The sequence below is a fragment of the Pseudomonas sp. S10E 269 genome (assembly GCF_002798465.1).
GTDB classification, from domain to species: domain Bacteria; phylum Pseudomonadota; class Gammaproteobacteria; order Pseudomonadales; family Pseudomonadaceae; genus Aquipseudomonas; species Aquipseudomonas pergaminensis.
Genome location: NZ_PHIJ01000001.1, coordinates 258,659 through 371,159, shown reverse-complemented (window position 1 = coordinate 371,159; position 112,501 = coordinate 258,659). Strand labels below are relative to the sequence as shown.

Genomic DNA, 112,501 nt, shown 5'->3' with positions numbered 1-112,501 from the left:
GCGTATTGCCTGCCCGAGCCGAAAGTGCCACGCAACGTGCCGGCCAGCGCATTGCTGTCGCCGTTTGATTCGCTGGTCTGGGAGCGTGCGCGTACCGAGCGCCTGTTCGATTTCCGTTACCGCCTGGAGATCTATACGCCACAAGACAAAAGGGTTTACGGCTACTACGTGCTGCCGTTTCTGCACAACGAACGTATCGCGGCGCGCATCGACCTGCGTGCCGAACGCGCCAATGGACGCCTGGCGGTGCATGCGGTGCACGAAGAAGAGCCGGGGCTGGATGAGCACGGGATGCAGGCGCTGGCGCAGAACCTGTTGCAAATGGCCGACTGGCTGGGGCTGGAACAGGTACAGCTCAATTGCCAGCGGCCGAGTGGCGACCGGTTGCGGGTGGCGATGATCACTCGGGGCAGTGCTCTCTAGGACGCCATCGCGGGCAAGCCCGGCTCCCACAGGGGGACGCGGGCACCAGTGGGAGCCGGGCTTGCCCGCGATGGCGTCAGAACAGGCGACTTAACGTCTTAGCGTTTGACTTGTTTCAACGTCTCGGCAATCAGGAACGCCAATTCCAGCGACTGATCGGCATTCATCCGTGGGTCGCAGTGGGTGTGGTAGCGGTCCGACAAGCCATCCTCGGTGATCGGCCGCGCGCCGCCGATGCATTCGGTGACGTTCTGCCCGGTCATCTCGATGTGAATCCCGCCGGCATAGCTGCCCTCGGCCTGGTGCACCTGGAAGAACTCCTTTACCTCGCCCAGGATCTGCGCAAAGTCGCGGGTCTTGTAGCCGCTGCTGGCCTTGATGGTGTTGCCGTGCATCGGGTCGGAGCTCCACAGCACCTGCTTGCCCTCGCGCTGCACCGCGCGGATCAGGTTGGGCAGGTGGTCGCCGACCTTGCCGGCGCCCATGCGCGCGATCAGATTGAGGCGGCCCGGGTCGTTGTCCGGGTTGAGGATGTCGATCAGGCGGATCAGGTCATCCGGGTTCATGCTCGGGCCGACCTTGACCCCGATCGGGTTGTTCACCCCGCGCAGGAACTCGACGTGGGCACCGTCCAACTGACGGGTACGGTCGCCGATCCACAGCATGTGCGCCGAGCAGTCGTAGTAGTCGTTGGTCAGGCTGTCACGGCGCACGAAGGCTTGTTCGTAGTTGAGCAGCAGCGCTTCGTGGGCGGTGAAGAAGCTGGTTTCGCGCAGTTGCGGCGAGCTGTCCATGCCGCAGGCGCGCATGAAAGCCAGGGTTTCGTCGATGCGGTCGGCCAGTTGGCTGTACTTTTCGGCCAGGGCGGAGTTGGCGATGAAGTCCAGGTTCCACTTGTGCACCTGATGCAGGTCGGCAAACCCGCCCTGTGCGAAGGCACGCAACAGGTTCAGGGTGGCGGTGGACTGGTGGTAGGACTGCAGCAGGCGGTCGGGGTCCGGCACGCGGCTTTTTTCGTCGAAACCGATGCCATTGACGATATCGCCACGGTAGGCGGGCAGGGTGACGCCGTCGATGGTTTCATCGTTGGCCGACCGCGGCTTGGCAAATTGGCCGGCCATGCGCCCGACTTTGACCACCGGGCAGCCGGCAGCGAAGGTCATCACGATCGCCATCTGCAGCAGCACCTTGAAGGTGTCGCGGATCTTCGCGGCGGAGAACTCGGCGAAGCTCTCGGCGCAATCGCCGCCTTGCAGCAGGAACGCGCGCCCCTGGGTCACCTCGGCAAACTGGCGGCGCAACTCGCGGGCTTCACCGGCAAACACCAGTGGCGGGTAGCTGGCCAGGTTCTGCTCCACTTGCAACAAGTGCGCAGCGTCCGGGTACTGGGGTTGTTGCTGGATCGGCAGGGCGCGCCAGCTGTCGGGGCTCCAGGGTTGGCTCATCATGAACTCGATTGGCTGATTGACGGTCGGGCGCCAATGTTATCAGCAATTAGTGCGTGACCTGTTGCCGCCGGTTGGCCGACAATCGCGCCTTTGCCGTGCGGTAAACCCCTTAGGAGTAGTGATGACCGAGGAGCGTGTCGAGCGCCTGCTCGCCGAAGTCCATGATGATTTCGGCATGATCCGTGTGCTCGAAGTGGCCGATTACCGTTTTCTCGAGTTTGGCGACGCCATCGAGCAAAGCTGCGTGTTCACCGCTGACCCTAGTTGGCTGGAGTACGACTACACCCGTGCGATGCTGATTGGTGCGTTGTGCCATGCGCAACCGGAGAGCGCGCTGTTCCTCGGCCTGGGCGCCGGCACGCTGACCCAGGCGTGCCTGAAGTTCCTGCCGCTGGAAGATGTGGAAGCCATCGAACTGCGCCCCGATGTGCCGCGCCTGGCCATCGAATACCTGGGGCTCGACGACGATCCGCGGCTGTACATCCGCATCGGTGACGCCCTGCAATTGCTCGACAGCGCCGAGCCGGCCGACCTGATTTTCGTCGACCTCTACACCGACGTCGGCCCAGGCGTCGGCCATCTGGCGTGGACCTTCCTGGAAAACTGCCAGAAAAAGCTCAACCCCGGCGGCTGGCTGGTGATCAACCAGTGGGCCACCGACGATGGCAAGCCCCTGGGGGCGGCGTTGTTGCGTGGGTTGTACCACCGGCATTACTGGGAGTTGCCGGTGAAGGAGGGCAATGTGATTCTGCTGGTGCCGTCCGAACTGGACCAGGAACTGGAAATGGATGCGCTCTCGGCCCGTGCCGAAGCGTTAGCGCCGAGGTTGGGGTACTCGTTGCAGCCGTTGATCAAGGCGATTCGGCCCGCAACCTAGTTGCTTGTTCGGACGCCTTCGCGGGCGAGCCCGCTCCCACAGGGGCATGCACTTCAAACTGTGGGAGCCGGCTTGCCCGCGAAGCGGCCGCTACTGCCAATTCAAATGCCCTTGAACACCCCAGGCCGCTTCTCGATCATCGCCCGCACACCTTCCTTGGCATCTTCACTGTTAAGCAGCTTATCCACCATCGGCGGCAACGCGGCCGCCGCCACGGTTTCACCCTCCATGCGCGCCAGGCGTGCCGACATCAACGTCGCCTGCACACCCAGCGGTGCCTGGCGGGCAATGCGGTTGGCCAGTTCGACGGCGCGGGGCAGCAGGTCTTCGCTGGCCATCACTTCTTGCACCAGGCCCAGGCGCAAGGCGTCATGGGCATCGAACTCATCGCCAGTGAGCAGCCAGCGCATCGCGTTGCCCCAGCCGGCGATCTGGTGAAAGCGCAACGTCGCGCCGCCGAACGGAAAGATCCCGCGCTGGACTTCCATCTGCGCAAAGCGCGTGTTGCTGGCGCAAAGATTGATATCTGCGGCCAGCATCAGCTCGATGCCGATGGTGAGGCAGTAGCCCTGGGCCGCGACGATCACCGGTTTGCTTACCCGCGGGCCGGCGAACACGCCCCAAGGGTCGCAGCCCCCCAGCGGCGGTTGCCAGCCGCCTGCCATCACACTACTGACATTGGCCAGGTCCAGCCCGGCCGTGAAGTGATCGCCATGGGCAAACACCACGGCCACCCGTGCGTCGTCATTTCGATCAAATTCGCCATAGGCCAGGCTCAGTTCATTGAGCAGGTCCAGGTCGAAAGCGTTGCGCTTGGCCACCCGGTCCAGGCCCAGCATCAGGACATGGCCCTGGAGTTCACGGCTGACGCGGCTGCTGCTGGCTTGATTCATGGGGTGTGCCCTCGGGCGCGGGGAAGGGTTTCGGACCAAAGGGTCGGAAAGGTCAGGTGAACCGTTTAAGCTTTGCGACCAACAGGGCCGGGCCTTTGAAAAATAGACCCTGGCGCAGTTATCTGCAAAGGCTGTGACGCAGCGCGGTTTATCGGCGCCTGGCGATAAAAAAAGCTCCCTTTTTCAGCTATTTCCGGTATAGTGCGCGCCGGCCTTTAACCGGGCCGCGTTTAGGTAGCGCAATTCCCCGAAGTCAGCTTCGGCTGCACGTCCGCACAGCGGACTCTCCCTTGACGAATCTTTTTCATTCATTCGTTTTCGCAAATCCCCGCCGACAAAGCAGCCAGGGCGACTCTTGAGTCTCAACACGGCATGCGCAGCTTTGGAGCATGGGTCTTTGCGGATGCACTTAGAGGCAGACCCATGACCCAGGAAACCGGCGGCTTCGCCGCTTTTAATCTTAACCCGAATATTCTTGCAGCCGTCGCAGCGACCGGCTATGAAGAGCCTTCGGCGATTCAGCAGCAATCGATCCCGATCATCATGGCCGGCCAGGACATGATTGGCCAGGCGCAAACCGGTACCGGCAAAACCGCCGCGTTCGCCCTGCCTATCCTGCACTGCATCGATCCTGCCAAGCGCGAACCGCAAGCCCTGATCCTGGCGCCAACCCGTGAGTTGGCGCTGCAAGTAGCAACCGCTTTTGAAACCTACGCCAAGCAAATGCCAGGCGTAACTGTTGTGGCCGTTTACGGCGGCGCGCCTATGGGCCCGCAACTCAAAGCAATCCGTAACGGCGCACAGATCGTTGTCGCCACCCCGGGCCGTCTGTGCGACCACCTGCGTCGTGACGAGAAAGTCCTGTCGACCGTGAACCACCTGGTTCTGGACGAAGCTGACGAAATGTTGAAGCTGGGCTTCATGGATGACCTGGAAGTCATCTTCAAGGCACTGCCGCCCACCCGTCAGACCGTATTGTTCTCGGCCACCTTGCCACAGTCGATCCGTGCCATTGCCGAACGCCACCTGCGCGATCCGCAACACGTGAAGATCCAGACCAAGACCCAGACCGTTACCGCGATCGAACAGGCTCACCTGTTGGTTCACGCTGACCAGAAGACCTCGGCTGTATTGAGCCTGCTGGAAGTCGAAGACTTCGACGCCCTGATCATGTTCGTGCGCACCAAGCAAGCGACCCTGGACCTGGCAAGCGCCCTGGAAGCCAAAGGCTACAAGGCCGCCGCGCTGAACGGCGACATCGCCCAGAACCAGCGTGAGCGCGTCATCGACTCCCTCAAGGATGGCCGCCTGGACATCGTTGTGGCGACCGACGTTGCTGCCCGTGGTCTTGACGTTCCACGTATCACCCACGTGTTCAACGTTGACATGCCGTACGACCCAGAGTCCTACGTTCACCGTATCGGCCGTACTGGCCGTGCCGGTCGCGAAGGTCGCGCTCTGCTGCTGGTCACTCCACGTGAGCGCCGCATGCTGCAAGTGATCGAGCGTGTTACCGGCCAGAAAGTCGCTGAAGTGCGCCTGCCGGATGCCCAGGCAGTCCTCGATGCCCGCATCAAGAAACTGACCAACAGCCTGGCGCCATTGGTGGCTGACGCTGAATCGACCCACGGCGAACTGCTGGACCGCCTGACCGCCGATATCGGTTGCACCCCGCGTGCCCTGGCCGCAGCCTTGCTGCGCAAAGCTACCAACGGTCAAGCCCTGACCCTGGCAGCCATCGAGAAAGAACGTCCACTGGTTCCGAACAGCGCGCCACGCGGTGATCGTCCAGAGCGTTCCGGCGACCGTCCAGACCGTGGTGATCGTGAGCGTCGCGCTCCGGTGCCATTGGCTGAAGGCCGTGCTCGTTGCCGTACCGCGCTGGGCGCGCGTGATGGTATCGCTGCCAAGAACCTGCTGGGCGCTATCCTCAACGAGGGTGGCCTGGCACGTGAAGCCATCGGTCGTATCCAGGTCCGTGACAGCTTCTCCCTGGTGGAGCTGCCGGAAGACGGTCTGGAAAAACTGCTGGCCAAGCTCAAAGACACTCGCGTTGCCGGTAAGCAGCTGAAGCTGCGTCGCTACCGCGAAGATTGATCCGCCCTTGGGCTGATTGATCGCACCTAAAAAATCCCCGACTCGGTCGGGGATTTTTTTTGGCTGATATTTTTACACGGCTATGCAGCAACTGTAGGGCCCGGCTGTCAGCGCCAAGTGTGTGGGCTGGAGCGCCGCACTCGCCGGCAAGCCGGCTCCTGCAAGGGGGGGCGTCAGCCGAAGCGGTAGATGTCCATGCCCAGCGCACCCAAGGTGAAGCCCTGGTGCGCCACGCTGAAATCGCCACCGGCACCCCGCGCAAAATACAGCGGCAGCAGGTGTTCATCACTGGGATGGTTGCGCACGGCATTCGGCGCCTGGCGGCGATAGTCGTGCAAGGCGGTTTCATCGTTGGCCGCCAGCTTGTCGACGACCCAGTCGCGGAACGCCAGCGCCCATGGCGTGATGGTCTCCGGCCCGGCGCGCCAATCAAGTTCACCGAGGTTATGAGTGATGCTGCCCGAGCCGATCAGCAACACACCTTGCTCGCGCAGGCTGGCCAGGGCATGCCCGACGCGGGTCTGCAGGGCAGGGCCCATGCGGCTGGGCAGGGACACCTGCACCACCGGAATATCCGCCGCCGGGTACATCAGCGACAGTGGCACCCAGGTACCGTGGTCGAAGGGGCGCCGGTCATCAATGCGGGCATTGAGGCCATCGGCGTGCAGCAATTGGACGATCTCGCTGGCCAACTGCGGGTCACCCGGCGCCGGGTATTGCACGGCGAACAATTCGCGCGGGAAACCGCCGAAGTCGTGCCAGGTTTCGGGCGCTGCGCTACCGCTGACCAAGAGTTCTTGGCTCTCCCAGTGTGCCGACACCACCACGATCGCCTTGGGCCGTGGCAGCTCGGCTGCCAGGCGCTGCAACGCGGGGCCGCTGGCGCCGGGTTGCAGGGCGAGCATGGGCGAACCGTGGGAGATAAACAGGCTGGGGAACATAAGGGGGGTCCTGAGCGTTAACATGGGCCCATCTTTAATCAGATCATTGATCTAAATCTAATATAAGTTTTAGTGCCTTTTGATCGAGTTTTCGGGAGGATCCATGGAACCTAAGTTTTGGCAGGAGCGCTGGGCGCGCAACCAGATCGGTTTTCATTTGCCCGAGGTCAATCCCTACCTGCAACGGCACTGGCCACCGTTGGCGCTCGCCCGAGACGCTCAGGTGCTGGTGCCCCTGTGTGGCAAGAGCCTGGATTTGATGTGGCTGGCCAGCCATGGGCTGCGAGTCATGGGCGTGGAGCTGTCGGAACAGGCCGTGGAGGCGTTTTTCAGTGAGCAGAGCCTTGTGCCACGCATTACACGGCGGGGGGCGTTCACGGTGTATCAGGCTGATCTGATCGAGGTATGGTGCGGCGATTTCTTTGCCCTGGACGCCGAGGCACTGGCTGATTGCACCGGGCTGTATGACCGAGCCGCACTGATAGCCTTGCCGCCGTTGATGCGTGCGCGGTATGCGGAGCACCTGAACCATCTGCTGCGTCCCGGCTGCCAGGGGCTGCTGGTCACTCTTGATTACGACCAGACCCAAAAAGCCGGGCCGCCGTTTGCGGTGACGGATGATGAAGTGAAGGTGTTGTTTGGGGCGGAATGGACGTTGGGGGTGCTTGAGGAGCAAGACATCCTGGGTGAGAGTTGGAAGTTTGTGCAGGACGGTGTTACGCGGCTTGATGAGCGGGTTTATCAGCTGACTATGCGTTGATCAGGGCAGTGCGATTGCGGCATGGGTATTTATACGACTCCGGGTAGGGCGTCGGACCTGGGGTGAGGGCGCTACCTAACTATTACCCTGGGATCCAAATGTGTATGGCTTGCCTGAGAAGGCGGCCTAACTGCCGACCACAATCTAACGATCACCCCGCGATCCAACTGTAGGAGCTGGCTTGCCAGCGATGGCGGCCTGACAGCCGACCAAAATCTAACTGTCACCCCGCGATCCAACTGTGGGAGCTGGCTTGCCTGCGAAGACGGCCTGACAGCCGACCACAATCTAACTGTCACCCCACGATCCAACTGTGGGAGCTGGCTTGCCTGCGAAGGCGGCCTGACAGCCGACCTGGATGTTGGATCTGGCTGGGTACATATCCGTTATTCAGGTAACGGCTGCATGGGTTCCGCCCTTACGGGGGCTAAGCCGGCATCCCTGCCGGTTTACCTCAAAATCCCTGTCGAATTCCGGCCAGCGTGTTTGACGGGGCGCCTAAGATCAAAAGCAACATCAAGTTCAAGAGCGGCTCGCTTCGCATCGTGGTTAAGGATGGCCATCGCGAGCACGCCAGGCTTCTGCATGTGCCCACGTACGGCTGTGGGAGCCGGGCTTGCCCGCGATGACGATATTCGCGCCCACAAAAAAGGGGCGATCAGATCGCCCCTCGTTGCGTCACCTTGTACTTAGCCCCGACGGCGCAGTGCGTCGATGCGCTCTTCCAGTGGCGGGTGGCTCATGAACAGGCGAGCCATGCCCTGTTTGATACCGCCGTTGATGCCGAAGGCTGTCAGGCTGTCTGGCATATGCACCGGCAGGCCCTGTTCGGAGCGCAGGTGTTGCAGCGCTGCAATCATCGCCCCGGTACCGGCCAGGCGAGCACCGGCTTCGTCTGCACGGAATTCGCGTTTGCGCGAGAACCACATGGTGATCGCGCTGGCCAGGAAGCCCAGCACCAGTTCAGCGAAGATGGTCGCCACGAAGTAGGCAATGCCGCGACCGCCTTCGTTCTTGAAGATCACCTTGTCGACAAAGTTGCCGATGATCCGCGCGAAGAACATCACGAAGGTGTTCACCACGCCCTGGACCAGCGCCAGTGTGACCATGTCACCGTTGGCCACGTGGCCGATCTCGTGGGCCAGCACCGCCTTCACTTCATCGTACGAGAAGCGTTCCAGCATGCCCTGGCTGACGGCAACGAGTGCGTCGTTCTTGTTCCAGCCGGTGGCAAACGCGTTGGCTTCATAGGCCGGGAAGATCCCGACCTCAGGCATCTTGATACCCGCCTCGCGGGACAACTGCTCAACGGTCTGCAGCAACCATTGCTCATGCCGGGTACGTGGCTGGGTGATCACCTGGGTGCTGGTGCTCATCTTTGCCATCCACTTGGAGATGAAAAGCGAGAACAGCGAGCCGGCAAAACCAAAGACCGCACAGAAAACCAGCAGCTGATTGAGGTTCAGGTCAACCCCGTTGGCCGCCATGAACCCGTTGAAGCCGAAAAGGCTCAAGGTGATGCTGGCAATCAGCACGACCGCAAGGTTAGTGGCCAAGAACAGCAGGATGCGCATCATGGTTGTAGAATTCTCCTCATGCTTAATATGTCGCGTACTGCGGGGTATATAAGGTGCGGCATGGGGTGATTCAACCGAGCGACTATTTCAAACTGTGTCCTACAGCATGAATGTAGGGCCGTGAAGGGATTTTCCGAGGTTCAAAAGGCGTCTTGACCGGTTCGCCGTTACCTTTGCGCCCTGTAATCATAGGGGGTAGGTGGCAGTTTCGCCGCCAGCGAAGTGCTGGAATGGAGAAGGGGCAGAGAAGTGTTGCCAGATACTCGCTGTACGACCGATTGTCGGTCGTACAGCGCCGTTTGCATTACTGGCGATAGGACTTGAGGAAGTTGCCGATGCGACCAATGGCCATGTCCAGGTCATCCACGCGCGGCAGCGTCACCACGCGGAAGTGATCCGGCCACGGCCAGTTGAATGCGGTGCCTTGCACCACCAGCAGCTTTTCCGACAGCAACAGGTCGAGCACAAACTTCTCGTCGTTGAGAATCGGGCACACTTTCGGGTCGATTCGCGGGAAGGCGTACAACGCACCCATGGGTTTGACGCAGCTCACGCCCGGGATTGCGTTGAGCAGCTCCCAGGTGCGGTTGCGTTGCTCCAGCAGGCGGCCTTGGGGCAACACCAGGTCGTTGATGCTCTGGTAGCCGCCCAGGGCGGTCTGGATCGCGTGCTGGCTCGGCACGTTGGCGCACAGGCGCATATTGGCCAGCATGTCGATGCCTTCGATGTAGCTCTGGGCGTTGTGCTTGGGACCGGAAATGGCGATCCAGCCGGAACGGAACCCCGCCACGCGGTAGGACTTGGACAGGCCGTTGAAGGTCAGGCACAGCAGGTCCGGCGCCAGGGAAGCGGTGCACACGTGCACGGCGTCGTCGTAGAGGATCTTGTCGTAGATCTCGTCGGAGAACACCACCAGGTTGTGCTGGCGCGCCAGTTCGAGCATGCCCAGCAACACTTCCTTGGAGTACACCGCACCCGTCGGGTTGTTCGGGTTGATGATCACCAGGGCTTTGGTGTTCGGGGTAATCTTGGCCTTGATGTCGGCCAGGTCGGGGAACCAGTCGGCGCCTTCGTCACACAGGTAGTGCACCGGGTGGCCACCTGCCAGGGTCACGGCGGCGGTCCACAACGGGTAATCCGGCGCCGGCACCAGCACTTCGTCGCCGTTGTTGAGCAGGGCCTGCATGGACATCACGATCAGCTCGGACACGCCATTGCCCAGGTAGATGTCTTCGATACCGACACCTTCGACCTGCTTCTGCTGGTAGTACTGCATCACCGCCTTGCGCGCGCTGAACAGGCCTTTGGAGTCGCTGTAGCCCTGGGCGGTGGGCAGGTTGCGGATCACGTCCTGGAGGATCTCGTCCGGCGCTTCGAAACCAAACGGCGCCGGGTTGCCAATGTTCAGCTTGAGGATGCGATGGCCTTCCTCTTCCAGGCGTTTGGCGTGCTTGAGCACTGGGCCGCGAATGTCGTAGCAGACGTTGGCGAGCTTGTTCGATTTGCTGACCTGCATGGCGATGTGATCCTGAAAATGAACGATCCAGACGGTGTGGACACTACCGTACTGCGAATCCTGCGGGGCCCGCACCCATAAATACGTTTGAATGCCGGTAGCGCGGGTGCCAGACTGGCGTTTTGAAGAGGCGCAATCATACGTGCCGCCTGATCCATGGAAAAGACACAGATCAGGCTTTTTCAGTTGCCGAGGTGTACCGATGGAAAAGTTGCAGAAAACCGTTGATGAGTGGAAGGCGATGCTCGATCCAGAGCAGTACAACGTATGCCGTCTCAAGGGCACCGAGCGTCCTTTCAGCGGCAAGTACAATGACACCAAGACCGACGGCGTGTATCACTGCATCTGCTGCAATGAGCCACTGTTCGATTCGGCTACCAAGTTTGATTCCGGCTGCGGCTGGCCGAGCTTCTACGCACCGATCGCCGACAGCGCGATGGTCGAGATCCGTGACGTCAGCCACGGCATGATCCGCACGGAAGTCACCTGCGCCAAATGCGATGCACACCTGGGGCACGTGTTTCCGGACGGCCCGCCGCCGACCGGCCTGCGTTATTGCATCAATTCGGTGTGCCTGGACCTCGTCCCGCGTTGAATTGACCGACGCGGCATCCTGTAGGCGCCCGGCTTGCCGGGGATGGCGATCTCACGGACGCCATCGCCGGCAAGCCGGGCGCCTAGGGGGGAGGGGTGATAGTGAGGTATCAATTTGGTCAATTAAATTGCATGCAATTTAATTGCCTACTATGTTTACCCCTCTTTTCCCCAACGAGGCACTGCCATGAGTGACAACCTGCTGAGCATCCCTTGCACCACCATCAAGGGTGAGCAAAAGACCTTGGCCGATTTCGCCGGCAAGGCCATCCTCGTGGTCAATACCGCCAGCAAGTGTGGCTTCACTCCGCAGTACAAGGGCCTGGAGCAGCTCTGGCAACAGTACAAGGACCAGGGGTTGGTGGTACTGGGTTTCCCTTGCAACCAGTTCGGCAAGCAAGAGCCCGGTAACGAAGGTGCGATTTCCGAATTCTGCGAGCTGAATTTCGGCGTCAGCTTCCCGCTGTTCAAGAAGATCGACGTGAATGGCAGCGAGGCCCATCCCTTATTCGTGCAACTGAAAAAGCAGGCGCCAGGCCTGCTGGGTTCCAAAGGCATCAAGTGGAACTTCACCAAGTTCCTCATTGGCCATGACGGCCAGGTGGTCAAGCGCTTTGCCCCGACCACCAAGCCGCAGGACCTGACCCAAGAGATCGAAGCCCTGCTCAAATGACCGTCTCCCTGGCCCTCGACCATCAACTGTGTTTCAAGCTCTACGCCGCCTCCCGGGCGGTGACCCGCGCCTACAAGCCAATGCTCGATGAGTTGGGCCTGACCTACCCGCAATACCTGGTGATGCTGGTGCTGTGGGAATGGCACGAAGCAGCGCCGGCGCAGCCCACGGTCAAGGCCTTGGGTGAGCGCTTGATGCTCGACTCGGGCACGCTGACGCCGTTGCTCAAGCGTCTTGAGCAGCTCAAATGGGTCCGGCGCCAGCGCAGTAGCAAGGATGAGCGGGAAGTGCACTTGAGCCTGAGCGAAGCCGGTGTGCACTTGCGCGATCAGACCCAGGGCCTCAAGACCCGGCTGCTGTGCGACAGCGGCATCGACCTGAACCAGGCCGACACGTTGCGCGATGGCCTGGACAAGCTGCTCGGGCAGATCAGAGACGTGTCGTCTTCGGCACCCACAGCTCCAGCAAACCGCTGAGTTCTTCGCGACGAAACGGTTTGGCCAGGTAGTCATTCATGCCTGCGGCCCTGCACCGCTCGCGTTCTTCTGACAAGGCATTGGCCGTTAACGCGACAATGGGCAGGTCCGGCCAGCGCCCGCTGCGGCGAATCTGCCGGCTGGCCTCATAGCCATCCATCACCGGCATATTGCAGTCCATCAACACCATGTCGAAGGGCTGCTCCTCCAGAAACTTCAGCGCCTCCCCGCCGTGAGCCGCGACGACCACCTCGCACCCCAGCTTGCTGAGCATGCCCTTGGCCACCAGTTGGTTGACCGGGTTGTCCTCCACCAGCAGGATGCGCGCGCGATGGGCCAGGGGCGCGGCTTCCATCTGGATCGGGTCGAGGATCAGTTGCGCATCGCTGCGCAGGTTTCGTTGCAGGATCTGATACAGCGCATTGCGGCTCAGCGGGCGTGCTTGTTGCTGCAAGGGCGCGAGTGCCGCGACTTCTTCACTGGGCATGAAATTGCCATAGGCGGTCACCAGCAGGATCGGCGCGCTGATGGAAGGACGCAGGCGGAACAGGCATTCCGGGCAGTCGGTGATCAACAGGTCCGGGGTGTGCCCGCTCAAGTCTTCATCACGCGGGTAGCAATGCGGTGTCAGCCCCCAATGGGGCAGCAGGGTGGTGAGCAGTTCGGTCAGGCCGCTGCCGGCGCTGGTGATGGCGATCACTTCGCCCGTGAGCGGTGTCGGTTGCACCGCAGGCAAATGGATCGGCAGCGGCAGGTCGGCGCAGAATTGGCTACCAAAGCCCACCTCCGAGCTGATGCTCAAACGGCCCTTCATGGCTTCACACAGGTTATGCGTCAGGGCCAGCCCCAGGCCTGTGCCACCAAACTGGCGGGTGATACCGGCGCCAGCCTGGGTGAACGGCTGGAAGATCTTCACCTGGGCTTCCTGGGCAATGCCGATACCGGTGTCGCACACCTCAATGCGTACCCGGCCCTCCAACGCACTGAGGCGCACGTCCACCCGGCCGAAGCGCGTGAATTTCAAGGCATTGGACAGCAGGTTACTGACGATTTGCCGCACCCGGGTCGGGTCGCCCAGGACTTGGGCGGGAAATTGCGGGTCGATCAGGCAGGTCAGTTCAACGCTCGGCGCCGCGTTCTGCGACAACAGGTTGGCGGTGTCTTCCACCAGTGAGCCCAGGTCGAACGGTATGCGCTCCAGCTCCAGCTGACCGGCGTCGAACTTGGACAGGTCGAGAATATCGTTGAGCAGCTCCACCAGCACTTTGCCCGAATCATGGGCGATGGACAGTTGCTGGCGCTGCTCAGCGTTGAGCGGGCTGTCCAGCGACAGCGCGATCATGCCCAGCAGGCCGTTGAGCGGGGTGCGGATTTCGTGGCTCATGTTGGCCAGGAACGCGGCCCGCGCCTGGGCCATGCCGAGTGCATGCATCTTCGCCGCTTCCAGTTCATCGTTGGACTGGCTCAGGCGCTGGTTGCTGGCCTTGAGCTCCAGGGTGCGAGCGGAGACGATATCTTCCAGTTGCCCCAGGTATTCAGTCAGCCGATCTTCGGCGTGACGGCGTTGCTGGATCTCCGTCTCCATGTTTTCGAACTGTTGGTTGGCGACGTTCACCAGTACGCCGATTTCGTCATGTTCGTGGCCGGGCGGGCAGTCCAGGCGGGCCTGTCTGCGGTTGCTCAGCTCACGGATAATGCGCACCAGCGGCTGGGTCAACATCACGTAGAACAAGCCCAGCAGGATGCCGGTGAGCAACAGGCTGCGGACAAAGCCATTGAGCAGGGTGATTTCGGCACGGTGCAGAAAGCGGCTGCCAAAGGCATAGGTATCGACGTCCAGGCGCAGCACGCCGAGGGATTCGTTGGGCATATGGCTGAGGAATAAGCGGTCTTCAAAATGGCGGTTGGCGCCGAACATGAAGTCGCTCAGGGGGCGGTAGGTGCCCTCCTTGCGTGGCCGGTCGACATCGGCCAGCACCACGCCGTTGTTGTCGATCAACTGGGCGTGAATGATGGCGGGGGAGTGCAGCAAGCCCAGGGTCAGTTCCTGGGCCAGTTCGGCGTCGATGTTGTAGGCGATGCGTGACGCGGGGTTATGGCTGATTTCGATCAGTGAGCGAATTTCACGGTTGATGGATGCGTCTTCGCTGGCATAATCAATGCCGATTTGGATCAGGCTGAGCAAGGTTCCCAAGACGAAACCGACCAGCACAGTCAATCTGGCTTGTTTATAAGACAAGCGGTGGGCGAACTTGATATCCATTGAGTGTTGAACCACTTCACGTTTCCCTTCGCCCGGCAAGCATAGCTGAACATCCACAGGCTCTGGCTTACCCGGCATGAATCGTTTTTTTACGCAGCCTCGTGCGGTCTGCCGCAGGGTTGCCAATACGCCATCTTTTGCAAGAACTTGCCAGAGGAATAATCGTGGATTCTCGATTGAACGCCTTTCTTGAGCGGGCCGACGCAGTGCTCGCCCGCCTGGAACCCTTGTTGCCCGCGCCGCGCCAAACCATCGATTGGAACCAGTGCCTGGCTGCCCGCTGGCAGCGTGAAGGCCGCAGTGGTTTCCTGTTGCCCTTGGACGTGAGCCTGGAGATGCGCCTGTCTGACCTGATCGGCGTGGACAAGCAACGTGAAACACTGGCGCGCAACACCCAGCAATTCATCGACGGCCTGCCCGCCAACCATGCACTGCTGTGGGGGTCGCGTGGCACTGGTAAATCGTCCATGGTGCGTGCCTTGCTGGCGCAGCACGCCAAGGCCGGCTTGCGCCTGATCGAAATCGAGCGCGACCACCTGGCGGACCTGCCACGAGTGGTCGAGCAACTGGTCAAGCTGCCGCAGCGGTTTATCCTGTTCTGCGACGACCTGTCGTTCGAGGCCGGCGAGGGTGATTACCGCGTGCTCAAAAGTGTGCTCGACGGCTCCCTCGAACAAGCCCCGGAAAACGTGCTGTTGTACGCCACCTCCAACCGCCGCCACCTGGTGCCGGAAAACCAGAGCGACAACGACAACTGGAAACGCGTGGATGGCGAACTGCACCCAAGCGAAGCCGTGGAGGACAAGATCGCCTTGTCCGACCGTTTCGGCTTGTGGCTGTCGTTCTACCCGTTCACCCAGGAGCATTTCCTGGATGTGGTTGAGCACTGGATCGGCGAGCTGGCGAACAAGGCCGGTTTGCAGTGGCAGCGCGATGAAGCCCTCGACATCCTTGCCGTGCGCTGGGCCACCGGTCGCGGCAACCGTAACGGCCGTTGTGCCTATCAATTCGCCCGCTACTGGGTGGGCCTCAAATTGTTGGAGCGTCAACCATGATCGATCTAACCAGCGCCGGTACTGGCCTTGATGGCTACGCCATGCTCTGCGCGCAACTGGAGTCGCTGCTGGCCGATGAACGTGACTTCATTGCCAACAGCGCGCAGTTCTCGGCGTTCCTGTTCAACCAATTGGATGACTTGAACTGGGCCGGCTTCTACCTCAACCGCAACGAAGAACTGGTGCTCGGACCATTCCAGGGCCAGATTGCCTGTGTGCGTATTCCGTTTGGCCGTGGAGTATGTGGTGCGGCGGCGGCGTCGCGGCAAACCCAGCGAGTGGAGGATGTTCACGCGTTTGCTGGGCACATTGCCTGTGACAGTGCATCGAACAGCGAGCTGGTGGTACCCCTGGTCAAGGACGGCAAACTGATTGGCGTCCTTGACCTCGACAGCCCATCACTCGCGCGTTTTACCGTCCAGGACCAGGCAGGTATCGAACAGTTGGCGGCGATTTTCCTGCGCTTGACCGACTGCTGATCAGGTGAGGGGCGGCAACCGCCCCTTACACGCTATCCAGGCTGTGAAGCTGCACTTTAAGCAACCGCTCGAGTTCCAGCATGAGCTTTTCCAGGGCTTTCACATCTGTTTCTATCTGTGCCCATTCAGCGCCGCGGGCACATGCCTGCTCCAGGGTCTCGCAGTGCGCAGCCAGTGAGGTGGCCTGAACGATACGCGCCGCGCCCTTGATCTTGTGCGCCTGCTCGATGATGTCCTGGAGTGGGGCGTGCGCAGCGGCCAGCGCCTTCAGCTCCTGGCGATCTTGCCGACTGCTGCTCAACAGCTCCTCCAGCAAACGCCAGCTCAACTGTGGATCTCCGCCGGTCAGGGCCTCGAAGTTGCCAAGGTCCAGGTGCAGGTGGGTAGGTGGGGGGGCGATCTGCGCCAGTTGCCGCTCCAGTGCCGTGAGGCTGATGGGTTTGAACAGGCAATCGTTCATGCCTGCCTGGGCGCAGCGTTGCTTCTCCTCGGGCTGGGCGTTGGCGGTGAACCCCAACACTACGCACGGCACCAGTTGCTCGCGCTGTTCGTACTCGCGGATCGAGCGGCTCAACTCGTAGCCATTCATGATCGGCATGTTGCAGTCAGCGATGACCAGGTCGAAACGCTCTTGGCGCCAGGCCTGGAAACCAGTGGCGCCGTTCTGCGCGGCGGTGAACTGATGACCCAGGTAACCCAACTGCTGGCACATCAGCAGGCGGTTGGCCGGATGGTCATCCACCACCAGTACATTGAGTACCGGAGCGGTGGTAGGCGCCTCGGGCTTGAGTTCATGCGTTGCCTGTTCCGGCTGCAGACGCGTCATTTTCAGGCTGACATGCACCTGGGTACCCACCATGGGCACGCTGCTCAGGCTCAGTTGCCCACCCATCATCGCGCACAGGCTACGGCAGATCACCAGCCCCAGGCCGGCGCCGCTCCTGGCAAGCTGGCCGGAATTGTCCGCTTGGGCAAACGGTTCGAACAGGCGCAACTGATCATCCCGGCTGATGCCAATCCCGGTGTCCTCGACCACCAGTTTCATCTCGACCTGCTGCGCCAGTTCGGTGGGCACCACCTCAACCTTGATTTTTACCTGGCCCATCTCAGTGAACTTGATGGCATTGCTGACCAGGTTGGACAGCACCTGCTTGAAGCGCAGCGGGTCGATCAGCACTTCGGTGTCGTCGTGGTCTGGCTTGAACTCAAGGGACAGGCTCAGGGTTTTCTGGCGCGCCAGGCCGTCGAAGACGCGTACCACCGACTCGATCACCTCACGCAGGTTGACCCGCTCCGGCGCCAGGCTCAGGCGGCCGGATTCGATGCGGGCAATGTCGAGGATATCGCCGATCAGCTCCAGCAGGTCCTTGGCCGAGTTGTACGCGACTTCGATGGCAGGACGATCGAGGTGACCCTGGTCAGCGCGTTTGAGGGTCAGCTCCAGCATGCCGATCACCGCATTCATCGGCGTGCGTATTTCATGGCTCATGGTCGCGAGGAACGTGCTCTTGGCCCGATTGGCTTCATCGGCGCGCTCTTTGGCCGCACGGATTTCATCGAACAGTTGGCGTCGCTCGCTGATGTCGATCCAGCCACCGATGATCCCCTGTACTTCCCCGGTAGAGTCGCGGTACGGCAGGATCCAGTGGTAGATCGTCAGCTTCTTGCCATGAATATGCAGGGTACGGTCCAGGATCAGCGGATTGCCTTCGGCCATCACCCGCTGGTAATCGGCGTGGTACTGCGTCGCGTCGGTTTCGAGGGCGGTGCTCATCTGGATGGCGTTTTTGCCGATCACGTCTTCGCGCTTGACGTCGAATACCTGCAAGTAGCTGTCATTGCAGGTCTGCAGCATGCCTTTACGATCACGTACGTAGATGGGGTGCGGGGTTTCATTGACCAATGCCCGCATGAACTCGAACTGGTCATTAAGGGCCCGCTCGGCCATCTGGCGATGTTTGATCTGGCGACGCATGTAGGCGTTCCAGCTCAGGGAGACCAACAGTAAAAGCCCGGTGCCGATGATGATGCGAGCGATCAATTGGTGATAATTGCGCCAGTAGCTGTCGGAGGCGGCCGTGTAGCCACGCCAGCGACTGTTGATCACGCCCAGCTCATCCGGGGCGATGCTCAGTAATGCCTTATCGAGAATCGAGCTGAGTTCGTTGGCACTGCGTGATGTAGCCAGTGCAAACGTCGCGGGTAAGGTGCCGATACTGGTGCTGATCTGAAGTTTGTCCTGAAATACCTGGGACGACAGGAAGTAGTTGGCGACCACCAGCGAGTTGACCGCGCCTTCCACATGCCCTTGGGCCAGTAGCTCCGAGGCCTTGAAGGTGTCGCTGGCCTTTACCAGTTGGATCTCGGGAAAATCGCGGCGCAAGATCGATTCCAAAGGATTGCCCTGGGTGATTGCCAGGCGCTTGCCGGCCAACTGCTCCAGGCTCGAGGGCGCGTCGGGCTCCTTGCGTGTCAGCATCACATAGGAGTTTTCCAGGTAGGGTCGACTGAAGTTCAGTTGTGTTTCGCGTTCAGCGCTCGGCACGATTGCGCCGATGATGTCAGCCTTGCCGTCGTCTACCTGTTGGATCATTGCATTCACGTCACGCCCGCGCTGGATCTCGAAACGCAACCCGGTACGCAGGCGGACCAGTTCCAGCAGGTCGGCGGTGATGCCACGGAAGTTGCCGTCAGCGTCGAAGAACGTCAGGGGGGCGAAGGTTTCATTCACGATCACCTTGACCACCGGGTGCTCGTTCAGCCAGCGCTCCTCGCGTTGCGTCAGTTGCAGCTTCTGGTCGGTCAGCAAAATATCGCTGCCGGCGCTCCAGCGTTTGGTGATCGTTTCCCGCTCATTGGTGGGCACGGCCGACAGTACCGCATCGACGATACTCAAGAGCATCCCTTGATGCTGGGGCATGGCAAAGCTGAACCCATAGGCCTCGTGTTTACCGAAGTTGGCCATGTGGATGTTTTTCAGGTAGCCCTTGTTGATCATGTAATGGGTGGAAATGGTATCGCCGAGGAACACATCGGCCTGGTCGAATGCCACCGCGTTCAAGGCATTCTGATAAGAGGGATAGGCACGAATGATCGCCTCGGGGTACAGCTTTTCCACCTCGGCCAGCGGCAGGTAGTGGTAGACCAGGGCCAGCCGCATCCCGGCCATGCCATCCGTCAGGCTGCGGGTTTCTCCTTCGCGAGTGACCAGTACCGGCTGGTCGACGGCATAGGGTTCGGACAACGTGAGGTTGGGGTTTGCCGCCTCGAAGCCGTTCGAGGTGCCCAATAAATCAATATCGCCCGTTTCGAGGGCGCGGATGGCGGCCTCTCGGGTCGGGTAGCGCAAGACCTTTACCGGCAAGCCCACTGCCTTGGCCAACAGGCCGGCGTAGTCGGCTGTGAGCCCCTCATAGTCGCGACCACTGGAAGTCAGGTCGAACGGGGGGTAGTCAGGGGACGCGGCACCCAGCACCAGTTCGCGTTTGTTCTGCAGCCATTGGCGTTGAGCCTTGTTCAGGTGGGTTTCCAGTTGAACCGAGCCTGCGCGGCTCAACAAGGTGAGGTGTTCCGGGCCCGTTTGCTGGTTCGCGAGCACGGCGGTGCTGAAGCACAAACCGGCACTCAATGTAATCAGATAGTCCTTTATACGCCTGGGCATCCGCTTTCTCACACTAGCGCGTTTCGTTTTGCCATCTCGATAAGTTCTACCAAGGATTTGGCTTGAAGTTTCTGCATTAGCCTTTTTTTGTAAGTGCTTACTGTTTTGTTGCTCAAGAACATACCTTTGGCAATTTCCTTGTTGGTGCGGCCTTGTGCAAAAAGTTGCAATACCATGAGTTCCCGGTCGTTGACGGTCTTGAATAATTCAAGTTCCTGGGATTCCGCGCCATCGGCACCATTGGCGGTCAATGCCTGGCTGGGAAAGTAGTTATAACCGGATAAAACTGCGCGGATAGCACTCAGCAATTCGCTGAGATCACCTTCCTTGCACACGTAGCCATCGGCGCCCGAGCGCATGCAGCGTGTGGCGAATAGCGTAGGAGACTGGGCTGTGAGGATCAGGGTTTTCATCTGTGTGTTCATTGCGTTGAATCGGCAGAGCACTTCCAGCCCGTCCAGCTTGGGGATGCTGATATCGAGGATAATCAGGTCCGGCAAGCACTCGCGGACCATTTGTATGGCGTCGCAACCGTTGTCCGTTTCACCCACCACTTTGTAGCCTTCGTGCTCCAACAGCATTCGGATGGCAAGCCGTATAACCGGGTGGTCATCGATAATAAAAACTGAGTTCATGATCACATTCCGTGCAAGTGCAAATAAAGCGGGCACATTAGCTCAGAAGAGAAGGCAGGAGCATGAGCTTGGGCAGGAGTAGATATAAAACAGGAAAATTCCTACATTAAAAAAGGCAAAGGCCTACCAGTTGCTAAGGCATTGTGAAGCGATACAGCAGTGGATTTAAATTGAATGAGTTAAAAGCAGGTGGCCTGGAACTAACTGGCACTGCATAGGCATCTTTTCCAGGTGGTAATGTTTAAAGTCCTACATCTTCAGCCTGAGTAATGGGCAGATCAAACGCGCAAGTTCGTCCTTGTTCAACGGCTTGGATAAATAGCCAAGCAGCGGCAGACCGCGCTCCGCGGCTTGGGCGATCAGGCTGGCGAGTTCTGCCGCAGGCAATCCGCTCAGTAGGATGGCGGTGGTGGTGAAGCGTCGGCGATTGGCGATGTCAATCAGCTCGAGGCCCGGCAGGTCGGGCAGGCATTGGTCGCACAGGATGATGTCGAAGGGCGCCTCGGCCTTGGACATCAGGCAGATGGCCTGCTCGGCGTTTTCGGCGGTGGTCAGCCGTGCGAAGCCGAAGCTCCTGAGCAGGCACTGGGTGGCGAGGAGTTGAAAGGGATGATCCTCTACCAACAGGATACGGAGCGGGTAACTGGGCATTGGCTGCACACGATGAGTCAAGCGTCAATGGGGGGGCGCGTAGGAACAGTTCGCCTGGGTCGCCCTGAGCGTGCGTGATTATTCATCGGGTGTTTGTGCGAATTCGATCAGGCCACTCTGTTCCCTTCGTAGGTCTATTCCTTTCAGGCAACAGGCAGCTTGATCGTGTTCGTTATTGAGGGCTGGAACGCCCGGTCATTTCCCGCGCCATTTCGGTGGCATAGCTGTCGGTCATGCCCGCGATAAAGTCGATCATGCGCAGGAACGAGGCGTGCAGCGGCCACTGAGGGTTCGGTGCGTTGTTGCCCAGCAGGTCGAGAATGCGCCGGTTCTTGAACGACGGCGTACGCCCGCCGTGCTGCTCAAGGGCCGCACCGCAAAAGGCATTCAGCAGGATTTCCAGGGTGGTGTAGGCGCCGATCTCATGCAGGGTCTTGCGCTTGTCCTGGAAGATCTTTTTGCGCGCCATGTCCTTGGCGTCCAGGACGCAGCGTTTGGCCGGGCCATGCATGTGCTCCACCAGATCGCCGGGCAGGGTGCCGGCCAGCAGGGCGTCCTGTTGCTCGACGAAGGCACTTGCCGCCGCGTTGGTCAAATGCTCGATCGCCTTGCCGCGCAGGATCGCCAGTTTGCGTCGACGCGAGTCCTGGGCACCGAGTTGGCGATAGGTCTGGGGCAGGTCATCGCCCACCAGGTTAAGCAGCAGCGACTCGACTTCGGCGTACTCCAGCAACTCCATTTCCAGGCCATCTTCCAGGTCGATCAGGGCATAGCAGATGTCGTCCGCCGCTTCCATCAGGTACACCAGCGGATGCCGCGCCCAGCGCTGTTCTTCGAGTTGCGGCAGGCCAAGCTTGTGGGCGATCTGCTCAAGGATCGGCAACTCGCTCTGGTAACAGCCGAACTTGTGTTTCTTATAGCCCAGGGAGTCCGCGTGGCGAGCGGTCCAAGGGTATTTCAGATAAGTGCCCAAGGTCGCGTAGGTCAGCCGGGTACCGCCGTCGAACTGGTGGTATTCCAGCTGGGTGAGCACGCGAAAGCCCTGGGCGTTGCCTTCGAAGTTGAGGAAATCATTACGCTCGGCACTGCTCATGTCATCCAGCCAACCGCGCCCTGCGGCCTGCTGGAACCAGTGACGGATAGCGTCTTCGCCGGAGTGTCCGAACGGCGGGTTGCCGATGTCATGGGCCAGGCAGGCCGATTGCACCACCATGCCCAGGTCGCTCGGGTCGCACCAGTCGGGCAGGGCGCTGCGCAGGGTTTCGCCGACGCGCATGCCGAGGGAGCGTCCCACACAGCTGACTTCCAGGGAGTGGGTCAGGCGCGTGTGGATGTGGTCGTTGCTGGAGACCGGGTGCACTTGGGTCTTGCGCCCCAGGCGGCGGAATGCGCCGGAGAAGATAATACGGTCATGGTCTTTGTGAAACGGGCTACGTCCCAGTTCTTCCGGGCTGTGCAGCGGCTTGCCAAGACGTTCGCGAGTCAGCAGGGTGGGCCAATCCAAGGCGGGTACTCTCCGTGCGGTGAATGACCCTCCCAGCTTCCCGGTTCAGTGCCGCCTGGGCAAGCAAAAATCTACAGCCCGACGGCGTCTATATCGATTAACAGCAAACGCTGACCGTTATTGAAGAATTGTCCGGCGGTGAGGCAGTACTGGTTGGTGGTCGCGTCGCGGTAGGTCGAGGACAGGGTCAGGCGTCGCTCCTCCCACCCTTCGGCCAGCAGGTGATAGAAATACGGACGCCACGACCAGTTGTGGCCCAGGTAACGGCTGTCGGCTTGCCAGGCATCCTGGCGCCATTCGAAGTTGGGCGTCAGTTGCGTGCCGTGTCGGTCGCACTGGTAGAAGCGCAGTAGCCAGGGAAAGGCCTGCAACGGCGGCAGCTGGTTCAGAGGCGCCTGTGCCTGGGCCCAGGTTTGCAGGATCTTCATCAGTTCGGCCAACTGCTGGCGCAGTTGCATGATGCGCCCGCGCTCAGCCAGTTTTTGCTGGACGTACGCGGTGCGCAATTGGGCGAAGCGCGGCACGAAGGCGTCGGTGGCGAACCATTCGAGCTGCGCCTGGGCGAACAGATAGCCCTGCACATAACGCGAGCCACACTCCAGGGCGAAGCTCAACTGCGCTTCGGTCTCCACGCCCTCGGCAATGATCCAGCACCCGGTCTTCTCCGCCATCTGCGCCAGCGCACGCACCACTTCGCTGCTTGGCCCGCCCCGAGCGGCGTCCTGAAACAAGCGCATGTCCAGCTTGAGAATGTCCGGCTGCAACGCCAGTACCCGATCGAGTTGGGAATAGCCGGCGCCAAAGTCGTCAATGGCGATGCGCGCACCGGCTTCGCGATAACGCACCACCACGTCCGACAGGCGCTGGATGTCGCCACCCAGTTCGGTGATCTCGAACACAATGCGACGCGGGTCGACACCATGGCTGTGAATCTGCTTCAGGCTCGGCAAGGCTTGGCCCGGGCGCAGGCGGTTGATCCAGCGCGGCGAGATGTTCAAGCTCAGGAACCAGTCTTCGGGGGCTTCATGCAGGCGGCTCAGCGCATTGTCGCGCAACTGCCGGTCGAGACGGCGCAAGGCCACGCCTGGCGTGCGCGGGTCGGCGAACAATGGGCCCACGGACTGCAAGCGGCCGTCAGCCTGGCGCAGACGGCCCAGGGCCTCGACGCCGGCGATGCGGCCGGTGGCGGTGTCGATAAACGGCTGGAAGCAGGCGAGCGGTTGCCCGTCGATCACGGGGCCTCCTTAAGAGAGGTGGCGAAAAAAGGCCCGGCCCTCGAAAACGAGGGCCGGGCCGATTCTGTTAGCAAGAATGCAGCCAGCCAGCCTCAACTTTTACGCGAAGTGCCCTGCATGGCCAGTTTGATCAGCGGGATCAAGCCAGCACCCAGGCGCACCAGGCGTGTCAGGCTACCGATACCGCCACCCTTGGCGCCTTTGCCGGTGAAGAAACCCATGAGCGTCACGGCGGCCACGCCCCACAGCGGCGCGTGCTTGATGCCCAGGCCGTCCTGCCAGCTCTGCCCCATAGTGCGCACCTTGTTCAAAGGCAGCATCAATTGCTGGGACTCGTGGCGGATCTCCTGACGGTGCATTTCCATGCGCAGGCGAATCAGCGCCTTGCGCATTTCGCGCCGCGACGTGTTTTGAGGCATTTCAGTCATGCTCATGGCAACAGGCGCTCCCGGTCGTTGGCCAGCTCTTCGAGGGTGGCGTGGAACGGCGTGGATTCATCGAACACCGCCGCTTTCAAGCGCACCCCGCAAAACGCTGCGGCCAGGGTGTAGAACACGCAGAGGCAGATGATCCCGGTCAGGCGATAGCCGGTGTCCCATACCAGGATCATCACCAGCGTCGACAGCCCCACCAGCAACAGCAGCGCAAACACCAGCGCCAGGCCGGCAAACAGCAGCAGGCTGACGGTGCGGGCCTTCTGTTCCTGCAATTCGATGCCAAACAATTCGACGTGACTGTGCAGCAAGCCCAACACGGCCGCGCCCAGACGCCTAGAGGTTGTCCCTGTGGACGAGCCAGTTTCGCCGATAGACATGATTTAGCGCCTTGTAGCCAGCAGGCCGATCAGAAAGCCCACGCCGGCGGCAATGCCGACCGACTGCCAAGGGTTGGCCTGCACGTAATCTTCGGTCGCGGTGACGGCCGCCTGGCCACGTTCGCGCAGGGAATCTTCCGTCTGCTTGAGGGTTTCGCGGGCCTGGAGCAGGGTGTCGTGGATCTTGGCGCGCAGCTCATCGGCCTGGTCACCAGCGAGCACTTTGGTGTCGTCCAGCAACCTTTCGGTATCAGTCACCAGGGTTTGAAAATCCGCCATCAGTATTTCTTGAGCAGTCTTTGCAGTTCTTCTGGCCATGGTTATCTCCGTGATTGGCTGATCGTGTACGTCTGTTTTCGAGTCACCGGCGTCGGTGAAGGTTCAGTTCAATTGTGTGGTACAGCTTTTGCTTTGCCTTGGTGCGCAGGCCCCTGGGCCTGCGCTGAATCCGGGCGGCCCTGGGCAATGCCTTGAAAAACCTTACCCTAAATAACTCAAACTCGCGGAAAAACCCTGTCGGCAACGGCCTGTCGTGTTGATCGCTGCGCTAAAGCGGTTCACACCCTCTGAAGAGGGGTGGGACCGGTGGAGCCAATTTAGTGCGCGCAACCCCGGCTTGAACCGCTTTGGTGCTTTTTGCCTTTATTGCAGGCCTGCCAACCTCCATGGAAAATTTGCAAAGTGCGGTGGACACGCTTGTCCACAGCTCCAACACCCTGTTTATCCTGATCGGTGCGGTCATGGTCCTGGCCATGCACGCCGGCTTCGCGTTCCTGGAAGTCGGCACGGTGCGCCAGAAGAACCAGGTCAACGCCCTGTCCAAGATCCTCAGCGACTTCGCCATCTCGACCCTGGCCTATTTCTTTATAGGCTATTGGATCTCCTACGGGGTGAGCTTCATGCAACCGGCGGCGGTCATCAGTGCCGACCACGGTTATGGCCTGGTGAAGTTCTTCTTCCTGCTGACCTTCGCGGCAGCGATCCCGGCGATTATTTCCGGTGGGATTGCGGAGCGCGCGCGGTTTGCACCACAGCTCTGCGCCACCGCATTGATCGTGGCGTTTATCTACCCGTTTTTCGAAGGCATGGTGTGGAACGGCAACTTCGGCCTGCAGGCCTGGTTGCTCGCGACCTTCGGGGCCAGCTTCCATGATTTCGCCGGTTCCGTGGTGGTCCATGCCATGGGTGGTTGGCTGGCCTTGGCGGCAGTGTTGTTGCTCGGCCCGCGTAACGGGCGCTACCGCGAAGGGCGCCTGGTGGCGTTTGCGCCGTCGAGCATTCCATTCCTGGCGCTGGGCTCGTGGATTTTGATCGTCGGCTGGTTCGGCTTCAACGTAATGAGCGCGCAGACCTTGAACGGCGTCAGCGGCCTGGTGGCAGTCAACTCGCTGATGGCGATGGTCGGCGGCACCGTCGCGGCCCTGATCATCGGCCGCAACGACCCTGGCTTCCTGCACAACGGCCCGTTGGCGGGGTTGGTGGCGATCTGCGCCGGTTCCGACCTGATGCACCCGGTGGGCGCGCTGGTCACCGGGGCCGTCGCGGGTGGTCTGTTTGTGTGGTTCTTCATCGCCGCCCAGGATCGCTGGAAGATCGACGATGTACTCGGTGTGTGGCCGTTGCACGGCTTGTGTGGCGTGTGGGGCGGCATTGCCTGCGGCATTTTCGGCCAGACCGCGCTGGGTGGCCTGGGCGGCGTGAGCCTGATCAGCCAGTTGATCGGCACGGCCCTTGGCGTGCTGGTGGCGCTGGTCGGCGGGCTGGTGGTGTATGGCGTGATCAAGCGCGTATACGGGCTGCGCTTGAGCCAGGAAGAGGAGTATTACGGCGCGGACCTGTCGATCCACAAGATCGGTGCGGTCAGTCAGGATTGATCGGCTCGTCTGCCTGCCGGTAAAAACCGTGCAGCAGGCGATAGCGGTTCTGTCGCACCTCATCGACCCGCGCCTGTACCTGCTGGTCCGGCAGGCCCAGCAGGATCAAGGCGTGGGAGGCGAGCATCAGGCTCGACTCCAACAGCTCGGGCACCACTTCGCTCGCGCCTGCGGCTTTCAGCTCGGCGAGCTGGCTGTCGTCGCGGGTGCGCACCAGGATCGGCACCTCGGTGTTGATCCGGCGTGCCTCTTTAAGCACCGCCAGGGCGACATCACTGTTGTCCACCGCAATCACCACCAGTCGCGCACGTTCCAGGCCGACCGCACTGAGCAGGGCGCCACGCCGACAATCGCCATAATGCACGCTGCTGTCCTCGGTGGCCGCTTCCTGCACCCGTTCCGGGTCGTCATCCAGGGCGATAAACGCCTGTTGCTCCTTGCGCAGAAAACGTCCGATGGATTGGCCGACGCGGCCATAGCCGCAGATCACTGCGTGCCCACGTAGCTCGGCGTTCAGCGCGGTGATTTCTTCCAGTTGCACTTGCTGGTTGGGCTTGCGATGCAGGCGCAGGGCGATGCCTGGGGCGGCGCGTAACAGCAGGGGCGTGAGCAGCATCGAACAGAAGGTGGCAGCAAGCAGCAAACCGTTGAATTCGTCGGGGATCAACCGGCTCTGCTGCATCTGCGCCATCAACGCAAAGCAAAACTCGCCGCCCTGGGCCAGGGCCAGGCCACTGCGCCAGGCGGTCTCGCTGTCGCTGCCGCGCAGTTTGACCAGCGCGGCCACCACGCAGCCTTTGACCAGCATCAGTGTGAGGGTGAGGCCGAGGATCAGCAGGCTATGGCTGACAAACAGCTGCAGGTCGATGAGCATGCCGATGCTGACGAAAAACAGCCCCAGCAAGATGTCGCGAAACGGACGGATGTCCGCTTCGATCTGATGGCGGTAGTGGCTTTCTCCCAGCAGCATGCCGGCCAGGAACGCACCGAGGGCAGGGGACAGTCCCAGCAGGTGCGTGAGCCAGGCGGTGAGCAACACAATCACCAGCGCCAGCAGCACAAACAGCTCCGCCGAATGGGACGCGGCAACCTCATGGAACAAACGCGGCAACAACCAACGGCTGGCGAGCAGCAGGCCGACAAACAGCACCACGGTCTTGCCCAGGGTCAGTGGCAACGCCCAATACCAGGCTTGCTCGCCGGTGCCGGCAAACACCGGCACCAGGGTCAGCAGCAGCACCGCCACCACATCCTGGAACAGCAATACGCCAATAGCATTCTGGCCATGGCTGCTGAAGATCTCCCCCAGGCTGGTCAACTCCTTGCTGACGATGGCCGTGGATGACAAGGCCAGCCCGGCACCCAACATCAAGGCGATGCCCGGCGCGACACCCAGCATCATCAACAACAGCCCCAGGACTAGACCGCAACCCAGCACCTGCAAGCTGCCCAGGCCAAACACCACGCGGCGCAGGGCGAGCATCTTCGTCAGGGAAAACTCCAGGCCCAGGGAAAACAGCAGGAACACCACGCCCAGTTCGGCAAGGTCGGGCAGCTCTTCGCTGTCATTCACCCAGTCCAGCGCAGTGGGCCCCACGGCCAGGCCGACACACAGGTAGCCCAGCACGGGCGGCAACTGCAGCCGGCGAAACAGCGCAATCACCACCAGGGATGAGGCCAGAATGATCAGCAGGTTGGCAAACACACGCATCTCCGTTGCAAAGGGGCAGGCAAAAAGCCGCGAGAATCGCTGAATCAGTTATAGGCCATGGTGACCTGGGTCAGGGTTTTTGTGGTGGTGGGCTTCATGCCGCCAGCGGGCTTAGAATGTTGGCCTACTTTCTGACCAGGTCCAATCGCCATGCTTCCTGAATGCCAGTTATTCGGCACCCTGGGTTGCCATCTTTGTGAGATTGCCGAGGCTGAAATCATGCCGTTGGTCGAACACGGGTTGTTGGTGGAGCTGGTGGATATCACCGATCCCGACGACCTGACCGTGGCCTACGGCCTGCGGATTCCGGTGCTTCGCCGGGTGGACACCGGGGCGGAACTGGATTGGCCTTTTGACACACAACAGGTCGTGACCTTCCTTCGTTGAGTGTTATGCGATGGCAGGTTTCCAAATATTAAGTTACTGTATGTTTGTACAGCGATTGAATTGAGGGAACGCCCGTGGTGAATGTCGAACAACTAAAAAGCAGCGTCAATCGCATGTCCGCCGACGTTGTGCGCGACGCGGTGAATGAGCTGCGCCTCGATGGCCTGGTCACGGAAGGCAAGACGCCGTTCAACAAAGTGCATTTCAATACCTGCTTTGCCGAGATCGAGGCATTGTTCCAGCGTGCCGGTTACCACAAGCAGCTGGACGTGGTGGGGTATCAGGGCTTGTTGTACGCGTTGTACGATCCAGGCCGCTGGGAAGCGGTGGACGTGCTGCGCTGGCTCAAGGAGTTCACCGAGGCCGCCAGTGCCTCGAAGCTCCTGCGGGCGGAATTGGCCAAGGCCTGAGATCCGCCCTAGGCTCAATCCCGCTGCATGCGGGATAATGCCAGCCTGTTTTTTCCAGGCTTCGAGCACATCCATGTCCACATCCGGTTTTTCTGCGTCCCAGCACCAAGCCAGCACCTTGTACCTGCCGCCCGGCCCTTGGGCGACGGTGCTCGATTGCCTGTGCGAGCACTTCCCGGCGATTGGCCGTGAACACTGGCTGGACCGCATCGCCCGGGGCCGGGTGCTGGACATCAACGGCAGCCCGATCAGCCTGGACCTGGCCTACAAGGAAGGCCTGTGTATTTATTACTTCCGCGAAGTGCCCAACGAGAAAGCCATCCCGGTGCAGGAAACCATCCTGTATGCCGACGAGCATCTCGTCGTCGCCGACAAACCGCATTTTTTGCCCGTGACGCCGGCCGGGGAGTACGTCGAGCAAACCCTGCTGCGCCGCTTGATTCGCCGTCTGGACAACCCGTCACTGGTGCCTTTGCACCGCATCGACCGGCATACGGCGGGGCTGGTGCTGTTCTCGGCCAACCCGGCCAGCCGCTCGGCTTATCAGCAACTGTTTCCCACACGCCAGATCGATAAGTTCTATGAAGCCATCGCGCCGGCCCTGCCAGGCCTGACGTTCCCCCTGGTGCATAAAAGCCGCCTGGTGGATGGCGAACCGTTCTTTCGTATGCAGGAAGGCGCCGGTGCCGCGAACACAGAAACGGCTGTGGACGTGCGGGAAAAGAACGGCGATCTATGGCGTTACGGCCTGTTCCCCGTCACCGGCAAGAAGCACCAGCTGCGCGTGCACATGACCGCACTCGGCGCGAGTATCTGTAATGACCCGTTCTACCCCGATGTGATCAAGGATGCCGTGGACGACTACGCCAACCCGCTGAAGCTGTTGGCCCAGGGCGTGCGGTTTATCGACCCGGTCACAGGTGTCGAGCGCAGCTTTCGCAGCCAGATCACCCTCGACTGGTAACCGCCAGAAACAACAAGGCCCGCGCGAGGCGGGCCTTGTTGGCAAACGCTAAGATTTACAGGTCTTTAACGGTGCGAACCTGATCTTTGTTGATGCGGGTGCGCTTGCCGTCAAGTTGTTCGAATTCGTAGAAACCCGAATCTTCGTTGTATTTCGGGGTGTCGACGGCCTGGATTTCGCGACCGTCATTCAGGGTGATCACTGTTGGCGAGGCGCAACCGGCGAGGGTGGCGAGGCCCAGTGCAAGCATGAGAGCGGCGATGGTCCGTTGAGTCATGAGTTCGTCTCCGAGAGAATTCTTTTAAATAGCTGACCTTGTGACGCCTACGGCGTCGACAAAGTTCCTTGTGCGAGGTTCATTCTGACACGCCCGACGGCGTCTGTAACAGCTCCGGCGTATTAAGGTTGGCCAGGCGCGGGTCATTCGCCGGGCACTCCAGGCCCACGCCGCCCTGTTGCAAGAAGATCTTGCGCGGGCTGCGTTCGCCCGCGTGCCAGGCGCTATCCACCGCGTCCCGCAGGGCGGTCGGCACGATGCAGATCAGCGGTTCCCAGAACTCACCATGGCGCACCATCACCGGCCACCGAGGGTTGCGTCCTGCGGTCTCACGCAGTTCGGCGAGCAGTCGGGCGTCGATCTGCGGCACGTCGCACGGCAATATCAGCAAGTGCCCATGACGCGCGGCGGCGAGCCCCGCACGGATACCCGCGAGCGGGCCGGGAAAGTCCGGGCTGTCATCGCTCACCAGTTGGTCGGCATACGGTGCGTACCGGTCATGGTTACGGTTGCACGAGATGATCAGATCGTCTGTCAGCGGGCGCACCAGGCGCTGCAAGTGCGCGATCAAGGGTTGCCCGCGCCACTCCAGCAAGCCTTTGTCCTGCCCGCCCATGCGCTGGCCGCGCCCACCCGACAGCAGCAGGATCGAGCAGGGCAGGGGTGAATAATCAGTCGACATGGCGGTTCCGCTGCGGCAGGTAAATAGGGGCCTGTGATATAACATCGGGCTGTTCCTTCGACAACCGGACCGTGCCATGAAAGCCAAGGCAGATGCGCCCTTCGTACCCCTGAACATCGCTGTACTGACCGTCAGTGACACCCGCACCCTCGAAACCGATACCTCCGGCCAGGTCTTCGTCGACCGCCTCACCGCCGCCGGCCACCACCTGGCCGAGCGCGTGCTGCTCAAGGACGACCTCTATAAGATCCGCGCCCAGGTCGCCCACTGGATCGCCGAAGACGTGGTGCAAGTCGTGCTGATCACCGGCGGCACCGGCTTCACCGGCCGTGACAGCACCCCCGAGGCGGTCAGCTGCCTGCTGGACAAGCAGGTCGACGGCTTTGGCGAACTGTTCCGCCAGATTTCCGTGGCCGACATCGGCACCTCTACTGTGCAGTCCCGCGCCCTGGCCGGTCTGGCCAATGGCACCCTGGTGTGCTGCCTGCCGGGCTCTACCAATGCGGTGCGTACCGGCTGGGACGGCATCCTCGCCGAGCAGTTGGACAACCGTCACCGCCCGTGCAATTTCGTGCCGCACCTGAAACAGGCCGAGCCTTGTGAATCCCGTGGGTAAGCCCGGCAAGACCGGCGCCCTGATGCCGGTGGAAGACGCCTTGCAACAACTGCTGGCCATGGCCGCGGCCGCGCCGATCCGCGAGCAGGAAACCTTGGCCCTAGAGGACTGCGACGCTCGCATACTGGCGCAGGACCTGGTCTCCACCCTCGACCTGCCGCCGTGGCCGAACAGCGCCATGGACGGTTATGCCGTGCGCCTGGCGGACTGGACCGGTGAACCTCTGGTGGTCAGCCAGCGCATCTTCGCCGGCCAGGCGCCACAACCCTTGGCCGCCGGCACCTGCGCGCGCATCTTCACTGGCGCCCCGGTGCCCGAAGGTGCCGACTGTGTCGAGATGCAGGAAAATGCCGTGGTGCACGCCGATGAGCGCGTGAGCTTCACCGAAGCCCTGCACATCGACCAGAACATCCGCCCCCAAGGCCAGGAAACCACCGTCGGCGAGTTAGTGCTCACCGCCGGCACGCGCCTGGGCCCGATCGAGCTGGGCCTGGCCGCCTCCCTCGGCCATGACCGCCTCGCCGTGATCCGCCGCCCACGGGTGGCTGTGCTGTCCACGGGCGACGAGTTGATCGAGCCCGGTTTGCCGCTGGGGCCGGGGCAGATCTACAACAGCAACCGTCGGGTGTTGTGCTCATGGCTCACCCGCATGGGCTGTGAAGTGATCGACGCGGGCATCCTGCCGGATGACCTGGAGAAAACCCGGAACTGCCTGGCAGGCCTGGGCGCGGTCGACCTGATACTGTCCACGGGCGGTGTATCGGTGGGCGAGGCGGATTTCCTCGGCATCGCCCTGCGTGAGGAGGGCGAGCTGGCGTTGTGGAAACTGGCGATCAAACCGGGCAAGCCGCTGACCTTCGGCCACTTCCGTGGCGTGCCGGTGATCGGCCTGCCGGGCAACCCGGCTTCAACGCTGGTGACCTTCGCGCTGCTGGCACGCCCTTATCTGCTGCGCCGCCAAGGCGTGCAAGACGTCGAGCCGCTGCGCGTCGAAGTGCCGGTGGGGTTTGTCTGGCCCAAGCCAGGCAACCGCCGTGAGTACCTGCGCGGGCGGATCGAACAGGGCAAGGCGATCATCTACCGCAACCAAAGCTCCGGCGTGCTGCGCAGTGCGGCGTGGGCGCAAGGGTTTGTGGAGGTGTTGGAAGGCACGACGTTGGAGATCGGCGATACCGTCAATTTCATCCCGCTCAGTGAAGTCCTGAACTGAACACAGATCAAAAATGTGGGAGCGGGCTTGCTCGCGAATGCGGTGTTTCAGCCACTAAATGTGCTGACTGATCCACCGCTTTCGCGAGCAAGCCCGCTCCCACAGTTAGTTTTGTGTTGTCGGTGAGTCAGTAGTCATCCCCACGCTCCGTCACGTCGCGCTCCACCGGCCCCGCGTCCGGGTCATACCCCACCGGGAACTTGCCTTTCAACGTCCACGCAAACGCAATGATCTCGGCCACCGTGCGGTATAGCTCCTCCGGAATACTGTCGCCCAGCTCCATGCGCGCCAGCAGCTTCACCAACTCGGCGTTTTCATAGATCGGCACTTCATTCTCGCGCGCCAGTTTAAGGATGGCTTCGGCCAGGGCATCGTCGCCTTTGGCCGTCAGGGTCGGCGCTTGCTGGCCGTCGTACTTGAGGGCAATCGCCTGACGCGGTGGCGGCGGATTCTTCATGCGGTTTCATCCACCCAGCGTTGCTCCAATCCGGTTTTAGGCCCGCGCGGCGGTGTGCCGAGGTGGCAATCGAGGTCGCCGACGTTGATGCCGGAGGTCACCAGGCGTTCGCGCAGGTTGCCCAAGTGGCTTTCGATCAAGCTGGCGGTAAAAGGCCGGGAAGCCCACAACTGGCTGGACAGTTTGCCCTGGCTCAATTGCGCCTGGACCTGCAACGGGCCCAACGGCTCCATGTCGAAGGCGAGTTCGACGCGCCAGAGCATTTGCTTGGCGTCCTTCTTGTCCTTGCGCTCGGGCTGGTCTTTGTCTGGTGCGGGTTCTTCGCGTTGGAATTTGACCTGCAGCGGCACGATGTCCTGCAACGTACGCATCGGGATTTCCAGCTGCCACGTGGTCTGCAGGCGGCCGTCGGCGGTGGTGCCGGTCTGTTCCAGGCTCGACAGCTGGTGGCTCTGCAACCGCGAGATGGCCCCGGCGGCCAGGCGCAGCAGGTTTTCCAGGTCGCCTTCGCCTTCGAGCTTCGCCATCAGTCGCTCGGGCAGCGGGAATCCGGCAGGCAACTGCCGGGCGCTGACTTGGCCGAGGGTGTTCAGGGGGCTGCGCACAAAGTTGGGAAGCACCTGGGCCAGGGTATTGGCGGCGAGGATGGCATTCATATTGGTGCTGGCGGGCAGGGCGGGCAGCAAGTCCGCGACCAGGCGCAGCAGCGCGCCTTTCATGTCCAGCGGTGGGATCTGCGGGTTTTGCCCGGCCAGCAGCTTGGCTTCCAGAAAGGCACCACTGTTCTGGATGACTTGCGCCAGCACCTTGGGATTGCTGACCTGGGCCAGGTCCGGCAAGGCGGCCAGCAGACGGTCGGCGGCGGCGCGCAGGTCGGCGGAGGTGCTGTCGCCACGGGGCAGGTTCTGCAGCGCGGTGAACACCGCGTCCAGTGAGCCTTGGCGGCTTTGCTGGGTTGACAGTTGCTGGGTGACGGCCAGTTGATCCTTGAGCCCGCTCAGCGGCACAAAGCTCAGGGTCTGCGCGTTTTGCACCACGGCGCTGAGCAAGCTGCCGACGCGCAGGGGTTGCGGGCTTTCCACGGTCAGGGTCGCGCCCGCCAGGGCGTTGTTGAGCACGGTGACCAGCGAGCGGTAGATCGCCGGTTGCGCCGTGCCCTGGGGCAGCATCTGGGTGGTCAGCACTTTGGCTTGCAACAGCGTGCCCACCGGCATCTGGTGGGTGTCGATGCGGGTGAGGGCGGCGACATTGGCGCTCAAGGCCTGTTGCAAGCTCAGGGTGAGGTTGCCCGCAGTCGTCTGGCTTACGGCGACATTGCTGCCCAGCGGCAGCGGCTGCGGGCTGCTCGCCTGCACCAGGGTCTGGCGACCGCCTTCAAGGGTCAGTTTGAGCAGTAACTGGAAGGCTTCACCGCCTTGTTTCAGGGCGATGACTTCAGCGTTCGCGGTTTTCCCGGGGTCGATCAGGCCGATCTGCGGCTCCAGCAGTTTCAGCAACTCACCGGCTGCGGGCGCAGGGCCAGGCCCGGCTGGCGGGGCGGGTGGAAGCGTAGGAAGGTTGATCTCACCGGTCATCGCGCGCGTCGTCTCTGGGGAAATTGCCCTCTTTAGAGTAGGGCATCACATGTATAATGCCGCCCGTCTGCAAAGAGAGCGGTAAAAACCTCACAACTATTTGATCCAGCTCTCTAAAATCGGTCGCCAAAGCCGTTATTGTGCATTTCTCTTTAACGGCCGCTGCACCGCCGACTTGAACCGTAAAGGCCCGCGATCTTTTGACCAGCCCTCTTCTTGAAGCCGTAGCGCTCTCCTGTGAACGCGACCTGCGCCTGTTGTTCGAGCACCTCGAACTGCGGCTGACGGGCGGCGACATGGTGCAGGTCAGCGGCCCCAACGGCAGCGGCAAGACCAGTTTGCTGCGCCTGCTGGCGGGGTTGATGCAGCCGACCGCCGGTGAAGTTCGACTCAACGGCAAGCCCCTTAACGAACAACGCACTGAGCTGGCGCGCAATCTTGTGTGGATTGGCCACGCTGCCGGCATCAAGGACGTGTTGACCGCCGAGGAAAACCTCAGCTGGCTCAGCGCCCTGCATCATCGCGCGTCGCGCGACGCCATCTGGCAGGCTCTGGCCGCTGTCGGCCTCAAGGGCTTCGAAGACGTGCCCTGTCACACCCTGTCTGCCGGCCAACAGCGCCGCGTGGCCCTGGCGCGTTTGTACCTGCCGTGCCCGCCGCTGTGGATTCTCGACGAACCCTTCACCGCCCTCGACAAACAAGGCGTGGCCCAGTTGGAAGAACACCTGGCCCACCATTGCGAGCAGGGCGGCCTGGTCGTCCTCACCACTCACCACACCTTGGCGCGCATGCCTGCTGGCTACCGCGACCTTGACCTGGGCCGGTGGTCGCTGTGAGCGTCTTCGCCCTGCTGGTCGCCCGCGAAGCGCGGCTGCTGTGTCGTCGCCCGGCCGAACTGGCCAACCCGCTGGTGTTCTTTGCGATTGTCATCGCGTTGTTTCCGTTGGCGGTCGGTCCCGAGACTAAACTGTTGCAAACCTTGTCCCCCGGACTGGTGTGGGTGGCGGCGCTTTTGTCGGTCCTGCTCTCGCTGGACGGGCTGTTTCGCAGTGATTTCGAAGACGGTTCCCTCGAACAGTGGGTCCTTTCGTCGCACCCTTTGCCACTTCTGGTACTGGCAAAGGTACTGGCACACTGGGCTTTTTCCGGCTTGGCGCTAGTCTTGCTCTCGCCGCTGCTGGCGATGATGCTGGGCTTGCCCGTCGAATGCCTGCCGGTGTTGCTCCTGTCCTTGTTGCTCGGTACGCCGGTGCTCAGCCTGTTGGGGGCGGTGGGCGCAGCGTTGACCGTGGGCTTGAAGCGGGGCGGCCTGTTATTGGCCCTGCTGATTCTGCCTTTGTACATCCCGGTATTGATCCTGGGCAGCGGCGCCTTGCAAGCCGCGCTCATGGGCATGCCGGCGACTGGTTATCTCCTGTGGCTTGGCAGCCTGGCCGCCCTGGCGGTAACCCTGACACCCTTTGCTATAGCGGCTGGCCTGAAGATCAGCGTCGGCGAATAATGAGGTCTGGCTAAGCGTTATGCCTTAGCCAGTAAAGACCCTGAGAGCTTCTTGCCAAGACAAGAGGCCACCGTGATGGAAACAGCAATGAACTGGACCTGGTTTCATAAGCTCGGCTCGCCCAAATGGTTCTATGGCATCAGCGGCAAGCTGCTGCCGTGGTTGAGCGTCGCCGCCGTGTTGCTGATCGGCATCGGCCTGGTCTGGGGCCTGGCCTTCGCGCCGCCGGACTACCAGCAAGGCAACAGCTTTCGCATCATCTATATCCACGTGCCTGCCGCGATGCTGGCCCAGTCCTGCTACGTGATGCTGGCGGTGTGCGGCATCGTCGGCCTGGTGTGGAAGATGAAACTCGCGGACGTGGCCCTGCAATGCGCCGCGCCCATCGGTGCGTGGATGACCGCCGTGGCGCTGGTCACCGGCGCGATCTGGGGCAAGCCCACCTGGGGCTCGTGGTGGGTGTGGGATGCACGACTAACGTCCATGTTGATCCTGCTGTTCCTGTACTTCGGTCTGATTGCCCTGGGCAACGCGATCAGCAATCGTGACAGCGCCGCCAAGGCCTGTGCGGTGCTGGCGATTGTTGGCGTGATCAACATCCCGATCATCAAATACTCGGTGGAGTGGTGGAACACCCTGCACCAGGGCGCCACCTTCACCCTCACCGAAAAACCGGCAATGCCCGTGGAAATGTGGGCACCGCTGCTGCTGATGGTGCTGGGGTTCTACTGTTTCTTCGGTGCCGTGCTGCTGCTGCGCATGCGCCTCGAAGTGCTCAAGCGTGAAGCCCGCGCCAGCTGGGTCAAGGCCGAAGTGCAAAGCAGCCTGGGAGCGCGCGCATGAGTTTTGCTTCTTTCAGCGAGTTTCTCGCCATGGGCCATCACGGCCTGTATGTCTGGACGGCCTATGGCATCTGCCTCGCGGTGCTGGCCCTCAACGTCGCCATGCCGATCCTGGCTCGCAAGCGTTACCTGCAACAAGAGGCGCGTCGTCTGCGCCGGGAGACCGATAAGTGAATCCGCTGCGTAGAAAGCGTCTGTTGATCATCCTTGCCATCCTGGCCGGCGTCGGCATTGCCGTGGCCCTGGCCTTGAGCGCCCTGCAGCAGAACATCAACCTGTTCTACACCCCGACCCAGATCGCCAATGGCGAAGCGCCGGTCGACACGCGCATCCGCGCCGGCGGCATGGTGGAAAAGGGCTCGCTCAAGCGTTCCGGAGATTCCCTCGACGTGACCTTCGTGGTCACCGACTTCAACAAGGCCGTGACCATCACCTATCGCGGCATCCTCCCGGACTTGTTCCGCGAAGGCCAGGGCATCGTCGCCTTGGGCAAACTCAACGCTGACGGCGTGGTGGTGGCCGATGAAGTGCTGGCCAAGCACGATGAGAAATACATGCCGCCGGAAGTCACCAAGGCCCTGAAAGACAGCGGCCAATCCGCGCCAACGCCTGCCAAGGAGGGCTAAGCCATGACGTCCGCACTGTTTATTCCTGAGCTGGGCCAGTTGGCGATGATCCTCGCCCTGTGCTTTGCCATCGTCCAGGCCGTAGTGCCATTGCTCGGCGCCTGGCGCGGTGACCGCTTATGGATGAGCCTGGCGCAGCCGGCTGCCTGGGGCCAGTTTGCGTTCCTGCTGTTCGCGTTCGGTTGCCTGACCTACGCCTTTATGACCGACGACTTTTCCGTCGCCTACGTGGCCAATAACTCCAACAGCGCGCTGCCCTGGTACTACAAGTTCAGCGCCGTGTGGGGCGCCCACGAAGGGTCGCTGCTGCTGTGGGCGTTGATCCTCGGCGGCTGGACCTTTGCCGTGTCGGTGTTCTCGCGCCAACTGCCGCAAGTGATGCTGGCGCGGGTGCTGGCGGTGATGGGCATGATCAGCATCGGCTTCCTGCTGTTCCTGATCATGACGTCCAACCCGTTCAGCCGCATCCTGCCGCAGATCCCGGCGAACGGGCATGACCTCAACCCGCTGCTGCAAGACATCGGCCTGATCGTGCACCCGCCGATGCTCTACATGGGTTACGTCGGTTTCTCGGTGGCCTTCGCCTTCGCCATCGCCGCCTTGCTTGGCGGACGCCTCGATGCGGCCTGGGCGCGCTGGTCGCGGCCGTGGACCATCGTCGCCTGGGCGTTCCTCGGGATTGGTATCACGCTTGGCTCCTGGTGGGCCTATTACGAACTTGGTTGGGGCGGCTGGTGGTTCTGGGACCCGGTGGAAAACGCCTCCTTCATGCCCTGGCTGGTCGGCACGGCGCTGATTCACTCGCTGGCCGTCACCGAAAAACGCGGCGTGTTCAAGAGCTGGACCGTGCTGCTGGCCATCGCGGCGTTTTCCCTCAGCCTGCTCGGCACATTCCTTGTGCGTTCGGGCGTGCTGACCTCGGTGCACGCGTTTGCTTCCGACCCTGAGCGCGGCGTGTTCATCCTGATCTTCCTGCTGTTTGTGGTCGGCGGCTCCCTGACGTTGTTTGCGTTGCGCGCGCCAGTGGTCAAGAGCCAGGTCGGCTTCAACCTGTGGTCGCGGGAAACCCTGTTGCTGGGCAATAACCTGGTGCTGGTGGTGGCCGCGTCGATGATCCTGCTCGGCACCCTGTACCCATTGGTGCTGGACGCCTTGAGCGGTGCCAAGCTGTCCGTGGGCCCGCCGTACTTCAACGCGTTGTTTATCCCATTGATGGGCCTGTTGATGGTGGTGATGGCGGTCGGCGTGCTGGTGCGCTGGAAAGACACGCCGGTCAAATGGCTGGCCGGCATGCTGATGCCGGTGCTGCTCGGCAGCGTGGCGTTGGCGGTGATCGCCGGGTTTGCCTACGGCGACTTCAATTGGGCGGTGCTCGCCACCTTCCTGCTCGCCGCCTGGGTATTGCTGGCCGGCGTGCGCGACCTCTTCGACAAGACCCGCCACAAAGGCCTGATCAAAGGCCTGCCAACCCTGACCCGCAGCTACTGGGGCATGCAGATCGCCCATATCGGCATCGCCGTGTGCGCCCTGGGCGTGGTGCTCTCCAGCCAGAACAGCGCCGAGCGCGACCTGCGCCTGGCACCGGGCGAGTCCATGGACCTGGCCGGTTACCACTTCATCTTCGAAGGCGCCAAGCACTTCGAAGGGCCGAACTTCACGTCAGACAAAGGCACGGTACGCGTCGTCCGCAACGGTAAAGAGATCGCCGTGCTGCACCCGGAAAAACGCCTGTACACCGTGCAGAGTTCGATGATGACCGAGGCCGGTATCGACGCCGGTTTCACCCGCGACCTATATGTGGCGCTGGGTGAACCCCTGGGCGAGGGCGCCTGGGCGGTGCGGGTGCATGTGAAACCCTTTGTGCGCTGGATCTGGTTCGGCGGCTTGCTCACCGGTTTCGGCGGTTTGCTGGCCGCGATGGACCGGCGTTATCGGGTCAAGGTCAAGAGCCGGGTGCGTGAAGCCCTCGGCCTGCAGGGAGCGGCGGCATGAAGCGTTGGTTGATGGTGGTACCGCTGGCGATGTTTCTGGTGGTGGCGGTGTTCCTGTATCGCGGTCTTTATCTGGACCCGGCCGAGCTGCCCTCGGCCATGATCGGCAAGCCGTTCCCGGCGTTCAGCCTGCCAACGGTGCAGGGCGACAAGACCCTGACCCAGGCCGACCTGCTGGGCAAACCCGCCCTGGTCAACGTGTGGGGCACCTGGTGCATCTCCTGCCGCGTCGAGCACCCGGTGTTGAACAAGCTGGCCGAGAAGGGCGTGGTGATCTATGGCATCAACTACAAGGACGACAACGCCGCAGCCTTGAAGTGGCTGGCCGAGTTCCACAACCCGTACCAGTTGGATATCCGCGATGAAGACGGCAACCTCGGCCTGAACCTCGGTGTCTACGGCGCTCCGGAAACCTTCTTTATCGATGCCAAGGGCGTGATCCGCGACAAGTACGTCGGCGTGATCGACGAGGTGGTCTGGCGCGAACAACTGGCTGCCAAGTACCAGGCGCTGGTCGATGAGGCCAAGCCATGAAGCGTCTGTTAGCCGCTGCGGTGCTGGCGCTGGGGTTGGCCGGCGTGGCCCACGCCGCCATCGACACCTATGAATTCGCCAAGGACGGTGACCGCGAGCGTTTCCGCGAACTCACCAAGGAACTGCGCTGCCCCAAGTGCCAGAACCAGGACATCGCCGACTCCAATGCCCCCATCGCCGCCGACCTGCGCAAAGAGATTTTCCGCATGCTGGGGGAGGGCAAGGACAACCAGCAGATCATCGACTTCATGGTCGACCGCTACGGTGATTTCGTGCGCTACAAACCGGCCCTCACCGGCAAGACCGCGCTGCTGTGGTTCGGACCTGCCGGGCTGTTGCTGGCGGGCGTGGTGGTGATGGCGGTGATCGTGCGCCGTCGCCGCGCCGCGCCGACCGATGGTTCCGATGCGTTGTCCCTGGATGAGCGTAAACGCCTCGACCAATTGCTGGACACCAAGACTGATGATTGATTTCTGGCTCGCAGCCGGCTTGCTGCTTCTGATTGCCCTGAGTTTCCTGTTGATCCCTGTGCTGCGCGGCCGCCGCGCCCAGCGTGAAGAGGACCGCACCGCGTTGAACGTGGCGCTGTACCAGGAACGTGTCGCCGAGTTGCAAGTGCAGCAGGACGAAGGCGTGCTCAACGCCGCACAACTCGACACCGGCCGCGCCGAAGCGGCGCGTGAATTGCTGGCTGACACGGAAGGCTTGGAGAAACCCCGCGAATCGCGCCTGGGCAAGCCACTGCCATTGCTGGCAGCGTTTTTGGTGCCGGTCCTGGGCGTTGCGCTGTACCTGCATTACGGGGCCAGCGACAAGGTTGAACTGACCCGCGAATTCTCCCAGCCGCCGGTGTCCATGGAAGACATGACCCACCGCCTGGAACGCGCTGCCGCCGCCCAGCCGGATTCGCCGGAAGGCCTGTACTTCCTTGGCCGTGCCTACATGGCCCAGGATCGCTCCGCCGATGCGGCCAAAGTGTTCGAGCGCACCGTCGCCCTGGCCGGTCGCCAGCCGGAACTGCTCGGTCAGTGGGCCCAGGCGCAGTATTTCGCCGACAACAAACAGTGGTCGCCCAAGGTGCAAGCGCTGACGGACGAGGCGTTGAAGCTTGATCCGAAGGAAGTCACCAGCCTCGGCCTGCTCGGTATCGCGGCGTTTGAAGGCCAGCGTTATCAGGAAGCGATCGACTACTGGAACCGGCTGTTGGCGCAACTGCCACCGGAAGACAATTCCCGTGCAGCCCTGCAAGGTGGCATTGATCGCGCAGCTGAGAAGCTGAAAGAAAACGGCGGCACCGTCGCCCCTCAAAAAGCCGCGATGAAAGTTCGGGTGGATCTGAGCGCCGACGTGAAGGCCAAAGCCCTGCCCACTGACAGCGTATTCATCTTCGCCCGCGCGGTCTCCGGCCCACCGGCGCCATTGGCGGCCAAGCGCGTCACCGTCGCCGAGCTGCCGATCACCGTCGAACTGGGCGATGCCGACGCGATGATGCCGCAGTTGAAACTGTCGAACTTCCCCGAAGTCCAACTGGTTGCGCGCATATCCCGGGCCGGTGTTCCGACCGCTGGCGAATGGATCGGCCGCAGCCAACCCTTGGCCAGCAGCACCACTGCCGTGCAGCAGCTGACCATCGACAGTCCGGACAAGTAATCGAGGAAACGCCTATGACCGCATTTGCACGCATCACCTTGCTCAGCCTGGTATTGGGGCTGAGCGCTTGTGCGGTCCACCGCCCACCTCCCGCGCCCACCGGCCCGACCATCCCACCGTCAGGCCCGTCGACCCAGCCGAGCACCAAGCCCTCGGGCCCGGTGACTCCAGCACCGAAACCCGTGCCGACCAAATCGCCGACCTTCGCCCCACCACCGGGCGCGGCCAGCCACTGGGACGGCAAGATGCAGGTGTATGTGCTGGAAGAACAGCCCGACACCTTCTACCGCCAGCGCACCTACTACCGCTGGAGCAACGGCTGGAGCCGCTCGATCAGCCCGAACGGACCATGGGAAGAGACCGACGTGCAAGGCGTGCCGCCGGGACTGAGCAAGCAATACGCACAATGACAAAAGGCGACCTTCGGGTCGCCTTTTTCTTGCCTGTGAAACATGGTCTCCAATCCAATGAAGATCACCTGTGGGAGCCGGGCTTGCCCGCGATGGCGGCGTGTCAGGCACCGAATCAATTGCAGCTAAACCGCCATCGCAGAGGTGCGGCGATCCGACAAGCCAATTACCACAGGAGACCTCATCGGCTGTCAGGCCACCGGACACACCCGATTCAGCGCTTCATCCACCAACAACTGCGCAATCTCAATCATCTGCACCACTGCCAGCACCTGCTTACGACCCGAGCCATCCAGAACCTAGCGACGGTGCTGCCTGAATGAACACGGTGGCCTTACTGGGGCTGCTGCGCAGCCCAGCGCGGGGCAAGCCCGCTCACCACAGCAAGCCCGCTCACCACAAAAAAGCCCATTCACTACTTAGCTGGGGTGTGCTTTTAGATCCACTTCCAACCTTTCACAAAACCTTCATCCAACCGACCCCCTCCAGTCATGTGCAAGTAATAGCACTGACACCTCCCGCGCCTACTGTCGTTTGAACTCAACCGCAGCCATCCCCTGGCTGTTCAAACAAGACAGAGAAGCCCATGACTCACGCTATCCATGTCGATCACTTGAACAAGACCTTTGCGAAGAAATCCGCATTGGTCGACCTCGAACTCACCATTGCCGCAGGTGAGATGGTCGCGCTGATTGGCGCTTCCGGTTCCGGCAAGTCCACCTTGTTGCGCCATTTGGCCGGCCTGGCCTGTTGCGACAAGAGCAATGGCGGCAGCGTCAAGGTGTTGGGCCGGGAAGTGCAGGCCAGTGGGCGCTTGAATGGCAAGGTGCGGCGGTTGCGCGCAGACATCGGCTACATCTTCCAGCAGTTCAACCTGGTCAATCGCCTGAGCGTGCTCGACAACGTGCTGCTCGGTTGCCTGGGCCGCATGCCGCGCTGGCGTGGCAACCTGGGGTTGTTCAATGCCGAGGAAAAGGCGTTTGCCCTGGAGTCCCTGGCACGTGTGGGCCTGGCCGACCTGGCTGCTCAACGTGCGTCCACCTTGTCTGGCGGCCAGCAGCAACGCGTGGCGATTGCCCGTGCCTTGACCCAGCGCGCCGAGGTGATCCTCGCCGACGAACCCATCGCCTCCCTGGACCCGGAGTCAGCACGCAAGGTGATGGAGATCCTCGCCGACATCAACCGCCGCGACGGCAAGACCGTGGTGGTGACCCTGCATCAAGTCGATTACGCCATGCGTTATTGCCCGCGGGCCGTGGCGCTCAAGGGCGGTCGGATTCATTTCGACGGGCAGGGCAGTGCGATGAGCAGCCAGTTTCTCAATGACTTGTACGGTGCCGACGTCGACACCAGCCTGATGTTTTCCGACCACACCCGCCACACCACCGTGACCCCTCGGCTGGCCCTGGCACGCGCTTGAAACCCTACTCACGACCCACAGGAATTCCTTCCATGTTGAACCGTATCGGCCAAGTGTTTCTGTCCGCCGCGTTGTTGGCCAGTGTCGCCATGGGCAATGCCTACGCGGCCGACAAAGCCATCAATTTCGGCATCATGTCCACCGAGTCTTCGCAGAACCTCAAGAGCATCTGGCAGCCGTTCCTGGATGACATGCACAAGAAGACCGGCCTGACCATCAACGCCACTTTCGCCTCCGACTACGCCGGCCTGATTCAGGGCATGCGCTTCAACAAGGTCGATGTGGCCTGGCTCGGCAACAAGGCCGCGATGGAAGCGGTGGACCGCTCCAACGGCGAGATCTTCGCCCAGACTGCCGCCGCCAACGGTGCCGCCGGTTACTGGAGCGTGTTGATCGTGCGCAAGGACAGCCCGATCAATAACGTCGAGGACATGCTCAAGAATGCCAAGAACCTGACCTTCGGCAACGGCGACCCGAACTCCACCTCGGGCTACCTGGTGCCGGGCTACTACGTGTTCGCCAAGAACAACGTGGATGCCGCCACGGCGTTCAAGCGCACGTTGAACTCCAGCCATGAAGTCAACGCGTTGAGCGTGGCCAAGGGGCAGTTGGACGTGGCCACCTTCAACACCGAAAGCTGGGACCGTCTTGAAGTGACCCAGCCGGACAAGGCCGCGATGCTCAAGGTGATCTGGAAATCACCGCTGATCCCGGCCGACCCGATGGTGTGGAGCAAGGCGCTGAGCGACAGCGAGAAGACCAAGATCCGCGACTTCTTCGCCCACTACGGCGACACCGATGAAGAGAAGGCCGTGCTGAAGAACATGCAGCTGGGCAAGTTCCTGCCTTCCAGCGACGACCAACTGTTGCCGATCCGCCAGCTGGAGCTGTTCAAGCAGCGCACCACCATCAGCGCCGACGACAAGTTGGAAGCGGCCGACAAGGCCAAGAAGCTCGCCGACATCGATGCCGACCTGGCGAAGCTGCAACAACGCATCTCCGAGCTCGACAAAAAGACCGCAGCCAACGGCTAACCCCCTGTGGGAACCAGGTTCATGTGGGAGCGGGCTTGCTCGCGAAAGCGGTGAATCAGTCGCCGGATGCATTGAATGACACACCGCATTCGCGAGCACGCCCGCTCCCACAGAGATCCAGTTCCCACCGTTATTGAGAGTGCCCCATGACTACCTTGCACGCTGAAGCAGTGGGTAAAAGAACTTGGCCGCAATACCTCGGCTGGGGCCTGTTCCTGGTCCTGCTGGCCTGGGCCTGGCACGGCGCGGAAATGAACCCGCTGGCGCTGTACCGCGATTCCGGAAACATGGCGACCTTCGCTGCCGACTTCTTCCCGCCCGACTTCCACGAATGGCGCTCCTACCTCAAGGAGATGATCGTCACCGTACAAATCGCCCTCTGGGGCACGGTGCTGGCCATCGTCTGCTCGGTGCCGCTGGGCATCTTGTGCGCCGACAACATCACTCCCTGGTGGGTACACCAACCGCTGCGCCGGGTGATGGACGCGTTCCGCTCCATCAACGAAATGGTGTTCGCCATGTTGTTCGTCGTTGCGGTCGGCCTGGGTCCGTTCGCCGGCGTATTGGCCCTGTGGATCAGCACCACCGGCGTACTCGCCAAACTGTTTGCCGAAGCCGTCGAAGCCATCGACCCAGGCCCGGTGGAAGGCGTGCGTGCTACCGGCGCCAGTGCCCTGCAGGAAGTGATCTACGGCGTGATCCCCCAGGTGATGCCGCTGTGGGTGAGCTACGCGCTGTACCGCTTCGAAGCCAACGTGCGTTCGGCCACGGTGGTGGGCATGGTCGGCGCGGGCGGGATCGGCGTGATCCTCTGGGAAAACATCCGCGCCTTCCAGTTCGTACAAACCTGCGCGGTGCTGCTGGTGATCATCGTGGTGGTGAGCTTGATCGACGTGCTGTCCCAACGCCTGCGCAAGCAGTTCATCTGACCTCGGAGGGGTGCCCGCGCGGCGCTTTTTTTAAGCATGCAGTTGTCTAGACAAGATGAGCCGGTGTACCGCGAACTCGCGGACATCCTGCGCCGTGAACTCAGCAGCTACCAGGCCGGTGACTTCCTGCCCGGCGAAGTGCACATGGCCGAGCGTTTTGGCGTCAACCGCCACACCTTGCGCCGCGCCATCGATGAGTTGGTGTTCGAGGGCAGCCTGTTGCGCCGTCAGGGTAAGGGCACCCAGGTGCTCGACCGCCCGCTGATTTACTCGATGGGCGCCGAGACCTCCTACAGCCAGTCGCTGTCGGCTCAGGGCGTGGGCGTGCAGGCGCTGTTGCTCAAGCGCCGCTACTGCTATGCCAGCCGCGATGAAGCACAGCACCTGGGCATCGACGAAATGGCGCCGATGATCGAGCTGCAAACCCTGCGCAAGCTCGACCACCAGCCCGTCAGCCTGATCCGCCACCGCTACTGCGCCAGCCGTGCGCCGTTGCTGGCCGACTACAACGGCGGTTCCTTGCGCCAATACCTGCGCGAACGTGACCTGCCGCTGACCCGCACCCAAAGCCTGATCGGTGCGCGTTTGCCCAACCGTGATGAAGCCGCGCTGCTGCTGATGCCTCGGCACTTGCCGGCCCTTACCGTCTTTACCCTTTCCTGCGATCGCGACGGCCGCCCGGTGGAGCTGGCGCAGTCCACCAGCCGTTCGGATCGCTTCCAGTACCAAGTGGTGACCTGATGGAGACCTTGATGAATCTGTCCCCGCGTCAGCATTGGATTGGTGTGCTCGCCCGCGCCCAACTCAGTGAACTGCAACCTCACGAAGCCGCGTTGAAAGACGCGGAATACCAACTGATCCGCGCCCCGGAAATTGGCATGACCCTGGTGCGTGGCCGCATGGGCGGCAATGGCGCGCCATTCAACGTCGGCGAAATGAGCGTGACCCGCTGCGTGGTGCGCCTGGCCGATGGCCGCACCGGCTACAGCTACCTGGCCGGGCGCGACAAGGTCCATGCCGAGCTGGCCGCCCTGGCCGACGCTCACCTGCAAGGCACTCAACCCAGCATTTGGCTCAGCGATTTGATCACCGCGCTGGCCAGTGCCCAGGCTCAGCGCCGCGCGCTAAAAGAAGCCGACACCGCGGCCACCAAGGTCGAGTTCTTCACCCTCGTGCGAGGAGAAAACTGATGAATGCGCAACTGTTGCAACCGGCGTTTGTCGACCCGGTGCTGGATGCCCAGCGCGGTTTTCGTGCGGCACTCAAAGCTTTGGCAGAACCCGGTTTGATCCAACACCTGCCGTCCGCGCCGCGCCTCGATGGGCTGGCGCCGGCCACCTATGCACTGTGCCTCGCGCTGCTGGACGGCGACACGCCGCTGTGGCTTTCACCGAGCTTCGACACGCCGCTGATCCGCGCCAACCTGGCCTTCCACTGCGGCTGCCCGTTGACGTCGAATCGCGAAGACGCGGCCTTCGCGCTGCTCGGTGAACAGGACCTGCTCGACCTCAGCGGCTTCGACCACGGCAATGACCGCTACCCCGACCAGTCCTGCACCTTGCTCGTGCAGCTCACCGACCTGGAGTCCGGTCGCGGCCTGCTCTGGCGCGGCCCGGGCATCAAGGCCCAGCGCCAGGTGCACCTACCGGTGCCACAAGCCTTCTGGCAGGAACGTCAGCGCCGCGAAGCCTTCCCCCGTGGCCTGGATGTGTTGTTTGCCGCCGGCCATCACCTGATCGGCCTGCCACGCAGCAGCCGCATCGCAGAGGAGCACGCCTGATGTACGTAGCCGTCAAAGGTGGCGAACAGGCCATCGACAATGCCCACCGCCTGCTGGCGAAAAAGCGCCGGGGCGACACCGCGATTCCTGAATTGAGCGTGACGCAAATCCGCGAGCAATTGCCATTGGCCGTGGCGCGGGTGATGACCGAGGGCTCGCTGTTCGATGAGGAGCTTGCCGCGCTGGCGATCAAGCAAGCGGCGGGGGACCTGGTGGAAGCGATCTTCCTGCTGCGTGCCTACCGCACCACGCTGCCGCGCTTCAGCCCGAGCCTGCCGATCGATACCGCGCACATGTCGCTGAGCCGGCGCTTGTCGGCCACGTTCAAGGACGTGCCGGGCGGTCAATTGCTCGGCCCGACCTTCGACTACACCCATCGCCTGTTGGATTTTGCACTGCTGGCCGAAGGTGAATATCCAGGCCCGCAAACCACGCCCGATGCGCGCATCGAAGCTTGCCCACGGGTGCTCGGCCTGCTCGCCAAAGAAGGTCTGATCAAGAATGAAGCCGACGACAACGCCACCGTCGCCGACATCACCCGCGACCCGCTGGAGTACCCCGCCAGTCGCGCCGAACGCCTGCAAGCCCTGGCCCGAGGCGATGAAGGTTTCCTGTTGGCACTGGGCTATTCGACCCAACGTGGCTACGGCCGCAACCACCCGTTTGCCGGCGAGATCCGCATCGGCGATGTGGAGGTGTGGATCGACCCGGAAGAATTGGGTTTTCCCATCTGCCTGGGCAGCATCGAGGTGACCGAGTGCGAGATGGTCAACCAGTTCGTCGGCTCGGCCACCGAGTTGGCGCAGTTCACGCGCGGGTATGGCCTGGCGTTCGGGCACGCCGAGCGCAAGGCCATGGGCATGGCGTTGGTCGACCGCTCGCTGCGCGCCGGGGAATACAACGAAGAGATCGTCTCGCCGGCCCAGCGTGAAGAGTTCGTGCTGGCCCACTGCGACAACGTCGAGGCCGCCGGCTTTGTCTCGCACCTCAAATTACCGCACTACGTGGACTTCCAGTCCGAGCTGGAACTGATCCGCAAACTGCGTCAACCCGCCGAGGGCTCCCGCCATGAATGACACGGCCTACAACTTCGCCTACCTCGACGAACAGACCAAACGCATGATCCGCCGCGCCTTGCTCAAGGCCGTGGCGATCCCGGGTTACCAGGTGCCGTTCGGCGGCCGCGAGATGCCATTGCCGTACGGTTGGGGCACCGGCGGCATGCAATTGACCGCCGCGATCCTGGGGGATGATGACGTGCTCAAGGTCATCGACCAGGGCGCCGACGACACCACCAACGCCGTCTCCATCCGCCGTTTCTTCGCCCGTACCGCTGGTGTCGCCACCACCGAAGCCACACCGGACGCCACGGTGATCCAGACCCGCCACCGCATCCCGGAAACGCCGCTGCAGGCTGGCCAGATCATGGTCTACCAAGTGCCGATCCCCGAACCGCTGCGCTTCATCGAACCGTCGGAAACCGAGACCCGCACCATGCACGCCCTCAACGATTACGGGGTGATGCACGTGAAGCTCTACGAAGACATCGCCACCTTCGGCCATATCGCCACCAGCTACGCCTACCCGGTGATGGTCGACGAGCGCTACGTGATGGACCCGTCGCCGATCCCTAAATTCGACAACCCCAAGCTCGACATGAGCCCGGCGCTGATGCTGTTCGGCGCCGGTCGCGAAAAGCGCCTGTACGCGGTGCCGCCGTATACCCAGGTCACCAGCCTCGACTTTGAGGACCACCCGTTCGAAGTACAGAAATGGGAGCACAACTGCGCCCTCTGCGGCAGCCATGAGTCGTTCCTCGATGAGCTGATTCTGGACGATGCGGGAACCCAGAGTTTTGTCTGTTCCGACACCTGGTATTGCGCCCAACGGGTTCTGGAGAACAACCAATGAGCCAGGTTCTTTTGAAGCAAAAAGCCGGCGCACCGCTACTGCAAGTGCGTGACCTGTCCCTGTTGTACGGCCCGGAGAATGGCTGCCAGGGCGTGAGCTTCGATTTGTACCCCGGCGAAGTGCTGGGCATCGTCGGCGAGTCCGGCTCGGGCAAGTCCACCTTGCTCTCGCTGTTGAGCGGCCGGTTGCCACCGCAGGCGGGGAGCATCGGCTACCGCAGCAAGGACGGCGAATGGCTGGATTTGTACAGCGCCAGCGAAGCCGAGCGCCGTACGTTGCTGCGTACCGAATGGGGCTTTGTCGAACAAAACCCTCGCGACGGTTTGCGCATGGGCGTGTCAGCCGGCGCCAACATCGGCGAGCGCCTGATGGCCCAGGGCGTGCGCAATTACACGCAACTGCGCGGTGCCGGTCTCGATTGGTTGAGCCAGGTGGAAATCGACCCGCAGCGTATCGATGACTTGCCGCGCACCTTCTCCGGCGGCATGCAGCAACGCCTGCAAATCGCCCGCAACCTGGTGTCGAGCCCGCGCCTTGTGTTCATGGACGAGCCCACCGGCGGCCTCGACGTGTCGGTGCAAGCGCGCCTGCTCGACTTGCTGCGCAGCTTGGTTCGCGAGCTGGATCTGGCCGTGGTGATCGTCACCCACGACCTGGCCGTGGCGCGCCTGCTGGCAGACCGCTTGATGGTGATGCGGCGCTCGCGGGTGGTGGAAACCGGGCTCACCGACCAGATCCTCGACGATCCACAGCACCCTTACTCTCAACTGTTGGTGTCTTCGGTATTGCAGCCATGATGAATGCCTTGATCGAGGTCCGTGACCTCTCGAAAACCTTCACCCTGCACCAGCAGAACGGCGTGGTACTCAATGTGCTGCGTGGGGTGGAGTTCAGTGTGCAGGGCGGTGAATGCCTGGTGCTGCACGGCCAGTCCGGCGCGGGCAAGAGCACCTTGCTGCGCACCTTGTACGGTAACTATTTGCCAGCGGGTGGCAGCATTCGCGTGCGCCATGCGGGCGAGTGGCTGGAGTTGGTCGGCGCCGAGCCGCGCGACATTCTCCAGGTGCGCCAGCAGACCCTGGGCTACGTCAGCCAATTCCTGCGGGTGATCCCCCGCGTGGCCTGCCTGGATGTGGTGATGGAGCCCGCCCTGGCCCGTGGCTGGTCGAAAGCCGATGCACAACAGCGCGCCGAACATCTGCTGACTCGCCTGAATATCCCTCAGCGTCTGTGGCAACTGGCGCCCGGTACGTTCTCCGGTGGCGAGCAACAGCGCGTGAATATCGCGCGCGGATTCATGGTGGTCTGGCCGGTGATGCTGCTGGACGAACCCACCGCGTCGCTGGACGACAACAACCGCCAGGTGGTGCTGGAACTGATGAACGAAGCCAAGGCCGGGGGCGCCGCGCTGATCGGCATCTTCCACGACCGCGCCGCCCGTGAAGCGGTGGCCGACCGCCATTTCGACATGACCCCCACGCCCGTTGCCGCAGAGGAATACGCCCATGCCCGCTGAACAGATCCTCAGTAATGCCCAGATTGTCACGGCTGATCGCATGTTCCTGGGTTCGGTGGTGCTGCGCGACGGCAAGATCGTCGACCTCGCCGAAGGCCGCAGCCAGTTGCCCCAGGCCCAAGACCTGGGCGGTGATTTCCTCTTGCCGGGCCTGGTGGAGTTGCACACCGACAACCTGGAAAAACACATGACCCCGCGCCCCGGCGTGGACTGGCCGTCGACGTCGGCCGTGCTGAGCCACGATGCGCAAATCATCGCAGCGGGCATCACCACGGTGTTCGACGCGGTGTCCATCGGCGACGTGAACCCCAAGGGCAACCGCATGAAGAAACTGCCGGCGATGCTCGACGCCATCGCGCAGGCGGAAGGCGCCGGCCTGACCCGCGCCGAGCACCACCTGCACCTGCGTTGCGAGCTGTGCCACCCGGACACGCTCAGCGTGTTCCGCGACCTGGTGGAAAACCCGCTGGTGCAACTGGTCTCGGTGATGGACCATTCGCCGGGCCAGCGCCAGTTCGTGCTCGAATCCAAGTACCGTGAGTACTACATGGGCAAGTACCACCTGAACGACGAAACCATGGACGCGTTCATCGTGCTGCAAAAGGCCAACTCCCTGGCGTACAGCGACCGCTATCGCGCGGCGATCGTCGAGCATTGCCTGGCGCGTGGCCTGTCGGTGGCCAGCCATGACGACGCGACCCTGGCCCATGTGCAAGAGTCGGCGCGCTACGGCATGACCATCGCCGAATTCCCCACCACCCTGGAGGCCGCGAAGGGCTGCCAGGCGCTGAACATGAAAGTCTTGATGGGCGCGCCGAACGTGGTGCGCGGTGGGTCGCACTCGGGTAATGTGGCCGCCGCGGGCCTGGCGGGCGAGGGATTGCTGGATATACTTTCCAGCGACTACTACCCGGCCAGCCTGTTGCAGGCTGCGTTCGTGCTGGCCGACCAGCAGGACGGCGGCGACTTGTCGCGGGCGGTCAAGATGATCAGCCTGGCGCCCGCACAAGCGGCAGGCCTCAAGGATCGCGGCGAAATTGCCCTTGGCCTGCGTGCCGACCTGGTCCAGGCCCGCAGCCGCGAAGGGCTTCCTGTGGTGCAACAAGTATGGCGACAAGCGAAGAGGGTGTTTTGATGGCAGGCAGGTTGATCTATCTCATCGGGCCTTCCGGCTCGGGCAAGGACAGCCTGCTGGACGCCGCACGCCCCCGTTTGGCCGAGCGCGGTTGCCGCATTGTGCGCCGCGTCATCACCCGCTCGGCGGAAGCGGTGGGCGAAGCAGCGCAGGGCGTGAGCCCCGAGGCATTTGCGACGATGCAGGGCGAGGGCGCGTTTGCCCTCAGTTGGCAGGCCAATGGGTTGTCCTACGGCATTCCCAGGGAAATCGACGACTGGCTGGCGGCGGGTGACGACGTGCTGGTCAACGGCTCGCGCGCGCACCTGGCGCAGGCGCGCGAACGCTACCCGACGGCGTTGGTGCTGCTGCTGACGGTGGATCAGGCGGTGTTGCGCCAACGCTTGATCGCACGCGGGCGTGAGGCGCTGACGGACATCGAAGCGCGGCTGGCACGCAATGCGCGGTTTACCGCCGAGCTGATTGCCGGCAACGGGGCAGGGTTGTTTGTGCTGGATAACTCCGGTCCGCTTGCTCATACGGTCGAGCGCCTGCTCTGCTGCCTCGACCACGGTCATTCGGCATGCGCCTGACCCTGCTCGGCACCGGTGACGCGCGGCAAGTCCCGGTGTACGGCTGTGAATGCCCCGCGTGCGGTCTGGCGCACAGCGACGAAAGCCTGCGCCGCCGTCCGTGCAGTGCACTGATCGAATGCGGCGACCAGCGCTGGCTGATCGACAGCGGTTTGCCCGACCTCACCGAACGCTTCCCGCCGCGCAGCTTCAACGGGATTTTCCAAACCCACTACCACGCCGATCATGCCCAGGGTTTGCTGCACCTGCGCTGGGGGCACGGGTGGGTGATTCCGGTGCACGGCCCAGCGGATCCGGAGGGGTTGTCGGACTTGTACAAGCATCCGGGCATCCTGGATTTCAGCCAGCCCTTTGCCGAGTTTGAAACACGCCAATTTGGCGAGTTGAGCGTCACAGCGTTGCCGTTGCAGCATTCCAAGCTAACCCTGGGCTACCTGCTGGAAGGCGAGGGGCGACGCATCGCCTACCTCACCGACACCGTCGGCCTGCCACCGGCAACCCTGGCCTGGCTGCAACGCGAACCATTGGACGTGCTGGTGCTGGATTGCTCCATGCCGCCGCAGCCGCAGGCGCCACGCAACCACAATGACCTGACGCTGGCGTTGCAGAGCATCAAGGACACCGGCGCGCAGTTGGGCGTATTGACCCATGTAGGGCATACGCTGGACGCCTGGTTGCTGGAACATCGCCGCGAGTTGCCACGGCATGTCACGGTCGGCTGGGATGGCCGGATCATCTGAACACCCCCAACCGCGTAGGAGCCGGCTTGCCGGCGCCTACAGGTGATCGGTATTCGATTCACTCGACGGATACAGGACGGCGCTACGCCATTAACCCTTCAACGTATTCGATAAACGCCTTGGCCTTGGCACTCGGCATTCGACCCGTCGGTAGTACCGCCCAGAGATCCTTCGGCGGGAGTTCCCAGTCGGTCAACACGGCTTTCACCTCGCCCCTGGCCAATTCCGGGCCGAACATCCATTCGGACGTCATCGCTAGGCCGTGGTGGGCGAGCACGCCAGCGCGCAAGCCTTCGGAAGAAGTGACGCGCAAGCGCCCGCGAGCAGCTATGGCCTGCTCGTGCGGGCCTTGTTTGAAGGGCCAGAGCGGGCTCTCCCCGAGGCTGTAGATCACGGCCTGGTGGTTGAGGATATCTGCCGGGCTTTGTGGCTCGCCGAAACGTTCGAAGTAGGCCGGTGTGCCGAACACCCGGCTTGGGCTTTGGCCTAGCCGGCGAGCAGTAAGACCGGAGTCACTCAGGTTGCCGATACGCAGGGCGACGTCGATGCCATCTTCAACCAGGTTGAGGATGCGGTCGTCGAGCAACACGTCGATGTTCAGGCCAGGGTGCTGGTCAAGGAAGGGTCCCAGATTGGGAATGATCCGCATGCGGGAGAATGTCACGCCGGCGCTGACCCGCAGGTTGCCCGTTAATCCTGCACCCGCGCCACGCGCGGCCTCGTCAGCTTCGTCGGCTTCGAAAATCGCGCTCTTGGCTTTTTCGAAAAACGCCAGGCCTGCCTCGGTGGGCGTCAGGCCCCTGGTCGAACGCAGCACCAACCGCACGGCCAGGCGTGCTTCCAATTGCGCGATGCTTTTGGACACGGCGGGCTGGCCGATGCCCAGGCGCTTGGCAGCGGCCGAGAAAGAGCCGGTCTCAACGACGTGAACGAAGGTTTCCATGGCAGTGAGACGGTCCATCGGGTGTTCCTGTTGGCTGGGCGGCGCTCAAGCCTAAGACGATGGGCTGCCGGTGTCATGCGTTTCCCGTAGCGTACTTTCAATATTCAGTAAAACAGCCGTCAGTCAGGCGTGTGAATTTTGTGCTTGAGTAAAGATAACTCCAGGGTTACTTTTATTCAGGCCAAGCCAAGGAGGCTCGGGTGCAAAGCAGGTTATTGATCAAGGAACTGCAAGAGGCAGGTTGGGTGCTGGATCGGGTCACGGGAAGTCATCATATTTTTACCCATCGCTATAGCCCGTACACCGTTCCAGTGCCCCATCCAAAGAAGGACTTGCCGCTGGGCACCGTCAGAAGCATCAGGAAACGCGCCGGCTTGTTTCAGTTTTAAGGAGAACATTCATGCAATACCCAATCTGTATCGAATGGGGCGATGACTTCACTGCCACCGGTATCCAGATCCCCGATATCCCAGGTGCAGTCACCGCCGGGGACAGTTTTGAAGAGGCGTACAACGCCGCCGTGGAAGTCGCGCACATCATGCTGCAAGAGATCGCCGCAGAGGGCGGGACGATTCCGATGCCCACGTCGGTCGCCCAGTACCATGCCCACGAGGACTACGCCGGGATGGGCTGGGGTATGTTGGAACTGGACGTCACGCCCTACCTGGGCAAAACCGAGAAGGTCAATGTGACCCTGCCCGGTTATGTCATCCAGCGCATCGACCGCTATGTGCGAGAGCACAAGGTCAAAAGCCGCTCGTCATTCTTGGCGGACGCGGCATTGGAGAAGTTGGTGCGGTCCTAGGGCAGTCAGGCCATGACTGGGCAGCAACGCGAACGGCTGGAGGCGAGGCTGTCAGATAAGGGCGGTACTTTCGCCTGATTTTATTCAAGTATGTTTGGTTGGTTTCCTAATGTTTGAAATTAAGATCCTGACTGAATTTAGTTGTTTGTTCACAAGGTTTTTCGTGCGGAAAATCAAGTGTCTATCGATTTTAGTATGTCGAGATAACAGGTTTTCTAATGGCAGTGGTGTGTTTTTTTTACGGGTGTGTTTATTAAGCGGTATTGCAAAACAATAGGGGTGGCGAAGGGGTGATTAATTTGGGAGTTTTATTCACCTGACAACGGATGGGTCAGCGTTTGTATTTCACCTACATGGACGGATTGCTCTTCACCACCCAGAGTATTAATCGTCATGCATATTCCGGTCAGGCAGCCTTCCCAGCAACCGCCTGCGCACCCGTCGCACGCCCTGATGTCAGCGTTTGATAACGGCGCTTTCCGATGGCCAAGTAATAAGAAGTCGTTAAATACCGATCAGGCGGCTAAGCAGATAACGCGAGGTAACTTCAAGTTTCATGATCGAAATCGAGACGGTAAAGTTGTGGTGGGCTTTAGTTTCTCTAGCGGTTTTACCGCGCATCAGAAAGAACGTGCCCGGCAGGTATTGAAGTCTTATGCCGACGTTGCCAACATTTCCTTTATCGAAAACAGTGCCCATGTGGATGGGGCCATTGTCATAAGAGGCATGCCGGGTTCCTGGTCGGGCTGGGCAGACTTTCCCAACCAGTACCAATCGAACGTAACGGCAAATGTAGGCACAGGAGGCGCGGGCGCCAACCCTAAAGTGGGTAGTCACTTCTTGTCCTTGTTGGTCCATGAATTGGGGCACACCCTGGGCCTGGAACATCCGGGCCGTTATAACGGCGGTGGAAGTTATGAGTTCAATGCTGACTATGCGCAGGACACCAAGGCCCGCAGCGTCATGAGCTATTGGTCGGAGCGTAAGCAACCGGGGCATGACTTCAACCGACAGCAACCGGCTGCGGCCATGATTGACGATATTGCGGCCCTCCAGCGCCTGTACGGGGCGAATATGCGCACTCGTAATACCAACACTGTTTATGGGTTCAACTCCAACACCGAGCGTGAGCACTACAGCCTCAAGAGCGCCCGCGACGAACCCGTGTTCAGCGTCTGGGATGGCGGCGGCGAGGACACCCTGGATTTTTCCGGCTTTGGCCACAGACAAAACATCAACCTCAATGCCGAGGCGTTTTCGGATGTCGGGGGGCTACGGGGGAACGTGTCGATCGCCAAGGGCGTGGTCGTGGAGAATGCCATTGGCGGTTCCGGCAGCGATTCGTTGACGGGTAACCACGCCAATAACCGCTTGAAGGGTGGAGGCGGCAGCGACACGTTACGCGGCGGTGCAGGTGCCGACACGTTTGTGTACGACCGCGTCAGCGATTCAACACCGCAGGCACCTGATTTTATCCAGGACTTCACCAGCGGCAGCGACAGAATCGATGTGGCCGGCGTACTTCGAGAGGCGGGTCTCACGTCGTTGACCTTCGCTGATGCCCTCAGTGGGCGTGCGGGCGACGCCGTGCTCAGTCACGACGCGGCAACCGGGCGTTCCACACTGTCTGTGGATACCAAGGGCAAGGGTAAGGCTGACCTGTTGATCACCAGCCAGGGTGAAATCAAGCAGGCGGATGTGATCTGGAGCGGTGAGAGCGCGGCTGTGACGCCCTTACCCACGCTCGAACCCACGGCTGAGCCCACTCCAGAACCGGAACCTGATCCCGGGCCAGACTCCACGCCAGAACCGGTTCCCCACCCGGCTCCAGGGTACGGTCCCGGGCTGCTAGAGCGGGTGGGCAAACAAATACTGTCGGGTATCTCGAGCGCCGCGAAGTGGATATTCGGGTGGTTCCGGTAAACGCTTGTAAATGTAAACACTGTCACCAGTCGTTAACAGTTTCTAAGAACAGAAGTTGATATAAATTTTAATCGGTTATTTGTTTTCAGTGAGTGGCCAGCGTTTCACTTTGTATAAGTAATGTGCTTGTTTGGCGTATTTATTACGTGCGATTTTGCAGCTGAGTTAATAGTGTGTTTGTTAGTAAGTTGCTCTTATGTAGAGCGTTGTCTTGTTGCTACTGAAAATCCAGAGGGCGGTTCATGAAAACAACAAATATTCCCACAGTTGCGAGCACGGCTGGGGCTTTGAATTATCACGCTATGAGATCGGCGATGGGTCAAACTTCCTACACGACGGATCAGGCGGCGAAACATCTTACTCGAAGGGGGCTTAAATGGAGGGATAAAGACAACGATGGGAAAGTCGACCTATCTTATACGTTGGACGCGAGATTCACCTCCGATCAGAAGGCGCGGATCAGGGAGAGTCTCAAGTCCTGGGCGGAGGTGACCAACGTGACGTTCAAGGAGAATGCCCAAGGGCGTGATGGCTCCCTCAATATCTCAGCCATACCAGGATTCGGTGGGGGCGTCGCGTCCCTGCCCACGGGGAACTCGGTGGGATCGGTTAATATCGGTACTGGCGGTGCTGATGGAAAGCTGGAACATGGGACGCAGTTTGATCTGGTAGCGGTCCATGAACTCGGTCATGCCCTTGGCCTTGAGCATCCTCACGGAGCGGGCCCGAGTTATCAGGAGGACTCAACCGCCTACACCGCCATGAGCTACCGCAATGCGTCTTTTGGCGATCATCCTTACAACGGGAAGAAAATCGCTGCGCCCATGCTGCACGATATCGCTGCGGTGCAGAGGTTATACGGTGCGAACACCGATACTCGAAAAACCAACACGATCTACGGTTTCAATTCCAATACCGGTCGAGACTTCTACAGTCTTGAGAGCGCCAAGGACAAACCTATTTTCAACGTTTGGGACAGTGGTGGGATCGATACCCTGGACTTCTCCGGTTTTCGCCAAAATCAGAAGATCAACCTGAATACCGAATCCTTTTCGGACGTCGGAGGCATGAATAACAATGTTTCTATCGCCAAAGGCGTCACGGTGGAAAATGCTGTCGGTGGTTCCGGTGATGACACCCTGATCGGTAACGAGGTCGGCAATCGCCTCAAGGGTGGGAATGGAGCGGACACGCTTGAAGGCGGGGGCGGGGCAGATGTTTTTGTCTTTGAAGGCGTCGCAGATTCCACGCCAGAGTCGCCTGATCAGATTCTGGATTTTGTCAGCGGCACTGACAAAATAGGCCTGTACGAGTTGTTGAACCGCGCGGCCTTGAAACATCTTTATGTGGTTGACTCCTTTACCGGCCGCGCTGGCGATGCCGTGTTGAGCTACAACGAGAGCACCGCTGAGGGGAGTTTGTCTATCGACATGACAGGGAATGGAAAACCCGACTTTCAGGTGAAGAGTAAAGGGAAAATTCATTACATGGATTTGTTGGTCACGCCTGAGCCAACCATCCCAATCGAACCCACGCCGACCTCAACCAAAGGTACGCCGACAGCGACGGATCCAACCCCTCCTTCAACGTCCGATACGCCAAGGACAAAAAGAGAGGGCGATACAAAAGACGCTAGGGACGGCAAGACGCACACCTACAATTCTGCTTCTGAATCGAACTGCCGCAAGTTCGATACCTTGGATGACTTCATAAGTGGCAAGGATAAGCTTGATATCTCCAACATGGCTGCAAAGTCGGGAGTCACGTTGACACAGGTAGAAAGGTTCTCGGGTAGGGCGGGTGAGGTATACATCAGGAAGTCATATGAAGACGATCGGTACTGGGTTGCCGTTGATTTGGATGGAGACCAGTACACCGATTTTCTTGTCAACAGTCCTAAGGTGATAAGGGCCGGGGACATTGTGGGGATGAAGTTGAACTCAGCCTATTACCGGTCGCTATCCTCACGTACTTGAGGGCACTGCGTCCTCTTGGGCGATGACCCAGCCAAAGCTGCCCTACATCACTGGCGGGCGGCTTTGGTAAAGGGCGCCAATACCTCAGGCAGTTGCTGCTGACGTCTCACGGGAAGCACTCAGAAAACGCAGCAACGCCACCAGCGGGAATGCACTGCCCACCAGCATCACTCCCAGCCAGCCGCCATGTTCATACACGCTGCTGGCAATCGCCGAGCCGAAGGCGCCGCCGATGAAAATACTGGTCATGTATAGCGCGTTCAGGCGGCTGCGGCTGTTGGCGTCCAGGGCGTAGATGGCGCGTTGGCCGAGCACCATGTTCATCTGCACACAGAAGTCCAGGACCACACCCGTCACCGCCAGGCCGATCACGCTGTACAACGGGTGCACGAAAGCCGGCAGGAAACTCAGCGCGGCGAACAGCATGGCCAGCAGCGAAGCGCGGTGGGTGTGACCGGCATCGGCCAGGCGGCCGGCGATGGGTGCGGCGATAGCGCCCAGTGCACCGACCAGGGCGAACAGGGCGATCTCGCTTTGGCTCAGGCCGTGGTTGCGCGCCAGTTCCAGTGGGACGGCGGTCCAGAACAGGCTGAAGGTGGCGAACATGCAGCCTTGGTAGAACGCTCGTTGGCGCAATACCGGCTGCTCACGCAGCAAGGTGCCGAGGGAGCGCAACAGTTGACCATAGCTGGCGCTGTGGTCGGGTTGGCGCTTGGGGATGGTGATCAGCAGCACCACGCTGATAAACGCCATCAACGCCGCCGCCGCCATGAACATCGCGCGCCAGCCGAAGTGGTCCGCCACCACGCTGGACACCGGCCGTGCCAGCAGGATACCGAGCAACAGGCCGCCCATGATGCTACCGACCACCCGGCCACGGGACTCGGCGGGCGCCAGGTGCGCGGCCAGCGGAATCAGGATTTGCACCGACACCGAGCTGAAACCGATCAGCAGCGACACCAGCAGGAACAGGTTCGGCTGCTCGGTGACCGCTGCACCCAACAGGCTGACGATGGCGAGCACGGTGGTGGCAATCATCAGCTTGCGGTTTTCCAGCAGATCACCCAACGGCACCAGGAAAAACAGGCCCAGGGCGTAGCCGATTTGCGTCAGCGACACGATCAGGCTGGCCATGGCGGGTGTGAGGCCGATGTCCGGGGCGATCAGTTCAATGATCGGTTGTGCGTAGTAGATGTTGGCAACGATGGCACCGCAGCAAAACGCGAACAGCATCACCATGCTCCGGGTCATGGTGGTTGTAGCGTGGGACGTAGCGTTCATGGTGTTCTCATAAAAGCGAAGGAAAGTGGTGCGAGCCTAAAGACAACACCGTAGCCCGGGTAGGCCGCTGGCAGTGATAACACTCATGCCCGGTAATGATGAGTGAATCGTTAACTTTCTGCGCGAAGGGTGATGATACATTCAGGCACAACTGCCGAAACAGGAAATTGATGGTCATGAAAATCACGTTGAACAAAATGCTCCTGGCTTCCACGCTCGCCGCCGCCATGGCCGTGGGCCTGGCCCAGGCTGCCGAAGCCCCACGCGTAGGTGTACGCGGCGCCATTACGGCGATGGAGGGCGACGCGATGCACGTCAAGGTCAATAGCGGTGAGGAGGTCATCGTGCACCTCACCCCGGCTACCCAGGTGCGCGCAGTCACCCTGGCCAAGATCGATGAGATCAAGCCGGGCAGCTACATCGGCTCAGCCGCCATGCCCAACGCCGACGGCAGCCTGACGGCGCTGGAAGTGCACGTGTTTCCACCGGCCATGGCCGGCACCGGCGACGGGCATCGTGCATTTGATTTGAAGGAAGGCAGCAGCATGACCAACGGCACCGTCGGCGACCTGGTGGTCAGCAACGGGCGGACGTTGACCGTGAAATACAAAGGCGGCGAACAGAAGATCGTGGTGCCGGAGGATGTGCCGATCGTCAACCTGGAACCGGGCGATCGCAGCCTGCTCAAGCCGGGGGTAAAGGTGGTGTTGTTTGCGGCGCAGGGGGCGGATGGGACCATTACCGCGCAGGCCATCTCAGCCGGTAAAGATGGTGTGACACCGCCAATGTAAAGTCTGGCGCAGAACCAAATGTGGGAGTGGGCTTGCTCGCGAATGCGGTGGATCAGCCAATGAATCTGTTGACTGACACACCGCATTCGCGAGCAAGCCCGCTCCCACTGTTTTACCGCGTTTATTCAGTTATTGACCGGAGTAGATCTGGTCAAACACCCCACCATCATTGAAGTGGGTCTTCTGCACGGTACGCCAGTCACCAAAGGTCTTCTCTACCGACAGGAAGTCGACTTTCGGGAAGCGGTCGGTGTACTTGGCCAGCACTTTCGGGTCACGTGGACGCAGGTAGTTGTTGGCGGCGATTTCCTGGCCTTCCGGCGACCACAGGTATTTCAGGTAGTCCTCGGCGGCCACGCGGGTGCCTTTCTTCTCGACCACTTTGTCGACCACCGACACCGGCGGCTCGGCTTCGGCGGAGACGCTTGGGTAGATCACTTCGAACTGATCACGGCCGAATTCACGGGCGATCATCTCGGCTTCGTTCTCGAAGGTCACTAGCACGTCGCCAATCTGGTTGGTCATGAAGGTCGTGGTGGCGGCACGGCCGCCGGTGTCCAGCACCGGTGCCTGCTTGAACAACTTGCCGACAAAGGCCTTGGCCTTGTTTTCGTCGCCGCCGTTCTTCAGCACATAGCCCCAGGCCGACAGGTAGGTGTAGCGCCCATTACCCGAGGTTTTCGGGTTGGGCACGATCACCTGCACGCCGTCTTTCAACAGATCCGGCCAGTCTTTCAGTGCTTTCGGGTTGCCTTTGCGCACGATGAATACGGTGGCGGAGGTGAACGGTGCGCTGTTGTTCGGCAGGCGGGTGACCCAGTTGTCCGGCACCAGTTTGCCGTTGTCGACCAACGCGTTGATGTCGGTAGCCATGTTCATGGTGATCACGTCAGCCGGCAGACCGTCGATCACCGAGCGCGCTTGTTTGCTGGAGCCGCCGAAGGACATCTGCAGGGTCAGTTTGTCGTTCGGGTGCTCGGCTTCCCAGTGTTTCTGGAAGGCGGCGTTGTAGTCCTTGTAGAAGTCGCGCATCACGTCATAGGAGACGTTGAGCAGTGTGACGGGGGCGGCCTGGACGGCGCCCGCCAGGGCAAGGCCGGCGGCCAGGAGGGAGGCGCTAACGAGTTTTTTCACTGCTCATTCCTTGTTGTTCGAGAAGGTGGTCGATTGAGTAGGGGCAATTTGCCAGCGACTATAGCGGGCGCCGCATAGACGTTTAAAGATTAAAACGTACTTTGCTTATTCCACTTTACGGAAAAGGTTACTCCCGCAGCGCGAGCAGAAGGCGGCATTCGGCTCATGGCTGTTCTTCTTGCACACTGGGCAGTCGGTTTGCAGCTGTTCGCCGCGCATGGCACTCGCCAGTTCAGCGGTGAAAATACCGGTGGGCACGGCAATGATCGAATAACCGGTGATCATCACCAGCGACGAGATCACCTGGCCCAGCGGCGTCTTTGGCACGATGTCGCCAAAGCCCACGGTGGTCAGGGTCACGATGGCCCAGTAGATGCCCTTGGGAATGCTGGTAAAGCCATGCTCCGGGCCTTCGATCACGTACATCAAGGTGCCGAACACCGTGACCAGCGTGCACACGCTGACCAGGAACACCACGATCTTCTGCTTGCTGCCGCGCAGCGCCGCCATCAGGTAGTTGGCCTGCTTGAGGTACGGACTGAGCTTGAGCACGCGGAAGATCCGCAGCATCCGAATGATGCGGATAATCAGCAGGTACTGCGCGTCGCTGTAATACAGCGCAAGGATGCCGGGGACGATGGCAAGCAAATCCACCAGCCCATAAAAGCTGAAGGCATAGCGTAACGGCTTGGGCGAGCAATACAGGCGCAACCCGTATTCGATCAGGAAGATCAGCGTGAAGCCCCATTCGATATAGGCCAGCACATCGGCGTAGTTCTGGTGTATCTGGTCGATGCTGTCGAGCATCACGATCACCAGGCTGGCGAGGATGATCAGCAGCAAGATGCCGTCAAAGCGCCGCCCGGCGACCGTGTCACTTTGAAAAACCATGACGTAGAGCCGCTGGCGCCAGTCGTTGTTGCTGTCCATAAATCCCGCCTGAAACGAAGTTCGAGCAAGCCTAGGGGGATTCGAAGGGCCTGTCCATGCGGGGTTTCTGAAGCACGCGACCGCCTGCGCGCACCAGCCAGCAGGCGAGGATGAACGGTGCGGTCAATGCCGGCAGGTGCAGGGCGGCGAAGCCTGGGGTGAGAAGGATCGCCAGCAGGATGCCGAGCAGCGGCAACCAGGGGTGGCGACGCACCTGGCTCAGAGCCAGCGCCGCCAATGCCGGGTTGTAGCTGTGCAGGCCGAGCAGGGCGCTGGCGGGTTCTTGCAGCCACAGCGCTATCAGCACGCCGGCGGCGGAGCCGACCAAGGCCCATACGGCGGCGCGGCGGTTGGCCAGCCACAGGCCCAGTGCAATCAAGGCACCGGCCACTGGCTGGTCCAGCAGCATGATTTGCGCCAGCCCGATGAAGGGCGCGGTGAGCGTGGCCAGGGTGTCGGGTTCGCTCAGGCTAAAGGTGCTGTCAGGCACTGTGCCTATCAGCAACCAGCCGAGCAGGACAAACGGCGCGGTATAGGCCGGCAAGTCATCCGGCTGGCTGGCGTGCTTCAACCATTGCCGCGTGAGGATCGCACTCAAGCCGCCGCCCGCCAGGATCAGCGGCGGCAGCAAGGCCGACCAGGCGAAGTGCTGGCTGATCAACAAGCCCAGCAGCACGCCGTTGTAGCTATACAGCCCGGCCTGGCGCTCGGCCTTGGGATAGCCCCGGCGCTGGGCCGTGAGCAAGCCCGCGACGCCACCCAACAAGGCGCCGCCGAGCAAGGTCGGCGCGCCGATCAGGATCGCCAGCAGGCACAGCAGGCCGCACAGCGGCTGGCGTTGCAGGAAGATCTGGCTGAAGCCGTTGAGCAGCGCTTCGGCCCAGTCGGGGCAGGTGGGGTTGTGCATGGTGGTTAGTCAGTGAGACTGAGTTGCCCCCATCGCAGGCAAGCCAGCTCCCACATTTGACTGTGTTCGCAGATCAAAATGTGGGAGCCGGGCTTGCCCGCGATGGGGCCCGAACAGGCGCTAGATCAACGTCTCTATACGCAAAGAGTTGGTCGACCCCGGCTGCCCGAACGGCACCCCCGCCGTAATCACCAACGTATCCCCACGCTCCGCCATCCCCTGTGCCTGGGCAATCTCCAGTGCGGTGGAACACACCTCATCCACCTGGCGCAGCCGGTCATTGACCACCGAATGCACGCCCCACGCCACGCTCAAGCGCCGCGCCGTGGACAGGTTGGGCGTGAGGTTGAGGATCGGCGCTACCGGCCGCTCCCGCGCCGCGCGCAGGCTGGAGCTGCCGGACTCGCTGTAGTTCACCAGTACCGCCACCGGCAGGATGCTGCTGATGCGCCGGATCGCGCAGCTGATGGCGTCCGACACCGTGGCATCCGCCTTGGGCCGGCTGACATCCAGTTGGGTCTGGTAGTCCGGGCCATTTTCCACCTGGCGGATGATCTTGCTCATCATCTGCACGGCTTCCAGTGGGTATTCGCCGGAGGCGGTTTCCGCTGACAGCATCACCGCGTCGGCGCCTTCGGCCACGGCATTGGCGACATCGGTGACTTCGGCACGGGTCGGCGCCGGAGAGAAGCGCATGGACTCCAGCATCTGCGTCGCCACCACCACCGGTTTGCCCAGCTGGCGGCAGGTACTGATGATGTCCTTCTGGATCTGCGGCACGCTCTCGGCCGGCACTTCCACGCCCAGGTCGCCTCTGGCCACCATGATTGCATCGCTCAGTTCGGCGATTTCCTGCAGGCGCTGCACGGCCGAGGGTTTCTCGATCTTGGCCATCAGGAAGGCCTTGTCGCCGATCAGCTCACGGGCTTCGCGGATATCTTCCGGGCGCTGCACGAACGACAGTGCCACCCAGTCCACACCCAGTTCCAGGCCGAAGCTCAGGTCGCGCCGATCCTTGGCGGTCAGTGGGCTCAGTTCCAGCAGGGCTTGTGGGACGTTCACGCCTTTTCGGTCCGATAATTCGCCGCCATTGAGCACGGTGGTGTCGATGGCGTCGGCATGTTTGGTGATCACCCGCAGGCGCAATTTGCCGTCGTCCAGCAGCAAGTCCATGCCGGGCTCAAGGGCCTGGATGATTTCCGGGTGGGGCAGGTTGACCCGGCGCTGATCGCCCGGGGTCGGGTCCAGGTCCAGGCGCAAGGCCTGGCCGCGCACCAACTGCACCTTGCCCTCGGCAAAACGCCCGACCCGCAGCTTCGGCCCTTGCAGGTCCATGAGGATGCCCAGCGGGTAATTCAACTGGCGCTCCACCTGGCGAATCCACTGGTAGCGTTGTGCATGGTCGGCGTGGTCGCCGTGGCTGAAGTTGAGCCGGAAGATATTCACCCCGGCTTCCACGAGCTCGCGGATGTCATCGATACCGTCGGTAGCCGGGCCTAGGGTGGCGAGGATTTTGACCTTTTTGTCAGGCGTCATGTTTGGCAGTCTCAAGGATCAGGATGGCGCGAAAGTCGTTGACGTTTGTGCGCGTCGGCTCGGTGACGATCAAACCGTCGAGGGCGGCGAAATAGCCGTAGCCATTGTTGTTATCCAACTCGTCGCTGGCCGACAGGCCGAGGGCTTCGGCGCGCCGGTAACTGCACGGGGTCATGATCGCGCCGGCGTTGTCTTCCGAGCCGTCGATGCCGTCGGTGTCACCGGCCAGGGCATACACGCCGGGCAGGCCCTTGAGGCTGTCGGTGAGGCTCAGCAGGAATTCCGCATTGCGCCCGCCACGGCCATTGCCGCGCACGGTCACGGTGGTTTCGCCACCGGAGAGGATCACGCACGGCGCCGCCAGCGGCTGGCCGTGCTGGACAATCTGCCGGGCGATGCCGGCGTGCACCTTGGCCACGTCCCGCGCTTCGCCTTCGAGGTCGCCGAGGATCAACGGGCTGAACCCGGCCTGGCGGACTTTTACCGCCACCGCTTCGAGGGATTGCTGGGGGCGGGCGATCAATTGGAAGTGGCTGCGGGCGAGCACCGGGTCGCCGGGCTTGACGGTTTCCGAGGCCGGGTTCTGCAACCAGCTGCGCACCGAGGCGGGGGCGTCGATGTGGTAGCGCTTGAGAATCGCCAGGGCTTGTTGCGAGGTGCTCGGGTCGCCGACCGTGGGGCCGGAGGCGATCACCGTGGGCTGGTCGCCCGGCACATCGGAAATCGCATAGGTGTACACCGTGGCCGGCCAGGCTGCTTTCGCCAGGCGGCCGCCCTTGATCGCCGAGAGGTGCTTGCGCACGCAATTCATCTCGCCAATGGTGGCGCCGGATTTGAGCAGGGCTTTGTTGATGGCCTGTTTGTCGGCCAGGGTGATGCCTTCGGCGGGCAGTGCCAGCAGGGCAGAGCCGCCGCCGGACAACAGGAAGATCACACGGTCGTCTTCGCCAAGGTTGCTGATCAACGCCAACACGCGCTGGGCCACGGCCAGGCCAGCGGCGTCGGGCACCGGGTGGGCGGCTTCGACCACTTCGATTTTCTTGCACGGCGCGCCATGGCCGTAGCGGGTGACCACCAGGCCGGTGACTTCGCCCTGCCAGCAGTTTTCGACAACCAGGGCCATGGCGGCGGCGGCCTTGCCGGCACCGATCACGATCACACGGCCACTGCGGTCGGCGGGCAGGTAGGGTTCGAGGACTTGCCGGGGGTGGGCGGCGTCGATGGCTGTGGCAAACAGCTCGCGAAGCAGGTGTTGCGGATCGACCGACATAAGCGGGCTCCCGGGGATTCTTGTTATTAGGGGTGCATCACGTTTCGGATCGGAATGCGATCAAATGTGGGAGCGGGCTTGCTCGCGAATGCGGTCTGGCATCCAACATCCATGCTGACTGATCTACCGCTTTCGCGAGCAAGCCCGCTCCCACATTCGACCGCATTTCAAACGTAAGAGCGGTGTGGATTACTTATCGCGAATCGAGAAATTCGCCATATGCTCCAGGCCTTTGATCAGCGCCGAATGGTCCCAGTTACCGCCGCCAATCGCCGTGCACGTACTGAACACCTGCTGGGTGCCGGCGGTGTTCGGCAGGTTGATCCCCAACTCCTTCGCACCGGCCAGGGCCAGGTTGAGGTCCTTCTGGTGCAGGTTGATACGAAAGCCCGGATCGAAGGTGCCCTTGATCATGCGCTCGCCATGCACTTCGAGGATTTTCGACGAAGCAAACCCACCCATCAGCGCTTCACGCACTTTGGCCGGGTCGGCGCCGTTCTTGGCGGCGAACAGCAACGCTTCGGCCACCGCCTGGATGTTCAGCGCCACGATGATCTGGTTGGCGACCTTGGCGGTCTGGCCATCACCATTGCCGCCCACCAGGGTGATGTTCTTGCCCATGGCCTGGAACAGCGGCAAGGCGCGTTCAAAGGTCTGCGGCTCGCCGCCGATCATGATGCTCAGGGTGCCGGCCTTGGCGCCGACTTCACCACCGGACACCGGCGCATCCAGGTATTGCGCGCCGGCCTCGTTGATCTTCGCCGCGAACGCCTTGGTGGCGGTGGGGGAGATCGAGCTCATGTCGATCACGACTTTGTTTGGCGACAGGCCTGCCGCCACGCCGTCTTTGCGGAACAGCACATCATCGACCTGTGGGGTGTCGGGCACCATCACAATGATGAACTCGGCTTCCTGCGCCACTTGCTGCGGGCTGGCCAGGGCCACGGCGCCAGCATCGATCAGCGCTTGCGGGGCCTTGCCGTGGTGTTCGGAGAGGAACAGTTGGTGACCTGCTTTCTGCAGGTTGGCGGCCATGGGTTGGCCCATGATGCCGGTGCCGATGAATCCGATTTTAGCCATGATCAATTCCTCTTTTTATTCGATGGGCAGACCTGACTCGGTCTGCCAAACACAGGAGGTCTAAATGTGGGAGCGGGCTTGCTCGCGAAGGTCTTTCATTCAACAGGTGCATCGACTGATACACCGCTTTCGCGAGCAAGCCCGCTCCCACACAGGGGTTTTGGGGCGTTGGTTAGATGGCGTTATGGGTTTTGAGCCAGCCCAGACCCGCTTCGGTAGTGGTCAGCGGCTTGTATTCGCAGCCGACCCAACCCTGGTAACCGATGCGGTCCAGGTGTTCGAACAGGAAGCGGTAGTTGATCTCCCCGGTGCCCGGCTCGTTGCGGCCCGGGTTGTCGGCCAGCTGGATGTGGTTGATCTCTTCCAAGTGCGCGGCCATGGTGCGGGCCAGGTCGCCTTCCATGATTTGCATATGGTAGATGTCGTATTGCAGGAACAGGTTGTCGCTGCCGACCTGCTCGCGAATCGACAGGGCCTGCGCCGTGTTGTTCAGGTAGAAGCCTGGGATGTCGCGGGTGTTGATCGCTTCCATCACCAGCTTGATGCCCACCGCTTGCAGTTTTTCAGCGGCGTACTTGAGGTTGGCGACGAAGGTTTTTTCCAGGGTTTCGTCGTCAACGCCTTGTGGCCGGATGCCCGCCAGGCAGTTGATCTGGGTATTGCCCAGTACTTGTGCATAGGCGATCGCCAGCTTGACCCCGGCACGGAATTCCTCGACCCGATCCGGGTGGCACGCCAGGCCGCGTTCGCCCTTGGCCCAGTCACCGGCCGGCAGGTTGAACAGCACCTGGGTCAGGCCGTGGGCGTCGAGTTGTGCCTTGATTTCGGCAGAGCTGAATTCATACGGGAACAGGTACTCGACCCCTTGGAAGCCGGCATCGGCGGCCGCTTTGAAACGGGCAAGGAAGTCCTGTTCGGTAAACAGCATGGACAGGTTGGCGGCGAAACGCGGCATAAGGTTCTCCTTAATCGAGCAGGGAAATGGCAGTCGGCGCATCGTTGCCGACCAAGGCCAGATCTTCGAATTCGTTGACGGCGTTGATCTCGGTGCCCATGGAAATGTTGGTCACGCGTTCCAGAATAATCTCAACGATCACCGGAACCTTGAATTCTTCGATCATTTCCTCGGCGCGGCGCAGGGCCGGCGCGATCTGGCTTGGCTCGAACACACGCAGGGCCTTGCAACCCAGGCCTTCGGCGACGGCGACGTGGTCTACGCCATAGCCGTTGAGTTCCGGCGCGTTGAGGTTGTCGAAAGACAGCTGCACGCAGTAGTCCATTTCAAACCCGCGCTGGGCCTGGCGGATCAAGCCCAAGTAGGAGTTGTTCACCACCACGTGGATGTACGGCAGCTTGAATTGCGCACCCACGGCCAGTTCTTCGATCATGAACTGGAAGTCGTAGTCACCCGACAGCGCCACCACCTTGCGGCTCGGGTCGGCCTTGACCACGCCGAGGGCGGCGGGGATGGTCCAGCCCAACGGTCCGGCCTGGCCGCAGTTGATCCAGTGACGTGGCTTGTACACATGCAGGAATTGCGCGCCGGCAATCTGCGACAGGCCGATGGTGCTGACGTAGCAGGTGTCTTTGCCGAACACCTGGTTCATTTCTTCATACACGCGCTGTGGCTTGACCGGCACGTTGTCGAAGTGCGTCTTGCGGTGCAGGGTGGCTTTGCGCTGCTGGCAGTCGTTCAGCCAGGCACTGCGGTCCTTGAGCTTGCCGGCGGCTTTCCACTCGCGGGCCACTTCAATAAACATCGTCAGCGCGGAACCGGCGTCGGAGACGATGCCCAGGTCAGGGGTAAATACGCGGCCAATCTGCGTCGGCTCGATATCGACGTGAATGAACGTGCGGCCCTCGGTGTAGACCTCGACCGAACCGGTGTGGCGGTTGGCCCAGCGGTTGCCGATGCCCAGCACCACGTCTGACTTGAGCAGCGTGGCGTTGCCATAACGGTGGGAGGTTTGCAGGCCGACCATGCCCACCATTTGCGGGTGATCGTCCGGGATGGTGCCCCAGCCCATCAGGGTCGGGATAACCGGGATGCCGGTGAGTTCCGCGAATTCAACCAGCAGCTCGCTGGCGTCGGCGTTGATCACGCCACCACCGCTGACCAGCAGTGGGCGTTCGGCCTGGTCCAGCAGGGCCAGGGCTTTCTCGACCTGGATGCGCGTTGCCAAAGGCTTGGCCAGGGGCAGCGGCTGGTAGGCGTCGATGTCGAATTCGATCTCGGCCATCTGCACGTCGAACGGCAGGTCGATCAGCACCGGGCCTGGGCGGCCGGAGCGCATTTCGTAGAAGGCTTTCTGGAAGGCGTAGGGCACCTGGCCCGGCTCCAGGACGGTGGTCGCCCACTTGGTCACCGGCTTGACGATGCTGGTGATGTCCACGGCCTGGAAGTCTTCCTTGTGCATCCGGGCGCGGGGGGCCTGCCCGGTAATGCACAGGATCGGGATCGAGTCGGCCGAGGCACTGTACAGGCCGGTGACCATGTCGGTGCCCGCCGGGCCCGAGGTGCCGATGCACACGCCGATATTGCCGGCCTTGGTGCGGGTGTAGCCCTCGGCCATATGGGAGGCGCCTTCAACGTGGCGAGCAAGGACGTGATCGATGCCACCCACTTTCTGCAAGGCCGAGTACAGCGGGTTGATCGCGGCGCCTGGGATACCGAAGGCGGTGTCTACGCCTTCACGGCGCATCACCAGGACTGCGGCTTCGATTGCTCTCATTTTGCTCATGATTTTGGTGCCTCTTGCGTTTTGTAATTGTATACAAGTGGTGTCTGGCCAAAGTGTATTCACGGCGGGCGGCGCAGGTCAATGCATTTTCTAATCTGGCCTTTGCGTTCGTCGGAAGCACTTTTTTCGACGTGTGGAGCCTTTGTGCGAAAATATTGTATACAAAATCAAAAGTCATTGTGTTCTATTTGTTTGATCGAGCATCTGATCATTCAGACCTCCACCGCTTTCCCAATAACAAAAGAAGGACGGCACCATGAGCGCTTTAACCTTGAAACTCGCTACCCAGCTGGCCAGCCAGGCCCTTACCGCAGGACGCACTATTTCGGCGGCGCCGCTGACCATCGCCGTGCTCGACAGCGGCGGCCACCTGATCACCCTCCAACGCGAAGACGGCGCCAGCCTGCTGCGCCCGCAAATCGCCATCGGCAAGGCCTGGGGCGCAATTGCCCTTGGCAAGGGCTCGCGCCTGCTGGCACTGGACGCACAGCAACGCCCGGCGTTTATCGCTGCGCTGAACAGCCTGGGGCAGGGCAGCGTGGTGCCTGCGCCGGGTGGGGTATTGATTCGGAATCCGGAAGGTGCGGTGCTGGGGGCGATCGGGATCAGCGGGGATACGTCGGACATTGATGAGCAGTGTGCGATCACAGCGATCGAAGGGGTGGGGTTGATGGCGGATGCGGGGGTGTCTGCCTAGTTTTTTGCTGATTTTTCTGGCCCCTTCGCGAGCAAGCCCGCTCCCACATTGGACCGCATTCTCATGCTGGAACTCGATCAAGTGTGGGAGCGGGCTTGCTCGCGAAGGGGGCAACTCGGTCTCGCCCCTACAACCAAACTGCATCCCACAGCGGATAGTCGCCAATCCGCTTCACCAGCCCCGCCCGCAGAGGATTGGCCACTACATACCGGGCCATCTTCACCAGATCATCTTCCTTGCGCAGCGCGCGGTCATGAAAGCTGGTTTGCCAAAGCCTGCCTCTGCGGCCAGAAGCACCGTTCACGCTTCGGGTGCTTTTGGATTTTACCTGGCACATCAAATCGCCTAGTGAGCCTTTTTGTAGTTCGACCAACCAGTGGAAATGGTCTGGCATCACTACCCAGGCCAAAGAGTTTGCCAGCCCTTGAGACTGAGCGAGTCTGAGTTGCCAGACCACTAATCGGCCTAGGTAAAAGTCACTGAATATCGGCGCACGTTCGTGAGTATTGGTGGTGATCAGATAGATGCAATTGGGTTCGCTGAACCGCCCTATACGCAGGCGGTGTGAGTTGGCTAGATCAGGCATTCCTTGGCCTCTCTTCAGATGGTGTCCTGAGAGGCTAGATCTCGATGGCTGATGCTGATTGGCAGGCGTTTGGCAGGATGTGTCTGGGAGGGCGCTTTCGCGAGCTAGCCCTCTCCCACAGTGGTTTTGCGGTGTTCATACATGGTGTGTCTGGCACAAAACACCTGTGGGAGCGGCGGTGCGACGACTCGACTTGCTCGCGAATGGCACAGGCACCGCGGTGTATCAGTCCGGCTCACACCCCTTCAACACCAGCCGAATAATTGTCTGCGCCGCCGCTTCATAATCCGCTTCATCCAGCTTGGCCTTCCCGGTCACCGCCGAGATCTGCCAGTCGAAATCCGCATAGGTCTGCGTCGCCGCCCAGATGCTGAACATCAAGTGATTGGGGTCAATCGGCGCAATCAGGCCGCGATCCACCCAGTCCTGGATACAGGCGATGTTGTGCTTGGCCTGGGCGTTGAGCTGTTCGACCTGGTCGGCGCTGAGGTGCGGGGCGCCGTGCATGATTTCGCTGGCAAAGACCTTGGAGGCAAATGGCAGGTCGCGGGAGATACGGATTTTCGAGCGGATGTAGTTGCTCAGTACTTCCTTGGGCGCGCCGTCCGGGTTGAACGGTGTGGAAGCGGCCAGGATCGGCTCGATGATGCTTTCGAGCACCTCGCGGTAGAGGTTGTCCTTGGACTTGAAGTAGTAGTAGACGTTGGGCTTGGGCAGCCCGGCCTTGGCGGCGATGTCGCTGGTTTTGGTCGCGGCGAAGCCTTTGTCGGCGAACTCCTCGCTCGCCGCCCGCAGGATCTTTTCTTTATTGCGCTCGCGAATGGTGCTCATAAACCCAGTGATTCCTTGCCATGACAGGCGGTTGCGCATGGTAGCACCGGCCATCTGCGGGCCTCAACAATGTGCCCGTAAAGCGTTGCGCCGCGCTATGCTCGGCGCATCCCTCTCTAATGGAAGCCCGATTCATGGCAGGAAGCAGCTTGTTGGTGTTGATCGACGATATCGCCGCGGTACTCGATGACGTAGCCCTGATGACAAAAATGGCGGCGAAGAAAACCGCCGGCGTGCTCGGCGATGACCTGGCGCTCAATGCCCAGCAGGTCTCCGGGGTGCGCGCCGAGCGGGAAATCCCCGTGGTGTGGGCGGTGGCGAAAGGTTCGTTCGTCAACAAGTTGATCCTGGTGCCGGCCGCCTTGCTGATCAGTGCATTCGCACCGTGGGCGGTGACACCGCTGCTGATGCTCGGCGGTGCCTACCTGTGCTTCGAAGGTTTCGAGAAGCTGGCGCATAAATTCCTCCACAGCAAAGCCGACGATCATGCTGAACATGCGCAGTTGGTCGAGGCCGTGGCCGATCCGGCCACCGACCTGGTGGCCTTCGAAAAGGACAAGATCAAAGGCGCCATCCGCACCGACTTCATTCTCTCGGCCGAGATCATCGCCATCACCCTTGGCACCGTGGCTGATGCGCCACTGATGCAGCAGGTGGTCGTGCTGTCCGGTATCGCTATCGTCATGACCGTGGGCGTCTACGGGCTGGTGGCCGGCATCGTCAAGCTGGATGACCTGGGCCTGTGGCTCACCCAGAAGCCCGGCCAGATGGCGCGCAGTATCGGCGGCGCCATCCTGCGCGCGGCGCCCTACATGATGAAGAGCCTGTCGGTGATCGGTACGGCGGCGATGTTCCTGGTGGGCGGCGGGATTCTCACCCACGGCGTGCCGGTGGTGCATCACTGGATCGAGACGGTCAGCCAGGGCGCAGGCGGGGTGGCGTGGTTGGTGCCGACGCTGCTGAATGGGGTGGCGGGGGTTGTTGCAGGGGCGGTGGTGTTGGTCGTCGTGCGAGTAGTTGGCAGAGTCTGGCGAGCCGTTAAGCGCTGATTAGTTCGCATCGAATACAGACTGAAAAGTTATTTAAGCTTAATCCTACAGTTCGGTTTTCAAGGCATTTATAGGATGCATCGCGTGCCTTCCCGTGAGGTCACACACTAAGAAAACGGATCGAGTAGGGAGTTAAGGATGCACTGGTGTTTTCAGGCAATAAAAAACTATGCCAACTTCAGCGGGCGCGCTTGTAGAAGGGAGTATTGGGCGTTTGCAGTTTTAGACTGCCTGCTGATGTACGGCTCAATTGTAGTAGCGGGCTGGGCCGGGGTTGCCTACAGTAGGTGGTTTTATATCCCGCTAGGTGTTTACGTTGTACTTATGATCATCCCACGGCTATCCGTAACATTTAGGCGGCTTCACGATGTGAACACGACTGGCGCTTATATCCTGTGGTATGCGCTACCCTTCGTGGGTTTATTAATTGTGACCATTCGACTGCTTAGAAAAGGCGACAAGTTGGAGAATAACTACGGATTGCCTTGCCGTGATGTCGAACATGCTTAACAGACCGGGCTTACCGTAACCCAATAAAAAGGCCATTCAGTTGAATGGCCTTTTTTGTGGGCGGTTACTCGGCAATCTGCAGCTTTCGCGATTCCGTATAGATGTAGCGCACCTTCTCGTACTCGAACGGCGAGTTCATCTGGCCATACCGGAAGCTGGTCTGATAACGCTTGTCCACTGCACGCAATGCCCAGATTTCCGGGTGGTTGGAGCTGACTTCGGACACGTTGAGGAAGTTGATCTGGGTTTCCGCGCCGTAGTCGACGATCAGGCCGGTGGTGTCGCGCAGGTTCGACGGCCCGAAGATCGGCAGCACCAGGTAAGCGCCGCCGGGCACGCCGTAGAAGCCCAGCGTCTGGCCGAAATCTTCGCTCTGGCGCGGCAGGCCCATGGCGGTGGCCGGGTCCCACAGGCCGGCGATGCCGATGGTGGTGTTGACCAGCAGGCGGCCGGTGGTTTCCAGCGAGCGGTGGCCCTTGAGCTGCAGCAGGCTGTTCAACAGGTTGGGCACATCGCCCAGGTTGTTGAAGAAGTTGCTCACGCCGGTCCGCAGGAAGCTGGGGGTCACATAGGTGTAGCCGTTGACCACCGGCAGGAACACCCATTGGTCGAAGCGGTAGTTGAAGTGGTACACGCGACGGTTCCACGATTCCAGCGGGTCATACACGTTGAGTGCGGTGAGCGACGAGCGCTCGAACTCACGCTGGTCCAGCCCTGGGTTGAACTTGAGCTTGGTCAGCGGCTCCTTGAAACCGTCGGCGCCGACATTGACCGGCTCGTGGGCCTTGCTGTTGTCGGCATTGGCAACGCCCGCGCACATCAAGGCGGCAAGCAGCAGAAGATATTTAGCCACGGAAGAACTCCAGCATGGCGTCGGCGTTGACGCGGTAATTGAGGTTGCCGCAGTGGCCGCCCAGCGGGTAGACGGTCAAGCGATCGCCGAAGGTTTTACGCAGGAAACCGAGGTCACCAGGGCCGAGGATCACGTCGTCGGCGTTGTGCATGACGGCGATCTTCGGGTTGGTGTGCAGGTAGTCCTTGAGGGCATACAGGCTGACCTGGTCGACCAGTTGCAACAGGCTGCCGCCGTCGGAACGGGCGCGCCACATCGGGATCACTTGTTCGGTGAGGTAGCAGTCGAAGTCACATTGCAGTGCACGCTTGAGGAACGGCGTGAGGCTGGTGCCTTCGGTGATCGGGTATTTCGGCGGGATGATCAAGCCACGGCGGTTGATCAAGTCCGAGGTAAAGGCGATGTCAGCCGCCGAGAACCGGAACGAGGTGCCGATCAGCATGGCCATCTGTTCGTTGGTCAGGTGCTGTTTGGATTGCTGGAAGTCGTAGAGCAGGGCGTCGTTCAGGTCGATGTAGCCCTTCTGCTGGAAGTAGCGGGTCAGCTTGTTCAGCACCAGCTCATAGAAGGTGGTGGTGTTATTGATGCCCTTGACCTCGGTCTGCACCAGCTTGTCGAGGTTGGTGATCGAGGTGTAGAGGTTGACCGGCGGGTTCAGCAGCAGCACTTTCTTGAAGTTGAAGCTGCGACGGGTCTCGTCGAGTTTGCTGACGAACGCCGCATCCAGGGCACCGAGGCTGTAGCCGGTGAGGTAGAAGTCAGTCACTGGCAACGAAGCGTTTTGCGCGCGCACGGCTTGCATCACGCGGTACATGTCTTCGGCGTCTTCCTGGGTGATCCCCGGGGTGGCAAAACGCGAGGCGGCGCTGATGAAGTCGAAGCTGGTCGGCGACGACAGCTGCACCACGTGGTAGCCGGCCTGGTAATACAGCTTTTTCAGGTATTCGTTGATGCTGCTGTCGAAGCGCGCACCGGTGCCTGCGATCAGGAAGATCAGCGGCGCGGCGCGGTCCTGCTTGGCGATGCGGTAGGTGAGCTTCTTCACCGCCCAGAAGTTGTCCGGCAGGCTGAACTCGCGCTCAGGGCGCATGTTCAGGGTGTAGTCGGATTGGTTGATCTCGTCATCACTCGGCAGCTTAGGCCGTAGGTCTGGCGGGGTGGTGGCGATAGTCGCTTCAAACGGGTTGGTCAAAGGGTAGCCATAGCTGGCTTGGTCGATGTCGACGGCCAGTGCTGACGCACTCAGAAAAAGGCTGCCCAGCAAGGCAGCACAGCGCAAGGAACGGAGCATGACTTAATCCCTAGGAGGAAACGTACTTAGTGAAGTTCGCAGGCTATGACCGCCGTCCAGTCGCCGAAGTGCCATCACGCGGCACGAAATGTCGGAAAAAACGTCGGAATCGGGGTAATAGTAGCCAGACGATACACTTTGCCACGCTTTGGTGAACACTAATTGTGTGTATGCGCCTTGCTAACGGCTGCCGGGGCATTAAGCTGAGCGCCGTTTTTGCCTATCGGAGTACCCCATGTCCCGTCGTTTGCCGCTGATTTTGCTGCTTATTGCACTGCCACTGTGGCTGGCCGCCAGTTACGGTGCGCGCTATGGCTTTATGGAGGATGGCCAGTGGGTGGGCCTCTGCGCGGACGAGGCGAGCCGCTGGGAATGCCAGCTGCGTTCGAACCTTGGGTTGATGATCCACTTCAAGGTGCTGGGCTGGGCAGCGCTGATCACGTCGGTGCTGGCATTTTTTGTGCCGGGACGTGCGGGCTGGGGGTTGGCGGTGCTGGGGATGGTGTTCGGGTTGCCGGCACTGGCGTTGTACAACACCACGTTCGCGGTGTTTGCGGTGGTGATTGCGGGGTTGCGCTTGGTCAGGAAGCCCCGCGTTGCTTGATGGGGCCTCATCGGGGGGCAAGTCGAACCGTCGCACCGCCCCTTCCACAGGGGAATGCATTCCAAATGTGGGAGGGGCGGTGCGACGGTTCGACTTGCCCCCGGTAGCGATGTTAAATCTTGCGTACCCGCAAGCAGCGCCACAAGGCTGCCGTCATGAGCAGGCTCACTACCGCCCAGCCCCAAGCCTGCTGGTTCAATAACCCCTCACGGTACAACTGCGGCGCAATGCCCGCACCGATGATAAAGGCCAGCAGTGCAATCTCCCGACGTGGTCCGGTCACCGGACGCGCCAGGTACACCAGGGCCGGCAACACCAGCGCGGCACTCGGGAAGCTGCGGTAGCGTGGGTCGAACACCAGCGCCAGCATCATCACGGCACCGGCAAACCCGGCAATTGCCACCAGCCAGCCCGCGCGCTGCTCCAACCAATTGAACGCGCGTGCGCGCCAAGCTTCTCGCGAACTCAGGGCCAGTGCTGCATGGGCCAGTACCAGCAGGTTCAACACCACCAGCAAGCCCGCCCACACCCATTCATCATTAAACCGCGCAGTCACGCGGGTCAGCTCGGCCCAGGTGCCAATGGAACAGGCCGCTACCGCACCCAGCAGTGGCAGGGCAATTGCCGCGCAGGTAGTGCGTACACGTCCGCCCAACACCAAGGTGCCCAACAGGATGATCCCACCCACGCCCAGCCATAGCGGCCAGTACGGCACATTGGTTACCGGCCCGGCGAGGATGCCCTTGTCCTGGCGATCGGCATCGAACAGGCCCCAGTAACCACCCACGGCGCCTTCATTGGCCCGCTTCCACGGCTGGTCAAAGGCTTCGATCAGGTTGTAACGCCAGCCATTGGCCTCGGCCATGGCCACGAAGCCGCGCATGAACTTGGCTTCATTCACCCGGCTCGGCACGGCCGTTTCGCGCTGGCGGCCTTCGCTTGGCCAGCCGGTTTCACCGATGAGTATGTCCTTGGGCGCAAACTTGTTGCCGAAGGTCTGGCGCACATCGCCCACGTGCTTGAGGGCCTGGTCGATGCCCGACGGGTCATCTTCCCAGTACGGCAACAGGTGGATGGTCAGGAAGTCCACCGCCGGCGCGATTTCCGGGTGCTGCAGCCAGAACTCCCACACGTCCGCGTAGGTCACCGGCTGCTTGATCTGGCTCTTGACCGTATGGATCAGCGCCACCAGCTGCTTGGCGGTCACTTCCTTGCGCAGCAAGGCTTCGTTGCCGACGATCACCGAAGTCACGACATCCGGGTGGGCGTTGGCCGAAGCGATCAATTCGTTGATTTCCTTTGCGGTCGCCACCGGGTCACTGCTGACCCAGGCCCCGGCCATTACTTTCAGCCCGTGCTTGCGCGCCATCTCCGGCAAGGCTTCCAGGCCGGTCATGGAGTAGGTGCGGATGCACTCGAAGCGGGTCGCCAGCAGCGCAAGGTCGGCGTCCATGCGTTCGGGGCGCAGGGTGAACGGCTGGTCGAACGGCGATTGGTCTTTATCGAATGGGGTGTAGGACGCGCACTGCATCTTGTGCGTGGCACTGGCGACATCAGGCAGCACCACGGGCCGGCCGAGGCCATACCAGTAAGCGAACAGGGCCAGCAGGCCGAGGATCAAGGCGAAGCAATAGGGCAGGGCAGGGAAGCGGGCAGTCGCGGGCATGGTCGGCTTATCTGGAAGAGCAAAGGCGCGCATCTTACCCGGATTTGGCCCGACCCAGTGGGGCTGCATAATTTTGACATGCAAAGTTCGGGCGGGATTTTGGCGTCAAGTCCTACAAAGCATCCTGCTGGCGATGTGATGTCGTTCCTTGCTTGTAGGATGTCGCTGACAGAGCAGGTCCAACACCCGAGCAGGTTGATGATCGAAGTGTCAGTACTCCGCTGACGGCGCACTACCGTGATCGATGCGCGTGAAGGGGGCGCGGTGCACCACATAACAACAGGTTGACGTCGCTCGGCATCCGCCGGGCGCAGCACTTTCGGGGAAGTACTATGAAGATGCGACGACTCTTGGGCGCAGCTGCCACTCTGGTAGTTGCGATGAGCTCCACACTGGCCAGCGCCGACAGCAAGACCCTGAGCATCGGCTATGTGGACGGCTGGTCCGACAGCGTAGCTACCACCCACGTGGCGGCAGAAGTGATCAAGGCCAAGCTCGGTTATGACGTCAAGCTGCAAGCGGTCGCCACCGGGATCATGTGGCAGGGTGTGGCCACCGGCAAGCTCGACGCCATGCTATCTGCCTGGCTGCCGGTGACCCACGGTGAGTACTGGGCCAAGAACAAGGACAAGGTGGTCGACTACGGCCCCAACTTCAAAGACGCGAAGATCGGCCTGATCGTACCGGAGTACGTCAAGGCCAAGTCCATCGAAGACCTCAAGACCGACACCACCTTCAAGAACAAGATCGTCGGCATCGACGCCGGTTCAGGCGTGATGCTCAAGACCGACGAGGCGATCAAGGCCTATGGCCTGGACTACAAGCTGCAAGCCAGCTCGGGTGCGGCGATGATCGCCGAGCTGACCCGTGCCGAAGACAAACAGGAATCCATTGCGGTCACCGGTTGGGTGCCACACTGGATGTTCGCCAAGTGGAAACTGCGTTTCCTGGACGATCCAAAAGGGATTTATGGTGCTGCTGAAACCGTCAACAGCATCGGCAGCAAGGGCCTGGAGAAGAAAGCGCCGGAAGTCGCGGCCTTCCTGAAGAAATTCCAATGGGCCTCCAAGGATGAAATCGGCGAAGTCATGCTGGCGATTCAAGAAGGCGCCAAGCCTGATGCAGCGGCCAAGGATTGGGTCGCCAAGCACCCTGAGCGTGTCGCCGAGTGGACCGGTAAGTAACCAATAACCGGTAGAAAGTACGCCGCAGACCTAATGTGGGAGCGGGCTTGCTCGAGAAAGCAGTGTGTCAGTCGATGCATAAGTTGACTGAACCACTGCATTCGCGAGCAAGCCCGCTCCCACATTTTTTCGCCTGTATTTCAGGCTGCTGTTTATTTGTTCGCCGCAAAACTTGCGAAGTTGCTATCTCCTTCTACTACTAAGGTCGTCTGGAACCTCTACGGCAGCCGCATACAGTGGATACGTTCCAATAATAAAAAAGCTGTGCTGCGAGGATAAAAACAATGAACGACAGCATTTACCTCTCGATTCAAAACAGCCCGCGTTTCAAGGAGCTGGTGAGAAAAAGGGAAAGGTTCGCCTGGATTCTCTCGGCGATCATGCTAGGGCTTTACTCCGCTTTCATCCTGTTGATTGCCTATGGGCCACAAGTACTGGGGGCCAAGCTCAGCCCCGGTTCGTCGATTACCTGGGGCATTCCCCTGGGCGTCGGGCTGATTGTGTCCGCCTTCATCCTGACCGGCATCTACGTGCGCCGGGCCAATGGCGAGTTTGACGACCTGAACAATGCGATTCTCAAGGAGGCTGCGCAATGATCCGGCGTCTACTGGCAGTATTCGGCGCTTCGCTCTTTGCCCCGGCCGTTTGGGCGGCGGACGCATTGACCGGTGAAGTGCACAAGCAACCCCTGAACGTTTCCGCCATCGTGATGTTCGTCGCGTTCGTCGGCGCCACCCTGTGCATCACCTACTGGGCCTCCAAGCGCAACAAGTCGGCGGCCGACTACTATGCGGCCGGCGGTAAGATCACCGGTTTCCAGAACGGCCTGGCGATTGCCGGTGACTACATGTCGGCGGCGTCCTTCCTGGGGATTTCCGCGCTGGTCTACACCTCTGGTTATGACGGCCTGATCTACTCGATCGGCTTCCTGGTGGGCTGGCCGATCATTCTGTTCCTGATCGCCGAGCGCCTGCGTAACCTGGGCAAGTACACCTTTGCCGACGTGGCGTCCTATCGCTTGGGCCAGACCCAGATTCGCAGCCTGTCGGCCTGTGGCTCGCTGGTGGTGGTGGCGTTCTACCTGATCGCGCAGATGGTCGGTGCGGGCAAGCTGATTCAGCTGCTGTTCGGCCTGGACTACCACGTTGCGGTGATCCTGGTCGGTATCTTGATGGTGATGTATGTACTGTTCGGCGGCATGCTGGCGACCACTTGGGTACAGATCATCAAGGCTGTATTGCTGCTGTCCGGTGCCTCGTTCATGGCACTGATGGTGATGAAGCACGTCAACTTCGACTTCAATACCCTGTTCTCCGAGGCGATCAAGGTTCACCCTAAAGGTGAGGCGATCATGAGCCCCGGCGGCTTGGTGAAAGACCCGATTTCCGCGTTCTCCCTCGGGCTTGCGCTGATGTTCGGTACGGCTGGCCTGCCACACATCCTGATGCGCTTCTTTACCGTCAGCGACGCTAAAGAAGCGCGTAAGAGCGTGTTCTATGCCACCGGTTTCATTGGTTACTTCTACATCCTGACCTTCATCATCGGCTTTGGCGCGATCCTGCTGGTCAGCACCAACCCGGCGTTCAAGGATGCGGCAGGCGCCTTGCTGGGCGGCAACAACATGGCGGCGGTGCACCTGGCCAATGCGGTGGGTGGCAGTATCTTCCTGGGCTTCATCTCGGCCGTGGCCTTCGCCACCATCCTCGCGGTGGTTGCCGGCTTGACCCTGGCCGGTGCGTCGGCGGTGTCCCATGACCTGTACGCCAGCGTGATCAAGAAAGGCAAGGCCAACGACAAGGATGAGATTCGCGTTTCGAAAATCACCACCGTTGCCTTGGGCGTCCTGGCGATTGGCCTGGGTATCCTGTTCGAAAGCCAGAACATCGCGTTCATGGTTGGCCTGGCGTTCTCCATTGCCGCCAGCTGTAACTTCCCGGTGCTGCTGCTTTCCATGTACTGGAAAAACCTCACCACTCGTGGCGCGATGATTGGCGGCTGGCTGGGCTTGATCAGTGCCGTTGGTCTGATGGTGCTGGGCCCGACCATCTGGGTCTCGATCCTGCACCATGAAAAAGCCATCTTCCCTTATGAGTACCCGGCGCTGTTCTCGATGATCATTGCGTTCGTCGGCATCTGGTTCTTCTCCATTACCGACAAGTCGGCGGCAGCAGAGAAAGAGCGTGCGCTGTACTTCCCGCAGTTTGTGCGTTCGCAAACTGGCCTGGGGTCGAGTGGGGCGGTTTCTCACTAAGGTCGTAGCTGGATAGGAAAAAACCCCGGTCGAAAGGCCGGGGTATTTTTTTGTCTATAAATTAGGGATTGATCTGACAAAACTGTTTCTCAAATCCTGCACAAATAAAAACGGCCTCCGTTAAGGGAGGCCGTTTTCAGTGCAACTAAGCGATGCTTACTTGCGATCTTCCAGCTTGGTGATGTCACGCGACTCGTAGCCGGTGTACAGCTGGCGTGGGCGGCCAATCTTGTACGGGCTGGAGAGCATTTCTTTCCAGTGGGAGATCCAGCCCACGGTCCGCGCCAGGGCGAAGATCACGGTGAACATGCTGGTTGGAATGCCGATCGCCTTGAGGATGATCCCCGAGTAGAAGTCGACGTTCGGGTACAGCGAGCGTTCGATGAAGTACGGGTCGGTCAGGGCGATCTCTTCCAGGCGCATGGCCAGTTCGAGTTGCGGATCGTTCTTGATGCCCAGTTCCTTCAACACTTCGTCGCAGGTCTGCTTCATGACGGTGGCGCGTGGGTCGCGGTTCTTGTAGACCCGGTGACCGAAGCCCATCAACTTGAACGGATCGTTCTTGTCCTTGGCCTTGGCGATGAACTTGTCGATGTTCGAGACATCGCCGATTTCATCGAGCATGGTCAATACGGCTTCGTTCGCACCGCCGTGGGCAGGGCCCCAAAGTGCGGCGATACCGGCGGCGATACAGGCGAACGGGTTGGCACCCGAAGAGCCTGCCAGGCGGACGGTAGAGGTGGATGCGTTCTGCTCGTGGTCGGCGTGGAGGATGAAGATCCGGTCCATGGCCTTGGCAAGCGTCGGGCTGATCGGTTTGATCTCGCACGGCGTGTTGAACATCATGTGCAGGAAGTTTTCCGCGTACGTCAGGTCGTTGCGCGGGTACATCATGGGTTGACCCATGGAGTACTTGTAAACCATTGCTGCCAGGGTCGGCATCTTGGCTACCAGGCGGATCGCGGAGATTTCGCGATGCTGCGGGTTATTGATGTCGAGGGAGTCGTGATAGAAGGCCGACAGGGCGCCGACCACGCCGCACATGACGGCCATCGGGTGGGCGTCGCGACGGAAGCCGTTGAAGAAGGTCTTCAACTGCTCGTGAACCATGGTGTGGTTCTTCACGGTGCTGACGAACTGGGCTTTTTGCTCGGCTGTTGGCAGTTCGCCATTTAGCAGCAGGTAGCAGGTTTCCAGGTAGTCCGACTGTTCGGCGAGTTGCTCGATCGGGTAGCCGCGGTGAAGCAGAATGCCATTGTCACCATCGATATAGGTGATCTTCGACTCGCAAGAGGCGGTCGACATGAAGCCTGGGTCGAATGTGAAACGGCCCGTGGCCGTCAGGCCCCGTACGTCGATAACATCGGGACCAACGGTGCCGGTTAAAATGGGCAGCTCGACGGGGGCTGCGCCCTCGATGATCAACTGCGCTTTTTTGTCAGCCATGTGGCCTCCTATTTATGCTTCAAATCATCAGACAGACCCCCCACGCAGGGCCCGCACCACTATATTGATATAAATCCAGATGTCAATTTGCCTAAAGTCTTGCGCCAGAAGGCTTTAACCGTACTTTTTCCTCGAAATTGCCTGCCATTTACGCCTTTTATTCCTCCAGCGCAATCCGCTATTAGGGTGAGGAGTGCGCGTTGTCATTAGTAACCTAACTGTCTATACTCGGCCACCGACCGCCAAGGGCTTTTGGGCTTGCTTTCATTGGGGGTCGCACTCCCTGGGTGGTGCTTACCTGACCAGTGCACTCCCCAACAACTTTGCCCTGATTGTTAGGGGCTCTTCAGTGTGAAAAAAAGCCGTGAATAGCCAACGACCTGTAAACCTAGACCTAAGGACCATCAAACTCCCCATCACCGGCGTTACGTCGTTCCTGCACCGTGTTTCCGGCATCATCCTGTTCCTGGGCTTGGGCATCATGCTTTATGCATTGAGCAAATCCCTGGGTTCCGAGGAAGGATACGCCGAGGTGAAGGCATGCTTGACCAGCCCGCTGGCCAAGTTCGTAGCATGGGGCCTCCTGTCTTCTCTTCTGTATCACCTGGTAGCCGGTGTGCGCCACTTGATCATGGACATGGGCATCGGTGAGACGCTGGAAGGCGGCCGCCTGGGCTCGAAAATCATCATCACCATTTCCGTGGTGCTGATCGTTCTGGCAGGAGTTTGGATATGGTAACCAGCGTTACGAACCTTTCGCGTTCGGGCCTCTATGACTGGATGGCACAGCGTGTGTCTGCGGTCGTTCTCGCGGCTTATTTCATTTTCCTGATCGGATACCTCGTCGCAAACCCGGGCATCGGCTATGAGCAATGGCACGGCCTGTTTTCCCACAATGCGATGCGAATCTTCAGTCTGCTGGCCCTTGTTGCCCTGGGCGCACACGCCTGGGTAGGCATGTGGACCATCGCGACCGACTACCTGACGCCGATGGCGCTGGGCAAGTCCGCGACTGCAGTACGTTTCCTCTTCCAGGCAGTATGCGGCGTCGCGATGTTCGCTTACTTCGTCTGGGGTGTGCAGATTCTTTGGGGTATCTGATTCATGGCTAACATTCCAACTATTTCATTCGACGCCATCATTATTGGTGGCGGCGGTGCTGGCATGCGCGCTGCGCTGCAGCTGGCCCAGGGCGGTCACAAGACTGCCGTGATCACCAAGGTGTTCCCGACCCGTTCCCACACCGTATCGGCCCAGGGTGGCATCACCTGCGCCATCGCCTCCGCCGACCCGAACGATGACTGGCGCTGGCACATGTACGATACCGTCAAGGGTTCCGACTACATCGGTGACCAGGACGCTATCGAATACATGTGTCAGGAAGGCCCGGCCGCGGTGTTCGAGCTGGACCACATGGGTCTGCCGTTCTCCCGTACCGAGCAAGGCCGTATCTACCAGCGTCCATTCGGCGGTCAGTCGAAGGATTACGGTAAAGGCGGGCAGGCTGCCCGTACCTGCGCCGCGTCCGACCGTACCGGTCACGCGCTGCTGCACACCCTTTATCAGGGCAACCTGAAAGCCGGTACCACGTTTCTGAACGAGTACTACGCGGTCGACCTGGTGAAGAACGCACAAGGCGAGTTCGTTGGTGTAATCGCCATCTGCATCGAAACCGGCGAAACCACCTACATCCGCGCCAAGGCTACCGTGCTGGCGACGGGCGGTGCAGGCCGTATCTACGCGTCGACCACCAACGCCCTGATCAACACCGGCGACGGCGTTGGCATGGCACTGCGTGCTGGCGTACCGGTGCAAGACATCGAAATGTGGCAGTTCCACCCAACCGGCATTGCCGGCGCCGGTGTACTGGTTACAGAAGGTTGCCGTGGTGAAGGCGGTTACCTGATCAACAAGCACGGCGAGCGTTTCATGGAGCGTTACGCTCCGAACGCGAAAGACCTTGCTGGTCGTGACGTTGTGGCTCGTTCGATGGTTAAAGAAATCATCGCCGGCAACGGCTGTGGCCCGAATGGCGACCACGTACTGCTGAAGCTCGATCACCTCGGCGAAGAAGTCCTGCACAGCCGCCTGCCAGGTATCTGTGAGCTGTCCAAGACCTTTGCCCACGTTGACCCGGTGGTTGCTCCGGTTCCGGTTGTTCCGACTTGCCACTACATGATGGGCGGCGTGCCGACCAACATTCATGGTCAGGCGATCACCCAGAACGCCGAAGGCGAGGACGAGATCATCCACGGTCTGTTCGCTGTAGGCGAAGTGGCGTGCGTATCGGTTCACGGTGCCAACCGCCTGGGCGGCAACTCGCTGCTCGACCTGGTGGTCTTCGGCCGTGCCGCCGGCCTGCACCTGGAAAAGGCGCTGACCGACGGCATCGAATACGACGACGCTACCGACGCCAACATCGAGGCCGCACTGGCGCGCCTGAACGCTCTGAACGAGCGCACTGATGGCGAAGACGTGGCTACCCTGCGTCGCGAGCTGCAAAGCTGCATGCAGAACTACTTCGGTGTATTCCGTACCGGCGAATACATGCAGAAGGGTATCGCCCAGCTGGCTGACCTGCGCAAGCGCATCGCCAACGTCAAGATCAACGATAAGAGCCAGGCGTTCAACACCGCTCGTATCGAAGCCCTTGAACTGCAAAACCTGCTGGAAGTGGCTGAAGCGACCGCAATCGCCGCCGAGGTTCGTAAGGAATCCCGTGGTGCCCACGCCCGTGAAGACTTTGAAGATCGCGACGACGAAAACTGGCTGTGCCACACCCTGTACTTCCCGGGTGACAAGCGCGTGACCAAGCGTGCCGTGAACTTCTCGCCGAAGACGGTTCCGACGTTTGAACCGAAGATTCGGACTTACTAAGGGTGGCTGCCATGTTGAAAGTCAGTGTTTATCGCTACAACCCTGATCAGGACGCTGCGCCGTTCATGCAGGAATTCCAGGTCGATACCGGTGGTAAAGACCTGATGGTGCTGGATGTATTGGCACTGATCAAAGAGCAGGACGAAGGTTTCTCCTATCGTCGCTCTTGCCGTGAAGGTGTGTGCGGTTCCGACGGCATGAACATCAACGGCAAAAACGGCCTGGCGTGCATCACGCCGCTGTCCGCCGTCGTTAAAGGCAACAAGCTGATCGTTCGTCCTCTGCCAGGTTTGCCGGTTATCCGTGACCTGGTCGTCGATATGAGCATCTTCTACAAGCAATACGAGAAAGTTAAGCCGTTCCTGCAGAACGATACGCCGGCTCCGGCCATCGAGCGTCTGCAGTCCCCGGAAGAGCGCGAGAAGCTCGACGGTCTGTACGAGTGCATCCTGTGCGCTTGCTGCTCGACTTCGTGCCCGTCCTTCTGGTGGAACCCGGACAAGTTCCTGGGCCCAGCTGCCCTGCTGCAAGCGTACCGCTTCCTGGCAGACAGCCGTGATACCAAGACGTCCGAGCGTCTGGCTTCGCTGGATGACCCGTTCAGCGTATTCCGCTGCCGCGGGATCATGAACTGCGTCAACGTATGTCCCAAAGGCCTGAACCCGACTAAGGCCATTGGTCACATCCGTAACATGCTGCTGCAGAGCGGCGTGTAACCGACGTTGTAGTAAAGGCAGGACCGTTGTGCCCGTAAATGCTACGGCGCAGGCTTCAACCGGCGCCGTAGTTTTAACTTGAGCAGCGACTTACAAAGCCGCGGCTCTTATTTTGAAGAAATGAGACAAGCAGGGGCATTCGGGTTGGTACCCGAACTATCAGCGTGATCCTAAGTGGCTTGTTTTGGTCGCTGCACTTGGCCTTTTGCAAGCAAACTCGGTGTTTTCGCCGGTGGTGTCCCCAAATCGAGGGTGACCAAGCATGCAAGAAAGCGTGATGCAGCGCATGTGGAACAGCGGCTATCTTTCAGGTGGTAACGCTGCCTATGTGGAAGAGCTTTATGAGCTCTACCTGCACGACCCTAACGCTGTGCCAGAAGAATGGCGCACCAAATTTCAGACGTTGTCTTCAGACGGCAACGCTGCCACCGATGTATCGCATGCAACAATTCGCGATCAGTTTGTGCTGCTGGCAAAGAACCAGCGCCGCGCCCAACCGGTTTCCGCCGGGAGCGTGAGCAGTGAGCACGAGAAGAAGCAAGTTGAAGTACTGCGACTGATCCAGGCCTACCGGATGCGTGGCCACCAGGCGGCCCAGCTTGACCCGCTGGGGCTCTGGAAGCGTCCTGCACCTGCTGACCTGTCGATCAATCATTACGGCTTGACCAATGCCGATCTTGATACGACCTTCCGTGCCGGCGACCTGTTCATCGGCAAAGAGGAAGCGAGCCTACGCGAAATTCACGAAGCGTTGCAGCAGACATATTGCCGCACCATTGGCGCTGAGTTCACGCACATCACCGATTCCGAGCAACGCCACTGGTTCCAGCATCGCCTGGAAGGTGTGCGTGGTCGTCCGGTGCTGTCTGCCGACGTACGCAGCCACCTGCTCGAGCGCGTAACCGCTGCCGAAGGCCTGGAAAAATACCTGGGCACCAAATACCCGGGCACCAAGCGTTTCGGCCTGGAAGGCGGCGAAAGCCTGATCCCGATGCTCGATGAGCTGATCCAGCGTTCCGGTTCCTACGGCACCAAGGAAATCGTGATCGGCATGGCCCACCGTGGTCGCCTGAACGTGTTGGTCAACACCTTCGGCAAGAACCCGCGTGAGCTGTTCGACGAGTTCGAAGGCAAGAAGAAGGTCGAGCTGGGTTCCGGTGACGTTAAATACCACCAGGGCTTCTCGTCCAACGTGATGACCACCGGCGGTGAAGTTCACCTGGCCATGGCCTTCAACCCATCCCACCTGGAAATCGTTTCTCCAGTGGTCGAGGGTTCGGTGCGTGCTCGCCAGGATCGTCGTAATGACACCACGGGTGAGAAGGTCCTGCCGATTTCCATCCACGGCGACGCGGCATTCGCCGGTCAAGGCGTGGTCCTGGAAACCTTCCAGATGTCGCAGACTCGCGGCTTCAAGACGGGCGGTACCGTTCACATCGTCATCAACAACCAGGTCGGGTTCACCATCAGCAACCCGCTGGACGCGCGTTCCACCGAGTACGCCACCGACGTTGCCAAGATGATCCAGGCGCCGATCCTCCATGTGAATGGTGATGATCCGGAAGCCGTGCTGTTCGTGACCCAACTCGCCATCGACTACCGCATGCAGTTCAAGCGTGACGTGGTGATCGACCTGGTCTGCTACCGCCGTCGCGGTCACAACGAAGCCGACGAACCAAGCGGCACCCAGCCGTTGATGTACCAGCAGATCACCAAGCAGCGCACCACCCGTGAGCTGTACGCCGAAAGCCTGACCAAGGCCGGCGTGGTTGACGACGCGCGTGTTCAGGCGAAAGTCGACGAATACCGCAACGCGCTGGACAACGGTCTGCATGTGGTGAAAAGCCTGGTCAAAGAGCCGAACAAAGAGCTGTTCGTGGACTGGCGTCCGTACCTGGGTCACGCCTGGACTGCGCGTCACGACACTTCGTTCGATCTGAAGACCCTGCAGGAACTGTCCGCCAAGCTGCTGGAAATTCCAGAAGGCTTCGTGGTGCAGCGCCAGGTTGCGAAGATCTACGAAGACCGTCAGAAGATGCAAGCCGGCGGCCTGCCGATCAACTGGGGTTACGCCGAAACCATGGCGTACGCGACCCTGGCGTTCGAAGGCCACCCGATCCGCATGACCGGCCAGGACATCGGCCGCGGTACGTTCTCGCACCGTCATGCCGTGCTGCACAACCAGAAAGACGCGGGCACCTACATCCCGTTGCAGAACCTGTACGAAGGCCAGCCACGTTTCGACCTGTACGACTCGTTCCTGTCCGAAGAAGCCGTGCTGGCGTTCGAATACGGTTACTCGACCACCACGCCAAACGCGCTGGTGATCTGGGAAGCCCAGTTCGGCGACTTCGCCAACGGTGCCCAAGTGGTTATCGACCAGTTCATCACCAGCGGCGAGCACAAGTGGGGCCGCCTGTGCGGTCTGACCATGCTGTTGCCACACGGTTATGAAGGCCAGGGTCCTGAGCACTCCTCGGCCCGTCTGGAGCGTTACCTGCAGCTGTGCGCCGAGCACAACATCCAGGTGTGCGTGCCGACTACCCCGGCCCAGATCTACCACTTGCTGCGTCGCCAGGTGATCCGCCCGCTGCGCAAGCCGCTGGTAGTGCTGACGCCGAAGTCGCTGTTGCGTCATAAATTGGCCATCTCGACCCTGGAAGATCTGGCTGATGGTTCGTTCCAGACCGTTATTCCAGAAATCGACACGCTGGACGCGGCCAAGGTGACTCGCCTGGTCCTGTGCAGCGGCAAGGTCTACTACGACCTGCTGGAAAAACGCCGTGCCGAAGGCCGCGAAGACATCGCCATCGTGCGTATCGAGCAGCTTTACCCGTTCCCGGAAGACGACCTGATGGAGGCCATCGCGCCTTACACCAACCTCACTAACGTGGTGTGGTGCCAGGAAGAACCGATGAACCAGGGCGCGTGGTACAGCAGCCAGCATCACCTGCGTCGCAGCATCGGCAACCACAACAAGGCCCTGGGCCTGGAATATGCCGGCCGTGATGCTTCCGCTGCACCTGCGTGTGGTTATGCGTCGATGCACGCCGAGCAGCAGGAAAAACTGCTGCAAGATGCTTTCACTGTTTAACGCCTTCGCGCTGACTGAAACCGAATTTTAAGGACCCACAGATAATGGCTATCGAAATCAAAGCCCCGTCATTCCCGGAATCGGTTGCCGATGGCACCGTTGCCACCTGGCACAAGAAACCAGGCGACGCCGTAAAGCGTGACGACCTGATCGTCGACATCGAGACCGACAAGGTCGTGCTGGAAGTGTTGGCCGAAGCTGACGGCGTGCTGGGTGCAATCGTTGCCGAAGAAGGCGCTACCGTTCTGTCGAACGAAGTCCTGGGCTCGATCGAAGAGGGCAGCGCTGCTGCTGCCGCTCCTGCCGCCGCTGCCGCTCCTGCCGCCGCTGCTGCACCGGCTGCTGCTGCCTCGGCTCCTGCCGCCGCTCCGGCTGCTGGCGCTGAAGACCCGATCGCTGCACCGGCTGCCCGTCAGCTGGCTGAAGAGAACGGCATCAACCTGGCGTCCGTCAAAGGCACCGGCAAGGACGGTCGCATCACCAAGGAAGACGTGGTTGCTGCTGTTGAAGCCAAGAAAAACGCGCCAGCCGCCGCGCCAGCCAAGGCTGCTGCCCCGGCTGCCGCTGCGCCTGTGTTCGCCGCTGGCGACCGCACCGAGAAGCGTGTACCGATGACCCGTGTACGTGCCACCGTGGCCAAGCGCCTGGTTGAAGCACAGTCGAACATGGCGATGCTGACCACCTTCAACGAAGTCGACATGACTGAAGTCATGGCCCTGCGCTCGAAGTACAAGGACCTGTTCGAGAAGTCCCACAACGGCGTGCGCCTGGGCTTCATGTCCTTCTTCGTGAAAGCGGCCACCGAAGCGCTGAAACGCTTCCCGGCAGTCAACGCTTCCATCGACGGCAACGACATCGTTTACCATGGCTACGCAGACATAGGCGTTGCCGTGTCCAGCGACCGTGGCCTGGTGGTGCCGGTACTGCGTAACGCCGAACTGATGAGCCTGGCTGAAATCGAAGGCGGCATCGCTACCTTCGGCAAGAAAGCCCGTGACGGTAAGCTGACCATCGACGAGATGACCGGCGGTACCTTCACCATCACCAACGGTGGTACCTTCGGTTCGATGATGTCGACCCCGATCGTCAACCCGCCACAAGCTGCGATCCTGGGCATGCACAACATCATCCAGCGTCCGATGGCCATCAACGGCCAAGTCGTGATCCGCCCGATGATGTACCTGGCACTGTCTTACGATCACCGCCTGATCGATGGTAAAGAAGCCGTGACTTTCCTGGTGACCATCAAGAACCTGCTGGAAGACCCGGCTCGTCTGCTGCTGGACATCTAAAGACGCAGCGGCAAGTTGCGAGCTACAAGCTGTAGGAAAAAGCAGCTTGGCTTGCGGCTTGTCGCTTGAAGCTTGTCGCTGAATAGAGGAACTATTTTCATGTCGCAGAAATTTGACGTTGTAGTGATTGGTGCCGGTCCTGGCGGCTACGTCGCCGCCATCAAGGCCGCACAACTGGGCCTCTCGACTGCTTGCATCGAAAAATACACCGACAAGGAAGGCAAACTGGCACTGGGCGGTACTTGCCTGAACGTCGGTTGCATTCCTTCCAAGGCGCTGCTGGACAGCTCCTGGAAATTCCACGAAGCCCAAGACGGTTTCGCGATCCACGGCATCAACCATGCTGGCGTGACCATGGACGTACCCGCAATGGTCGGCCGTAAAGCCAACATCGTTAAAGGCCTGACCTCCGGCGTTGCCACCTTGTTCAAGGCCAACGGCGTGACTTCCCTGCAAGGCCACGGCAAGCTGCTGGCGGGCAAGAAAGTTGAAATCACCAAGCCAGACGGTTCGGTAGAAGTCATCGAAGCCGAGAACGTGATCCTGGCTCCAGGTTCGCGCCCAATCGACATTCCACCGGCTCCGGTTGACCAGAACGTGATCGTCGACTCGACCGGCGCCCTGGAATTCCAAGCCGTGCCTAAGCGCCTGGGCGTGATCGGCGCTGGCGTGATTGGCCTGGAACTGGGTTCGGTATGGTCCCGCCTGGGTTCTGAAGTCACCGTGCTGGAAGCCCTGGACACGTTCCTGCTGGCTGCCGACACCGCCGTGTCGAAAGAAGCGCTGAAAACCCTGACCAAACAAGGTCTGGACATCAAGCTGGGCGCCCGTGTGACCGGTTCCAAGGTCAACGGTGAAGAAGTTGTCGTGACCTACACCGACAAAGACGGCGAGCAGACCATCACGTTCGACAAGCTGATCGTGGCCGTGGGTCGCCGTCCAGTGACCACCGACCTGCTGGCTTCCGACAGCGGCGTAAACATCGACGAGCGTGGTTTCATCCACGTTGACGATCACTGCGCTACCACCGTGCCGGGCGTCTACGCCATCGGTGACGTGGTTCGCGGCATGATGCTGGCGCACAAGGCTTCCGAAGAAGGCATCATGGTTGTCGAGCGCATCAAGGGCCACAAAACCCAGATGAACTACGACCTGATCCCATCGGTTATCTACACCCACCCGGAAATTGCATGGGTCGGCAAGAACGAACAGCAGTTGAAAGCTGAAGGCGTTGAAGTTAACGTCGGCACCTTCCCGTTCGCTGCTTCTGGCCGTGCCATGGCAGCCAACGACACCGGTGGTTTTGTCAAAGTCATCGCTGATGCCAAGACTGACCGCGTATTGGGCGTCCACGTGATTGGCCCAAGCGCTGCAGAACTGGTTCAGCAAGGCGCGATCGGTATGGAATTCGGCACCAGTGCCGAGGATCTGGGCATGATGGTCTTCTCTCATCCGACCCTGTCCGAAGCGCTGCATGAAGCCGCGTTGGCAGTGAATGGCGGCGCCATCCACATCGCCAACAAGAAGAAGCGCTAAGCGAGATAATAAGAAACCACGGCGGAGTTGCCCGTCGTGAGCCTTGCGCGCAAGACTCACCGCGGAATATCCGCTGGACGCAGTCTTGCGCAGCTTTACGGGCCTTGAGCCCCGCAAGTTGCGCAAGCAGCAGTCACAGGTGGCGCGGCACTCATAATGAGCGCAGCGCCGAATGCGCAGTACCTAACGAAGACGGTAAAAAGCATGAATCTTCACGAGTATCAGGGTAAGCAGCTGTTCGCTGAATACGGCCTGCCAGTTTCCAAGGGCTACGCAGTAGACACCCCGGAAGCAGCAGCAGAAGCTTGCGACAAAATCGGCGGCAGCGAGTGGGTTGTCAAAGCCCAGGTCCACGCCGGTGGTCGCGGTAAAGCGGGCGGCGTTAAGCTGGTTCGCAGCAAAGAAGACGCCAAGGCCTTCGCACAGCAGTGGCTGGGCAAGCGTCTGGTGACTTACCAGACTGATGCCAATGGCCAGCCAGTCACCAAGATCCTGGTTGAATCGTGCACTGATATCGCTAAAGAGCTGTACCTGGGCGCTGTCGTTGACCGTTCGAGCCGTCGCATCGTGTTCATGGCGTCCACCGAAGGTGGCGTGGACATCGAGAAGATCGCTCACGAAACCCCAGAAAAAATTCTGAAAGCCACTATCGATCCACTGGTTGGCGCTCAGCCATTCCAGGGTCGCGAGCTGGCTTTCCAGTTGGGTCTGGAAGGCAAGCAAGTTGCCCAGTTCGCCAAGATCTTCGTAGGTCTGGCCAAACTGTTCCAGGATCACGATCTGGCCCTGCTGGAAGTGAACCCGCTGGTGATCAAGGCTGACGGCGATCTGCACTGCCTGGACGCCAAGATCAACATCGACGCCAACGCCATGTACCGTCAGCCTAAGCTGAAGACTTTCCACGATCCGTCGCAAGACGATCCGCGCGAAGCGCACGCTGCCAAGTTCGAACTGAACTACGTAGCGCTGGAAGGTAACATTGGTTGCATGGTCAACGGTGCTGGCCTGGCCATGGGTACCATGGACATCGTCAACCTGCATGGCGGCAAACCAGCCAACTTCCTCGACGTGGGCGGTGGTGCTACCAAAGAACGCGTAACCGAAGCCTTCAAGATCATCCTGTCCGACTCCAACGTCGCTGCAGTACTGGTCAACATCTTCGGCGGCATCGTTCGTTGCGACATGATTGCCGAAGGCATCATCGGTGCAGTGAAAGAAGTTGGCGTTAAAATCCCGGTTGTTGTTCGCCTTGAAGGTAACAACGCTGAACTGGGCGCTAAAGTACTGGCAGAAAGCGGTTTGAACATCATCGCGGCTACCAGCCTGACCGACGCTGCTCAACAAGTTGTCAAAGCTGCGGAGGGCAAATAATGAGCGTCCTGATCAATAAAGACACCAAAGTTATCTGCCAGGGTATTACCGGTTCGCAAGGTAGTTTCCACACCCAGCAAGCCATCGAATACGGCACCAAGATGGTTGGCGGCGTAACACCGGGTAAAGGCGGCACCGAGCACCTGGGCCTGCCAGTGTTCAACACCGTGAAAGACGCTGTAGCTGCCACTGGCGCCACCGCCAGCGTGATCTACGTTCCAGCTCCTTTCTGCAAGGACTCGATCCTGGAAGCAGCATTCGGCGGCATCAAGCTGATCGTCTGCATCACCGAAGGCATTCCTACCCTGGACATGCTGGACGCTAAAGTTAAGTGCGACGAGCTGGGCGTAGTCCTGATCGGCCCTAACTGCCCAGGCGTGATCACTCCAGGCGAATGCAAGATCGGCATCATGCCAGGTCACATTCACTTGCCAGGTAAAGTCGGTATCGTTTCCCGTTCCGGCACCCTGACCTACGAAGCTGTGAAGCAGACCACTGACGCCGGTTTCGGTCAGTCGACTTGCGTCGGCATCGGCGGTGACCCGATCCCAGGTTCGAACTTCATCGACATCCTGAAGCTGTTCCAGGAAGACCCGAAGACCGAAGCGATCGTAATGATCGGTGAGATCGGCGGTTCGGCTGAAGAAGAAGCGGCTGCCTACATCAAGGCACACGTGACCAAGCCGGTTGTTTCCTACATCGCTGGTGTGACTGCCCCTGCTGGCAAGCGCATGGGCCATGCTGGCGCAATCATCTCTGGCGGCAAGGGCACTGCAGACGAGAAATTCGCTGCACTGCAAGACGCAGGCGTAAAAACCGTGCGTTCGCTGGCAGACATCGGCAAGGCCCTGGCCGAGCTGACCGGTTGGGCTGTCAAGTAAGCCTCGCGCTTAGCTGACGCTTCACCCCACAAAGGCCACCTTCGGGTGGCCTTTGTGCGTTCTGGGGTTTAATAAAGATCAAAATGTGAGAGGGGGCTTGCCCCCGATTGCAGTGGGTCGGTTAACAAATACAGTGACTGACACTCCGCTATCGGGGGCAAGCCCCCTCCCAGATTTATCTGCATTGCCAGATTAAGTATGAAAACGCGACATAGAGATGTCGCTTATCGGACAGTCCGCCCCGCAACAGTGCGTTTGTCAGCCCAATTCTGTACCCTAGCCGCCTCTTTATGCGTCCGCATCCCAAAAGGAAGCCGCGCGCTAGACCGGTCGGCTCCCATAAGGGCCGGCAGTATTTCCCTCATCCATAGGGAATCCCTCTCTAAATTCCGATTCAGTAGTGTGGTATTTCCTCAAATGAAAGTGTTGAAAAGCCAGGATATCCTGGCGCTGGGCTTCATGACGTTTGCCCTGTTCGTGGGCGCTGGCAACATCATCTTCCCGCCTATCGTTGGTTTGCAGTCCGGGCCTCATGTCTGGATGGCAGCGCTGGGCTTCCTGATCACCGCCGTTGGCCTGCCGGTGGTCACCGTGATCGCCCTGGCCAAGGTTGGCGGCGGCATGGACGCGTTGAGCAGCCCGATCGGCAAGATCGCCGGTGGGCTGCTGGCGGCGGCGGCGTACCTGGCGGTAGGGCCGCTGTTCGCCACCCCGCGCACCGCGACCGTCTCGTTCGAGGTGGGCCTGGCGCCGCTGACCGGCGAAAGCCCGCTGGCGCTGTTCCTCTACAGCTCGGTGTACTTCCTGGTGGTGTTCTTCGTTTCCCTGTACCCAGGTCGACTGCTGGACACCGTTGGGCGTTTTTTGGCGCCACTGAAGATCATCGCCCTGGCCATCCTCGGTATCGCCGCGTTTGCCTTGCCGGCCGGTGATGTGGGCGTTGCCACGCCGGAATACGTGGCTGCACCGTTCTCCCAAGGCTTCATCAATGGCTACCTGACCATGGATACCCTGGGCGCCCTGGTGTTCGGCATCGTGATCGTCAACGCCATTCGTTCCCGTGGCGTGGAGTCGCCGCAGTTGATCACCCGCTACGCGATCATTGCCGGGCTGATTGCCGGCGTGGGCCTGGCCCTGGTGTATGTCAGCCTGTTCCGCCTGGGCTCGGGCAGCCATGCCGTGGCGGCCGGTGCCAGCAATGGCGCGGCGGTGCTGCACGCCTACGTGCAACACACGTTTGGCTCCCTGGGCAGCGGCTTCCTGGCGGTACTGATCTCCCTGGCGTGCCTGGTGACTGCGGTGGGCCTGACCTGCGCCTGCGCCGAGTACTTCAGCAAAATCCTGCCGCTGTCCTACAAGGCATTGGTGGTGATCCTCGCGCTGTTCTCGCTGTTTGTGTCGAACCTGGGCCTGACCAAGCTGATTGCGTTCTCGATCCCGGTGCTCACCGCGATCTACCCGCCGTGCATCGTGCTGGTGGCGCTGAGCTTCTGCAAAGACTTCTGGCAGGAGCAGGGCCGTATCGTTGGCCCGGTAATGCTGGTGTCGTTCATCTTCGGTTGCATCGACGCGCTCAAGGGCGCGGGCCTGGCGGACTGGCTGCCTGCGCAGTTGGCGCACCTGCCACTGAGCGAGCAGGGCCTGGCGTGGTTGGTGCCATCGGTGATGACACTGGCCGTGGCGTTTGGGGTCGATCGCATGCTCGGTAAGCGCAGCGAAGCCATCGCTTAAATAACCGGGTTTACGTTACAAGGAAATGCCTCGTATCAATCGATACGGGGCATTTTTTATGCTTATAGAACACGATCCTGTAGGCGCTGGCTTGCCAGTTCCAAGAATAGATTGTGTTCACCCAACCAACGTTGATAGGACCCGCATGTCGTTCGTCGAAACCAATCAGATCCACCTGCTTGCCGCGCTCTGGTTCGTCCTGTGCTGGGGCGGCTACACCCGTTATGCCACCTGGAAGGCCCGGGATACCGCGTGCCTGGCCAGTGTGCTGCACCTGTATCGCGAAGACTGGATGCGCCGGATGCTGCTGCGCGATAACCGTATCGCCGACGCCAGTGTGATCGGCAACCTAGAGCGCAATGCCTCATTCTTTGCCTCCAGCACCCTGATCATCCTGGCCGGTATTCTTACCGTGCTGGGTGCCTCGGAGCGTGCGGTGTCGTTGCTGGCAGATATCCCCATGGTGCAACAGGCTTCCCAGGGCATGTCGGAGATCAAGCTGCTGTGTTTGGCGTTGGTGTTTGTCTATGCGTTCTTCACGTTCAGTTGGTGCATGCGCCAGTACAACTTCGCGGCGGTGCTGGTGGGCTCGGCGCCGATGATCGGCGAGCGACATGTGTCCGAACAGGAGCGCCGGGCGTTTGCCCTGCGGGCGGCGCGGGTGATTTCCATGGCCGCCAACCAGTTCAACTTTGGCCTGCGGGCTTATTACTTCGGCATGACCATGCTGGCGTGGTTTGTCAGCCCCTGGTTGTTCATGTTGATGAGCAGTGGGGTGGTGTTGGTGCTGTACCGTCGGGAGTTTCACTCCGACGTCTTGCAAGTGATGGTGTATACCCAGACGGACACACCGCCACCGGAAGCGGTTAAAGAAGCCGGTTAACTAACCCTTCAAATAAAAAAGCCAGGCAAAGAAAAGCCCGCTATCTAAGCGGGCTTTCTTTTTGCAGCGAAGCTATTTCAAACCGCGGTCTCAAGAACCGGTGGCAGGGGTAGCAGGTGCTGCTTCTTTTGCGGCGGCTTCGTTCGATTCAGCCTGAGCTTTGGCAGCATCGGCGTTTTCTTTCGCAGCGTCGTTCACTTTATCCTGAGCCTTGGCCATATCTTTCTGAGCTTGCTCAGAATGTGCTGCGGCGTCTTGGGCTTTGTCTTCGGATTTCTTATCGCAGGCAGCGAGACCGAGGGCAGCGGCCAACATCATGGAAATAGCTAAAGTCTTGCGCATGGGGTGTTTCTCCTTATTGAAGATATCTACTGGCCTTTCGAGCATGGCGGTTCGGCATTAGTTCCTTTTATTCCATAGATATATAAATCGCCGACTAGCCGGAACTTTTGCCCGCCCCACCCATTCTGCGGATCAACACTAATAAGAGTCTGGAACGAATGACCGAAAACCCCTTGTTAGAGCGTGCGACACGCTTTGTCTCGGCCTTGCGCCATTGCCAAGTGCTGGGTATTACCGCTCATCATGCCAACGCAGACGGCATCACGCTGATCATGCCCTACGCACCACATCTGGTTGGCGACCCCCGGACCGGCGTGATCCACGGCGGCGCGCTGACCTCGCTGATGGACACCGCGTGCGGCATGGCGACCCTGTGCGTTTTACCCGAATTCGAAGTGTGCCCGACCCTGGACCTGCGCGTTGACTACATGCATCCCGCCGCGCCACATAAACCTGTGTACGGCTTTGCCCAATGCTACCGGGTGACCACCGACGTGATCTTCACCCGTGGCTTTGCCTACCAGGACGATCCGCAGGAACCCATCGCCCATGTGGTGGGCACATTCATGCGCATGGGCAAGCGCCTCAAGGGCGCGCAAGGACTGGGCAACACGATCAAGGGAGAGCAACCATGACGCACCGATTCAAGACTCGCCTGGAGCAGGCCCACGAGCGCGGCGATTACGAGGCGCTGCTGAGCCTGGTTCCCTACGCCAAGCTGATCGGCATCGAATGCACCCGGCTGGGGGATGAGTTGCTGTTTCGATTGCCGGCCAACAAGGACAATATTGGTAACCCTATATTGCCGGCTCTCCACGGCGGCGTGATTGCGGGCTTCATGGAGCTGTCCGCTGCATTGCATCTGCTGGTGTTCACCGGCGCGCCAGGCTTTCCGAAAATCATCGATTTTTCCCTGGATTACCTGCGCGCCGGCCAGTTTCGCGACACTTACGCCAAGTGCCTGGTGTGGCGCCAGGGCCGACGGGTGGCGAACGTGGCGATTACCGCCTGGCAAAGCACTGCGTCCGAGCCGATCGCCACTGCCCGCGCGCATTTCAAGATCGAGGAACCAAGCTCCCCTTGAAATCCTGGTCTTAGCCCCCAACTTTGATGACAACCCGCCGCCAACCCTTTAGGGCGCGGCCACTGCCATCCAATTGGAGTTTGATGACCATGAGTGTGGAAACTCAAAAGGAAACCCTGGGCTTCCAGACCGAGGTGAAGCAACTGCTGCACCTCATGATCCATTCGCTGTATTCCAACAAGGAAATCTTCCTTCGCGAATTGATCTCGAACGCCTCTGACGCTGTCGACAAATTACGTTTCGAAGCCCTGTCCAAGCCTGAGTTGCTGGAAGGTGGCGCCGAACTGAAAATCCGTGTGAGCTTTGACAAGGACGCCAAGACCGTCACGATCGAAGACAACGGTATTGGTATGAGCCGCGAAGATGCGATCACCCACCTGGGGACCATCGCCAAATCCGGTACTGCCGACTTTATGAAGAACCTGTCGGGCGACCAGAAGAAGGATTCGCACCTGATCGGCCAGTTCGGCGTGGGCTTCTACTCGGCCTTTATCGTGGCCGACAAGGTTGAAGTATTCAGCCGCCGCGCCGGCCTCGACGCCAGCGAAGGCGTGCACTGGTCGTCCAAAGGCGAGGGCGAGTTCGAAATCGCCACTATCGACAAGGCCGACCGTGGTACCCGCATCGTCCTGCACCTGAAATCCGGTGAAGACGAATTCGCCGATGGCTGGCGCCTGCGCAACATCGTCAAGAAGTACTCCGACCACATCGCTTTGCCGATCGAGCTGCCGAAAGAACAAGCGGCCGCCGAAGGCGAAGAGGCACCTGCCCAGGAATGGGAAGTGGTCAACCGCGCCAGCGCGCTGTGGACCCGTCCGCGTACCGAGATCAAGGACGAGGAATACCAGGAGTTTTACAAGCACATCGGTCACGACTACGAAAACCCGCTGAGCTGGAGCCACAACAAGGTCGAAGGCAAGCTGGAATACAGCTCGTTGCTCTACGTACCGGCCCGTGCCCCGTTCGACCTGTACCAGCGTGAAGCGCCAAAAGGCCTGAAGCTCTACGTGCAGCGCGTGTTCGTGATGGACCAGGCGGAATCCTTCCTGCCGCTGTACCTGCGCTTCATCAAAGGCGTGGTCGACTCCAACGACCTGTCGCTGAACGTGTCGCGGGAAATCCTGCAGAAAGACCCGATCATCGACTCCATGAAGTCGGCGCTGACCAAGCGCGTGCTCGACATGCTGGAAAAACTGGCGAAGAACGAGCCTGAGCAATACAAAGGTTTCTGGAAAAACTTCGGCCAGGTCATGAAAGAAGGCCCGGCGGAAGATTTTGCCAACAAGGAAAAAATCGCCGGCCTGCTGCGTTTTGCCTCCACCCAGGGCGACGACGGCGAGCAGGTTGTGTCGCTGGCCGAATACTTGGCGCGCGCCAAGGAAGGTCAGGACAAGATCTACTACCTCACCGGCGAAACCTACGCACAGGTCAAGAACAGCCCGCACCTGGAAGTCTTCCGCAAGAAAGGCATCGAAGTGCTGCTGCTGACCGACCGTATCGATGAGTGGCTGATGAGCTACCTCAACGAGTTCGATGGCAAGTCCTTCGTCGACGTGGCCCGTGGTGACCTGGACCTGGGTAACCTGGATTCCGAAGAAGAGAAGAAAGAAGCCGAAGAAGTCGCCAAGTCCAAAGAGGGCCTGGTCGAGCGGATCAAGGCGTCCCTGGGCGATGCGGTCAGCGAAGTGCGGGTTTCCCACCGCCTGACGGATTCCCCGGCGATCCTGGCCATCGGCGAGCAGGACCTGGGCATGCAGATGCGCCAGATCCTCGAAGCCAGCGGCCAGAAGGTTCCGGATTCCAAGCCGATCTTCGAATTCAACCCGGCTCACCCGCTGATCGAGAAGCTCGATGGCGAGCAGAGCGAAGAGCGTTTTGGCGACCTGTCGCACATCCTCTTCGACCAGGCGGCCCTGGCCGCTGGTGACAGCCTGAAAGACCCGGCTGCCTATGTGCGCCGCCTTAACAAGTTGTTGGTAGAGCTGTCGGTCTGACCCCGTTGTAGAAAAACCCGCTTCGGCGGGTTTTTTCGTTCTAGTGCACCTCAACTGGAGTAAATGATGAGCCAAGTCACTGTACGTTCCGTGGTCTATCAGATTGATGGCCAGTCTTACGAAAGCCGCCTCGCGTTCGATGCCAGCCACACGGGCCCGTTGCCCGGCCTGCTGATGGCGCCGAACTGGATGGGGGTGAGTGCGGGTGCTGAAGAAATTGCCAAAAGCGTGGCCGGCAAGGGCTACGTGGTACTGATCGCCGACCTGTACGGGCAGACCGTACGCCCGTCGAATGGCGATGAAGCCGGCGCTGCGATGATGCCGTTGAAGAACGACCGTGCATTGTTGAACAAGCGCATGCAGGCGGCCTTCGAGCAACTGCAGGGCCAGACCGAGGCAGCGGTTGATACCTCGAAACTGGCGACCTTTGGTTTCTGCTTCGGCGGTTGCTGCTCCCTGGAGCTGGCGCGTACCGGTGCGCCGGTCAAGGCTGCCATCTCGTTCCACGGCACCCTCGACACGCCAAACCCGGCGGATGCGAAGAACATGAAGGGCTCAGTGCTGGTCCTGCATGGCGCTTCTGACCCGTTGGTCCCTAAAGAGCAACTGCCGGCGTTCGAAGATGAAATGAACGCGGCCGGCGTGGATTGGCAATTGCTGAGCTACGGCGGCGCGGTGCATTCCTTCACCGACCCGCATGCGAATGTGCCGGGCAAGATGATGTACGACGCGAAGACGGCCAAGCGGGCTTTCCAGTCGATGCATAACTTGCTGGATGAAGTGTTCAAGGGCTGATTCTTCAGCGCCTGTTTTGGCCTCTTCGCGAGCAAGCCCGCTCCCACAATTGACGGTGTTCACAAGTCAAAATGTGTGAGCGGGCTTGCTCGCGAATGCTACCTCACCGGCAACTCAATTCTTTCTGACTCACCCGGCACCGTCGGCCAATCCCCAGCCGCCCACCGCTGCCTGGCCTGTTCGATCACCGCCGGATCACTCGCGACAAAATTCCAATTGATCCGCCGAGGCCCATCCAGCGGCGCACCGCCAAACACCACCAGGTGGCAATCGCTTTCGGCAAACAGTGTCATCTCCTGACCAGCCGGCAGCACCACCAGGCTGTGCACTTCAAGCGTCTCGCCGTCCAACTGCGCTTCCCCCTCCAGCACATACACCGCGCGTTCCTCATGCTCATCCGGAATCAGCAGGGTTGTGGCCGTTTGCATCTGCACCTCGGCATACAGCGTGGGCGACAGCACCGGCACCGGCGATTTGAGGCAGAACCCATCGCCCGCGATCAGGCGTATCTGCACGCCCAGGTTGTCACTCACCGGCAGGCTGGCTGCCGGGTGATGGCTGTAGTGCCCCGGCCCGGTCTCGTGGTCCTTGGGGGAGGCCAGCCACACCTGCAACCCGTGCAGGCTGAAACCTTCGGCCCTGACTGCTTCGGGGGTGCGTTCGACGTGAGCGATGGCGCTGCCGGCGGTCATCCAGCTGACGTCGCCGGCCTGCACCACTTGGTCCGAGCCCAGGCTGTCTTTGTGCTGCAACGCGCCTTCAAACAGGTAGGTGAGGGTCGACAGCCCGATATGCGGATGTTGGCGGATATTCATGCCGTCACCCGGCGCATAGCGGGTGAGCAACATGTGGTCAAAAAACACAAAAGGCCCGACGCTGCGGCATTCTCGCGAAGGCAGCGGGCGCAGGATAGGTTGGCCTTCGACATCTTCGGGGCGAGGGCGGATCACGGTAAGGGTGGTCATGGTGCGTCCCAGTCTGAGCGGGTTAGATGCTGCTGAGCATAACCCGCTCGACGGGAGGTTGCCGCTATTGGCTGAACGCGCCTTCCGACAGTTGGGTGTCGATGCTGATCTCGGCGGTGGTCATCAGCTTGTGCACCGGGCAGCGATCGGCCACGCGATGCAGTTCATCGCGCTGTTCGTCGGTGAGTACGCCCTTGAGCGTCAGCTTGACGTTGAGTGTGTATTTGCCCTTTTGTTCTTCGGCGGCATCGTGGGTGACTTCCACGGTCACACCGGTCAACGGGATGTCTTTTTTCTGTGCGTAAAGCTTTACGGTCAGGGCTTTGCAGGAGGCCAGTGCGGCGTCGAAGTAGTCATGGGGGGAGGGCGCCGAATCATCGCCACCCAGGCTTTTGGGCAGGTCGGTGAACAACTCGTGGTTGTTGATCGTGACGCTATGGCGGAAGTTGTCCTGGTTCAGGGTATTTACGGTAACTGGCATGGCAAACCTCACAAGATGGCAGGATGAAGGTCATGCAGTTATAGAGCATGCTGGCACTTCGGTGTTCCGCGTTTTTTGCCGGATGAACCCCGGCAGGGCGCACAAGGTCTACCCGTATCAGCCCTTATCGAGGTTTTACCGTGCCCTGGACCCGCCTGAGCCTTGCCCTGTTGCTCGCCGCCAGCAGCCTTACCGTGCAGGCCCGCGACTATGCCTACAGCGATGCGCACCTGCATTACGTCGATTTTTTCCAGGAAACCGCCGGCATGGACAAGCTGCTCAAGGCGATGGCTGACAACCGCATCGAGCACGTGATGATTTCCGGCATTCCGGTCGCAAAGAAATGGCACGAAGACGAACCCAAGCGCCCGCGCTACTACGCCGGTGACGATGCCGATGCCTACTGGTACAGCGCCACCGACGTGATCGTGGCCGCAGCGGTCAACAAACTGCCCCCTGAGCAGCGCCCACGCTTTCATCCGTTTCTGTCCGGCTTCAACCCCAACGACAAGAACTCGGCGGCCCATATCCAGCGCATGCTCGACCTCAACCCGGGGCTGTGGCAGGGCATCGGCGAAGTCTTCACCCGCCATGACGACCTCACGGCCATCACCGCCGGCGACACCCCACGCGCCAATAACGAAGCCATGACCCGCATTTATCACTTGGCGGCGGAACACGACCTGCCCGTGATGCTGCACTCCAACATCACCTCCAAGCGCGAGCGCAACCCGCTGTACCTGGCCGAGGTCGAGCAGCCCCTGCGCAACCATCCCCATACCCGCTTCATTTGGGCCCATGCCGGCACCAGTAAGGAAATCCACCGCCATCAGGTGCAGATGGACTTTTTGCTGCCGACCTTGAGCCGCCTGCTGGAGACTTACCCCAACCTGTACATCGACCTGTCCTGGAGCATGCTCACGCCGTATTTGCTGGATGACGCAGGGCTGCCGCGCCCGGAGTGGGTCAAGCTGGTGGAGCGCTTCCCCGAGCGGTTTATGCTGGGCTCGGACGTTGTAGGGCGGTTCAACAAGCTCGGTAAGGAAATGCGCCGCTTCGACCCGTTCCTGGATGCCCTGCCGGAGGACGTCGCTCGCAAAGTCGCACGGGACAACTTTTTGGCGATCCTGCCTAAAGCGCCGAGCGATGGTGTAGCGCGTTGATATCGCGTTTTCGTCTTACGCAAAACGAGTAATAGGCCGATACCTTTCAAGAGCCAGCTGCAAATGGATGCAGCGCAATTGGAAGGAGCCAAGGCATGAGTATTAGAAGTCTGAATATCGCCCCGCGCGCGGGCTTGGGGTTTGGCCTATTGGCGTTGATGGTATTTGCCCTGGGCGGCTTTGCCCTGTTGCAGATGGCCAATATGCGCCAGCAATCGGACCAGGTGGAGAACAACTGGCTGCCCAGCGTGATGGCGGTGGGGCAGATGAGTCAGGACTTGCTGCGTGTTCGGGCGCTGACCTTGCGCCTGCTGGTCAACCGCGATTCCCAGGCGCTGGCGCAGAACGAACAGAAACTGGGCGACCTGAAAAGCGGCCTGCATCATGCGCAGACTCTCTACGAGGCGCTGATTGTGCTGCCCGAGGAACGCACGCTGTTTGATCGCTTCAAGGCCCAGGAACAGCAATACCTGCAACGCCAGGAGCAGGTCATGGGGTTTTCCAAGGCCAACCAGCTGGAAGACGCGATCAGGGTGGTCAATGGCGAGATGAACCAGATCGCCGATGAAATGGCCGCGACCCTGCACGAACTGGTCAACCTCAACAAAGCCAACGCCAACCAGGCGGCCAGCCTGGCGCAGAGCGTGTTCAGCCAGTCGCGCAGCTGGGTGGTCGGCATGATCGTGCTCACGGCGCTGATCACCATCGGCCTGGCGGTGTGGCTGACGCGCAGCATCGTGCTGCCCCTGGCGCAGTCGTTGAAAGTGGCCCAGGGCGTGGCCAGTGGCGATCTGACGGGCGAGATCAGCGTCAGTGGCAACGACGAGCCGGCGCGCCTGCAGCAGGCGCTCAAGGGCATGCAGGAGAACCTGCGTGACACCATCCGGCGTATCTCCGAGTCTTCCAACCAGTTGGCGTCAGCCTCGGAAGAACTCAGTTGTGTGACCGAAGACGCCACCCGCGGCTTGCACCAGCAGAATCAGGAAATCGAGCAGGCCGCCACGGCGGTCAATCAGATGACCTCAGCGGTGGAGGAGGTGGCAAGCAATGCAGTGGCCACGTCCCAGGCGTCACGCGAGTCCGACCGCATTGCCCAGCACGGGCGCGAGCAGGTGCACCAGACGGTGGTGTCCATCGAGGCGCTGGCCACTGACGTGACCGACAACGTGACGCAGGTCGAGGACCTGGCGCAAAAGGTCTATGGGATCAGCAAGGTGCTCGACGTGATCCGCTCGATTGCCGAGCAGACCAACCTGCTGGCGCTGAATGCCGCCATTGAAGCCGCACGCGCTGGGGATGCCGGGCGTGGCTTTGCGGTGGTGGCTGATGAAGTGCGCGCCCTGGCCCATCGCACCCAGCAGTCGACCCAGGAAATCGAGCAGATGATCAGCGGCATTCAGCAGGGCACCGATCAGGCGGTCAGCTCGATGCAGCAGAGCAATACGCGGGCGCGTTCGACCTTGGATATCGCCAAGTCGGCGGGCACGGCGCTGGAGGAAATTGCGTCGGCGTTCACCTTGATCAACGAGCGCAACCTGGTAATTGCCAGCGCATCCGAGCAACAGGCGGCGGTGGCGCGGGAGGTGGATCGCAACTTGATGAACATCCGCGACCTGGCGCATCAGACATCGACCGGGGCGAATCAGACCAGTGCGGCGAGCCAGGAGTTGTCGCGCTTGGCGGTGGACCTGAACACGATGGTGGCGCGATTTTCGGTGTAGGGCCGGGTACCGAGTTGGCGCTATCGCAGGCAAGCCAGCTCCCACAGGGGAATGCGTTTCAAATGTGGGAGCTGGCTTGCCTGCGATGAAGGCGACTCGGTCTCAAATCCATTACCCACAAAAAAGCCCCGAACCAGTCGGGGCTTTTTCATGCAATCAAGCTACAGGTCTTACTGACCCTGCCAGCGTTTCAGCACCAGGGTAGCGTTAGTGCCACCAAAGCCGAAGCTGTTGCTCATCACGGTGTCGATTTTTGCATTCTCAACGGTCTTGGTCAGGATCGGCATGTCAGCCACCACCGGATCAATCTCGTCGATGTTGGCCGAACCGGCCATGAAGTTGCCTTCCATCATCAGCAGGCAGTAGATCGCTTCGTGAACGCCGGCGGCGCCCAGGGAGTGACCGGACAGGCTCTTGGTGGAACTGATGGCCGGGGCCTTGTCGCCGAATACCGCACGCACGCCTTCCATTTCCTTGGCGTCGCCGACCGGAGTCGAGGTGCCGTGGGTGTTCAGGTAGTCGATTGGAGTATCCACAGTGGACATGGCCATCTGCATGCAACGGATGGCGCCTTCACCGCTTGGGGCAACCATGTCGTAGCCGTCGGAAGTGGCGCCGTAGCCGACGATTTCCGCGTAGATCTTGGCACCACGGGCCAGAGCGTGTTCCAGCTCCTCGACCACCACCATGCCGCCACCGCCGGCGATGACGAAACCGTCACGCTTGGCGTCGTAGGCGCGGGAGGCCTTTTCCGGGGTTTCGTTGTACTGGGTGGACAGCGCGCCCATGGCGTCGAACAGGAACGACTGGCTCCAATGCTCTTCTTCACCGCCGCCGGCGAAGACGATGTCCTGCTTGCCCAGCTGGATCTGCTCGACGGCAGTACCGATGCAGTGAGCACTGGTGGCGCACGCGGAGGAGATCGAGTAGTTCACGCCCTTGATCTGGAACGGCGTGGCCAGGCAGGCCGAAACGGTGCTGCCCATGGTCCGTGTAACACGGTACGGGCCAACGCGCTTCACGCCTTTTTCGCGCAGGATGTCCAGCGCTTCCATCTGGTTGAGGGTCGATGCGCCGCCGGAGCCGGCGATCAGGCCGGTGCGTACGTTCGATACCTGGTCTTCGCTCAGGCCGGAGTCGGCGATCGCGTCTTTCATCGCCAGGTAGGCGTAGGCGGCAGCGTGGCCGACGAAGCGATAGATCTTGCGATCGATCAGTTCTTCGAGGGGCAGGTCGATGGAGCCGGAAACCTGGCTACGCAGACCCATTTCGGCATATTCCGGGTTGAAGCGGATGCCAGGGCGACTTGCACGCAGGTTAGCGGTGACGGTCTCTTTGTCATTGCCCAGGCAAGAAACAATGCCCAGACCAGTGATAACGACGCGGCGCATGCGGATAACCCTTAAAAGTTGTCAGTGGAAGTGAATACGCCGACCCGAAGGCCTTCGGCAGTATAGATCTCGCGACCGTCGACGCTCACCGAACCATCGGCGATGGCGAGGTTCAGCTTGCCCTTGAGGACGCGCTTGATCTGAATGTTGTAGGTGACTTTCTTGGCGGTCGGCAGGACCTGGCCAAAGAACTTCACTTCGCCCGAACCCAGGGCGCGACCGCGACCCGGCAGGCCTTGCCAGCCGAGGAAGAAACCGACCAGTTGCCACATGGCGTCAAGGCCCAGGCAACCTGGCATCACAGGGTCGCCTTCGAAATGGCAGGCGAAGAACCACAGGTCCGGGGTGATATCCAGCTCGGCGACCAATTCACCTTTGCCGTACTTGCCACCCTCTTCGCTGATATGGGTGATGCGATCCACCATCAGCATGTTCGGGGCGGGCAGTTGCGCGTTACCTGGGCCGAACAGCTCACCGCGACTGCAGCGCAGCAGGTCTTCCCGAGTAAAGGCGTTTTGTTTGGTCATGCGAGCTCCTCAATAATCCCATGCGGCAGGGTAGGGCAAATCTTCCCGAACCGAATGAAGCGTTCATGCCTCATGTCGGCAGCCTACACATAGACTATTGCGTTGTAGTGAAAGTCACAGCGGCAAGGCACTGAATGTACACTTGTTCACTGAAATTTTAAACCGGGCCTGTTTATGGGCCCGTTCGGGTGCCTAAGACTGCCGCACTTTCGTCTTTCACGCCAGTCGGAGTTGGCTGATGGCGCGGCGCTATTGCACCCAGCGCTGCAGGATTTGCTGCAAATCCGTGCGTTTGAACGGCTTGGCCAGGTAATCGTTCATTCCGGCTGCCAAACAGGCTTCCCGGTCACCCTGCAAGGCGTTGGCGGTGAGGGCGATGATCGGCAGGTCGGCGCAGCCCGGCAGTTGGCGAATTTGCCGGGTGGCCTCGTAGCCATCAATCAGCGGCAACCGGCAATCCATCAGGATCACCGTGAAAATCAGGCTCTCGGCGCTGCGGATCGCTTCGGCGCCGTCGGCGGCCAGGCTCACTTCAAAGCCCAGGCTGCGCAGCATGGCTTCGACCACGGTGCGGTTGACCGGGTTGTCTTCCACCAGCAGGACATGCCGGCCATTGCCGGCGCTGGCCTTGCCGTCGGCATCGCTGGCAATGGCCGGCACGCTGTGCTGGTCGATGGCCAGGGGGATTTCCAGGGTGAACACCGAACCACGGCCTTCTTCGCTCTGGGCGCGCAGGGTGCCGCCCATGCGTTCGGCCAGGGTGCGGGCGATGGGCAGGCCCAGGCCGGTGCCGCCGTAACGTCTTGAAATGGAACTGTCGGCCTGCTGGAACGCGTCGAACATCAATTCCAGGCGTTCGGTGGAAATCCCGATGCCGCTGTCGCGCACGGTGCAGGTGAACCACACCAGTTCATGGTCGAGGGTCTGCCAGTGCGGCTCGACGCTGACGCTGCCGTGTTCGGTGAACTTCAAGGCATTGCCGATCAGGTTCACCAGGATCTGGCGGATCCGCGTCGGGTCACCCTGCACCCGCAAGGCGTCCATCCCCGGCGGGATCGACAGCTGCAGCGCCAACCCGCGCTGCTGGGCGCTGTGCTGGAACGCCTGGGCGCAGCTGTTGATCAGGTCCGCGAGGTTGAATGGAATGTGCTCCAACTCCAGGGCGGCGCGTTCGATCCGCGAGAAGTCGAGAATGTCGTTGATGACCTTGAGCAAATGCTCGGTGGATTCGGAGGCCAGCGCCGCGTACTCGGTCTGCTCCTCGGTCATCTCGGTGGTTTCCAGCAACTGCAACATGCCCAGCACGCCGTTCATGGGCGTGCGCAACTCATGGCTCATCATCGCCAGGAAATCCGACTTGGCGTTGTTGGCGCGCTCAGCCTCTTCGCGGGTCTGGATCAACTGGGCCATGGCTTGTTGCTGTTCGCGACTGGCCTGGTTGAGGCCCTCGGCGAGGTTGTTGATATGCCGCGACAGGTCGCCCAGTTCCGAGTCATCCACGATGGGCAGCGGGGTCTTGTAGTCGCCTTGCTGGATGGCCTTCACCGCGTGGCCCATGGCGCTGATCGGCTGCGACAGGCTGGCGGCCAGGCGCCTGGCGAGCAGGAAGGTAAACAGCAGGGCGAACAGCGCGAGGATGCCGGCCTTGAACAGGATCTCTTGCTGGCGCTGGCTGAACGCGTCGTTGGACATGCCGACGATCACCCGGCCCAGGTAGTCCGCGCGCGGCGCCTTGGGTTCGTTGAGGTTGTCCTGGAAGAAGTCATTGCCCAACTGGATGTGTTGCAGGCGGATCGGCGCCTGGAACACTTTGACCGACAGCGAGCGGTCATGTTTTTCCGACGGTTGCTCGACATACACCAGGATGTTCTCGCTGCTGTCCTGGATCTCCAGGAACCGCACGTGGGGCGTGGCCAGCGTGGCGCGCAACAGGCTGTCGAGCACATCGTTGTTGCCGGAGATCACCCCGTACTCGGTGGCGGGCGCCAGTTGGTTGGCGATCAGCTGGCCGGTGTGGTCCAGTTCCTGGCGCAGGTCCTGGATACGCACGAAGGTGAAGAAGCTGATCAACAGCAACGTCAGCAACAGCGCCGGGCCCAGGGTGATGAGCTGGGTGCGGGTGTTGATGTCCCAACGACGACGCAAGGTCATGGGCGTTTTTCTCCTTCGGCCAATCGGGTGGCGACGCTGGCTTCGTCCACCTGTTCGATCCCCAGTGAGCGGGCGACTTGCGGGTTGCCCACGACTTTGAAGCGTTCCGGGTACAGCGAGCGCGGCCAGTTCCCCGGTGGATGGTCGAGCAAGCGGTCGAGCACCGTCAGCCAGTCGGCCTGGTCGCTGTAGGTGCTGGCCAGGCTGCCGGCGCGCACAAAGCCCGCGTTCGGGCCCACCAGCGGCAGTTGCTGGGCGTAGCTGCTCAGCAACAGGTTCTTCGCGGTCTTGGGGTTGTACAACTGCGGGTCGTCGAGGCCGAGCAGCACGTCACTGTTGCGAAACAGGGTTTGCATCGGCCGACTGTCATTAATGTTGCCCCAGAGCTGCGGCACGATCTCCAGGCCCAGGGGCGTGGCGTGCTGGCGCAGTTCGGGCAGGAGAAATTCACTGTCGGCGCCATAGAGCACGCCGATGCGCCGCGCCTGGGGCAGGATGCTCGCGATCAGGCGCAGTTGGCGCTCCAGCGGCGGGTCACTCCACAGCAGGCTGATGCGTGGGTGCTGGGTGCTGCCCAGGCGCTGGTGGGCCTGCAGCCGGCTGATGCGCAGCACCAGTGTCGGCGGGCCCTGGGTGTCCTGCAAGCGCCAGTCGAGGCCCGGCAGGTCGAGCAGGATCAGCCGCGTGTTGGCCGGCAGGCGGCTGGGGGCCGGCATGTCTTTGAGCGGTGTGAAGGTGACGTGGTCTTCGGGGCGTTGCTGGGCCAGGGCCTGGGTGAAGGCCTGCACGCCGGCGCCGTCTTCGGCGGCGGTCAGCAGGATATCGGCGCTCCAGGCTGGCGCGCTGAATAGCAGGCACGCGAGCAGCACCGCGCGTCGCCAGCGCCGAGTGATAAAGAAGCAGGTCATCCGTGACGAGTCGCCCATGTCAGAACTCTAACTCCGCGCTGAAGTAGAGCACATGGCGATGGTCATAATTGTTATCGGCCCAGGTGGTGGGCTGGTTATCCAGGCGTTCCTGCAACATGCCGGCCAGCTCCACGTTGGCTTTGCCCAGGGCAATGCGCTTGGCCACCCGCAGGTCGACCCGTTCGAAGCGATATTGGTTGAGCGCGTCATCGCCGTAGTAGAACAGCGCGCTGGACCAGCCTCGGCCCCATTCGCGCAACCAACCGGCGGAGCCGCTGTTGCGCGCGGTCTGCGCTTTGTCCCGCGGGTTGCTGCTGGTGGCGTCGACGTAAGCATAGGTCAGCCGCAGGCGGTCGGCGTTGCTCACGCGCCAGTCGAACTGGGATTCGGCGCCGGTGAACCGCGAACTGTTGGCGTTGCTGGCAATGTATTGGTTATTGCGCAGCGGCGAGCTGATCATGTCGGTGATCTCGTCATAGAACAGTTTCACGTCCATGTTCAGCCCGATGTCGGCAAAGAAGCCGTTGTACCCCAGTTCCCGTGACTTCATCATCTCTTTATCGAGGTTGCCCGGGCCCCGGGTCTTTACGAAGTATTGCCCGGTGGTCTGCCCATAGGCGGGGGAGCTGAGGTTGGTGACGCGGTAGCTCCAGTTGACGTTGTTCTCGAACATGTCCGGTGAGCGGATCGCTTCGGAGTACACCGCGCGCAGGCCGTGGCGCGGGTTGATCAGGTAGTTGACCGCCACCCGGGGCGTGAGCGAGTTGCCGCTCAGGTGGGTGTCTTCATACATGGCGCCGCCTTGCAGCAGCCAATGTTCGCTGGCGCGCCACTCCAACTGGCCGAACAGGCGCCAGGTGGTGTCGTCCAGGGTGCCGTTGAAGTAGGTGTCGGAGTCGGCGCGGTCGTAGCGGTAGTTCATGCCGCTGACCAGGCGCAGGCTGTCGGACAGGCTGAGGGTGTCCTGAATCTCCAGGTCGTAGCGGCT

General features: G+C 60.9%; 111 protein-coding genes and 1 pseudogene (2 of these 112 cut by a window edge). 68 read left to right on the top strand and 44 right to left on the bottom strand.

Annotation, left to right across the window (positions count from 1 at the left end):
* A protein-coding gene (locus CWC48_RS01800; RefSeq protein ID WP_100491212.1) for a winged helix-turn-helix domain-containing protein crosses the window boundary here: on the top strand, positions 1–423 show its 3' portion. It extends 807 nt beyond the left edge of the window; the window shows 423 of its 1,230 coding nt (coding positions 808–1,230); its start codon lies off the left edge, out of view; it ends in the stop codon at positions 421–423.
* A gap of 98 nt (positions 424–521) precedes the next feature.
* On the opposite strand, the gene CWC48_RS01795 is transcribed toward CWC48_RS01800, so the two are convergent.
* Complete coding sequence (locus CWC48_RS01795) at positions 522–1,868, bottom strand: class II 3-deoxy-7-phosphoheptulonate synthase (RefSeq protein WP_078047560.1); 1,347 nt, start codon at positions 1,866–1,868, stop codon at positions 522–524.
* A gap of 124 nt (positions 1,869–1,992) precedes the next feature.
* On the opposite strand from CWC48_RS01795, the gene CWC48_RS01790 reads away from it, so the two are divergent.
* The gene (locus CWC48_RS01790) at positions 1,993–2,748 is read left to right on the top strand and encodes a spermidine synthase (protein WP_078047561.1); all 756 of its coding nucleotides are present in this window, start codon (positions 1,993–1,995) and stop codon (positions 2,746–2,748) included.
* A gap of 101 nt (positions 2,749–2,849) precedes the next feature.
* Here the strand turns inward: CWC48_RS01790 and CWC48_RS01785 are convergent, their stop codons facing one another.
* Positions 2,850–3,641, bottom strand: coding sequence for a crotonase/enoyl-CoA hydratase family protein (locus CWC48_RS01785; RefSeq protein ID WP_099492399.1), 792 nt, complete (start codon positions 3,639–3,641; stop codon positions 2,850–2,852).
* A 423-nt stretch (positions 3,642–4,064) separates the two neighbouring features.
* Here CWC48_RS01785 and CWC48_RS01780 point away from each other — a divergent pair, with 423 nt between their 5' ends.
* Complete coding sequence (locus CWC48_RS01780; protein WP_078047563.1) at positions 4,065–5,738, top strand: DEAD/DEAH box helicase; 1,674 nt, start codon at positions 4,065–4,067, stop codon at positions 5,736–5,738.
* 173 nt (positions 5,739–5,911) lie between these two features.
* On the opposite strand, the gene CWC48_RS01775 is transcribed toward CWC48_RS01780, so the two are convergent.
* Positions 5,912–6,679: a class III extradiol ring-cleavage dioxygenase gene (locus CWC48_RS01775; RefSeq protein WP_078047564.1), complete on the bottom strand. Its 768-nt coding sequence runs from the start codon at positions 6,677–6,679 to the stop codon at positions 5,912–5,914.
* A gap of 103 nt (positions 6,680–6,782) precedes the next feature.
* On the opposite strand from CWC48_RS01775, the gene CWC48_RS01770 reads away from it, so the two are divergent.
* Positions 6,783–7,439 (top strand): thiopurine S-methyltransferase, encoded by a 657-nt coding sequence (locus tag CWC48_RS01770; protein ID WP_100491211.1) that lies wholly within the window; start codon positions 6,783–6,785, stop codon positions 7,437–7,439.
* A 689-nt stretch (positions 7,440–8,128) separates the two neighbouring features.
* On the opposite strand, the gene htpX is transcribed toward CWC48_RS01770, so the two are convergent.
* A complete protein-coding gene (htpX, locus tag CWC48_RS01765; protein ID WP_100491210.1) occupies positions 8,129–9,016 on the bottom strand; it encodes a protease HtpX in 888 nt (295 codons plus the stop codon).
* 304 nt (positions 9,017–9,320) lie between these two features.
* A complete protein-coding gene (locus CWC48_RS01760) occupies positions 9,321–10,532 on the bottom strand; it encodes a pyridoxal phosphate-dependent aminotransferase (protein WP_016978462.1) in 1,212 nt (403 codons plus the stop codon).
* A 202-nt stretch (positions 10,533–10,734) separates the two neighbouring features.
* Here CWC48_RS01760 and msrB point away from each other — a divergent pair, with 202 nt between their 5' ends.
* From msrB to CWC48_RS01745, 3 genes are all read left to right on the top strand, one after another.
* Entirely contained in the window at positions 10,735–11,127 is a 393-nt protein-coding gene (gene msrB, locus CWC48_RS01755) for a peptide-methionine (R)-S-oxide reductase MsrB (RefSeq protein ID WP_078047567.1), read from the top strand.
* A gap of 186 nt (positions 11,128–11,313) precedes the next feature.
* Positions 11,314–11,799 (top strand): glutathione peroxidase, encoded by a 486-nt coding sequence (locus CWC48_RS01750; RefSeq protein ID WP_078047568.1) that lies wholly within the window; start codon positions 11,314–11,316, stop codon positions 11,797–11,799.
* Complete coding sequence (locus CWC48_RS01745; protein WP_078047569.1) at positions 11,796–12,275, top strand: MarR family winged helix-turn-helix transcriptional regulator; 480 nt, start codon at positions 11,796–11,798, stop codon at positions 12,273–12,275. Before CWC48_RS01750 ends, CWC48_RS01745 begins: the two co-directional genes overlap by 4 nt.
* Here the strand turns inward: CWC48_RS01745 and CWC48_RS01740 are convergent.
* Positions 12,229–14,538 carry a response regulator gene (locus CWC48_RS01740; RefSeq protein WP_099492404.1) on the bottom strand — a complete coding sequence of 770 codons (2,310 nt, stop codon included), beginning with the start codon at positions 14,536–14,538 and terminating at the stop codon, positions 12,229–12,231. The genes CWC48_RS01745 and CWC48_RS01740 overlap by 47 nt on opposite strands.
* A 164-nt stretch (positions 14,539–14,702) precedes the next feature.
* Here CWC48_RS01740 and CWC48_RS01735 point away from each other — a divergent pair, with 164 nt between their 5' ends.
* Complete coding sequence (locus CWC48_RS01735; RefSeq protein ID WP_078047571.1) at positions 14,703–15,593, top strand: ATP-binding protein; 891 nt, start codon at positions 14,703–14,705, stop codon at positions 15,591–15,593.
* Positions 15,590–16,072: a GAF domain-containing protein gene (locus tag CWC48_RS01730; RefSeq protein WP_078047572.1), complete on the top strand. Its 483-nt coding sequence runs from the start codon at positions 15,590–15,592 to the stop codon at positions 16,070–16,072. Before CWC48_RS01735 ends, CWC48_RS01730 begins: the two co-directional genes overlap by 4 nt.
* 25 nt (positions 16,073–16,097) lie before the next feature.
* Here CWC48_RS01730 and CWC48_RS01725 read toward each other — a convergent pair whose 3' ends face one another.
* From CWC48_RS01725 to CWC48_RS01690, 8 genes are all read right to left on the bottom strand, one after another.
* Positions 16,098–19,733, bottom strand: coding sequence for a transporter substrate-binding domain-containing protein (locus tag CWC48_RS01725; RefSeq protein WP_100491209.1), 3,636 nt, complete (start codon positions 19,731–19,733; stop codon positions 16,098–16,100).
* A gap of 8 nt (positions 19,734–19,741) precedes the next feature.
* On the bottom strand, positions 19,742–20,368 hold the full coding sequence (locus CWC48_RS01720; RefSeq protein ID WP_099492407.1) for a response regulator transcription factor: 627 nt from the start codon (positions 20,366–20,368) through the stop codon (positions 19,742–19,744).
* A gap of 249 nt (positions 20,369–20,617) precedes the next feature.
* A complete protein-coding gene (locus tag CWC48_RS01715; RefSeq protein WP_078047574.1) occupies positions 20,618–21,019 on the bottom strand; it encodes a response regulator in 402 nt (133 codons plus the stop codon).
* A gap of 172 nt (positions 21,020–21,191) precedes the next feature.
* Entirely contained in the window at positions 21,192–22,523 is a 1,332-nt protein-coding gene (locus CWC48_RS01710; protein WP_099492409.1) for a deoxyguanosinetriphosphate triphosphohydrolase, read from the bottom strand.
* A gap of 71 nt (positions 22,524–22,594) precedes the next feature.
* Entirely contained in the window at positions 22,595–23,758 is a 1,164-nt protein-coding gene (locus CWC48_RS01705) for an EAL domain-containing protein (protein WP_078047576.1), read from the bottom strand.
* Between the two features lie 92 nt (positions 23,759–23,850).
* A complete protein-coding gene (locus CWC48_RS01700) occupies positions 23,851–24,192 on the bottom strand; it encodes a hypothetical protein (RefSeq protein ID WP_078047577.1) in 342 nt (113 codons plus the stop codon).
* Positions 24,189–24,572, bottom strand: a complete 384-nt coding sequence (locus CWC48_RS01695) for a phage holin family protein (protein ID WP_033901397.1) — start codon at positions 24,570–24,572, stop codon at positions 24,189–24,191. Before CWC48_RS01695 ends, CWC48_RS01700 begins: the two co-directional genes overlap by 4 nt.
* 3 nt (positions 24,573–24,575) lie before the next feature.
* Positions 24,576–24,890, bottom strand: coding sequence for a YqjD family protein (locus tag CWC48_RS01690; RefSeq protein ID WP_012723021.1), 315 nt, complete (start codon positions 24,888–24,890; stop codon positions 24,576–24,578).
* Between the two features lie 347 nt (positions 24,891–25,237).
* Here CWC48_RS01690 and CWC48_RS01685 point away from each other — a divergent pair, with 347 nt between their 5' ends.
* Positions 25,238–26,446 (top strand): ammonium transporter, encoded by a 1,209-nt coding sequence (locus tag CWC48_RS01685; RefSeq protein WP_078050887.1) that lies wholly within the window; start codon positions 25,238–25,240, stop codon positions 26,444–26,446.
* Here the strand turns inward: CWC48_RS01685 and CWC48_RS01680 are convergent.
* Positions 26,433–28,157: a monovalent cation:proton antiporter-2 (CPA2) family protein gene (locus CWC48_RS01680; RefSeq protein ID WP_100491208.1), complete on the bottom strand. Its 1,725-nt coding sequence runs from the start codon at positions 28,155–28,157 to the stop codon at positions 26,433–26,435. The two genes, CWC48_RS01685 and CWC48_RS01680, sit on opposite strands and share 14 nt — an antisense overlap.
* A 150-nt stretch (positions 28,158–28,307) precedes the next feature.
* Between CWC48_RS01680 and CWC48_RS01675 the strand changes: the two genes are divergently transcribed.
* From CWC48_RS01675 to CWC48_RS01665, 3 genes are all read left to right on the top strand, one after another.
* Positions 28,308–28,544: a glutaredoxin family protein gene (locus CWC48_RS01675; RefSeq protein ID WP_078047579.1), complete on the top strand. Its 237-nt coding sequence runs from the start codon at positions 28,308–28,310 to the stop codon at positions 28,542–28,544.
* 74 nt (positions 28,545–28,618) lie between these two features.
* Positions 28,619–28,954, top strand: coding sequence for a transcriptional regulator (locus CWC48_RS01670; protein ID WP_078047580.1), 336 nt, complete (start codon positions 28,619–28,621; stop codon positions 28,952–28,954).
* Between the two features lie 73 nt (positions 28,955–29,027).
* Positions 29,028–29,918, top strand: coding sequence for a pseudouridine synthase (locus CWC48_RS01665; protein WP_100491207.1), 891 nt, complete (start codon positions 29,028–29,030; stop codon positions 29,916–29,918).
* 55 nt (positions 29,919–29,973) lie between these two features.
* Here CWC48_RS01665 and CWC48_RS01660 read toward each other — a convergent pair whose 3' ends face one another.
* On the bottom strand, positions 29,974–30,195 hold the full coding sequence (locus CWC48_RS01660) for a YgdI/YgdR family lipoprotein (protein WP_010211805.1): 222 nt from the start codon (positions 30,193–30,195) through the stop codon (positions 29,974–29,976).
* A gap of 79 nt (positions 30,196–30,274) precedes the next feature.
* On the bottom strand, positions 30,275–30,877 hold the full coding sequence (gene mobA / locus CWC48_RS01655) for a molybdenum cofactor guanylyltransferase MobA (RefSeq protein ID WP_078047582.1): 603 nt from the start codon (positions 30,875–30,877) through the stop codon (positions 30,275–30,277).
* A gap of 76 nt (positions 30,878–30,953) precedes the next feature.
* On the opposite strand from mobA, the gene moaB reads away from it, so the two are divergent.
* Positions 30,954–31,493 carry a molybdenum cofactor biosynthesis protein B gene (moaB, locus tag CWC48_RS01650; RefSeq protein ID WP_032892684.1) on the top strand — a complete coding sequence of 180 codons (540 nt, stop codon included), beginning with the start codon at positions 30,954–30,956 and terminating at the stop codon, positions 31,491–31,493.
* Positions 31,477–32,703, top strand: a complete 1,227-nt coding sequence (gene glp / locus CWC48_RS01645) for a gephyrin-like molybdotransferase Glp (protein WP_100491206.1) — start codon at positions 31,477–31,479, stop codon at positions 32,701–32,703. The genes moaB and glp overlap by 17 nt, the downstream gene beginning before the upstream one ends.
* Before the next feature lie 127 nt (positions 32,704–32,830).
* On the opposite strand, the gene CWC48_RS01640 is transcribed toward glp, so the two are convergent.
* Positions 32,831–33,160: an EscU/YscU/HrcU family type III secretion system export apparatus switch protein gene (locus tag CWC48_RS01640; RefSeq protein ID WP_078047584.1), complete on the bottom strand. Its 330-nt coding sequence runs from the start codon at positions 33,158–33,160 to the stop codon at positions 32,831–32,833.
* A complete protein-coding gene (locus tag CWC48_RS01635; RefSeq protein WP_078047585.1) occupies positions 33,157–34,734 on the bottom strand; it encodes a flagellar hook-length control protein FliK in 1,578 nt (525 codons plus the stop codon). Before CWC48_RS01635 ends, CWC48_RS01640 begins: the two co-directional genes overlap by 4 nt.
* Positions 34,735–34,934: 200 nt before the next feature.
* On the opposite strand from CWC48_RS01635, the gene ccmA reads away from it, so the two are divergent.
* The 10 genes from ccmA (at position 34,935) to CWC48_RS01585 (ending at position 42,288) form a co-directional block, all read left to right on the top strand.
* On the top strand, positions 34,935–35,570 hold the full coding sequence (ccmA, locus tag CWC48_RS01630) for a cytochrome c biogenesis heme-transporting ATPase CcmA (protein WP_100491205.1): 636 nt from the start codon (positions 34,935–34,937) through the stop codon (positions 35,568–35,570).
* A complete protein-coding gene (gene ccmB, locus CWC48_RS01625) occupies positions 35,567–36,235 on the top strand; it encodes a heme exporter protein CcmB (RefSeq protein WP_025857894.1) in 669 nt (222 codons plus the stop codon). Before ccmA ends, ccmB begins: the two co-directional genes overlap by 4 nt.
* Positions 36,236–36,322: 87 nt before the next feature.
* Positions 36,323–37,078, top strand: coding sequence for a heme ABC transporter permease (locus CWC48_RS01620; protein ID WP_078047587.1), 756 nt, complete (start codon positions 36,323–36,325; stop codon positions 37,076–37,078).
* Entirely contained in the window at positions 37,075–37,251 is a 177-nt protein-coding gene (gene ccmD, locus CWC48_RS01615; RefSeq protein ID WP_078047588.1) for a heme exporter protein CcmD, read from the top strand. The genes CWC48_RS01620 and ccmD overlap by 4 nt, the downstream gene beginning before the upstream one ends.
* Positions 37,248–37,703 (top strand): cytochrome c maturation protein CcmE, encoded by a 456-nt coding sequence (gene ccmE, locus CWC48_RS01610; RefSeq protein ID WP_078047589.1) that lies wholly within the window; start codon positions 37,248–37,250, stop codon positions 37,701–37,703. The genes ccmD and ccmE overlap by 4 nt, the downstream gene beginning before the upstream one ends.
* 3 nt (positions 37,704–37,706) lie before the next feature.
* On the top strand, positions 37,707–39,695 hold the full coding sequence (locus tag CWC48_RS01605) for a heme lyase CcmF/NrfE family subunit (protein WP_078047590.1): 1,989 nt from the start codon (positions 37,707–37,709) through the stop codon (positions 39,693–39,695).
* Positions 39,692–40,228: a DsbE family thiol:disulfide interchange protein gene (locus CWC48_RS01600; protein WP_016978490.1), complete on the top strand. Its 537-nt coding sequence runs from the start codon at positions 39,692–39,694 to the stop codon at positions 40,226–40,228. Before CWC48_RS01605 ends, CWC48_RS01600 begins: the two co-directional genes overlap by 4 nt.
* Positions 40,225–40,698, top strand: a complete 474-nt coding sequence (locus CWC48_RS01595; protein WP_078047592.1) for a cytochrome c-type biogenesis protein — start codon at positions 40,225–40,227, stop codon at positions 40,696–40,698. Before CWC48_RS01600 ends, CWC48_RS01595 begins: the two co-directional genes overlap by 4 nt.
* Complete coding sequence (gene ccmI / locus CWC48_RS01590; protein ID WP_078047593.1) at positions 40,691–41,878, top strand: c-type cytochrome biogenesis protein CcmI; 1,188 nt, start codon at positions 40,691–40,693, stop codon at positions 41,876–41,878. The genes CWC48_RS01595 and ccmI overlap by 8 nt, the downstream gene beginning before the upstream one ends.
* 14 nt (positions 41,879–41,892) lie before the next feature.
* Positions 41,893–42,288, top strand: a complete 396-nt coding sequence (locus CWC48_RS01585) for a hypothetical protein (protein WP_028615689.1) — start codon at positions 41,893–41,895, stop codon at positions 42,286–42,288.
* A gap of 191 nt (positions 42,289–42,479) precedes the next feature.
* Here CWC48_RS01585 and CWC48_RS30765 read toward each other — a convergent pair whose 3' ends face one another.
* Entirely contained in the window at positions 42,480–42,584 is a 105-nt protein-coding gene (locus CWC48_RS30765; RefSeq protein WP_371857064.1) for a DUF6124 family protein, read from the bottom strand.
* A gap of 290 nt (positions 42,585–42,874) precedes the next feature.
* On the opposite strand from CWC48_RS30765, the gene phnC reads away from it, so the two are divergent.
* From phnC to phnP, 13 genes are all read left to right on the top strand, one after another.
* Complete coding sequence (phnC, locus tag CWC48_RS01580) at positions 42,875–43,708, top strand: phosphonate ABC transporter ATP-binding protein (RefSeq protein WP_100491204.1); 834 nt, start codon at positions 42,875–42,877, stop codon at positions 43,706–43,708.
* A gap of 32 nt (positions 43,709–43,740) precedes the next feature.
* Positions 43,741–44,742 carry a phosphonate ABC transporter substrate-binding protein gene (phnD, locus tag CWC48_RS01575; RefSeq protein WP_100491203.1) on the top strand — a complete coding sequence of 334 codons (1,002 nt, stop codon included), beginning with the start codon at positions 43,741–43,743 and terminating at the stop codon, positions 44,740–44,742.
* A gap of 146 nt (positions 44,743–44,888) precedes the next feature.
* Positions 44,889–45,671, top strand: a complete 783-nt coding sequence (gene phnE / locus CWC48_RS01570) for a phosphonate ABC transporter, permease protein PhnE (protein WP_058427920.1) — start codon at positions 44,889–44,891, stop codon at positions 45,669–45,671.
* A gap of 36 nt (positions 45,672–45,707) precedes the next feature.
* The gene (gene phnF, locus CWC48_RS01565) at positions 45,708–46,412 is read left to right on the top strand and encodes a phosphonate metabolism transcriptional regulator PhnF (protein ID WP_177409464.1); all 705 of its coding nucleotides are present in this window, start codon (positions 45,708–45,710) and stop codon (positions 46,410–46,412) included.
* Positions 46,413–46,423: 11 nt separating this feature from the next.
* The gene (phnG, locus tag CWC48_RS01560) at positions 46,424–46,861 is read left to right on the top strand and encodes a phosphonate C-P lyase system protein PhnG (RefSeq protein ID WP_078047597.1); all 438 of its coding nucleotides are present in this window, start codon (positions 46,424–46,426) and stop codon (positions 46,859–46,861) included.
* Entirely contained in the window at positions 46,861–47,451 is a 591-nt protein-coding gene (phnH, locus tag CWC48_RS01555) for a phosphonate C-P lyase system protein PhnH (RefSeq protein ID WP_078047598.1), read from the top strand. The genes phnG and phnH overlap by 1 nt, the downstream gene beginning before the upstream one ends.
* Complete coding sequence (locus CWC48_RS01550) at positions 47,451–48,527, top strand: carbon-phosphorus lyase complex subunit PhnI (RefSeq protein ID WP_100491201.1); 1,077 nt, start codon at positions 47,451–47,453, stop codon at positions 48,525–48,527. The genes phnH and CWC48_RS01550 overlap by 1 nt, the downstream gene beginning before the upstream one ends.
* A complete protein-coding gene (locus tag CWC48_RS01545) occupies positions 48,520–49,362 on the top strand; it encodes an alpha-D-ribose 1-methylphosphonate 5-phosphate C-P-lyase PhnJ (RefSeq protein WP_078047600.1) in 843 nt (280 codons plus the stop codon). Before CWC48_RS01550 ends, CWC48_RS01545 begins: the two co-directional genes overlap by 8 nt.
* A complete protein-coding gene (phnK, locus tag CWC48_RS01540; protein WP_100491200.1) occupies positions 49,359–50,159 on the top strand; it encodes a phosphonate C-P lyase system protein PhnK in 801 nt (266 codons plus the stop codon). Before CWC48_RS01545 ends, phnK begins: the two co-directional genes overlap by 4 nt.
* On the top strand, positions 50,159–50,878 hold the full coding sequence (phnL, locus tag CWC48_RS01535) for a phosphonate C-P lyase system protein PhnL (RefSeq protein WP_100491199.1): 720 nt from the start codon (positions 50,159–50,161) through the stop codon (positions 50,876–50,878). The genes phnK and phnL overlap by 1 nt, the downstream gene beginning before the upstream one ends.
* Entirely contained in the window at positions 50,868–52,013 is a 1,146-nt protein-coding gene (locus CWC48_RS01530; protein ID WP_078047603.1) for an alpha-D-ribose 1-methylphosphonate 5-triphosphate diphosphatase, read from the top strand. Before phnL ends, CWC48_RS01530 begins: the two co-directional genes overlap by 11 nt.
* A complete protein-coding gene (gene phnN, locus CWC48_RS01525; RefSeq protein ID WP_100491198.1) occupies positions 52,013–52,585 on the top strand; it encodes a phosphonate metabolism protein/1,5-bisphosphokinase (PRPP-forming) PhnN in 573 nt (190 codons plus the stop codon). Before CWC48_RS01530 ends, phnN begins: the two co-directional genes overlap by 1 nt.
* Positions 52,576–53,325 (top strand): phosphonate metabolism protein PhnP, encoded by a 750-nt coding sequence (gene phnP, locus CWC48_RS01520; protein ID WP_100491197.1) that lies wholly within the window; start codon positions 52,576–52,578, stop codon positions 53,323–53,325. Before phnN ends, phnP begins: the two co-directional genes overlap by 10 nt.
* 82 nt (positions 53,326–53,407) lie before the next feature.
* Here the strand turns inward: phnP and CWC48_RS01515 are convergent, their stop codons facing one another.
* Positions 53,408–54,286: a LysR family transcriptional regulator gene (locus tag CWC48_RS01515; RefSeq protein ID WP_100491196.1), complete on the bottom strand. Its 879-nt coding sequence runs from the start codon at positions 54,284–54,286 to the stop codon at positions 53,408–53,410.
* A 182-nt stretch (positions 54,287–54,468) separates the two neighbouring features.
* Here CWC48_RS01515 and CWC48_RS01510 point away from each other — a divergent pair, with 182 nt between their 5' ends.
* From CWC48_RS01510 to CWC48_RS01495, 4 genes are all read left to right on the top strand, one after another.
* Positions 54,469–54,657, top strand: coding sequence for a type II toxin-antitoxin system HicA family toxin (locus tag CWC48_RS01510; protein WP_100491195.1), 189 nt, complete (start codon positions 54,469–54,471; stop codon positions 54,655–54,657).
* An 11-nt stretch (positions 54,658–54,668) separates the two neighbouring features.
* Positions 54,669–55,073 carry a type II toxin-antitoxin system HicB family antitoxin gene (locus CWC48_RS01505; RefSeq protein ID WP_078047607.1) on the top strand — a complete coding sequence of 135 codons (405 nt, stop codon included), beginning with the start codon at positions 54,669–54,671 and terminating at the stop codon, positions 55,071–55,073.
* Positions 55,074–55,466: 393 nt separating this feature from the next.
* Positions 55,467–56,996, top strand: a complete 1,530-nt coding sequence (locus tag CWC48_RS01500) for a M10 family metallopeptidase C-terminal domain-containing protein (RefSeq protein ID WP_100491194.1) — start codon at positions 55,467–55,469, stop codon at positions 56,994–56,996.
* Between the two features lie 242 nt (positions 56,997–57,238).
* Positions 57,239–58,972 carry a M10 family metallopeptidase C-terminal domain-containing protein gene (locus CWC48_RS01495; RefSeq protein ID WP_100491193.1) on the top strand — a complete coding sequence of 578 codons (1,734 nt, stop codon included), beginning with the start codon at positions 57,239–57,241 and terminating at the stop codon, positions 58,970–58,972.
* Between the two features lie 84 nt (positions 58,973–59,056).
* Here the strand turns inward: CWC48_RS01495 and CWC48_RS01490 are convergent, their stop codons facing one another.
* The gene (locus CWC48_RS01490) at positions 59,057–60,253 is read right to left on the bottom strand and encodes an MFS transporter (protein WP_100491192.1); all 1,197 of its coding nucleotides are present in this window, start codon (positions 60,251–60,253) and stop codon (positions 59,057–59,059) included.
* A 176-nt stretch (positions 60,254–60,429) separates the two neighbouring features.
* Between CWC48_RS01490 and CWC48_RS01485 the strand changes: the two genes are divergently transcribed.
* Positions 60,430–61,044 (top strand): DUF5666 domain-containing protein, encoded by a 615-nt coding sequence (locus tag CWC48_RS01485; RefSeq protein WP_078047611.1) that lies wholly within the window; start codon positions 60,430–60,432, stop codon positions 61,042–61,044.
* 129 nt (positions 61,045–61,173) lie between these two features.
* Here CWC48_RS01485 and CWC48_RS01480 read toward each other — a convergent pair whose 3' ends face one another.
* The 8 genes from CWC48_RS01480 to gcl form a co-directional block, all read right to left on the bottom strand.
* Entirely contained in the window at positions 61,174–62,178 is a 1,005-nt protein-coding gene (locus tag CWC48_RS01480) for a sulfate ABC transporter substrate-binding protein (protein ID WP_033897617.1), read from the bottom strand.
* A gap of 105 nt (positions 62,179–62,283) precedes the next feature.
* Positions 62,284–63,108 carry an ion transporter gene (locus CWC48_RS01475; protein WP_028615697.1) on the bottom strand — a complete coding sequence of 275 codons (825 nt, stop codon included), beginning with the start codon at positions 63,106–63,108 and terminating at the stop codon, positions 62,284–62,286.
* Between the two features lie 31 nt (positions 63,109–63,139).
* Complete coding sequence (locus CWC48_RS01470) at positions 63,140–64,015, bottom strand: urea transporter (RefSeq protein ID WP_099492432.1); 876 nt, start codon at positions 64,013–64,015, stop codon at positions 63,140–63,142.
* Positions 64,016–64,135: 120 nt separating this feature from the next.
* Positions 64,136–65,551, bottom strand: coding sequence for a pyruvate kinase (gene pyk, locus CWC48_RS01465; RefSeq protein ID WP_078047613.1), 1,416 nt, complete (start codon positions 65,549–65,551; stop codon positions 64,136–64,138).
* Complete coding sequence (locus CWC48_RS01460; RefSeq protein ID WP_100491191.1) at positions 65,541–66,821, bottom strand: glycerate kinase; 1,281 nt, start codon at positions 66,819–66,821, stop codon at positions 65,541–65,543. The genes pyk and CWC48_RS01460 overlap by 11 nt, the downstream gene beginning before the upstream one ends.
* Positions 66,822–67,010: 189 nt before the next feature.
* Positions 67,011–67,901, bottom strand: a complete 891-nt coding sequence (locus tag CWC48_RS01455) for a 2-hydroxy-3-oxopropionate reductase (RefSeq protein WP_100491190.1) — start codon at positions 67,899–67,901, stop codon at positions 67,011–67,013.
* Positions 67,902–68,073: 172 nt separating this feature from the next.
* On the bottom strand, positions 68,074–68,856 hold the full coding sequence (gene hyi, locus CWC48_RS01450; protein ID WP_078047616.1) for a hydroxypyruvate isomerase: 783 nt from the start codon (positions 68,854–68,856) through the stop codon (positions 68,074–68,076).
* Between the two features lie 10 nt (positions 68,857–68,866).
* Positions 68,867–70,642, bottom strand: coding sequence for a glyoxylate carboligase (gene gcl, locus CWC48_RS01445; RefSeq protein ID WP_078047617.1), 1,776 nt, complete (start codon positions 70,640–70,642; stop codon positions 68,867–68,869).
* 256 nt (positions 70,643–70,898) lie between these two features.
* Here gcl and CWC48_RS01440 point away from each other — a divergent pair, with 256 nt between their 5' ends.
* Entirely contained in the window at positions 70,899–71,339 is a 441-nt protein-coding gene (locus CWC48_RS01440) for a heme-binding protein (protein ID WP_078047618.1), read from the top strand.
* Positions 71,340–71,466: 127 nt separating this feature from the next.
* Here the strand turns inward: CWC48_RS01440 and CWC48_RS01435 are convergent, their stop codons facing one another.
* Complete coding sequence (locus CWC48_RS01435) at positions 71,467–71,925, bottom strand: transposase (protein ID WP_100491189.1); 459 nt, start codon at positions 71,923–71,925, stop codon at positions 71,467–71,469.
* A 225-nt stretch (positions 71,926–72,150) separates the two neighbouring features.
* Positions 72,151–72,756, bottom strand: coding sequence for a TetR/AcrR family transcriptional regulator (locus tag CWC48_RS01430; RefSeq protein WP_068935710.1), 606 nt, complete (start codon positions 72,754–72,756; stop codon positions 72,151–72,153).
* Positions 72,757–72,890: 134 nt separating this feature from the next.
* On the opposite strand from CWC48_RS01430, the gene CWC48_RS01425 reads away from it, so the two are divergent.
* The gene (locus CWC48_RS01425) at positions 72,891–73,805 is read left to right on the top strand and encodes a DUF808 domain-containing protein (protein WP_078047621.1); all 915 of its coding nucleotides are present in this window, start codon (positions 72,891–72,893) and stop codon (positions 73,803–73,805) included.
* A 138-nt stretch (positions 73,806–73,943) separates the two neighbouring features.
* Entirely contained in the window at positions 73,944–74,315 is a 372-nt protein-coding gene (locus CWC48_RS01420; protein WP_078047622.1) for a DUF805 domain-containing protein, read from the top strand.
* Positions 74,316–74,379: 64 nt separating this feature from the next.
* On the opposite strand, the gene CWC48_RS01415 is transcribed toward CWC48_RS01420, so the two are convergent.
* Entirely contained in the window at positions 74,380–75,168 is a 789-nt protein-coding gene (locus CWC48_RS01415; protein WP_078047623.1) for a VacJ family lipoprotein, read from the bottom strand.
* Positions 75,161–76,459, bottom strand: coding sequence for a serine/threonine protein kinase (locus tag CWC48_RS01410; protein WP_078047624.1), 1,299 nt, complete (start codon positions 76,457–76,459; stop codon positions 75,161–75,163). Before CWC48_RS01410 ends, CWC48_RS01415 begins: the two co-directional genes overlap by 8 nt.
* Positions 76,460–76,694: 235 nt before the next feature.
* On the opposite strand from CWC48_RS01410, the gene CWC48_RS01405 reads away from it, so the two are divergent.
* Positions 76,695–77,063 carry a hypothetical protein gene (locus CWC48_RS01405; protein ID WP_078047625.1) on the top strand — a complete coding sequence of 123 codons (369 nt, stop codon included), beginning with the start codon at positions 76,695–76,697 and terminating at the stop codon, positions 77,061–77,063.
* A gap of 112 nt (positions 77,064–77,175) precedes the next feature.
* Here CWC48_RS01405 and CWC48_RS01400 read toward each other — a convergent pair whose 3' ends face one another.
* Positions 77,176–78,729 (bottom strand): glycosyl hydrolase family 17 protein, encoded by a 1,554-nt coding sequence (locus CWC48_RS01400; RefSeq protein WP_100491188.1) that lies wholly within the window; start codon positions 78,727–78,729, stop codon positions 77,176–77,178.
* A 332-nt stretch (positions 78,730–79,061) separates the two neighbouring features.
* Between CWC48_RS01400 and CWC48_RS01395 the strand changes: the two genes are divergently transcribed.
* From CWC48_RS01395 to CWC48_RS01380, 3 genes are all read left to right on the top strand, one after another.
* Complete coding sequence (locus CWC48_RS01395) at positions 79,062–79,913, top strand: glycine betaine ABC transporter substrate-binding protein (RefSeq protein WP_099492436.1); 852 nt, start codon at positions 79,062–79,064, stop codon at positions 79,911–79,913.
* Positions 79,914–80,197: 284 nt separating this feature from the next.
* A complete protein-coding gene (locus tag CWC48_RS01385; protein ID WP_016972153.1) occupies positions 80,198–80,509 on the top strand; it encodes a DUF485 domain-containing protein in 312 nt (103 codons plus the stop codon).
* Positions 80,506–82,164, top strand: a complete 1,659-nt coding sequence (locus CWC48_RS01380) for a cation acetate symporter (RefSeq protein ID WP_078047628.1) — start codon at positions 80,506–80,508, stop codon at positions 82,162–82,164. The genes CWC48_RS01385 and CWC48_RS01380 overlap by 4 nt, the downstream gene beginning before the upstream one ends.
* Before the next feature lie 156 nt (positions 82,165–82,320).
* Here the strand turns inward: CWC48_RS01380 and gltA are convergent, their stop codons facing one another.
* Positions 82,321–83,610 carry a citrate synthase gene (gene gltA / locus CWC48_RS01375; protein ID WP_078047629.1) on the bottom strand — a complete coding sequence of 430 codons (1,290 nt, stop codon included), beginning with the start codon at positions 83,608–83,610 and terminating at the stop codon, positions 82,321–82,323.
* Between the two features lie 364 nt (positions 83,611–83,974).
* Between gltA and sdhC the strand changes: the two genes are divergently transcribed.
* From sdhC to CWC48_RS01320, 11 genes are all read left to right on the top strand, one after another.
* Positions 83,975–84,349 (top strand): succinate dehydrogenase, cytochrome b556 subunit, encoded by a 375-nt coding sequence (gene sdhC, locus CWC48_RS01370; RefSeq protein WP_100491186.1) that lies wholly within the window; start codon positions 83,975–83,977, stop codon positions 84,347–84,349.
* Positions 84,343–84,711, top strand: coding sequence for a succinate dehydrogenase, hydrophobic membrane anchor protein (gene sdhD / locus CWC48_RS01365; RefSeq protein WP_003172805.1), 369 nt, complete (start codon positions 84,343–84,345; stop codon positions 84,709–84,711). Before sdhC ends, sdhD begins: the two co-directional genes overlap by 7 nt.
* 3 nt (positions 84,712–84,714) lie before the next feature.
* Positions 84,715–86,487 carry a succinate dehydrogenase flavoprotein subunit gene (gene sdhA / locus CWC48_RS01360; RefSeq protein WP_010211741.1) on the top strand — a complete coding sequence of 591 codons (1,773 nt, stop codon included), beginning with the start codon at positions 84,715–84,717 and terminating at the stop codon, positions 86,485–86,487.
* A gap of 11 nt (positions 86,488–86,498) precedes the next feature.
* The gene (locus tag CWC48_RS01355) at positions 86,499–87,203 is read left to right on the top strand and encodes a succinate dehydrogenase iron-sulfur subunit (protein WP_003172807.1); all 705 of its coding nucleotides are present in this window, start codon (positions 86,499–86,501) and stop codon (positions 87,201–87,203) included.
* 262 nt (positions 87,204–87,465) lie between these two features.
* Positions 87,466–90,297, top strand: coding sequence for a 2-oxoglutarate dehydrogenase E1 component (locus CWC48_RS01350; protein WP_099493386.1), 2,832 nt, complete (start codon positions 87,466–87,468; stop codon positions 90,295–90,297).
* 44 nt (positions 90,298–90,341) lie between these two features.
* Positions 90,342–91,589, top strand: coding sequence for a 2-oxoglutarate dehydrogenase complex dihydrolipoyllysine-residue succinyltransferase (gene odhB / locus CWC48_RS01345; protein WP_100491185.1), 1,248 nt, complete (start codon positions 90,342–90,344; stop codon positions 91,587–91,589).
* A gap of 99 nt (positions 91,590–91,688) precedes the next feature.
* Positions 91,689–93,125 carry a dihydrolipoyl dehydrogenase gene (gene lpdA / locus CWC48_RS01340; protein WP_078047632.1) on the top strand — a complete coding sequence of 479 codons (1,437 nt, stop codon included), beginning with the start codon at positions 91,689–91,691 and terminating at the stop codon, positions 93,123–93,125.
* 204 nt (positions 93,126–93,329) lie between these two features.
* Complete coding sequence (gene sucC, locus CWC48_RS01335) at positions 93,330–94,496, top strand: ADP-forming succinate--CoA ligase subunit beta (RefSeq protein ID WP_003190011.1); 1,167 nt, start codon at positions 93,330–93,332, stop codon at positions 94,494–94,496.
* Positions 94,496–95,377 carry a succinate--CoA ligase subunit alpha gene (gene sucD / locus CWC48_RS01330; protein ID WP_003172813.1) on the top strand — a complete coding sequence of 294 codons (882 nt, stop codon included), beginning with the start codon at positions 94,496–94,498 and terminating at the stop codon, positions 95,375–95,377. Before sucC ends, sucD begins: the two co-directional genes overlap by 1 nt.
* 417 nt (positions 95,378–95,794) lie before the next feature.
* The gene (gene brnQ, locus CWC48_RS01325; RefSeq protein WP_078047633.1) at positions 95,795–97,108 is read left to right on the top strand and encodes a branched-chain amino acid transport system II carrier protein; all 1,314 of its coding nucleotides are present in this window, start codon (positions 95,795–95,797) and stop codon (positions 97,106–97,108) included.
* Positions 97,109–97,253: 145 nt separating this feature from the next.
* Complete coding sequence (locus tag CWC48_RS01320; RefSeq protein WP_078047634.1) at positions 97,254–97,991, top strand: DUF599 domain-containing protein; 738 nt, start codon at positions 97,254–97,256, stop codon at positions 97,989–97,991.
* A 90-nt stretch (positions 97,992–98,081) separates the two neighbouring features.
* Here CWC48_RS01320 and CWC48_RS01315 read toward each other — a convergent pair whose 3' ends face one another.
* A complete protein-coding gene (locus tag CWC48_RS01315; protein ID WP_010211724.1) occupies positions 98,082–98,333 on the bottom strand; it encodes a hypothetical protein in 252 nt (83 codons plus the stop codon).
* Positions 98,334–98,491: 158 nt separating this feature from the next.
* On the opposite strand from CWC48_RS01315, the gene CWC48_RS01310 reads away from it, so the two are divergent.
* The 4 genes from CWC48_RS01310 to CWC48_RS01295 all read left to right on the top strand — a co-directional run bounded on the left by CWC48_RS01310 (position 98,492) and on the right by CWC48_RS01295 (position 102,206).
* Positions 98,492–98,968: a PaaI family thioesterase gene (locus CWC48_RS01310; protein WP_099493388.1), complete on the top strand. Its 477-nt coding sequence runs from the start codon at positions 98,492–98,494 to the stop codon at positions 98,966–98,968.
* Positions 98,965–99,417, top strand: coding sequence for a PaaI family thioesterase (locus tag CWC48_RS01305; RefSeq protein WP_100491184.1), 453 nt, complete (start codon positions 98,965–98,967; stop codon positions 99,415–99,417). The genes CWC48_RS01310 and CWC48_RS01305 overlap by 4 nt, the downstream gene beginning before the upstream one ends.
* An 89-nt stretch (positions 99,418–99,506) precedes the next feature.
* On the top strand, positions 99,507–101,411 hold the full coding sequence (gene htpG / locus CWC48_RS01300) for a molecular chaperone HtpG (RefSeq protein WP_100492490.1): 1,905 nt from the start codon (positions 99,507–99,509) through the stop codon (positions 101,409–101,411).
* 66 nt (positions 101,412–101,477) lie between these two features.
* Complete coding sequence (locus tag CWC48_RS01295) at positions 101,478–102,206, top strand: dienelactone hydrolase family protein (protein WP_100491183.1); 729 nt, start codon at positions 101,478–101,480, stop codon at positions 102,204–102,206.
* 98 nt (positions 102,207–102,304) lie between these two features.
* Here CWC48_RS01295 and CWC48_RS01290 read toward each other — a convergent pair whose 3' ends face one another.
* Both CWC48_RS01290 and CWC48_RS01285 read right to left on the bottom strand, forming a co-directional pair.
* Positions 102,305–103,171, bottom strand: a complete 867-nt coding sequence (locus CWC48_RS01290) for a pirin family protein (protein WP_100491182.1) — start codon at positions 103,169–103,171, stop codon at positions 102,305–102,307.
* Between the two features lie 64 nt (positions 103,172–103,235).
* Entirely contained in the window at positions 103,236–103,652 is a 417-nt protein-coding gene (locus tag CWC48_RS01285; RefSeq protein WP_078047639.1) for an OsmC family protein, read from the bottom strand.
* A gap of 140 nt (positions 103,653–103,792) precedes the next feature.
* On the opposite strand from CWC48_RS01285, the gene CWC48_RS01280 reads away from it, so the two are divergent.
* The 3 genes and pseudogenes from CWC48_RS01280 to CWC48_RS30755 all read left to right on the top strand — a co-directional run bounded on the left by CWC48_RS01280 (position 103,793) and on the right by CWC48_RS30755 (position 106,536).
* Positions 103,793–104,815, top strand: coding sequence for an amidohydrolase family protein (locus tag CWC48_RS01280; protein WP_078047640.1), 1,023 nt, complete (start codon positions 103,793–103,795; stop codon positions 104,813–104,815).
* 95 nt (positions 104,816–104,910) lie between these two features.
* Positions 104,911–105,681, top strand: a pseudogene (locus tag CWC48_RS30760) (MCP four helix bundle domain-containing protein); the annotation flags it as partial.
* Positions 105,673–106,536 carry a methyl-accepting chemotaxis protein gene (locus tag CWC48_RS30755; protein ID WP_371857063.1) on the top strand — a complete coding sequence of 288 codons (864 nt, stop codon included), beginning with the start codon at positions 105,673–105,675 and terminating at the stop codon, positions 106,534–106,536. The pseudogene CWC48_RS30760 and the gene CWC48_RS30755, both read left to right, overlap by 9 nt.
* 170 nt (positions 106,537–106,706) lie before the next feature.
* On the opposite strand, the gene fabB is transcribed toward CWC48_RS30755, so the two are convergent.
* The 5 genes from fabB to CWC48_RS01250 form a co-directional block, all read right to left on the bottom strand.
* Positions 106,707–107,927 (bottom strand): beta-ketoacyl-ACP synthase I, encoded by a 1,221-nt coding sequence (gene fabB / locus CWC48_RS01270; protein WP_016979549.1) that lies wholly within the window; start codon positions 107,925–107,927, stop codon positions 106,707–106,709.
* Between the two features lie 11 nt (positions 107,928–107,938).
* Positions 107,939–108,454 (bottom strand): 3-hydroxyacyl-[acyl-carrier-protein] dehydratase FabA, encoded by a 516-nt coding sequence (gene fabA, locus CWC48_RS01265; RefSeq protein WP_010211704.1) that lies wholly within the window; start codon positions 108,452–108,454, stop codon positions 107,939–107,941.
* Between the two features lie 249 nt (positions 108,455–108,703).
* Entirely contained in the window at positions 108,704–110,605 is a 1,902-nt protein-coding gene (locus CWC48_RS01260) for an ATP-binding protein (RefSeq protein WP_078047642.1), read from the bottom strand.
* Positions 110,602–111,531, bottom strand: coding sequence for an ABC transporter substrate-binding protein (locus CWC48_RS01255; RefSeq protein ID WP_100491180.1), 930 nt, complete (start codon positions 111,529–111,531; stop codon positions 110,602–110,604). The genes CWC48_RS01260 and CWC48_RS01255 overlap by 4 nt, the downstream gene beginning before the upstream one ends.
* A gap of 1 nt (position 111,532) precedes the next feature.
* Positions 111,533–112,501: the end of a TonB-dependent receptor domain-containing protein gene (locus tag CWC48_RS01250; RefSeq protein WP_346356393.1), read on the bottom strand. It continues 1,152 nt past the right edge of the window; the window shows 969 of its 2,121 coding nt (coding positions 1,153–2,121); its start codon lies off the right edge, out of view; it ends in the stop codon at positions 111,533–111,535.

Coding starts and splice junctions, on each gene's coding strand:
- CWC48_RS01795 (WP_078047560.1), bottom strand. CDS start 1,868: ATGAGCCAACCCTGGAGCCCCGACAGCTGGCGCGCCCTGCCGATCCAG.
- CWC48_RS01790 (WP_078047561.1), top strand. CDS start 1,993: ATGACCGAGGAGCGTGTCGAGCGCCTGCTCGCCGAAGTCCATGATGAT.
- CWC48_RS01785 (WP_099492399.1), bottom strand. CDS start 3,641: ATGAATCAAGCCAGCAGCAGCCGCGTCAGCCGTGAACTCCAGGGCCAT.
- CWC48_RS01780 (WP_078047563.1), top strand. CDS start 4,065: ATGACCCAGGAAACCGGCGGCTTCGCCGCTTTTAATCTTAACCCGAAT.
- CWC48_RS01775 (WP_078047564.1), bottom strand. CDS start 6,679: ATGTTCCCCAGCCTGTTTATCTCCCACGGTTCGCCCATGCTCGCCCTG.
- CWC48_RS01770 (WP_100491211.1), top strand. CDS start 6,783: ATGGAACCTAAGTTTTGGCAGGAGCGCTGGGCGCGCAACCAGATCGGT.
- htpX (WP_100491210.1), bottom strand. CDS start 9,016: ATGATGCGCATCCTGCTGTTCTTGGCCACTAACCTTGCGGTCGTGCTG.
- CWC48_RS01760 (WP_016978462.1), bottom strand. CDS start 10,532: ATGCAGGTCAGCAAATCGAACAAGCTCGCCAACGTCTGCTACGACATT.
- msrB (WP_078047567.1), top strand. CDS start 10,735: ATGGAAAAGTTGCAGAAAACCGTTGATGAGTGGAAGGCGATGCTCGAT.
- CWC48_RS01750 (WP_078047568.1), top strand. CDS start 11,314: ATGAGTGACAACCTGCTGAGCATCCCTTGCACCACCATCAAGGGTGAG.
- CWC48_RS01745 (WP_078047569.1), top strand. CDS start 11,796: ATGACCGTCTCCCTGGCCCTCGACCATCAACTGTGTTTCAAGCTCTAC.
- CWC48_RS01740 (WP_099492404.1), bottom strand. CDS start 14,538: ATGGATATCAAGTTCGCCCACCGCTTGTCTTATAAACAAGCCAGATTG.
- CWC48_RS01730 (WP_078047572.1), top strand. CDS start 15,590: ATGATCGATCTAACCAGCGCCGGTACTGGCCTTGATGGCTACGCCATG.
- CWC48_RS01725 (WP_100491209.1), bottom strand. CDS start 19,733: ATGCCCAGGCGTATAAAGGACTATCTGATTACATTGAGTGCCGGTTTG.
- CWC48_RS01720 (WP_099492407.1), bottom strand. CDS start 20,368: ATGAACTCAGTTTTTATTATCGATGACCACCCGGTTATACGGCTTGCC.
- CWC48_RS01715 (WP_078047574.1), bottom strand. CDS start 21,019: ATGCCCAGTTACCCGCTCCGTATCCTGTTGGTAGAGGATCATCCCTTT.
- CWC48_RS01700 (WP_078047577.1), bottom strand. CDS start 24,192: ATGAGCATGACTGAAATGCCTCAAAACACGTCGCGGCGCGAAATGCGC.
- CWC48_RS01695 (WP_033901397.1), bottom strand. CDS start 24,572: ATGTCTATCGGCGAAACTGGCTCGTCCACAGGGACAACCTCTAGGCGT.
- CWC48_RS01690 (WP_012723021.1), bottom strand. CDS start 24,890: ATGGCCAGAAGAACTGCAAAGACTGCTCAAGAAATACTGATGGCGGAT.
- CWC48_RS01685 (WP_078050887.1), top strand. CDS start 25,238: ATGGAAAATTTGCAAAGTGCGGTGGACACGCTTGTCCACAGCTCCAAC.
- CWC48_RS01680 (WP_100491208.1), bottom strand. CDS start 28,157: ATGCGTGTGTTTGCCAACCTGCTGATCATTCTGGCCTCATCCCTGGTG.
- CWC48_RS01675 (WP_078047579.1), top strand. CDS start 28,308: ATGCTTCCTGAATGCCAGTTATTCGGCACCCTGGGTTGCCATCTTTGT.
- CWC48_RS01665 (WP_100491207.1), top strand. CDS start 29,028: ATGTCCACATCCGGTTTTTCTGCGTCCCAGCACCAAGCCAGCACCTTG.
- CWC48_RS01660 (WP_010211805.1), bottom strand. CDS start 30,195: ATGACTCAACGGACCATCGCCGCTCTCATGCTTGCACTGGGCCTCGCC.
- mobA (WP_078047582.1), bottom strand. CDS start 30,877: ATGTCGACTGATTATTCACCCCTGCCCTGCTCGATCCTGCTGCTGTCG.
- moaB (WP_032892684.1), top strand. CDS start 30,954: ATGAAAGCCAAGGCAGATGCGCCCTTCGTACCCCTGAACATCGCTGTA.
- CWC48_RS01640 (WP_078047584.1), bottom strand. CDS start 33,160: ATGAAGAATCCGCCGCCACCGCGTCAGGCGATTGCCCTCAAGTACGAC.
- CWC48_RS01635 (WP_078047585.1), bottom strand. CDS start 34,734: ATGACCGGTGAGATCAACCTTCCTACGCTTCCACCCGCCCCGCCAGCC.
- CWC48_RS01620 (WP_078047587.1), top strand. CDS start 36,323: ATGAACTGGACCTGGTTTCATAAGCTCGGCTCGCCCAAATGGTTCTAT.
- ccmD (WP_078047588.1), top strand. CDS start 37,075: ATGAGTTTTGCTTCTTTCAGCGAGTTTCTCGCCATGGGCCATCACGGC.
- CWC48_RS01605 (WP_078047590.1), top strand. CDS start 37,707: ATGACGTCCGCACTGTTTATTCCTGAGCTGGGCCAGTTGGCGATGATC.
- CWC48_RS01600 (WP_016978490.1), top strand. CDS start 39,692: ATGAAGCGTTGGTTGATGGTGGTACCGCTGGCGATGTTTCTGGTGGTG.
- CWC48_RS01595 (WP_078047592.1), top strand. CDS start 40,225: ATGAAGCGTCTGTTAGCCGCTGCGGTGCTGGCGCTGGGGTTGGCCGGC.
- ccmI (WP_078047593.1), top strand. CDS start 40,691: ATGATTGATTTCTGGCTCGCAGCCGGCTTGCTGCTTCTGATTGCCCTG.
- CWC48_RS01585 (WP_028615689.1), top strand. CDS start 41,893: ATGACCGCATTTGCACGCATCACCTTGCTCAGCCTGGTATTGGGGCTG.
- phnC (WP_100491204.1), top strand. CDS start 42,875: ATGACTCACGCTATCCATGTCGATCACTTGAACAAGACCTTTGCGAAG.
- phnD (WP_100491203.1), top strand. CDS start 43,741: ATGTTGAACCGTATCGGCCAAGTGTTTCTGTCCGCCGCGTTGTTGGCC.
- phnE (WP_058427920.1), top strand. CDS start 44,889: ATGACTACCTTGCACGCTGAAGCAGTGGGTAAAAGAACTTGGCCGCAA.
- phnF (WP_177409464.1), top strand. CDS start 45,708: ATGCAGTTGTCTAGACAAGATGAGCCGGTGTACCGCGAACTCGCGGAC.
- phnG (WP_078047597.1), top strand. CDS start 46,424: ATGAATCTGTCCCCGCGTCAGCATTGGATTGGTGTGCTCGCCCGCGCC.
- phnH (WP_078047598.1), top strand. CDS start 46,861: ATGAATGCGCAACTGTTGCAACCGGCGTTTGTCGACCCGGTGCTGGAT.
- CWC48_RS01550 (WP_100491201.1), top strand. CDS start 47,451: ATGTACGTAGCCGTCAAAGGTGGCGAACAGGCCATCGACAATGCCCAC.
- CWC48_RS01545 (WP_078047600.1), top strand. CDS start 48,520: ATGAATGACACGGCCTACAACTTCGCCTACCTCGACGAACAGACCAAA.
- phnK (WP_100491200.1), top strand. CDS start 49,359: ATGAGCCAGGTTCTTTTGAAGCAAAAAGCCGGCGCACCGCTACTGCAA.
- phnL (WP_100491199.1), top strand. CDS start 50,159: ATGAATGCCTTGATCGAGGTCCGTGACCTCTCGAAAACCTTCACCCTG.
- CWC48_RS01530 (WP_078047603.1), top strand. CDS start 50,868: ATGCCCGCTGAACAGATCCTCAGTAATGCCCAGATTGTCACGGCTGAT.
- phnN (WP_100491198.1), top strand. CDS start 52,013: ATGGCAGGCAGGTTGATCTATCTCATCGGGCCTTCCGGCTCGGGCAAG.
- phnP (WP_100491197.1), top strand. CDS start 52,576: ATGCGCCTGACCCTGCTCGGCACCGGTGACGCGCGGCAAGTCCCGGTG.
- CWC48_RS01515 (WP_100491196.1), bottom strand. CDS start 54,286: ATGGACCGTCTCACTGCCATGGAAACCTTCGTTCACGTCGTTGAGACC.
- CWC48_RS01505 (WP_078047607.1), top strand. CDS start 54,669: ATGCAATACCCAATCTGTATCGAATGGGGCGATGACTTCACTGCCACC.
- CWC48_RS01500 (WP_100491194.1), top strand. CDS start 55,467: ATGCATATTCCGGTCAGGCAGCCTTCCCAGCAACCGCCTGCGCACCCG.
- CWC48_RS01495 (WP_100491193.1), top strand. CDS start 57,239: ATGAAAACAACAAATATTCCCACAGTTGCGAGCACGGCTGGGGCTTTG.
- CWC48_RS01490 (WP_100491192.1), bottom strand. CDS start 60,253: ATGAACGCTACGTCCCACGCTACAACCACCATGACCCGGAGCATGGTG.
- CWC48_RS01485 (WP_078047611.1), top strand. CDS start 60,430: ATGAAAATCACGTTGAACAAAATGCTCCTGGCTTCCACGCTCGCCGCC.
- CWC48_RS01475 (WP_028615697.1), bottom strand. CDS start 63,108: ATGGACAGCAACAACGACTGGCGCCAGCGGCTCTACGTCATGGTTTTT.
- CWC48_RS01470 (WP_099492432.1), bottom strand. CDS start 64,015: ATGCACAACCCCACCTGCCCCGACTGGGCCGAAGCGCTGCTCAACGGC.
- pyk (WP_078047613.1), bottom strand. CDS start 65,551: ATGACGCCTGACAAAAAGGTCAAAATCCTCGCCACCCTAGGCCCGGCT.
- CWC48_RS01460 (WP_100491191.1), bottom strand. CDS start 66,821: ATGTCGGTCGATCCGCAACACCTGCTTCGCGAGCTGTTTGCCACAGCC.
- CWC48_RS01455 (WP_100491190.1), bottom strand. CDS start 67,901: ATGGCTAAAATCGGATTCATCGGCACCGGCATCATGGGCCAACCCATG.
- hyi (WP_078047616.1), bottom strand. CDS start 68,856: ATGCCGCGTTTCGCCGCCAACCTGTCCATGCTGTTTACCGAACAGGAC.
- gcl (WP_078047617.1), bottom strand. CDS start 70,642: ATGAGCAAAATGAGAGCAATCGAAGCCGCAGTCCTGGTGATGCGCCGT.
- CWC48_RS01440 (WP_078047618.1), top strand. CDS start 70,899: ATGAGCGCTTTAACCTTGAAACTCGCTACCCAGCTGGCCAGCCAGGCC.
- CWC48_RS01435 (WP_100491189.1), bottom strand. CDS start 71,925: ATGCCTGATCTAGCCAACTCACACCGCCTGCGTATAGGGCGGTTCAGC.
- CWC48_RS01430 (WP_068935710.1), bottom strand. CDS start 72,756: ATGAGCACCATTCGCGAGCGCAATAAAGAAAAGATCCTGCGGGCGGCG.
- CWC48_RS01425 (WP_078047621.1), top strand. CDS start 72,891: ATGGCAGGAAGCAGCTTGTTGGTGTTGATCGACGATATCGCCGCGGTA.
- CWC48_RS01420 (WP_078047622.1), top strand. CDS start 73,944: ATGCACTGGTGTTTTCAGGCAATAAAAAACTATGCCAACTTCAGCGGG.
- CWC48_RS01410 (WP_078047624.1), bottom strand. CDS start 76,459: ATGCTCCGTTCCTTGCGCTGTGCTGCCTTGCTGGGCAGCCTTTTTCTG.
- CWC48_RS01405 (WP_078047625.1), top strand. CDS start 76,695: ATGTCCCGTCGTTTGCCGCTGATTTTGCTGCTTATTGCACTGCCACTG.
- CWC48_RS01400 (WP_100491188.1), bottom strand. CDS start 78,729: ATGCCCGCGACTGCCCGCTTCCCTGCCCTGCCCTATTGCTTCGCCTTG.
- CWC48_RS01395 (WP_099492436.1), top strand. CDS start 79,062: ATGAAGATGCGACGACTCTTGGGCGCAGCTGCCACTCTGGTAGTTGCG.
- CWC48_RS01385 (WP_016972153.1), top strand. CDS start 80,198: ATGAACGACAGCATTTACCTCTCGATTCAAAACAGCCCGCGTTTCAAG.
- CWC48_RS01380 (WP_078047628.1), top strand. CDS start 80,506: ATGATCCGGCGTCTACTGGCAGTATTCGGCGCTTCGCTCTTTGCCCCG.
- gltA (WP_078047629.1), bottom strand. CDS start 83,610: ATGGCTGACAAAAAAGCGCAGTTGATCATCGAGGGCGCAGCCCCCGTC.
- sdhD (WP_003172805.1), top strand. CDS start 84,343: ATGGTAACCAGCGTTACGAACCTTTCGCGTTCGGGCCTCTATGACTGG.
- sdhA (WP_010211741.1), top strand. CDS start 84,715: ATGGCTAACATTCCAACTATTTCATTCGACGCCATCATTATTGGTGGC.
- CWC48_RS01355 (WP_003172807.1), top strand. CDS start 86,499: ATGTTGAAAGTCAGTGTTTATCGCTACAACCCTGATCAGGACGCTGCG.
- CWC48_RS01350 (WP_099493386.1), top strand. CDS start 87,466: ATGCAAGAAAGCGTGATGCAGCGCATGTGGAACAGCGGCTATCTTTCA.
- odhB (WP_100491185.1), top strand. CDS start 90,342: ATGGCTATCGAAATCAAAGCCCCGTCATTCCCGGAATCGGTTGCCGAT.
- lpdA (WP_078047632.1), top strand. CDS start 91,689: ATGTCGCAGAAATTTGACGTTGTAGTGATTGGTGCCGGTCCTGGCGGC.
- sucC (WP_003190011.1), top strand. CDS start 93,330: ATGAATCTTCACGAGTATCAGGGTAAGCAGCTGTTCGCTGAATACGGC.
- sucD (WP_003172813.1), top strand. CDS start 94,496: ATGAGCGTCCTGATCAATAAAGACACCAAAGTTATCTGCCAGGGTATT.
- brnQ (WP_078047633.1), top strand. CDS start 95,795: ATGAAAGTGTTGAAAAGCCAGGATATCCTGGCGCTGGGCTTCATGACG.
- CWC48_RS01320 (WP_078047634.1), top strand. CDS start 97,254: ATGTCGTTCGTCGAAACCAATCAGATCCACCTGCTTGCCGCGCTCTGG.
- CWC48_RS01315 (WP_010211724.1), bottom strand. CDS start 98,333: ATGCGCAAGACTTTAGCTATTTCCATGATGTTGGCCGCTGCCCTCGGT.
- CWC48_RS01310 (WP_099493388.1), top strand. CDS start 98,492: ATGACCGAAAACCCCTTGTTAGAGCGTGCGACACGCTTTGTCTCGGCC.
- CWC48_RS01305 (WP_100491184.1), top strand. CDS start 98,965: ATGACGCACCGATTCAAGACTCGCCTGGAGCAGGCCCACGAGCGCGGC.
- htpG (WP_100492490.1), top strand. CDS start 99,507: ATGAGTGTGGAAACTCAAAAGGAAACCCTGGGCTTCCAGACCGAGGTG.
- CWC48_RS01295 (WP_100491183.1), top strand. CDS start 101,478: ATGAGCCAAGTCACTGTACGTTCCGTGGTCTATCAGATTGATGGCCAG.
- CWC48_RS01290 (WP_100491182.1), bottom strand. CDS start 103,171: ATGACCACCCTTACCGTGATCCGCCCTCGCCCCGAAGATGTCGAAGGC.
- CWC48_RS01285 (WP_078047639.1), bottom strand. CDS start 103,652: ATGCCAGTTACCGTAAATACCCTGAACCAGGACAACTTCCGCCATAGC.
- CWC48_RS30755 (WP_371857063.1), top strand. CDS start 105,673: ATGCAGGAGAACCTGCGTGACACCATCCGGCGTATCTCCGAGTCTTCC.
- fabB (WP_016979549.1), bottom strand. CDS start 107,927: ATGCGCCGCGTCGTTATCACTGGTCTGGGCATTGTTTCTTGCCTGGGC.
- fabA (WP_010211704.1), bottom strand. CDS start 108,454: ATGACCAAACAAAACGCCTTTACTCGGGAAGACCTGCTGCGCTGCAGT.
- CWC48_RS01260 (WP_078047642.1), bottom strand. CDS start 110,605: ATGACCTTGCGTCGTCGTTGGGACATCAACACCCGCACCCAGCTCATC.
- CWC48_RS01255 (WP_100491180.1), bottom strand. CDS start 111,531: ATGGGCGACTCGTCACGGATGACCTGCTTCTTTATCACTCGGCGCTGG.